The 115343-nt window shown below is 63.0% G+C and carries 104 protein-coding genes, 1 tRNA gene and 1 riboswitch (1 of these 106 running past the window's edge); of the genes, 60 read left to right on the forward strand and 45 right to left on the reverse strand.

Going from position 1 to position 115343, the window contains the following annotated elements; all coding sequences use genetic code 11:
* The first annotated feature begins 155 nt into the window (after positions 1–155).
* From AC04SF_RS31510 to AC04SF_RS31530, 5 genes are all read left to right on the forward strand, one after another.
* Positions 156–554 carry a DUF6074 family protein gene (locus tag AC04SF_RS31510; RefSeq protein ID WP_488480962.1) on the forward strand — a complete coding sequence of 133 codons (399 nt, stop codon included), beginning with the start codon at positions 156–158 and terminating at the stop codon, positions 552–554.
* Between the two features lie 210 nt (positions 555–764).
* Complete coding sequence (locus AC04SF_RS31515; protein WP_488480963.1) at positions 765–11858, forward strand: hypothetical protein; 11094 nt, start codon at positions 765–767, stop codon at positions 11856–11858.
* Positions 11859–12085: 227 nt separating this feature from the next.
* A complete protein-coding gene (locus tag AC04SF_RS31520; RefSeq protein WP_488480964.1) occupies positions 12086–13315 on the forward strand; it encodes a pilus assembly protein TadG-related protein in 1230 nt (409 codons plus the stop codon).
* Between the two features lie 21 nt (positions 13316–13336).
* Positions 13337–13762: a TadE/TadG family type IV pilus assembly protein gene (locus tag AC04SF_RS31525; protein WP_488480965.1), complete on the forward strand. Its 426-nt coding sequence runs from the start codon at positions 13337–13339 to the stop codon at positions 13760–13762.
* Positions 13763–13802: 40 nt separating this feature from the next.
* Positions 13803–14156: a TadE/TadG family type IV pilus assembly protein gene (locus tag AC04SF_RS31530; protein WP_488480966.1), complete on the forward strand. Its 354-nt coding sequence runs from the start codon at positions 13803–13805 to the stop codon at positions 14154–14156.
* 31 nt (positions 14157–14187) lie between these two features.
* Here the strand turns inward: AC04SF_RS31530 and AC04SF_RS31535 are convergent, their stop codons facing one another.
* Together AC04SF_RS31535 and AC04SF_RS31540 are read right to left on the reverse strand one after the other, a co-directional pair.
* On the reverse strand, positions 14188–14724 hold the full coding sequence (locus AC04SF_RS31535) for a DnaJ domain-containing protein (protein WP_488480967.1): 537 nt from the start codon (positions 14722–14724) through the stop codon (positions 14188–14190).
* A gap of 75 nt (positions 14725–14799) precedes the next feature.
* Positions 14800–14973, reverse strand: a complete 174-nt coding sequence (locus AC04SF_RS31540; protein ID WP_488480968.1) for a hypothetical protein — start codon at positions 14971–14973, stop codon at positions 14800–14802.
* Positions 14974–15340: 367 nt separating this feature from the next.
* Between AC04SF_RS31540 and AC04SF_RS31545 the strand changes: the two genes are divergently transcribed.
* Positions 15341–15583, forward strand: coding sequence for a hypothetical protein (locus tag AC04SF_RS31545; protein WP_488480969.1), 243 nt, complete (start codon positions 15341–15343; stop codon positions 15581–15583).
* A 595-nt stretch (positions 15584–16178) separates the two neighbouring features.
* On the opposite strand, the gene AC04SF_RS31550 is transcribed toward AC04SF_RS31545, so the two are convergent.
* Both AC04SF_RS31550 and AC04SF_RS31555 read right to left on the reverse strand, forming a co-directional pair.
* Positions 16179–16430 carry a hypothetical protein gene (locus AC04SF_RS31550; protein ID WP_488480970.1) on the reverse strand — a complete coding sequence of 84 codons (252 nt, stop codon included), beginning with the start codon at positions 16428–16430 and terminating at the stop codon, positions 16179–16181.
* Positions 16431–16807: 377 nt separating this feature from the next.
* Positions 16808–17182 carry a hypothetical protein gene (locus AC04SF_RS31555; RefSeq protein ID WP_488480971.1) on the reverse strand — a complete coding sequence of 125 codons (375 nt, stop codon included), beginning with the start codon at positions 17180–17182 and terminating at the stop codon, positions 16808–16810.
* A gap of 88 nt (positions 17183–17270) precedes the next feature.
* On the opposite strand from AC04SF_RS31555, the gene AC04SF_RS31560 reads away from it, so the two are divergent.
* On the forward strand, positions 17271–17441 hold the full coding sequence (locus tag AC04SF_RS31560; RefSeq protein WP_488480972.1) for a hypothetical protein: 171 nt from the start codon (positions 17271–17273) through the stop codon (positions 17439–17441).
* A gap of 124 nt (positions 17442–17565) precedes the next feature.
* Positions 17566–17730: a DUF3102 domain-containing protein gene (locus tag AC04SF_RS31565; protein ID WP_488480973.1), complete on the forward strand. Its 165-nt coding sequence runs from the start codon at positions 17566–17568 to the stop codon at positions 17728–17730.
* A 44-nt stretch (positions 17731–17774) separates the two neighbouring features.
* Here the strand turns inward: AC04SF_RS31565 and AC04SF_RS31570 are convergent, their stop codons facing one another.
* Positions 17775–17987: a hypothetical protein gene (locus tag AC04SF_RS31570; RefSeq protein ID WP_488480974.1), complete on the reverse strand. Its 213-nt coding sequence runs from the start codon at positions 17985–17987 to the stop codon at positions 17775–17777.
* Between the two features lie 297 nt (positions 17988–18284).
* Between AC04SF_RS31570 and AC04SF_RS31575 the strand changes: the two genes are divergently transcribed.
* Both AC04SF_RS31575 and AC04SF_RS31580 read left to right on the forward strand, forming a co-directional pair.
* Positions 18285–18590, forward strand: coding sequence for a hypothetical protein (locus AC04SF_RS31575; RefSeq protein ID WP_488480975.1), 306 nt, complete (start codon positions 18285–18287; stop codon positions 18588–18590).
* A gap of 242 nt (positions 18591–18832) precedes the next feature.
* The gene (locus AC04SF_RS31580; protein ID WP_488480976.1) at positions 18833–19042 is read left to right on the forward strand and encodes a hypothetical protein; all 210 of its coding nucleotides are present in this window, start codon (positions 18833–18835) and stop codon (positions 19040–19042) included.
* A 56-nt stretch (positions 19043–19098) separates the two neighbouring features.
* On the opposite strand, the gene AC04SF_RS31585 is transcribed toward AC04SF_RS31580, so the two are convergent.
* The 5 genes from AC04SF_RS31585 to phaC all read right to left on the reverse strand — a co-directional run bounded on the left by AC04SF_RS31585 (position 19099) and on the right by phaC (position 24366).
* A complete protein-coding gene (locus AC04SF_RS31585) occupies positions 19099–19395 on the reverse strand; it encodes an adenylate cyclase (protein WP_488480977.1) in 297 nt (98 codons plus the stop codon).
* 428 nt (positions 19396–19823) lie between these two features.
* Complete coding sequence (locus tag AC04SF_RS31590) at positions 19824–20585, reverse strand: hypothetical protein (protein ID WP_488480978.1); 762 nt, start codon at positions 20583–20585, stop codon at positions 19824–19826.
* Between the two features lie 78 nt (positions 20586–20663).
* A tRNA-Glu gene (locus tag AC04SF_RS31595) sits at positions 20664–20738 on the reverse strand.
* Between the two features lie 318 nt (positions 20739–21056).
* Positions 21057–22316 (reverse strand): YcbK family protein, encoded by a 1260-nt coding sequence (locus AC04SF_RS31600; protein ID WP_488480979.1) that lies wholly within the window; start codon positions 22314–22316, stop codon positions 21057–21059.
* A gap of 214 nt (positions 22317–22530) precedes the next feature.
* Positions 22531–24366, reverse strand: coding sequence for a class I poly(R)-hydroxyalkanoic acid synthase (phaC, locus tag AC04SF_RS31605; protein ID WP_488480980.1), 1836 nt, complete (start codon positions 24364–24366; stop codon positions 22531–22533).
* 98 nt (positions 24367–24464) lie between these two features.
* Here phaC and AC04SF_RS31610 point away from each other — a divergent pair, with 98 nt between their 5' ends.
* The 8 genes from AC04SF_RS31610 (at position 24465) to recJ (ending at position 31646) form a co-directional block, all read left to right on the forward strand.
* Positions 24465–24857: a hypothetical protein gene (locus tag AC04SF_RS31610; RefSeq protein WP_488480981.1), complete on the forward strand. Its 393-nt coding sequence runs from the start codon at positions 24465–24467 to the stop codon at positions 24855–24857.
* A 45-nt stretch (positions 24858–24902) separates the two neighbouring features.
* On the forward strand, positions 24903–26120 hold the full coding sequence (locus tag AC04SF_RS31615; RefSeq protein WP_095199962.1) for an LL-diaminopimelate aminotransferase: 1218 nt from the start codon (positions 24903–24905) through the stop codon (positions 26118–26120).
* 38 nt (positions 26121–26158) lie between these two features.
* Positions 26159–27472 (forward strand): homoserine dehydrogenase, encoded by a 1314-nt coding sequence (locus tag AC04SF_RS31620; RefSeq protein ID WP_096446632.1) that lies wholly within the window; start codon positions 26159–26161, stop codon positions 27470–27472.
* Positions 27473–27596: 124 nt separating this feature from the next.
* A complete protein-coding gene (locus AC04SF_RS31625; protein WP_488480982.1) occupies positions 27597–27956 on the forward strand; it encodes a hypothetical protein in 360 nt (119 codons plus the stop codon).
* 64 nt (positions 27957–28020) lie between these two features.
* Positions 28021–28188: a Thivi_2564 family membrane protein gene (locus AC04SF_RS31630; protein WP_488480983.1), complete on the forward strand. Its 168-nt coding sequence runs from the start codon at positions 28021–28023 to the stop codon at positions 28186–28188.
* 204 nt (positions 28189–28392) lie between these two features.
* Complete coding sequence (glpX, locus tag AC04SF_RS31635) at positions 28393–29376, forward strand: class II fructose-bisphosphatase (protein WP_096446628.1); 984 nt, start codon at positions 28393–28395, stop codon at positions 29374–29376.
* A gap of 73 nt (positions 29377–29449) precedes the next feature.
* Positions 29450–29683: a DUF6434 domain-containing protein gene (locus tag AC04SF_RS31640; protein ID WP_488480984.1), complete on the forward strand. Its 234-nt coding sequence runs from the start codon at positions 29450–29452 to the stop codon at positions 29681–29683.
* Positions 29684–29864: 181 nt separating this feature from the next.
* Positions 29865–31646: a single-stranded-DNA-specific exonuclease RecJ gene (recJ, locus tag AC04SF_RS31645; RefSeq protein WP_488480985.1), complete on the forward strand. Its 1782-nt coding sequence runs from the start codon at positions 29865–29867 to the stop codon at positions 31644–31646.
* Between the two features lie 7 nt (positions 31647–31653).
* Here the strand turns inward: recJ and AC04SF_RS31650 are convergent, their stop codons facing one another.
* The 3 genes from AC04SF_RS31650 to folE all read right to left on the reverse strand — a co-directional run bounded on the left by AC04SF_RS31650 (position 31654) and on the right by folE (position 33846).
* Positions 31654–32625 carry a patatin family protein gene (locus AC04SF_RS31650; RefSeq protein WP_488480986.1) on the reverse strand — a complete coding sequence of 324 codons (972 nt, stop codon included), beginning with the start codon at positions 32623–32625 and terminating at the stop codon, positions 31654–31656.
* A gap of 84 nt (positions 32626–32709) precedes the next feature.
* Positions 32710–33171, reverse strand: coding sequence for a phosphoribosyl-AMP cyclohydrolase (gene hisI, locus AC04SF_RS31655; RefSeq protein WP_488480987.1), 462 nt, complete (start codon positions 33169–33171; stop codon positions 32710–32712).
* A 42-nt stretch (positions 33172–33213) separates the two neighbouring features.
* Positions 33214–33846, reverse strand: a complete 633-nt coding sequence (gene folE / locus AC04SF_RS31660) for a GTP cyclohydrolase I FolE (protein ID WP_140701570.1) — start codon at positions 33844–33846, stop codon at positions 33214–33216.
* 239 nt (positions 33847–34085) lie between these two features.
* Here folE and AC04SF_RS31665 point away from each other — a divergent pair, with 239 nt between their 5' ends.
* Complete coding sequence (locus AC04SF_RS31665; protein WP_488480988.1) at positions 34086–34532, forward strand: iron-sulfur cluster assembly scaffold protein; 447 nt, start codon at positions 34086–34088, stop codon at positions 34530–34532.
* On the opposite strand, the gene AC04SF_RS31670 is transcribed toward AC04SF_RS31665, so the two are convergent.
* Positions 34529–35446 carry a LysR substrate-binding domain-containing protein gene (locus AC04SF_RS31670; RefSeq protein WP_488480989.1) on the reverse strand — a complete coding sequence of 306 codons (918 nt, stop codon included), beginning with the start codon at positions 35444–35446 and terminating at the stop codon, positions 34529–34531. The genes AC04SF_RS31665 and AC04SF_RS31670 overlap by 4 nt on opposite strands.
* Positions 35447–35782: 336 nt before the next feature.
* On the opposite strand from AC04SF_RS31670, the gene yidD reads away from it, so the two are divergent.
* Positions 35783–36157: a membrane protein insertion efficiency factor YidD gene (gene yidD, locus AC04SF_RS31675; RefSeq protein WP_488480990.1), complete on the forward strand. Its 375-nt coding sequence runs from the start codon at positions 35783–35785 to the stop codon at positions 36155–36157.
* A gap of 147 nt (positions 36158–36304) precedes the next feature.
* Entirely contained in the window at positions 36305–37132 is an 828-nt protein-coding gene (gene blaOXA, locus AC04SF_RS31680) for a class D beta-lactamase (protein ID WP_488480991.1), read from the forward strand.
* 55 nt (positions 37133–37187) lie between these two features.
* Here blaOXA and AC04SF_RS31685 read toward each other — a convergent pair whose 3' ends face one another.
* Entirely contained in the window at positions 37188–38024 is an 837-nt protein-coding gene (locus AC04SF_RS31685) for an SAM-dependent methyltransferase (RefSeq protein ID WP_488481045.1), read from the reverse strand.
* 200 nt (positions 38025–38224) lie between these two features.
* Between AC04SF_RS31685 and thrS the strand changes: the two genes are divergently transcribed.
* Both thrS and AC04SF_RS31695 read left to right on the forward strand, forming a co-directional pair.
* On the forward strand, positions 38225–40201 hold the full coding sequence (gene thrS, locus AC04SF_RS31690) for a threonine--tRNA ligase (RefSeq protein WP_488480992.1): 1977 nt from the start codon (positions 38225–38227) through the stop codon (positions 40199–40201).
* Positions 40202–40284: 83 nt separating this feature from the next.
* Positions 40285–41223 (forward strand): lysophospholipid acyltransferase family protein, encoded by a 939-nt coding sequence (locus AC04SF_RS31695; protein ID WP_488480993.1) that lies wholly within the window; start codon positions 40285–40287, stop codon positions 41221–41223.
* A gap of 3 nt (positions 41224–41226) precedes the next feature.
* Here the strand turns inward: AC04SF_RS31695 and AC04SF_RS31700 are convergent, their stop codons facing one another.
* Complete coding sequence (locus AC04SF_RS31700; protein WP_488480994.1) at positions 41227–42189, reverse strand: hypothetical protein; 963 nt, start codon at positions 42187–42189, stop codon at positions 41227–41229.
* A gap of 154 nt (positions 42190–42343) precedes the next feature.
* Between AC04SF_RS31700 and AC04SF_RS31705 the strand changes: the two genes are divergently transcribed.
* Positions 42344–42928, forward strand: coding sequence for a nitroreductase family protein (locus AC04SF_RS31705; protein ID WP_488480995.1), 585 nt, complete (start codon positions 42344–42346; stop codon positions 42926–42928).
* Complete coding sequence (locus AC04SF_RS31710; RefSeq protein ID WP_202350150.1) at positions 42929–43537, forward strand: flavin reductase family protein; 609 nt, start codon at positions 42929–42931, stop codon at positions 43535–43537.
* Between the two features lie 18 nt (positions 43538–43555).
* On the opposite strand, the gene AC04SF_RS31715 is transcribed toward AC04SF_RS31710, so the two are convergent.
* Complete coding sequence (locus AC04SF_RS31715; protein ID WP_488480996.1) at positions 43556–44266, reverse strand: TetR/AcrR family transcriptional regulator; 711 nt, start codon at positions 44264–44266, stop codon at positions 43556–43558.
* Positions 44267–44411: 145 nt separating this feature from the next.
* On the opposite strand from AC04SF_RS31715, the gene AC04SF_RS31720 reads away from it, so the two are divergent.
* Positions 44412–45086 carry a methyltransferase family protein gene (locus AC04SF_RS31720; protein WP_488480997.1) on the forward strand — a complete coding sequence of 225 codons (675 nt, stop codon included), beginning with the start codon at positions 44412–44414 and terminating at the stop codon, positions 45084–45086.
* Between the two features lie 170 nt (positions 45087–45256).
* A complete protein-coding gene (locus tag AC04SF_RS31725; RefSeq protein WP_096446592.1) occupies positions 45257–47158 on the forward strand; it encodes a CASTOR/POLLUX-related putative ion channel in 1902 nt (633 codons plus the stop codon).
* Between the two features lie 20 nt (positions 47159–47178).
* On the opposite strand, the gene AC04SF_RS31730 is transcribed toward AC04SF_RS31725, so the two are convergent.
* Positions 47179–48060 (reverse strand): HpcH/HpaI aldolase/citrate lyase family protein, encoded by an 882-nt coding sequence (locus tag AC04SF_RS31730; protein WP_488480998.1) that lies wholly within the window; start codon positions 48058–48060, stop codon positions 47179–47181.
* The gene (locus tag AC04SF_RS31735; protein ID WP_446720355.1) at positions 48060–48557 is read right to left on the reverse strand and encodes a MaoC family dehydratase; all 498 of its coding nucleotides are present in this window, start codon (positions 48555–48557) and stop codon (positions 48060–48062) included. The genes AC04SF_RS31730 and AC04SF_RS31735 overlap by 1 nt, the downstream gene beginning before the upstream one ends.
* Positions 48558–48667: 110 nt before the next feature.
* On the opposite strand from AC04SF_RS31735, the gene AC04SF_RS31740 reads away from it, so the two are divergent.
* Positions 48668–49792 carry a DUF2336 domain-containing protein gene (locus AC04SF_RS31740; protein ID WP_488480999.1) on the forward strand — a complete coding sequence of 375 codons (1125 nt, stop codon included), beginning with the start codon at positions 48668–48670 and terminating at the stop codon, positions 49790–49792.
* Here the strand turns inward: AC04SF_RS31740 and AC04SF_RS31745 are convergent.
* Positions 49789–51858: an FUSC family protein gene (locus AC04SF_RS31745; RefSeq protein WP_488481000.1), complete on the reverse strand. Its 2070-nt coding sequence runs from the start codon at positions 51856–51858 to the stop codon at positions 49789–49791. The two genes, AC04SF_RS31740 and AC04SF_RS31745, sit on opposite strands and share 4 nt — an antisense overlap.
* Before the next feature lie 44 nt (positions 51859–51902).
* Positions 51903–53960: a DNA topoisomerase IV subunit B gene (gene parE / locus AC04SF_RS31750; RefSeq protein WP_096457371.1), complete on the reverse strand. Its 2058-nt coding sequence runs from the start codon at positions 53958–53960 to the stop codon at positions 51903–51905.
* 238 nt (positions 53961–54198) lie between these two features.
* Here parE and cpaB point away from each other — a divergent pair, with 238 nt between their 5' ends.
* The 13 genes from cpaB (at position 54199) to AC04SF_RS31815 (ending at position 66343) form a co-directional block, all read left to right on the forward strand.
* Positions 54199–55125 (forward strand): Flp pilus assembly protein CpaB, encoded by a 927-nt coding sequence (gene cpaB, locus AC04SF_RS31755; RefSeq protein ID WP_488481001.1) that lies wholly within the window; start codon positions 54199–54201, stop codon positions 55123–55125.
* 30 nt (positions 55126–55155) lie between these two features.
* Positions 55156–56601 (forward strand): type II and III secretion system protein family protein, encoded by a 1446-nt coding sequence (locus tag AC04SF_RS31760; protein ID WP_488481002.1) that lies wholly within the window; start codon positions 55156–55158, stop codon positions 56599–56601.
* Positions 56602–56605: 4 nt separating this feature from the next.
* On the forward strand, positions 56606–56875 hold the full coding sequence (locus tag AC04SF_RS31765; protein WP_488481003.1) for a hypothetical protein: 270 nt from the start codon (positions 56606–56608) through the stop codon (positions 56873–56875).
* 35 nt (positions 56876–56910) lie between these two features.
* Complete coding sequence (locus AC04SF_RS31770) at positions 56911–58125, forward strand: CpaE/TadZ family protein (protein ID WP_488481004.1); 1215 nt, start codon at positions 56911–56913, stop codon at positions 58123–58125.
* The gene (locus AC04SF_RS31775; RefSeq protein ID WP_096446574.1) at positions 58122–59543 is read left to right on the forward strand and encodes a TadA family conjugal transfer-associated ATPase; all 1422 of its coding nucleotides are present in this window, start codon (positions 58122–58124) and stop codon (positions 59541–59543) included. The genes AC04SF_RS31770 and AC04SF_RS31775 overlap by 4 nt, the downstream gene beginning before the upstream one ends.
* 5 nt (positions 59544–59548) lie before the next feature.
* On the forward strand, positions 59549–60514 hold the full coding sequence (locus tag AC04SF_RS31780) for a type II secretion system F family protein (RefSeq protein WP_488481005.1): 966 nt from the start codon (positions 59549–59551) through the stop codon (positions 60512–60514).
* Position 60515: 1 nt separating this feature from the next.
* Positions 60516–61487, forward strand: coding sequence for a type II secretion system F family protein (locus AC04SF_RS31785; RefSeq protein WP_488481006.1), 972 nt, complete (start codon positions 60516–60518; stop codon positions 61485–61487).
* Positions 61488–61583: 96 nt separating this feature from the next.
* Positions 61584–62180, forward strand: coding sequence for a hypothetical protein (locus AC04SF_RS31790; protein ID WP_488481007.1), 597 nt, complete (start codon positions 61584–61586; stop codon positions 62178–62180).
* Between the two features lie 27 nt (positions 62181–62207).
* Entirely contained in the window at positions 62208–62345 is a 138-nt protein-coding gene (locus AC04SF_RS31795) for a hypothetical protein (RefSeq protein WP_488481008.1), read from the forward strand.
* Entirely contained in the window at positions 62345–63010 is a 666-nt protein-coding gene (locus AC04SF_RS31800; protein WP_488481046.1) for an RHS repeat-associated core domain-containing protein, read from the forward strand. Before AC04SF_RS31795 ends, AC04SF_RS31800 begins: the two co-directional genes overlap by 1 nt.
* Positions 63011–63531: 521 nt before the next feature.
* Complete coding sequence (locus tag AC04SF_RS31805; protein WP_488481009.1) at positions 63532–64359, forward strand: PA3715 family protein; 828 nt, start codon at positions 63532–63534, stop codon at positions 64357–64359.
* Positions 64360–64519: 160 nt separating this feature from the next.
* Positions 64520–64993 carry a hypothetical protein gene (locus AC04SF_RS31810; RefSeq protein ID WP_488481010.1) on the forward strand — a complete coding sequence of 158 codons (474 nt, stop codon included), beginning with the start codon at positions 64520–64522 and terminating at the stop codon, positions 64991–64993.
* Positions 64994–65167: 174 nt separating this feature from the next.
* On the forward strand, positions 65168–66343 hold the full coding sequence (locus tag AC04SF_RS31815; RefSeq protein WP_488481011.1) for a GGDEF domain-containing protein: 1176 nt from the start codon (positions 65168–65170) through the stop codon (positions 66341–66343).
* Here AC04SF_RS31815 and gcvP read toward each other — a convergent pair whose 3' ends face one another.
* From gcvP to gcvT, 3 genes are read right to left on the reverse strand one after another with little or no spacing between them, the layout of a single operon-like run.
* The gene (gene gcvP, locus AC04SF_RS31820; RefSeq protein ID WP_488481012.1) at positions 66344–69154 is read right to left on the reverse strand and encodes an aminomethyl-transferring glycine dehydrogenase; all 2811 of its coding nucleotides are present in this window, start codon (positions 69152–69154) and stop codon (positions 66344–66346) included.
* Between the two features lie 17 nt (positions 69155–69171).
* Positions 69172–69540 (reverse strand): glycine cleavage system protein GcvH, encoded by a 369-nt coding sequence (gene gcvH, locus AC04SF_RS31825; protein WP_096446562.1) that lies wholly within the window; start codon positions 69538–69540, stop codon positions 69172–69174.
* 5 nt (positions 69541–69545) lie between these two features.
* Positions 69546–70646: a glycine cleavage system aminomethyltransferase GcvT gene (gene gcvT, locus AC04SF_RS31830; RefSeq protein WP_488481013.1), complete on the reverse strand. Its 1101-nt coding sequence runs from the start codon at positions 70644–70646 to the stop codon at positions 69546–69548.
* A 149-nt stretch (positions 70647–70795) separates the two neighbouring features.
* A riboswitch (glycine riboswitch) is annotated at positions 70796–70882 on the reverse strand.
* Positions 70883–71231: 349 nt separating this feature from the next.
* On the opposite strand from gcvT, the gene AC04SF_RS31835 reads away from it, so the two are divergent.
* On the forward strand, positions 71232–72233 hold the full coding sequence (locus AC04SF_RS31835) for a hypothetical protein (protein ID WP_488481014.1): 1002 nt from the start codon (positions 71232–71234) through the stop codon (positions 72231–72233).
* On the opposite strand, the gene AC04SF_RS31840 is transcribed toward AC04SF_RS31835, so the two are convergent.
* The 8 genes from AC04SF_RS31840 to AC04SF_RS31875 all read right to left on the reverse strand — a co-directional run bounded on the left by AC04SF_RS31840 (position 72230) and on the right by AC04SF_RS31875 (position 77725).
* A complete protein-coding gene (locus AC04SF_RS31840; RefSeq protein ID WP_488481015.1) occupies positions 72230–72667 on the reverse strand; it encodes a GNAT family N-acetyltransferase in 438 nt (145 codons plus the stop codon). The genes AC04SF_RS31835 and AC04SF_RS31840 overlap by 4 nt on opposite strands.
* The gene (locus tag AC04SF_RS31845) at positions 72667–73476 is read right to left on the reverse strand and encodes a molybdopterin-binding protein (RefSeq protein WP_096446556.1); all 810 of its coding nucleotides are present in this window, start codon (positions 73474–73476) and stop codon (positions 72667–72669) included. Before AC04SF_RS31845 ends, AC04SF_RS31840 begins: the two co-directional genes overlap by 1 nt.
* Before the next feature lies 1 nt (position 73477).
* On the reverse strand, positions 73478–74359 hold the full coding sequence (locus tag AC04SF_RS31850; protein ID WP_488481016.1) for a cytochrome b/b6 domain-containing protein: 882 nt from the start codon (positions 74357–74359) through the stop codon (positions 73478–73480).
* Between the two features lie 97 nt (positions 74360–74456).
* The gene (locus AC04SF_RS31855) at positions 74457–75128 is read right to left on the reverse strand and encodes a DUF1345 domain-containing protein (RefSeq protein ID WP_488481017.1); all 672 of its coding nucleotides are present in this window, start codon (positions 75126–75128) and stop codon (positions 74457–74459) included.
* A gap of 31 nt (positions 75129–75159) precedes the next feature.
* Positions 75160–75630, reverse strand: a complete 471-nt coding sequence (locus AC04SF_RS31860) for a YaiI/YqxD family protein (RefSeq protein ID WP_488481018.1) — start codon at positions 75628–75630, stop codon at positions 75160–75162.
* Positions 75627–75899, reverse strand: coding sequence for a hypothetical protein (locus AC04SF_RS31865; RefSeq protein ID WP_488481019.1), 273 nt, complete (start codon positions 75897–75899; stop codon positions 75627–75629). Before AC04SF_RS31865 ends, AC04SF_RS31860 begins: the two co-directional genes overlap by 4 nt.
* Before the next feature lie 61 nt (positions 75900–75960).
* Positions 75961–76530 (reverse strand): S-(hydroxymethyl)glutathione synthase, encoded by a 570-nt coding sequence (gene gfa / locus AC04SF_RS31870; RefSeq protein WP_488481020.1) that lies wholly within the window; start codon positions 76528–76530, stop codon positions 75961–75963.
* Positions 76531–76597: 67 nt separating this feature from the next.
* On the reverse strand, positions 76598–77725 hold the full coding sequence (locus AC04SF_RS31875) for an S-(hydroxymethyl)glutathione dehydrogenase/class III alcohol dehydrogenase (protein ID WP_488481021.1): 1128 nt from the start codon (positions 77723–77725) through the stop codon (positions 76598–76600).
* A gap of 199 nt (positions 77726–77924) precedes the next feature.
* Between AC04SF_RS31875 and AC04SF_RS31880 the strand changes: the two genes are divergently transcribed.
* Together AC04SF_RS31880 and dnaE are read left to right on the forward strand one after the other, a co-directional pair.
* Positions 77925–79937: an acetyl-CoA carboxylase biotin carboxylase subunit gene (locus AC04SF_RS31880; protein ID WP_488481022.1), complete on the forward strand. Its 2013-nt coding sequence runs from the start codon at positions 77925–77927 to the stop codon at positions 79935–79937.
* 106 nt (positions 79938–80043) lie between these two features.
* On the forward strand, positions 80044–83571 hold the full coding sequence (dnaE, locus tag AC04SF_RS31885; RefSeq protein ID WP_488481023.1) for a DNA polymerase III subunit alpha: 3528 nt from the start codon (positions 80044–80046) through the stop codon (positions 83569–83571).
* Between the two features lie 115 nt (positions 83572–83686).
* On the opposite strand, the gene AC04SF_RS31890 is transcribed toward dnaE, so the two are convergent.
* Positions 83687–84568 carry a DMT family transporter gene (locus AC04SF_RS31890; RefSeq protein WP_202350169.1) on the reverse strand — a complete coding sequence of 294 codons (882 nt, stop codon included), beginning with the start codon at positions 84566–84568 and terminating at the stop codon, positions 83687–83689.
* Positions 84569–84759: 191 nt separating this feature from the next.
* Between AC04SF_RS31890 and AC04SF_RS31895 the strand changes: the two genes are divergently transcribed.
* Complete coding sequence (locus AC04SF_RS31895; protein WP_488481047.1) at positions 84760–85266, forward strand: hypothetical protein; 507 nt, start codon at positions 84760–84762, stop codon at positions 85264–85266.
* Positions 85267–85272: 6 nt separating this feature from the next.
* Here AC04SF_RS31895 and AC04SF_RS31900 read toward each other — a convergent pair whose 3' ends face one another.
* Positions 85273–86601: a DNA polymerase IV gene (locus tag AC04SF_RS31900; RefSeq protein WP_488481024.1), complete on the reverse strand. Its 1329-nt coding sequence runs from the start codon at positions 86599–86601 to the stop codon at positions 85273–85275.
* A 66-nt stretch (positions 86602–86667) separates the two neighbouring features.
* On the opposite strand from AC04SF_RS31900, the gene AC04SF_RS31905 reads away from it, so the two are divergent.
* From AC04SF_RS31905 to AC04SF_RS31915, 3 genes are all read left to right on the forward strand, one after another.
* The gene (locus tag AC04SF_RS31905; RefSeq protein WP_488481025.1) at positions 86668–87249 is read left to right on the forward strand and encodes a GNAT family N-acetyltransferase; all 582 of its coding nucleotides are present in this window, start codon (positions 86668–86670) and stop codon (positions 87247–87249) included.
* Positions 87250–87327: 78 nt separating this feature from the next.
* On the forward strand, positions 87328–88785 hold the full coding sequence (locus AC04SF_RS31910) for a hypothetical protein (RefSeq protein ID WP_488481026.1): 1458 nt from the start codon (positions 87328–87330) through the stop codon (positions 88783–88785).
* Between the two features lie 180 nt (positions 88786–88965).
* Positions 88966–90555, forward strand: coding sequence for a hypothetical protein (locus AC04SF_RS31915; RefSeq protein ID WP_488481027.1), 1590 nt, complete (start codon positions 88966–88968; stop codon positions 90553–90555).
* Between the two features lie 91 nt (positions 90556–90646).
* Here the strand turns inward: AC04SF_RS31915 and AC04SF_RS31920 are convergent, their stop codons facing one another.
* Together AC04SF_RS31920 and AC04SF_RS31925 are read right to left on the reverse strand one after the other, a co-directional pair.
* A complete protein-coding gene (locus tag AC04SF_RS31920; protein WP_488481028.1) occupies positions 90647–91300 on the reverse strand; it encodes a hypothetical protein in 654 nt (217 codons plus the stop codon).
* On the reverse strand, positions 91297–91596 hold the full coding sequence (locus tag AC04SF_RS31925) for a DUF3572 domain-containing protein (RefSeq protein ID WP_027052046.1): 300 nt from the start codon (positions 91594–91596) through the stop codon (positions 91297–91299). Before AC04SF_RS31925 ends, AC04SF_RS31920 begins: the two co-directional genes overlap by 4 nt.
* Before the next feature lie 246 nt (positions 91597–91842).
* Between AC04SF_RS31925 and AC04SF_RS31930 the strand changes: the two genes are divergently transcribed.
* The 3 genes from AC04SF_RS31930 to AC04SF_RS31940 all read left to right on the forward strand — a co-directional run bounded on the left by AC04SF_RS31930 (position 91843) and on the right by AC04SF_RS31940 (position 95604).
* On the forward strand, positions 91843–92214 hold the full coding sequence (locus AC04SF_RS31930) for a response regulator (RefSeq protein WP_006334976.1): 372 nt from the start codon (positions 91843–91845) through the stop codon (positions 92212–92214).
* A 33-nt stretch (positions 92215–92247) separates the two neighbouring features.
* On the forward strand, positions 92248–93621 hold the full coding sequence (locus AC04SF_RS31935; RefSeq protein WP_488481029.1) for a PleD family two-component system response regulator: 1374 nt from the start codon (positions 92248–92250) through the stop codon (positions 93619–93621).
* 513 nt (positions 93622–94134) lie between these two features.
* Complete coding sequence (locus AC04SF_RS31940; protein WP_488481048.1) at positions 94135–95604, forward strand: FAD-dependent monooxygenase; 1470 nt, start codon at positions 94135–94137, stop codon at positions 95602–95604.
* Positions 95605–95641: 37 nt separating this feature from the next.
* Here the strand turns inward: AC04SF_RS31940 and AC04SF_RS31945 are convergent, their stop codons facing one another.
* The gene (locus AC04SF_RS31945; RefSeq protein ID WP_488481030.1) at positions 95642–96589 is read right to left on the reverse strand and encodes a GlxA family transcriptional regulator; all 948 of its coding nucleotides are present in this window, start codon (positions 96587–96589) and stop codon (positions 95642–95644) included.
* Between the two features lie 88 nt (positions 96590–96677).
* Between AC04SF_RS31945 and AC04SF_RS31950 the strand changes: the two genes are divergently transcribed.
* The 7 genes from AC04SF_RS31950 to AC04SF_RS31980 all read left to right on the forward strand — a co-directional run bounded on the left by AC04SF_RS31950 (position 96678) and on the right by AC04SF_RS31980 (position 103744).
* Positions 96678–97367: a DJ-1/PfpI family protein gene (locus AC04SF_RS31950; RefSeq protein ID WP_488481031.1), complete on the forward strand. Its 690-nt coding sequence runs from the start codon at positions 96678–96680 to the stop codon at positions 97365–97367.
* A gap of 129 nt (positions 97368–97496) precedes the next feature.
* The gene (locus AC04SF_RS31955; protein WP_488481032.1) at positions 97497–98231 is read left to right on the forward strand and encodes a FadR/GntR family transcriptional regulator; all 735 of its coding nucleotides are present in this window, start codon (positions 97497–97499) and stop codon (positions 98229–98231) included.
* A complete protein-coding gene (locus tag AC04SF_RS31960; protein WP_488481033.1) occupies positions 98228–99415 on the forward strand; it encodes a PLP-dependent transferase in 1188 nt (395 codons plus the stop codon). The genes AC04SF_RS31955 and AC04SF_RS31960 overlap by 4 nt, the downstream gene beginning before the upstream one ends.
* A gap of 29 nt (positions 99416–99444) precedes the next feature.
* Positions 99445–100722 (forward strand): ABC transporter substrate-binding protein, encoded by a 1278-nt coding sequence (locus AC04SF_RS31965; protein WP_202350179.1) that lies wholly within the window; start codon positions 99445–99447, stop codon positions 100720–100722.
* A gap of 178 nt (positions 100723–100900) precedes the next feature.
* On the forward strand, positions 100901–101824 hold the full coding sequence (locus AC04SF_RS31970; RefSeq protein WP_488481034.1) for a carbohydrate ABC transporter permease: 924 nt from the start codon (positions 100901–100903) through the stop codon (positions 101822–101824).
* Positions 101824–102672: a carbohydrate ABC transporter permease gene (locus AC04SF_RS31975; RefSeq protein ID WP_488481035.1), complete on the forward strand. Its 849-nt coding sequence runs from the start codon at positions 101824–101826 to the stop codon at positions 102670–102672. The genes AC04SF_RS31970 and AC04SF_RS31975 overlap by 1 nt, the downstream gene beginning before the upstream one ends.
* Positions 102673–102676: 4 nt before the next feature.
* Positions 102677–103744, forward strand: a complete 1068-nt coding sequence (locus tag AC04SF_RS31980; RefSeq protein ID WP_488481036.1) for an ABC transporter ATP-binding protein — start codon at positions 102677–102679, stop codon at positions 103742–103744.
* 104 nt (positions 103745–103848) lie between these two features.
* Here AC04SF_RS31980 and rpmG read toward each other — a convergent pair whose 3' ends face one another.
* The 8 genes from rpmG to AC04SF_RS32020 all read right to left on the reverse strand — a co-directional run bounded on the left by rpmG (position 103849) and on the right by AC04SF_RS32020 (position 112929).
* The gene (rpmG, locus tag AC04SF_RS31985; protein WP_006201775.1) at positions 103849–104016 is read right to left on the reverse strand and encodes a 50S ribosomal protein L33; all 168 of its coding nucleotides are present in this window, start codon (positions 104014–104016) and stop codon (positions 103849–103851) included.
* A 154-nt stretch (positions 104017–104170) separates the two neighbouring features.
* Positions 104171–104629, reverse strand: coding sequence for a YqfO family protein (locus AC04SF_RS31990; protein WP_096446512.1), 459 nt, complete (start codon positions 104627–104629; stop codon positions 104171–104173).
* A 91-nt stretch (positions 104630–104720) separates the two neighbouring features.
* Positions 104721–105899 (reverse strand): MFS transporter, encoded by a 1179-nt coding sequence (locus AC04SF_RS31995; protein WP_488481037.1) that lies wholly within the window; start codon positions 105897–105899, stop codon positions 104721–104723.
* A gap of 78 nt (positions 105900–105977) precedes the next feature.
* Positions 105978–106718 (reverse strand): NUDIX hydrolase, encoded by a 741-nt coding sequence (locus AC04SF_RS32000; protein ID WP_488481038.1) that lies wholly within the window; start codon positions 106716–106718, stop codon positions 105978–105980.
* Between the two features lie 73 nt (positions 106719–106791).
* A complete protein-coding gene (locus AC04SF_RS32005; protein ID WP_488481039.1) occupies positions 106792–107244 on the reverse strand; it encodes a DUF983 domain-containing protein in 453 nt (150 codons plus the stop codon).
* A complete protein-coding gene (rnr, locus tag AC04SF_RS32010; RefSeq protein ID WP_488481040.1) occupies positions 107244–109550 on the reverse strand; it encodes a ribonuclease R in 2307 nt (768 codons plus the stop codon). Before rnr ends, AC04SF_RS32005 begins: the two co-directional genes overlap by 1 nt.
* Before the next feature lie 6 nt (positions 109551–109556).
* Complete coding sequence (gene topA / locus AC04SF_RS32015) at positions 109557–112178, reverse strand: type I DNA topoisomerase (RefSeq protein ID WP_488481041.1); 2622 nt, start codon at positions 112176–112178, stop codon at positions 109557–109559.
* Between the two features lie 373 nt (positions 112179–112551).
* On the reverse strand, positions 112552–112929 hold the full coding sequence (locus tag AC04SF_RS32020; RefSeq protein WP_096446502.1) for a COG4315 family predicted lipoprotein: 378 nt from the start codon (positions 112927–112929) through the stop codon (positions 112552–112554).
* Between the two features lie 270 nt (positions 112930–113199).
* Here AC04SF_RS32020 and AC04SF_RS32025 point away from each other — a divergent pair, with 270 nt between their 5' ends.
* Together AC04SF_RS32025 and glmU are read left to right on the forward strand one after the other, a co-directional pair.
* Complete coding sequence (locus AC04SF_RS32025) at positions 113200–113946, forward strand: cytochrome c biogenesis CcdA family protein (RefSeq protein WP_488481042.1); 747 nt, start codon at positions 113200–113202, stop codon at positions 113944–113946.
* 155 nt (positions 113947–114101) lie between these two features.
* Positions 114102–115343, forward strand: partial view of a bifunctional UDP-N-acetylglucosamine diphosphorylase/glucosamine-1-phosphate N-acetyltransferase GlmU gene (gene glmU / locus AC04SF_RS32030; protein ID WP_488481043.1) — the 5' portion only. 135 nt of this gene lie beyond the right edge of the window; only the first 1242 of its 1377 coding nucleotides appear in the window; the start codon lies at positions 114102–114104; the stop codon falls past the right edge of the window.

Below are 115343 nucleotides of genomic sequence, written 5' to 3' on the forward strand. Positions count from 1 at the left end.
CGCGAGATCGACGAAATGCTCTGACCTTGCTTCCATCGCTCCCAAAGCTCGGCCTTCTGCGCTGACGTAAACCAGATCCGTGACGTCACCATGCAACACCTCCTCATCCTCTCAGATTAAGAGTGTTGCAGTGACCGGTTGAACCCACCTCTCGTTTGCGGATCATCACGCGCATCTCGTCCTATGACGGTGCATCGACTGCGGCGTTAAGCTTCCGTTTCCACATCGGAGGCTACGCCATTGCTTGTTCAGCAATGGTTGATTCGTTGCGTCAGTTCATGGTTTGGAAGATGTCCCCAGAAAAAGTCCGTGCATTCCCGATCGACCGTCAGCTATTCCTAGTCAGAGAAGTTGCAGCCAAGCTCTACGATCTGAATGGCGAGCCTGCGGCCTCGTTTTGGAGGGCTAAAGCAGCCGAATTGCTTGACCTCGTTGTTGGGTCGGGCAGGGACAGAGCCACAGCCAGTGATGAAGTGCGCAGGTTTTTCCTGGCCGTACAAAGAGAGCTCTCGGCCAGACTGTCTGTTGAGCCGGCCCCAGTTCTTTTAGCCTGAAGCAAATATTTCTCTATTGTGTCACGCTGTCCACTACAATAGCGCGTAGACTCTGCCTTTTGCTGCAGGTTTGTGTGCTTGAACGGCAACACTACACCCAATTTACATCACCTCTATTTTTAGGGGCGCCTTATTGCCATTGCAATCTGTTAGGTTGCATTAGCAAGGGCAGATTCGCGCCGGGGGCGGTGCGGATCAGGGGGGATGATGATGACTCGTGTTCATTGGGACGTAGCCGAGTCTCGCCTTGTTTCAGGCTGGTTGAAGCAGAGATTTCTTGGCCTTTCAGGCTTTGCGGCGATAGCGGCCATTCTCATGGCGCTGACGCTGTTCGTCGGCTCGACGGGGCCTGCCGAGGCGACATGCACAGGACCGAGTGGCGGCGTCGAGACCTGCGCGGGAGCCGGGACACAGTCTGACATCAGCTACACCGCGCCTGGCGTTACGACGCTCAACGTCAACACGCTGACGATCGACCCCAGCCGCATATCGCTGACCGGTTCGGGCGCGAGCCCGTCGGCGGCAACGGAAGTCCAGCACTACACCTGCAGCACCGGCAACGCGGCCGACTGCGTCATTACCCCGGAGAAACCCGCCCAGAACGGCAATCCCGCCGTCGCCGAGAGCTGCGCGGTCGCCAGCGGCGCGCCTTCCGGAACAAGCTGCGTCGCACCGCCGGTCAAGGCTGCCGGGGGGCCTTCGGGCAATTCCGGCCCGACACTTGTGGTCAACTACTATCAACCCACGGCCAACACCAATACGCCCAATAGCGGGGCGGTGATCGCGACCGGCATCATCGGTGTTCTCGGCGCCTCGAATGGCAGCCGCGGCGGCAACGGCAGCAACGGCTACGTCTTCTCCGACGGCGGTGACGGCGCCAATGGCGCCGATGGCGGTGTGATTACGGTCAACGTCGACGGCGCCATCAGGACAAGCAACAATTGCGTGTTGCCGACGGCTTGCCCCAATGCTGGCATCGTCGCGAGCAGCGTCGGCGGCGATGGTGGCGACGGTGGCGATGCCAAGGGCATTTCGGGCGATGCCGGCGATGGCGGGCTGGGTGGCAGCGGTGGCAACGCCACCGTCAATTTCAACAGCGGAAGTGTCGAAACGCTGGGTAACTATTCTGCGGGCATCGCAGCCATCAGCCAGGGCGGCCATGGCGGCAATGGCGGCGGCGGCGGCGGCCTGGTCTTCAATCCGGGCGGCGGCAGTCCGGCCGGTGCTGGCGGCAACGCCAATGTCTTCACCGGCGTCGGCACGACAATCACCACCTATGGCATCTACTCGCACGGCATAGCCGCGCAGTCGATCGGCGGTGGCGGCGGCGGCAGCGCCGGTGGTTTCGGCCTGTTTTCGTCCTCCGGCGGCGGCGGCGGCAATGGCGGCAATGGCGGCATCGTCCAGGTCACCAACAATGCCAATATCACCACTCGGGGCAACAATTCGCAGGGCATCCTGGCCCAGACCATCGGCGGCGGCGGCGGCGACGGCGGTTCGAACTTCGGTCTGTTCGCTTCGGGCGGCAGCGGCAGTCTCGGCGGCAATGGCGGCCCGGCCAATGTCGTGACCGTTGGGGTCACCAATTCCGGCGCGATCGTCACCCATGGCCAGGATTCCAACGGCATCCTGGCGCAGTCGATTGGCGGCGGTGGCGGCAATGGCGGCAATTCCGGCGGTCTCGTGTCGCTTGGCGGCGATGGCGCCTCGACCACCAATGGCGGCATCGTCGAAGTGACGAACACCGCCGCCGGTTCGATCAGCACCGACGGCAAGCAGTCCGCCGGCATCTTCGCACAGTCGGTCGGTGGCGGCGGCGGCAATGGCGGCACCTCCGGCGGCCTGTTCTCGGCCGGCGGCAAGGGCGGCGCCGGCGGCAATGGCGCGCGGGTGACGGTGATCAATGCCGGCGATATCGAAACCGGAAAAAATGGTGCCGGCTCGGTCAATTCCGCCGGCATTTTCGCACAATCGGTCGGTGGCGGCGGCGGCAATGGCGGTGGTGCTTTCTCCGGCGGCATCGGCTTCAGCGTGGCGATTGGCGGCGCCGGCGGGAGTGGCGGCACGTCCGGCGCGGTGGAGGTGCTGCGCGACGCCAACGATACCGCCTATTCGATCATCACCCATGGCGACCAGTCGGATGCCGTTTTCGCGCAGTCGATCGGCGGTGGCGGCGGCAATGGCGGATTTTCGGTTTCGGGCGCGGTCGGCGTGCTTGCGCTCGCCATGGGCGGGGCTGCCGGCAATGCAAGCGACGGCAACATCGTGACGGTGGAGACCGCCGGCTCGCTGACCACCTATGGCCAGGGATCGCGTGGCATTTTCGCGCAGTCGATCGGCGGCACAGGCGGCAATGGCGGCGCGGCGATCGCGGTGGCGGTCAACGCTACCGGGACATTCGCCGCGGCGATCGGCATTGGCGGCGATGGCGGCGCCGGCGGTGCATCGAAACTCGTCACCGTGTCGAGCCTCAGCGACATCTCGACGGCCGGCAGCAATGCCGGCGGCATCGTTGCCCAATCGGTCGGCGGTGGCGGCGGCAATGGCGGCTATTCGATCGGCGGTGCCATCGGCGGCGCGGTCGGTATTGCCGTCAATATCGGCGGCAAGGGCGCCGGCGGTGGTTATGGTGCCGACGTCATTGTCGGCAGTTCCGGTTCGATCCACACAAAAGGCAACAATTCGACCGGCATCCTGGCGCAGTCGGTCGGCGGCGGCGGTGGCAATGGCGGCTTCACCATCTCGGCGGCCCTTGGCGGTGGCGCGGCGAGCGTCGGCCTTGGCGGCGCGGGCGCCGACGGCAGCAATGCCGGCAACGTCACCGTCAATGCCGACGGCGCCGGCCATGCGGTCGCCACCGGCTATACCGGCACCTGGAACCTTGTCACCGAAGGCAAGAACGCGGTCGGCATTCAGGCCGAAAGCATCGGCGGCGGCGGCGGCAATGGCGGCTTCTCCGGCAGCCTCGCGGCGGGTGGGCTTGTCGGCGTCGGTGTCAGCCTCGGCGGCACCGGCGGGGGCGGCGGCGATGCCGGAACGGCGACCGTCAACAATGGCAAGAAGGTCGGCAACACCGTCACCCAGAACAACATATTGACGATAGACGACAACTCGACCGGCATCCTGGCGCAGTCGATCGGCGGCGGCGGCGGCAATGGCGGCTTTGCCGTGACACTGAGCGTCTCTGGTTCCTATGAGGGCGCCGGTGGCGCGGCGGCGGTCTCGGTCGGCGGCAGCGGCGCCACCGGTGGCGTCGGCAAGGACGTTTTCGTCACCAGCTACGGCAACATCGCCACTTACGGCAAACAGTCCGACGGCATCCTGGCGCAGTCGATCGGCGGCGGTGGCGGCAATGGCGGCTTCAGCGTCGCCGGCACATTCACGACCGGAGCGCTGGGCGCTTCGGTGGCCGTTGGCGGCAGTGGCGGTAGCGGGCAAAGTGCCGGCGAGGTGACAGTGACCTCGACCGGCAACATCCAAACCCATGGCGACCAGTCGATCGGCATCCTGGCGCAATCGGTCGGCGGCGGCGGCGGCAATGGCGGCTTCGCCGGCGCCGGCGCGATCACGCTGCAGGGCGTCAGCGCCGCGGTCGGGCTTGGCGGCAGTGGCGCCGGTGGCGGCAGCGCGAAAACCGTCCGCGTCACCTCGACCGGCGACATCACGACCTATGGCGACCAGGCGATCGGCATTCTGGCGCAATCGGTCGGCGGCGGCGGCGGCAATGGCGGCTCGACCGTTTCGCTGGCGCTTGCCAAGGATGCCGGTATCGGCGTGGCGCTTGGCGGCAAGGGCGGCGCGGCCGGCAACGGCCTCGATGTCACCGTCATCTCGACGGGCAACATATCGACGGGCGCCGGCTTCATATCGGGCGGTGTTCGCGGCACGGGGGCGGCCGGCATACTGGCGCAATCGGTCGGCGGCGGCGGCGGCAATGGCGGCTTCGCCGGCACGCTCGGCGGCGGCAAGTCGATCGCCGTCGGCGTGGCGTTTGGCGGCAGCGGCGCCGGCGGCGGTAGCGCCGACATCGTCAAGGTCACCTCGACCGGCAACATCTCGACCAATTTCGACAATTCGTCCGGCATCATCGCCCAGTCGATCGGCGGCGGCGGCGGCAATGGCGGCTTCAGCGTCGCTGTCTCGGGCGCACTCGTCGACCCCGATGCGGCGACGGCGTCGGTCGCGATCGGCGGCAAGGGGGGCGTCGGCGGCGTCGGCAAGGACGTGACGGTGACGAGCACCGGCACCATCACGACGACGGGCAAATTCTCCAACGGCATCCTGGCGCAGTCGATTGGCGGCGGCGGCGGCAATGGCGGCTTCGCGGTTGCCGGCTCGGCCACCACAGGCAATGCCGGCATCGGCGTCGGCGTCGGCGGCACGGGCGCCACCGGCTCGACCGCCGGAAAGGTGATCGTCAACAGCTATAGCCTCGTCGACTCCAATGGCCAGCCGGTGCTGCAGGCGCCGGCCGCAAACACGGTCTCGATCTGGACCCAGGGCGACAATTCCTCCGGCATCTTCGCGCAGTCGGTCGGTGGTGGCGGCGGCTCAGGCGGTTTCGCCGGCAGCCTCGGCGTCGGGCTCGGCGGCGGCGGGCTGGGCGTCAGCATCGGCGGCGGCGCCGGATCCGGCTCGACCGCCGATACGGTCACCGTCACCAGCTACAACAACATCCTGACCGGAGGGAAAGATTCCTTCGGCATCATGGCGCAGTCGGTCGGCGGTGGTGGCGGCAATGGCGGCTTTGCCATTGCGTTGGCCGGCAGCAAGGATATGGCGGCTAGTGTCGCGGTTGGCGGCTCCGGTTCGAGCGGCGGCGACGCCGCGGTCGTCACCGTCACCAGCCACGGCAACATCGAGACCGACGGCGACGGCTCGCATGCGATCTTCGCGCAATCGGTCGGCGGCGGCGGCGGCAATGGCGGCGGCGCGATAGCCGGCACGCTGACCGGCGAGGGCACCGGCAGTCTGGCCGTGGGTGTCGGCGGTTCGGGAGACAATGGCGGCAACGCCAAATCGGTCACCGTCACCTCGACCGGCGATCTCAGGACCGAAGGTTTGAAGGCTGACGGCATACTGGCGCAGTCGATCGGCGGCGGCGGCGGCAATGGCGGCTTCACCGGCGCGCTTGCGATCACCACGGGGGCCGGCGCGATCGGCGTCGGTGTCGGCGGTTCCGGCAAAGGCGGCGGCAATGCCGACACGGTCACCGTGACCTCGACCGGCAATATTGTGACCCTCAAGAACGGTTCGAACGGCATATTGGCGCAATCGGTCGGCGGCGGCGGCGGCAATGGCGGAGCCGCGGTCACCATCGCTGGCGCCGGCCAGAAAGCGGCCGCTGCGGTTTCTGTCGGCGGCGCCGGCGCCAAGGGCGGCACCTCGCAGCTGGTCACGGTCAACAATATCGGCACGATCGACACGACCGGCGACAAGGCGAACGGTATCCTTGCCCAGTCGATCGGCGGCGGCGGCGGCACCGGCGGCTTCGCCATTTCCGGCGAAATGGTCGTCGACGGCGCCGGTGGCGCCAGCGTCAGCGTCGGCGGCAATGGTGGTGCCGGCCAGGATGGCGGCCGCGTCGTCGTCAACAGCAATGTCGGCACCACGCTCGCCAACAACAACGCGACCATTCACACCGTTGGCGGGGATTCGAATGGCATCTTCGCGCAGTCGGTTGGTGGCGGCGGCGGCGATGGCGGCTTCTCCGGTGCTGTTTCGGTCACCGGCCAGAATGCCAAGGCCGCGATCGCCGTCTCTGTCGGCGGCTCCGGTGCGGGTTCCGGCGATGGCAAGATCGTCAACGTCACCTCGGTGGATAACATCCTGACCGAAGGCAATGGCGCGAACGGCATCCTGGCGCAGTCCGTCGGCGGCGGTGGCGGCAATGGCGGGTTCTCCTTTGCCGCGACGATCAAAGGCTCGCTCGGCAAGAACCCGAGCAAGAACGGCGCGGTCTCGGTATCGCTTGGTGGCGGCGCCGGTTCGGGCGGTGATGCCGAGAAGGTCACGGTCGATTCCACCGGCATTATCCAGACCGGCGGCGACAAGGCCTTCGGCGTGCTGGCGCAATCGGTCGGCGGTGGCGGCGGCACCGGTGGGCTTAGCGTGGCGGCAGCGCTCAACCTCGGTGAGGGCGGCAACCAGATCACCGCCGCGGTTGGCGGCGAGGGCGGCGGCGGCGGCACCGGCGGCGAAGTTCTGCTGACGCGCCACGGCTCGACCATCACCACCGGCGATCAGTCTGTCGGCCTGTTCGCACAATCGGTCGGCGGCAGCGGCGGCAATGGCGGCATGGCGATCTCCGGCGTGATTGCCGGCACCGATGCCAAGACCCTGTCGGCCAGCGTCGGCGGCTTCGGCGGCGCCGGCACCAACAGCGACAAGGTGACGATCGACAATACTGGTGCGATTTCGACCTACGGCGTCGAATCGCACGCCATCCAGGCGCAGTCGATCGGCGGCGGTGGCGGCAATGGCGGCATGGCCGTCTCGGCCGTGATCGGCTCGCTCGGCACCGGAACCAATTTCAATGCCGGCGTGACCGTCGGCGGCTTCGGCGGCGACGCCGGCTTTGCCGGCGACGTCTTCGTGACCAATCACGGCCTGTTGCAGACCGGCTTGCTCGCGGCCGGCCAGACCATAACCAATGGCGATGGCGCCTATGGCATCTTCGCGCAGTCGGTCGGCGGCGGCGGCGGCTCCGGCGGCAACGCCATCACCGGCGTGCTTGGCCTCAACGGCAACAATGCGGGCACGCAGGTCAATGTCAGCGTCGCCGTCGGCGGCTCGGCCGGCAACGGCAATACGGGCGGCAACGTCACCATCAGGCAGTATGGCGGCATCGAAACCAACGGCATGGGCGCCTTCGGCATCCTGGCGCAATCGATCGGCGGCGGCGGCGGCACGGGCGGCCGCGCCAATTCGATCTCGTTGCAGCTTGGTGCGAAATGCACGCTGCCGAAAGTCTGTGAACCGGCCGGTGGCAAGCCGAACTGGAACCTGCAGGCGACGGTCGGTGGCGCTGGCGGAACCGGCAATGACGCCCAGACCGTCGATGTCGGCAACTATGATTTCATCACCACGCATGGCGACAAGTCGTCCGGCATCGTCGCCCAGTCGATCGGCGGCGGCGGCGGCATTGGCGGCGACGCCTATGTGGGCACCGGCGGCCTGCTTGCGATACCTTACGTGCCGGTCGATCCGACGCTGCTCCTGAAACCGCTCGGCACCAGCAGCCTGACGCGTTCCGGCACGGTCGCCATTGGCGGCAACGGCGCCGGCGGCGGCAATGGCGGTACCGTCATCGTCACCAATGAAGGCGTGATCACCACCAACGGCACCAAGTCGGACGGCATCCACGCCCAGTCGATCGGCGGCGGCGGCGGCGATGGCGGCGACGGCGAGGCGGGCGCGCTCGGCACCGTCGGCATCGGCGGCCAGGGCAAGGCCGCCGGCAATGGCGGCTCGGTCACCGTCACCAACGGCAAGACCGACCTCAGCCAGGTCGGCATGGCCATCATCCAGACATTCGGCACGTCGCCGACGCCGCCGGCAGAGGGCGCGCCGAGCGCCAACCCGGAGCAGGGCTATTCGGCTGGCATCTTTGCGCAGTCGGTCGGTGGCGGTGGTGGCACGGGCGGTGGCGCCGGCGGCCTGCTGTCACTCGGCGGCTCAGGCAAGGCGGGCGGCACCGGCGGTCATGTCACGGTCAACAATTATGGCGGCATCCTCACCCATGCCGATGATTCGGTTGGCATTTTCGCGCAATCGATCGGCGGCGGCGGTGGCGCCGGCGGCTCGCTCGGCATCAGCGCGATCGCGGTGGGCGGCTCGGGTGGCGCCAGCGGCTCCGGCGGCCAGGTGGATGTCATCAACGACGCGATGATCGAGACGCACGGCATCGATTCCTACGCGATCCAGGCGCAGTCGGTGGGTGGCGGCGGTGGTTCGGGCGGTGGCAAGAATGGCGGCATCACCGGCTCGATCCCGGCCCTGATCTCGATCGGTGGCGCCGGCGGCTCGTCCGGCATCGGCGGCATCGTCAATGTCACCAACAACAACAGCCTGCACACCTATGGCGCCGGCGCGGATGGCATCAACGCCCAGTCGATCGGCGGCGGCGGCGGTTCGGGCGGCCGCGCGATCGGCTTCATTGCCGTCGGCGGCAAGGGTGGCGATGTCGGCAACGGCACCACCGCCGGCAGCACGGGCTCTGGCGGCGCGGTCACCGTCAACAACAATGCCAATGGCACGATCACGGTCGAAGGCGTTGGCGCACACGGCATCTTCGCGCAGTCGGTCGGCGCCGGTGGCGGCTCGGGCGGCGGCGCCTTCGGCGTCAGCATCGTGCCGGTCGCGATCGGCGTCGGTGGTGGCGGCGGCAGTTCGGGCGATGGTGGCGTCGTCACCGTCAACAACCATGGCGACATCACGACAGTGTCGGCCTCGTCGGTGGCGATCTTCGCCGAATCGATCGGCGGCGGCGGCGGCACGGGCGCCATGAGCGTGGCGGCGAGCCCAGCGCCCGGCGCCTTCACCTTCGGCATCGGCGGCGACGGCGGCGCCAATGGCAAGGGCGGCGACGTCAATGTCACCAATTTCAGTGACGGCATCATCCACGCCAAGGGCTTCGGCTCGACCGGCATCATGGCGCAGTCGGTGGGCGGCGGCGGCGGTGCCGGCGGCGCGTCCTATTCCGTATCGGGCGGTCCGCCCGGCCTTGCCATCGCGCTCGGCGGCAAGGGTGCCGCTGGCGGCGACGGTGGCATTGTTACCGTCATCAACAATGGCGCCATGCAGCTCGACGGCGACAATTCCGTCGCGATCTTCGCGCAGTCGGTCGGTGGCGGCGGTGGCTCGGGCGGCACCGCGATTGCGGCGGCAATCGGCGTGCCGGTGTTCATCGGCGGCGATACTGGCGCGACCGGCAAGGGCGGCGATGTCACCGTCACCAATACGGGGCAGATCAGGCTTACCGGCAATGGCTCGGTCGGTATCTTCGCGCAGTCCGTCGGCGGCGGTGGCGGCGTGGTGACCGCAGGCACCGACGGCATCGTCCAGGCGGTCGCCGGCGGCAGCGGCAATGGCGGTGTGGTCACCATCAACAGCAACGTCGCTATGCTTATCACCGGCGACAATTCGGTCGGCGTGTTCGGCCAGAGCATCGGCGGCGGTGGTGGCGTCGGCGGCTTCTCCGGCAACTATCTCGGCCTCGACCAGGTGCAGGCCGCAAGCAGCATGATGATGGCCATGGCCGCCGCGCCGCAAGGGTTCATGGGCAGCGCTGGCGGCGGCGGCACCGGCGGCGCCATCACCTTCACGCAAACGGCGGACCTCGCGGTCACCGGCAAGAATTCCTTCGCGCTGATGGAGCAGAGCGCCGGCGGCACTGGCGACATTGCCGACAATGGCGACATCAACGTCACCATCGCCAGCGGCGTGACGATCACCGGCGGCTCAGGTGCGGGTGCCGGCATCGGCTACAAGGACGGCAGGGACAATCTCCTGACGAACAACGGCACCGTCCGTTCGGTATCGTTGATCGACGGCTACGCCATGCGCGGCGGCGTCGGCAATGAAACGTTCGACAACAAGTACCTGACGGTCGGATCGATGGACCTCGGCGCCGGTCTCAACATCTTCAACAACAAGACCAACGCGGTCTATCTGATGGGCGACACGGTCTACCTCGACCTGCCTGGCCAGTTCAACAATGACGGTTTCGCTGCTCCCGGCGGTCTCGACAGCGTGATGACGACCGAGGTCACCGGCAACTGGTCGCAGTCGCTTGGCGGCGTCTATCTGCTCGATCTCGATCTCGACCCTGAAGCGGACCGCATCAATGTGAGCGGGAAGGCCGACGTCAATGGCCTGGTCAGCATCAACATCATGAACCCCGGCGCGGCAAAGCCAGGCAATCAGGACTACGTCATCCTGGAGGCGCAGGGCGGTGTCACCGACAATGGACTGAAGCTCGATACGATCCCGAGCGTGGTGGCGCAATATTCGCTGAAATATCCGAATCCTGAGGATATCGTCCTCAATGTCGACATCAATTTTGCCCGCAGCGGCCTGACCGAGAACCAGACCGCGGTGGGTCAGGCGATCAACGCGATCCAGACCGATCTGACGTCGCCGAACTTCACCAAGATCGCCAACGCGATCTTCTACATTCCGACGCTCGACCAGCTTGGCGCCGTCTACGACACCATCTCTGGCGAGGGCATCAGCGGCTTCCAGCAGCCGGAGTTCGACGCCAACAACACCTTCCTGGCCCAGATGAGCCGGCAGTCCGATGCCTGGCGCATGGGCCTGTCGACGGATCCGATGAGCCAGTCGCTGAAAGTGCCGGAGGCGGCCTATGCCGAACCGCCGGGCAAGGCGCATCCGTTCGATGCCTTGACCAAGGCGCCCAACGCGCAGCGCTGGAATTACTGGGCAACAGCGGGTGGCAATTCGGGCGTGGCTTCCGGCGATCCCGTGGTCGGCAGCGCGACCCTTGGTTACAAGTCGGGCAACTTCGCCGTCGGCCTCGACTCGCAAGGCGATCCCGACGTGCTGATGGGCTTCGCGCTCGGCGGCGTCGCCGGATCCTTCGCCGTGCCGGATCGCGAAACCTCGGGCAACATCATTGGCGGCCATGCCGGCGCCTATGGCGCACGCAAATGGGGCCAGTTCTACATCAACGGTTCGCTGGCGATGGATCTCTACAGCAATACGACCGACCGCTTCACCTCCGTGCCTGGCGCGCCCAATCCGCTCAATCCGGTGCCGGCAATCACCAGGGAACACTGGACTGGCGATTTCATGAGCGCCGGCTTCGGCACCAGCCTCGAGGCCGGCTGGCGGCAGCCATTCGGCGCCGGCGCCATCACGCCGTTCGCCGGGCTGCAGTTCCAAGCACTGGCGATGCAGGCCTTCTCGGAAAAGTCGACCAGCGACGGAGCGCTCGGCCTCGACTTCGACAGCCGCACGGTCATCTCGCTGCCGGTCTCGCTCGGCCTGCAACTCGACACCACGGTTGCCATCGGCGAGACGAAGACGCTGCAGGCCTGGGGCCGCGCCGCCTGGCTGCATGAGTTCAATCCGGACCGCTCGGTGGAGCCCACTTTCCAGGCGGCACCCGGCTATGCCTTCGTCGTCCAGGGGGCAGCGGCGGCCGAGGACGCGATCACCGTCAACGCCGGCGTCAAGCTGAACTGGAGCGGCAACACATCGGTCTTCGCCACCTTCGACGGCAAGTTCGCCGACCGAGTGCAGACCTATGGTGGCAATGTCGGGTTCAGGGTGAACTGGTAGGCGAGGCACGATCGCTCGCCAGTCGGTACATGGCGCACCTATCGTGGGCTGGCAGCTCTGAGGCGTCGAGGCTTGCCTCCGCTGGCGCCCACGTGAGGTGCGTTTTGTTCGTCAGCGACGTCTGCGTGCACCGGTTAGCCAACGGTCGGCTGTTTTGAAGCAAATTCAAAAAATGAACGGAACTTTTTAGCCGTTCCTTCATATATGCCTGCTTTCTAATTTAAGCTATGGCTTTCAATTGCTTCACCCGAATTCGGCTCATGGCGCACCGCATATTCCGGGGCACGAGCGCGAATGTTGCCACCATCTTTGCTCTGACCTTGCCGATCGTTGTCGGCGCGGCCGGCTTCGGTGTGGAGACCTCCTATTGGTACTACAACAGCCTGAAACTGCAGGCGACGGCCGATGCCGCGGCCTATGCCGGCGCGCTGGAGAAAATCTCCGGTTCCGACACGCCGACGATCGTCGCGGCCGCGACGCAGTCGGCGGCGACGAATGGGCTGGGGTCGGGTACGATCGTCGTCAACACGCCGCCGGCGTCTGGACCGAACACGGCGAAGAAGGCGGTCGAGGTCATCGTTGGCCAGAAGCTCGACCGGATTTTCACCTCGATCTTCACGCAAGGCCAGGTTCCCGAGCAGGCGAGGGCGGTGGCGCTGATCACCGATGCTTCGAAGGCCTGCATGCTCGCGCTCGATCCGACCGCCTCGCAGGCGGCGCTATTCTCAGGCAGCACAAACGTCAAAGTCACCGGCTGCTCGGTCATGGCCAATTCGATCGCCTCGGATGCCATCAAGCTTCAAGGCTCGGCGGGCCTCCAGGCCGATTGCCTGATATCGGGGGGCGGCGTCTCTCTCAGTAATCCCGTCACGACCGTTTGCGCGGCGCCGATCACGCAGGCGCTGCCCGCCGCCGACCCATTTGCAGACGTTCCGGCACCGGCGGCCTCGAACCCCTGCCAGAACGCCAACAAACCGACGTTGGGGCCAGGTACCTACTGCAATGGGCTCAGCCTTAGCGGCAACGTCACCCTGCAGCCTGGTGTCTATGTCATCCAGAGCGGCGATTTCAAAGTCAATGCGAACGCCAACGTCTCCGGTAACGGCGTCACCATTTACCTCGCCGGTGCTTCGCGTGTCTCGATGAACGGCAACGCCACCGTCTCTCTGAGCGCACCGACGTCCGGCACCTATTCCGGCGTGTTGATGTATGGCGACAGAACCAGCACTGGTGGACAGAGCACCTTCAACGGGACGGCGGATTCGCTGCTGACAGGCGCGCTCTATTTCCCTAAGCAGCAGGTCAACTATCTCGGCAATTTCTCCGGTGTAAACGGGTGCACCCAGGTCGTCGCGGACTTGATCCAATGGTCAGGGAATTCAACCATCAATCAGGATTGCTCGAGCCTCGGAATGCGGAACATTCCGGCCGCGCAGTCGGTCGAACTGGTCGAGTAACCTTCCGTGGAACGCCGATCGATGCCGATCCTGAACGATGATGTGGGCGTTGCCGCGGTTGAGTTCGCGTTGGTCCTGCCATTCCTGTGTGTGGCGCTGCTCGGCATCGTCGACGGCTGGTCCTACGTGACGAGTTCGCTGTCGATGCGCGCCGGGGTGAAGACCGCCGCGAACTTGGTCATGGAAGGATCGACCAGCGATACGGCGACCCAGGCGGTTGCCATTTCGAGCTGGGAGAAGCGACCGGCGGACGGCCAGGTCACGCTAAGCCGGATCTACATGTGCGGGACGACCGTGGTCGATGCTTCCACGCTGTGCAGCGGGCCAAAAGTGCCATCGGTCTATGTTCAGATCCAGGCATCCGCCACCTGGACGCCGCCCTTCACCTTCGGCGTCTTTTCCGCTCCAAGCGTCATCGGCCACCTGGAGGTGATCCGTGTCCGCTAGGGCAAGCATCTTCAGGCGGGATCGATCGGGCGGGGCCGGGTTGGAGTTCGCGCTGATCGCGCCGTTCCTGATCGTACTGCTGTTCGGGATATTCGCCTTGGGCTGGTCGATGAACTCCGTCTCCAGCGTCCGCTATACGCTGGAGACATCGTCCCGTTCGCTGCAGCTTCAGAACACGCTGACCCAGGCCGACATCCAAGCGATTGCCACGCAGAAATTGCAGGCCTTGGGTTTGAAGGATGTGAACGTGACGATCGCCATCGACCCGGCTAGCGGCGGCTTCCGCATGGCGCATCTGACCGCCACCTACGCCTTCGTTATTGACTTCCCTTATTTCAGCGCTTTCCCGATAAACTATGCGACCACCGTCACCGTGCCACTGGTCGGCGGCTAGTCAATACGAGCCTGACTCGAGCTTCCGCCTTTCAGCCTGCATGGTCCAGCAGTCTTGTCGTCGTGTCACGACGATGTTCGGCATTGGCGCGGTCGACGCCTTCCACGGTGATCGCGAACGTCCCGTTTTCGATCCTTCCGATCCAGCCCTTGGCTTTCAGGTACCAGAGATGGAACTCAAGATGTTCTCGCGGGCAGCCTGACAACCGTTCGATTTCAGTGTCACCAATGCCGGGATTGTTCACGTCCTGTCGGCGTTTGACGTAAAGCAGCGAGAGCAATTTTTCCTGGATGGCAACGTCACGTTCGATAGTTGTGCTGTTACTGGCTTCTCCAACCAACTCTGTTCGCAGGTTCAAACGGTCTTTGTACTGAATGTCATACTGCGCACGTTTGACGGGATCTTTGAGCACATTGTGGGCCTCCAAGATTTCGCTGAAGCGTGATTCATCGCCGGTGTCCTGATTGTCAGGATGATAGCGCATGGCAAAATAACGAAATACCCGTTCTATGGTTTCCGAGTTGGCATTCGGGCTGATTTCCAAAAGCTCGTAGTAGTCAATGAACAAGATGGCGCTCCCAAAACATCGCTATTGCGCACACTGTCGAGAGCATGTCCGCTAAAGGCAAGAGACAACTGTCCCTTAACTTGCAGGCTGGATCGGCGCGGGCTGAAACTGGTCGAGGGAATCCGCGCGCGACATCGCAATCAACCGCGCAACGGCGAAGGCGGCCAGAATGATGAGAACAGCCGTGACGTTCAGGAAGGCGGGTGATGCAAAGATGCTCCCGCTCTGATCATAGCAACTCAGTTCCATGGCGCTCTACCCCTTCAGCGACCTGATGGTCTGGATAATGATCCTGCTTCATGAGGAATACAAGCATTTGCTAATATGTTGGATTGGAACGGTTAATCTGAGGGTTCGTATTACAAGAGCATCAGGCTAGGCCGGCCACAGGTAGCCACCAAGACATGAGGGATGATGCGGCGACGTAGGACAGAGGCCAGAAAGAACGCGCGCTGGCGAGGCCTTTCTAGGCCGTCGGGCTTGTCCGGCGTCGTCGCTGACCACGGACGTACTGGCAGGGAGCAGGCCAAGGGAACATAATATTCGCTTGCGCTAATATAAAAGTGACGTAACGTCACTCTCAGCATCTGGGGATGCGAAACCGTGGGGAAGTACGATGAAAGTGGTTATCTTTTGCGCCATACTCGTGGTCGCTGCGACTGGTGTCGCGGTTGCCAAGGAGAAGAAGGTCGCGGTCAGTGATGCTACGGCCCTATGTTCTACGAAACATTCGAGCAAGAAGCCGAGGCCAGAGCTGGACTGCAACTTGACCGGAACAGCCAAATTGCCGGACGGAACAACGCCGGAAAAGCCGCGCCTGGGATACGACACCGATCCGTGGATCAAAACTGGCCTTTAGAGCCGGGCTGACCTAGGCACCGGCTACAGTGCGGTGGAAAGGCCGCAGGGAAGGGCTTGAACACGGACCCTCCATGCGGTGCCGCTGAAGGCTGTGCGAGATGTCACCGGGGAGGAAGTGGAGTTTATCCGGTGGAACCCCACAGGGCCGGTATGGCCTCCCGCGGCTGGGTAACCGAGCAACCCGCGGCCCAGCAGCTTGTTGCGAGAGGGGACTGGCAGCGGTGGCCGCTGGGCCTGACCGGACAGGGCCTTGAGGACGGGCGGCGCCGGCTGGCTGGGATATATGCGCTCATGCTGATATCGGGGCAACATGCGAACGAAGGAACGCATGGCCGAGCGATGGCTGACAGGCCTGCAACAGCGCAACAACATATGTCGCGAGGGTGTTCGAGAAACTTCATTGGCGGACCGTGCTGACCACTAAAGACAAGGCGAAGGCCCTGGCGACAAGGTGTGGGTCGCGGAGATGACGCCGAGGCCGAAGAAGCGCTGAGGACTCTTGGTGAGCAGGCGTTGCCCGAGTCGCACGTCGCTTGATCGTCAACGAGGTCACGCCTGGCAGGGTTGCGCTCGTCGCCGGTGGCCGATGCGTCTTACTTGACCTTTTCAATCTCCAGGCCTGGCGTCTGGTCGGTCGCCGGGGCCGGCTTGCAATCCTGGCCCTTGCAGTCGAGGACGGGGTCTTCGGCAGGAGGCAGGCAATTTTGCCCCTCGCAATGAATTGGCGGCTGCAGTGGCGCCAGTTCGCCGTTTGGCGGAGCAGGCTTGTCTTCAGCGTGTACGGCCGATAGCCCTACCAGGCCGACGATGGCTGTGCACAAAAGCGATGTCTTCAGCCAGTTCATTCCCGCCTCCACGGCTGAGAGCGGGTGGAATTTACACCTTCGGGTTGATGCCTACATCCTGTTGCCCGCGAACGATGTTAACAGGGCGTTTCAACAAGCTCGACGCAGATGCGAAACTGCCGAGTGGAAGAAACCGGACGAGCGGTTGGCCGTTGCGCAATATGTTCTTTGCGCTCCCCGAGGGCAGAATGCTTACATTTTAAGGCTGAGTCCATGCATCAGAGGTCGCTAAAGCCTCGGTAACAAAATTAGCAACCGCTAAAATTACTCCTTTGCGTTTAAGCGCACCGTAATGTGCCTCGAACGATAAAGCCGGAACCGTCACGGCGGCTGGCAAGCCGACATTGGAGGAAACGATGAGAAAGCTCCCCTTGCTGTTAGCGGCTTCTGTCGGTGCGCTGGGCATTTTCACGGCAGCTAGTGCCTTCGCAAGCCAGGTCTCCGATCACGGTGGTGCAGCGACCGTCAATGCGCCAAACGATGATGGCCAGGGTGTCTCCGCCGGCGATCGGAACGATGATGATGCGGTCGAAACCGAAGCCAGCGATGGCCACCATGGTGACGATAGCGCCACCGCCGACCAGCAAAAGGGTGGTGACGACCAGGGTGATAAATCTGGTGATGACAGTGGCGAGAGCGGCGACCATCAGAGCGGCGAGCACCAGAGCGGTGAGCATAGCGGCGAGGGCGGTGGTAGCGGTGGCGGTGGCGGCGAAGGTGGCGGCAGTGGCGGCGGCGGTGACGACTGACACAGGCAGCCTTTTGTGAATCCCCCATCGGCCAGCTTGCCTATAAGTCGGCACTTATGCAATATCCGCTTCGTTCACAGCGAGGCGCGGCATGCTTGCGAGAACTCCCTTCAGTGAAATCGAGATTGATGGCGTCGGCTTCTATCGATTGCCAAACCAATGGCAGGGCCAGCGCCTCAGGCGCCTGCGCGGCGAGCAGCGTCATACCGATGTGCTGGCGATCGGTTGCGGAATGACGGTTCAACAAACTGCCTGCCGATAAGCAGTATGAGGCGCATCGCGGCTATCTCGCACTGATGTCGCCATCCAATGTCGTGCCGCTGGCAGACCCGGCGCCGGTCAACACTTGAGTTGTCCCGCGCGGCCACCTGTCCATCGACCAAAAGATGGCAATCGGCCGCTGGCTTCTGCACCACAAGGCGTCACTGCCGCACGGCCATTTCGGGCCATGGTTGGAGAAGCAGAAGGACCTGTCTCGGCACATGGCGTCGCAGTGCATGGCGCTGGCCATAGGCGGGCGCCAGGACGCGCGGCAGGCATCGGCGACCTGAGACAGCACTACGCCAAGGCCCGATTGCAAGGTTTCTACATTGGTTTACGTCGGTGGATTGCGCACACGATCTTCCAGATCGCGCTGCTTTTCTTCGTTCGAGGCCAGCCGGTTGAAGGCGTATTCGGCAAGCATGGAGCCGGCGAAGAGGATCAGGAGCGGCACGGTCCACATCCATAAGGAATGCAAGGCGAAAAAGGCCAGGCCGGCGACAGCGGCCGAAACCGCAAAGATCGCGAACCGGATCGTCTGGGCCATCTTATTTCCCTGTCCAATTAGAAGGATCGAGATCTTCGGCTAAGGAGTCTGGCGCGGCCCCCAGCCTCGTCAAGAGGTTGCTAATATATGCGGATGGCCGGCGGAACAAATTTCTGAAGCTGTCGCTTAATGCATCGGCCGGATCACCCAAGCCCATTCCGACCGGCCAGTCCTGTGTCAAAAGCCCGCCGCCTATCGGAACGCATGTCATCCTTTGGCGAGGCCAAAGGCAGAGGGCTTTTCATATCGGTTGGCCAAGTCTACACCATCGGTCGGGCGAAAACGCTGGTGGGCGCCATGAAACCGATCGCGATTGCAATTCCGTTACTCTTCCTCGTGGTGCAGGCTCAAGCGCAAGAGCGGAGGGATATCGCCGGCCTGAGTTGCGCCGAAGTTCAGGCACTACTGAAGCAGGACGGCACCACCGTCATTCGCTACCGCTCCATATTCACCCTCAGCCTGACGCGCTACGACCTCTATGTCAGCGGGCAGAAGCAATGCGGTCCTGGCGAGGTGGCTACTGGCGCAGGCGTGCCGACGACCGACACAGATTATTGCCCCGTCCATAAATGCATTGCGAGCAATCTCTTCGTGGCAAGGTAAGAGCACTGCGCCGAAAGGTGGCCGGGGCTTTCTTTGACAAATCCTTGGCGACCCGATCCGCAACCAACGCGCCGTGTTCTTTACCGTCGTTCCTGATTACGAAGGCATCAACGCGAGACGCAACCGCGACTGGAAGCCGACGTTTGGATAGCGTCGCCTCTCCTGCGGCCCGGCACTCGCGAGCGCGGGCGGCCAGCAAATACCGGGCCTAACCGGCGCTGTTGCCTGTTCGCGCCGGCTGCATGCTTTATGCGCTTCTGCTAATATACACGAAGCATGCGAACGAAGGACGCAAGGCCCTGGCGATGACCGACAAGCCTGCCACAACCTATATCGTCAGCGTTTTCGAGAAGCCGCACTGGCGCACTCCTGCGCGATATGCAGAGCGGATGCGCGTCACCATGGCGACCGTTCACCAAGCATTGTCGGACGAACATCGCGCGCCGCACTGATCAAGTCGCAAACTTTGCGATATGGCCCGCCGCCTCACGGTGGCGGGCCATCACTTTTAATGGTTGTGGGACTGCTGGAATCCGGCCACGTCGTATTGAGAAACGCTCTTTGGATTGTTTGAATTCTGCGGCTGGGTGCCTGCGTATTTTCCGTCAGCAACTCCACCCGGGTTGAAGGCTGAGCCTGGAGCAGAGCTGGCATGGCCAGGCGTGGCGTTTCCTGTGTCAGCGGATCCGATCGTTTGGCTGGGCTGACCCGGCGCGCCTGTTACGGTGTGGACATTGGCAGCCAAAGCCGTGCCAGCGGAGGCTAGGAGCACGCCCAGCATTATCGGAATGAGGCGATGTTTCATGGTTGTTCTCCCAAAAAGCGGTTTGATTTTTAGGGCGCTCGGAGTCTTGGGAGCACCCGGCGAACTAGAGACTAAACGCTTTTGGGACCGCCGTTCTTCCCGGGCATCGAGAATGTTGTCGCCGGCCGCGAGGTGGCGGGCCTTTTTGACAGGCGCTATTGGAACTAAGAGAGCGGCGAGCCGGTTTCAGTGATGGGAGGAAATCGACGTGCCAACCAAAATCAAAGAGCCGCCACCACCGAAGCCCGACCCGAAGAAGGCACCTGTCCGTCCCGACAAGGAGGCATCGCCAGAGCCTCAACATGTCGATCCGCCACCGCGAGACGTGCGAGAGGCGCCGTCACCAAATCCAAACGGGGATAAGAAATCCTGATCGGCCGGCATGCTCGATGGCCCGCTGCCTCATGGTGGCGGGCTTTTTGTGGCCCCTACACTTCCGAAATATGTTCGAGCACCATGCGCCCCTTTGGCGTTCCGTGTGCATAGCCTGGAAGGTTCTTGGACGGGTCTGTAGACCATTCGTAGACAGACGGCACCGACACGGCGCGTTCTTCAATAAGACCAAGGTTGATCATATCAGCTAGCAATATCTCATTTGTCTGGATGTCGCTCGCATCAAAGAAGCTGTCCGTTCCGTCGATCGGGAGGACGCTCGTTGGCGACGTCATTCCATCAGGCGAGGGCCGCGCATGGACGCCAATCATTCGTACCCGATCCCAAGGAACGTAGCTTTCTGCCAAGGTTTCTTGCCTCCCAATCTCCTTCAACATTGAAATGTGGCCTTCCGTCAGACGATCCAGCATTCCGAACACTAGCGCTGTCAGGTTGACATTTTTGGGCGAATGAAAAACGCCATTCACCGTTGCGTTGCGTAGGGCTTCGAGTTTTTCCTGGCCAAACGAGCGAGAAGCGATGTTCATCGCATGAGACAAAAGGGCAGGGGCAGGCTCTCGTTTCAAAGCCTGCTCGATCTGATCCTGTTCAAGAATCCTATCAATCTTTTCCGCGAGTCCGATAATGAACTGGTCGCGCGCTGCCTGACCTGGATCTGGGAACACGCCGCTTACACCCCAGGCGATCGCCGGACCGAGAGTGGGAATTGAGTTCATCAGCATCATCGCGACGTTGTAGATTGGCTGATGGACACTGGTCAGGCGTTTGGAATAGTCACTCTTTTCATCTTCCGCCATTTCGCTAGCGTTCGGGGGCGTATATTCGATGCATATTCAACGCATCGGGCAATGAATCAGCTAAGTGATTGAAGTTTCTGGTACGCCCAAGGGGAATCGAACCCCTGTTACCGCCGTGAAAGGGCGGTGTCCTAACCGCTAGACGATGGGCGCGCTCAGACGAAGCGGCTTATACTGACGTTGTGCGCAACCGGCAACCCGTCAGTTGCTGCCTTGGACAACTTTTTTGCGGGCCTGCCTGGCGATCTCGCCAGGGTTGGGCATAACGGCCGCGCGGGCTTGGCGATTAGCAGAAACGCCCATCACTTCGTCATTCTAGGGCCTGCCGCGTCGCTTCGTTCGTTGCTCCGCCCGTGGATGACGAAAGTGGGGGACGCTTCGGCCAATCGCGAATGTTCAGAATGGTCCACCGAAACGATATTGGTGGAACGATCTGGCTGCCAACAGGCTCTGGCCTGTCAAATCGTGCCTTTAGCCGTCATCGCCACCGCCGCTGCGCCGGCGGCAGCGCCAGTTCCAGTCGCGCTCGGGGCCGACGTCGACGTGGACCGATTCGGTGTGGCAATAGGTGCCGACGCCCCCGCGGCCAGGCATGGTCCTGATGTAGTTCGCCAGCTCCCATTTGGAGACGCCGGGCACCTGGATGTCGGCGGCGGCGCAATACATGTGCAGCGAATTCTTGGCGCCGTTGGCGCGGCGGTTCCGGGCCGGGTCGCGGTAGCCAGAGGTCACCACCATCTTGCGGCCGTAATGGCCTTCGATCGTCTTCAGCACGCGCACCAGCGACGGCTTCAGGCAGGCGACGTCGACGCTTTCGTTCTGCCTCAGCAGCCCGTTGGGCGCGAGGCGTGCCATGCCGGCGGCGGACGCGACCTGATAGGAGCCGCCAATTGGGCCCTCGTCCTCATTGAGGTCGACGTCGCTTTCGTCGTCGAGGCCGGATTTGCGCTTGATCTCGAATAGCGCCGTCTGGCGCACGCCGGGCAAGGCATCGCTACCCGTGATGTGACCGCTGTCGTCACCGGTCGAAGCCAACTGTATCGGTTTTGCCGTGGCGTCGGCCGAGGCCAGCGTGATGATCGGCTTTGCCGGTGCCGCCGGCGCGGGCTTGGCCTGCACCGCCGGCTGTTCGCCGGTGCGCGTGTTGATCAGCGGAGCGGGTGTGGCCGAAGCGGGCGTGGCGCCAAACATCGAGGCCAGGAAGCCTTTTTTCTTCGGCGCCTCGGCTTGCGGCGCCTCACCCGCCGTCACATAGACCGGATTGTTCATCACAGGTGCCGCGGCCGGCTTTGGCGTTGTCACCGCGGCGTCGGCAGCGGCGATCTTCTGGGCGACCGCGTCGGTCTGCTGCGCCGTCTGTGCCGGTTGCTGCAAGGCCTGCGGCGTTTGTCCCACGATCGTTTCAGCGCCGGCCGGCGTCGTCAGCGGAAAGGCGGCTTGTGGCTTGGCCACCGGCACATAGGCGACCTTTTCGGGCAGCGCCGTATCGCCTTCGCTCATCACGGTCGTCTGCGTTGTCGTCGTCTGCAATGTCGAATCGGCGGTGGCGATGGCCTTGCCGGTGGCGGCCGCGTTGATGTCCGAGGCGGAGGCGTTGTAGCCGGGCATGCCCACCGACATTGTCGGGTCGCCGGCCGATGTGCAGGAGGCCAGGAGCACGGAGCAGAGCGCTGCCACGATGGCGCGGCGTTCTCCCTTTGCGAGGCTCCATCCTGCTGATTTCAAAGTCAAATTCCCCCTCGATGTCCGGTCGGTATGTCCTTGACGCAGAACCAAGATGTGCGCCGAGGTGACCGTTGTCTCCGATCCGGAAACGAGACCTGTGTCAAATCCGCAAGCCTGGAAGTATTTTTGCAGTGATTGCCGAATTACGGCTGCTTGATGGTTGACGACACCATTTCGCCCGCTTTTGACAAGCCGTCAACTCACCAGACATTACAGTCCGTTACACACGCACCTTCACATAGCTACCGGGAGCATCGCCCAAGGTTTTCATATGCTTGCCGGGTTTGCGGGCAGGCACGCGGGTGTTGTCCTTGGCCTCGATCCAGCTTTGCCAGTGCGGCCACCAGGATCCCGGATGGTCCGTTGCCTTGGCCACCCAGTCGCCGAAATCGCCAATCGGCGCACCGCCGGTCCAGTACTGGTATTTGTTGGATGCGGGCGGATTGACGACGCCAGCGATATGGCCGGATCCCGCCATCACATAGTCGACCTTGCCGCCGAAATATTTCGAACCGAGGAAGACGGACAGCGCCGGCGCGATGTGATCTTCCTTGGAGGCGAGGTTGTAGACCGGGATGGTGATGTCGGCCAGCGAGATGGTGTGGCCGGCGAGTTCCATCGTGCCCTGCGAAAGCGTGTTATCGAGATAGCAGTTGCGCAGGTAGAAGGAGTGGTTGGCCGCCGCCATGCGGGTCGAATCGGCATTCCAGTAGAGCAGGTCGAAGGGCAGGGGATCCTTGCCGCGCATGTAATTGTTGACGACATAGGGCCAGATCAGGTCGCCGGAGCGCAGCATGTTGAAGGCGGTCGCCATTTTGGTGCCGTCGAGATAGCCCTTCTCGTTCATCGACTTTTCCACCGCCGCGACCTGGTCCTCATCGACGAAGACTTTCAGGTCGCCGGCATAGGTGAAGTCGACCTGCGTGGTGAAGAAGGTCGCCGACTTGATGCGGTCGTCGCCCTCCTGCGCCATCAGCGCCAGTGCTGCCGCCAAAAGCGTGCCGCCGACGCAATAACCGATCGCGTTGACGTCACGTTCACCGGTGGCCCTCTCGATCGTGTCGAGGCCGTATTGCAGGCCCTCGCGGATATAGGCCTCCCAACCCTTGGCGCCGTGGCGTTCATCCGGATTGATCCAGGAAATGACGAAGACGGTGTGGCCTTGTTCGATAGCCCAGCGGATGAAGGATTTCTGCGGGTTGAGATCGAGTATGTAGAACTTGTTGATCCAGGGCGGGCAGATCAGCAGCGGGCGTTTCAGCACCGTTTCGGTGGCCGGATCATACTGGATGATCTCGGCGACATCGCTGCGGCCGACAACCTTGCCGGGCGTGGTAGCGATGTTCCTGCCGATCTCGAAGGGCGAATAGTCGGCCTGGCGCAGCTTCAGGTCACCCTTGCCGGCGGCGATGTCCTCGGCCAGCATCTTCATGCCGCGCACCAGGTTCTCGCCGTTGGAGGCGACGGTTTCCCGAAACAGTTCCGGGTTGGTCAGGATGAAATTCGACGGCGAGATGGCGTTGGACACCTGCTTGACGTAGAAGCTCGCCTTGTGGCGGGTGTGCTCGTCCAGACCTTCGGCGTGATCGACCAGTTCGGACGCCCAGCGCGAGGTGACGAGATAGGCCTGCTTGAGGAAATCGAAGAAGGCGTTGCGGCCCCATTCCGGGTCCTGGAAGCGCTTGTCGCCGCGCTCCGGCTTTACCGCGTCGTCGGGGGCCTCGGTGTTGGGGCTGACGCGCTGGATGGCATTCGCCCACACGGTCATATAGCCGGCGAACAGCCGCGTCTGCGCTTCGAGCGCGCGCTGCGGGTCGGCCAGCCAGTATTCGCTGAGTTTCGAGAAGGTCTTGACCATGTCGACGACCGGCTCGGCGACGTGGTCGCGCACTTCGCCGCGTTCGCGCGGTTCGGCCCAGGCGGACGCCGCCTTGCCGGCCTGCTCGATCATACGCGCCATATTCAACGCAAAGCGCTCCGGATCCTTCACCAGATATTGCTCGACGGTCGAAGGCTCGTCATGTTCCGCTTTGCCCGAATCGGGTGTTTTGGACATGGTTCGCGGGGTTCCTCCCGAGGCGTTTTCTTGACATATTAACATGGGACATCCGACAGGGTCCAATCTCGCTCTACCTCGGATGCCAAGGAAACAATATGACGATTAATATTGGCGAGACTGTTTTTTTTGGCGCCGCACGCTTTTGTCGCGTCGGCGTGGCGATCGCCCTGTTGGGGATCGCCGGGTGTTCGAGCACGAATACCAGTGGACCGGTGCCCATGGCAGAGAATGCAGGCCCGAAGGATACCGGCACCTTCCCGAACCTCAACATCCCGCCACAAGTGGCGAACAAACAGTTCACCGCGGATGAGAGCAAAGCCAAGCTCGCCGAACTCAAGGCCGCCAAGAACGGGCAGGGCGCCAAAAGCGCCGGTGGCGCTGCCGGCAATCAGGCAGCACTGACGGATCTGGCCAAGAAGCATGGCCCGCAGACGCTGGAGCAGATCGAAGGCAAATGCGATCCCACCCTCGACCCTACCTGCAAATGAGTATATAGCCCGCGCCCAATACCCCTTTTGCTGTCTGGAACTGCCATGGAAGAGTTTCACAAGGTCCGCCGCCTTCCGCCTTACGTGTTCGAGCAGGTCAACCGGCTGAAGGCCAGTGCCCGTTCGCGCGGCGCCGACATCATCGACCTCGGCATGGGCAATCCGGACCTGCCGACGCCCAAGGCCATCGTCGACAAATTGTGCGAAGTGGTGCGCGATCCACGCACGCATCGCTATTCCTCCTCGCGCGGCATTCCGGGCCTGCGCCGCGCCCAGGCCGCCTATTACCAGCGCCGCTTCGGCGTGAAGCTCAACCCCGACACGCAAGTGGTGGCCACGCTCGGCTCGAAGGAAGGGTTCGCCAATATGGCGCAGGCGATCACCGCGCCGGGCGACGTCATCCTGTGCCCCAATCCGACCTATCCGATCCACGCCTTCGGTTTCATCATGTCGGGCGGCGTCATTCGTTCGCTGCAGGTCGAGCCTGATGACGGTTTCATCCCAGCGCTTGAGCGCGGCGTTCGTCACTCTATCCCGAAACCGCTGGCGCTGATCCTCAACTATCCGTCGAACCCGACGGCACTGGTCGCTTCGCTCGATTTCTACAAGGACGTTGTGGCGTTCGCGAAGAAGAACGACATTATCATCCTGTCTGACCTGGCCTATTCGGAGATCTATTTCGACGGCAATCCGCCGCCTTCGGTGCTGCAGGTGCCGGGTGCCATCGATGTCTGCGTCGAGTTCACCTCGATGTCGAAGACCTTCTCCATGCCCGGCTGGCGCATGGGCTTCGCCGTCGGCAATGAGCGGCTGATCTCGGCGCTCACCCGGGTGAAATCCTACCTCGACTACGGCGCCTTCACGCCGATCCAGGTGGCGGCGGCGCATGCGCTGAATGGCGACGGCGCCGATATCGCCGAGGTGCGTGACATCTATCACAAGCGCCGCGACGTGATGGTCGATTCCTTCGGACGCGCTGGATGGACCATCCCGGCACCCGCCGCCTCGATGTTCGCCTGGGCGCCGATCCCTGAACCGTTCAAGCATCTCGGCTCGCTCGAATTCTCCAAGCTGCTCATCGAGCACGCCGACGTGGCGGTGGCGCCCGGTGTCGGCTTCGGCGAACATGGCGACGATTTCGTGCGCGTGGCGCTGGTGGAGAACGAGCACCGGATCCGCCAGGCGGCGCGCAACATCAAGCGCTTCCTGTCGAGCAGCGCCAAGCAGCCCAACAATGTGGTGCCGCTGTCCGCCCACCGGTAAGCAAAAATTCGATCTGATTTTGAGGGACGTCGCCTTCCATGGCTGAAGCTCTGCGTGTTGGAATTGCCGGACTTGGCACGGTCGGTGCATCGGTGGCGCGCGTGCTGCGCGACAAGGCGGCGGAGCTGACCCGGCAATGCGGGCGCGACATTGTCGTGTCAGCGGTTTCGGCGCGCGACCCGAAGCGCGACCGTGGCGTCGATGTCAGTTCGGCGAAATGGTTCGACGATCCGGTCAAGATGGCGCAGAGCGCCGAGATCGACGTGTTCATCGAACTGATCGGCGGCGACGAGGGGCCGGCACGCCTGTCGGTGAAAGCGGCGCTCGAAGCAGGCCGCCATGTCGTCACCGCCAACAAGGCGCTGCTCGCCAAGCATGGCGTGGCGCTGGCCGAGATCGCCGAGAAGAAGGGCGTGCTGCTCAACTACGAGGCGGCGGTGGCGGGCGGCATTCCCGTCATCAAGACGATGCGCGAGGCGATGGCCGGCAATTCTGTCACCCGCGTCTTCGGCATCCTCAACGGCACCTGCAACTACATCCTGACCCGCATGGAGGCCGAGGGCATCTCCTTCGACGCCTGCCTGAAGGATGCGCAGCGGCTGGGCTACGCCGAGGCCGATCCGACCTTCGACATCGAAGGCCACGACACAGCGCACAAGCTGTCGATCCTGACCAGCCTTGCCTTCGGTACCAAGATCGCCGCCAACGACATCTACATGGAAGGCATTTCCAACATCACCCAGGCCGACATCCGTGCGGCGGGCGATCTCGGCTATCGGATCAAGCTGCTCGGCGTCGCCCAGCGCACCGAAAGTGGCATCGAGCAGCGCGTGCATCCGACCATGGTGCCGACCGCCTCCGTCATCGCGCAGGTGCATGGCGTCACCAATGCGGTGGCGATCGAGACAGACATCCTTGGCGAACTGCTGCTCTCCGGCCCCGGCGCCGGCGGCAACGCCACCGCCTCGGCCGTCATCGGCGACGTCGCCGACATCGCCAAGAGTCGGCCCGGCTTCCAGCATGGTCCGGTCTTCGGCCGGCCGGCGAAGGAGCTCAGGCCCTACAAGAAGGCGCAGATGCGCAGCCATGCCGGCGGCTACTTTATCCGGCTGACCGTGCATGATCGCATCGGCGTCTTCGCCGCGATCGCCAAGCGCATGGCCGACAATGATATTTCGCTGGAATCGATCGTCCAGCACGCGGTCAATGGCGAGGCCGAGGCGCAGAAGACGGTGATCCTGGTCACGCACGAGACCACTGAGGCCGCCGTGCGCAAGGCCGTGGACGGCATCACCAAGGACGGTCACCTGACCGACAAGCCGCAGGTCATCCGCATCGAGCGGGCAGGGTAGTTTTCGCCAAGGGGGAAGAATTTCTCCGCGCCTGCTGTCGGCTCGATGGCGGTCAGCCACGAATAGGCCGGAACGAATTTGTTGCGGCGCCGTTCTCTTGGTCAGCAACCAAGGGAGCCACTTCATGGCCGATACCAACAAATCCGACACGCCAGGCATCGACGACATCCAGAAAACCCTGGAAAAGCAGATCGCCGAGCTGCGCAAGGAGATCACCAAGATCAACAAAAGCATTTCGGCGCGGGGCGCGGAAATGCTCGATGACGCCAGCGAGCAGGCTTCGGAATTTTACGACACGGCGGCGGCGCGTGCATCGCGCACGGCACAGCAGCTGCGCAGCCAGGCCCAGGCGGTTTCGGACGTGGCACGCGATAACCCGGGCACGACGACCGCCGTGGTCGGGGTGATCGGCCTGCTCGGCTTTCTGGCCGGGATTGCCGTTGGCCAGTCGTTGAACAACGACACGTCGCGCCGCTGGTATTGAGCGCGCCGGTCTTGAGCCGGCGTTGCCGGCTCCCGTTTCAGGAAATCATTTGAAGGAGGGCTTCATGGCTTCATCCGTGTTGATCGGCATTCTGATCACATTCCTTGTCATCATTCTTGTTCTCTATCTGGTGCAGCGCCTGCCGCTCGACGCCAGGATGCGGCAGATCGTGCAGGTCATCGTCATCATCATCGGCATCGTTTCGCTGCTCAGATATCTCGCGGTTTTCTAGATCGCGACGGCAGTCCTCAGTGCTTGTTCAAGGCGGCCCGGTCGTTTCCGACCGGGCCGCAATCTTGTTGGGAATGTGGTTCAATCGATTGATATTGCTTACCTTTCGATAAAACGTGCGGCAGGTCTTGCCGTTGTCATGCTCGTTTGACAAAACAGGCGCGCCTCCGGCGGGAGGCGGTATGCGAACGAGGATTTCCCGAACATGAATGTGGCCCAGAACATCGTCGCCGGCCTTGACCGGATACTCACCATGGAACTGGTGCGCGTCACCGAACGGGCCGCGGTGGCGGCCGCCAGGCTGCGCGGGCGCGGTGACGAGAAGGCGGCCGACCAGGTGGCGGTCGATGCCATGCGCCAGGAGCTCAACCGCCTTGCCATCAAGGGCACGGTGGTGATCGGCGAGGGCGAGCGCGACGAGGCGCCGATGCTCTATATCGGCGAGGAGGTCGGCACCGGCAAAGGTCCGGCGGTCGACATCGCGCTCGATCCGCTCGAAGGCACGACGATCTGCGCCAAGAACCTGCCCAACGCGCTTGCCGTCATCGCGATCGCCGAGAAGGGCAGCCTGCTGTTCGCGCCCGACGTCTATATGGACAAGATCGCCATTGGTCCGGGCTATGCCGAGGGCGTCATCGACATCGACGCCTCCCCGGCCGAAAACATTGCGAGCCTGGCGCGGGCCAAGGGTGTCGCGGTGTCCGACATCACCACCTGCATCCTTGACCGGCCGCGCCACGCCAAGCTCATCGATGCCGTGCGCGCCACGGGAGCGGCGATCCGGCTGATCGGTGATGGCGACGTCGCCGGCGTCATCCACACAACGGACCCGGAGGAAACCGGCATCGATATCTATCTCGGCACCGGCGGCGCGCCGGAAGGCGTGCTGGCCGCGGCCGCATTGCGCTGCACCGGCGGCCAGATGCAGGGCCGGCTGATCCTTGATACGCCTGAAAAGGTCGCACGCGCGGCGAAGATGGGGATCTCCGACCCGAAGCGGATCTACCATGCGGAAGACATGGCGCGCGGCGACGTGCTGTTTGCCGCCACCGGCGTCACCGACGGCAACATGCTGGCCGGTGTCAAATTCGGCCGTACCTACATCACCACGCACACGATCGTGCTGCGCTCCTCGTCGCGGACCGTGCGCGAGATCAAGGCCCGGCACCAGGATTTGGATAAGTTCTAGACTTGCTTGCGAAGCCGCACCGCAGTTGCTAGCCCTTGGCTGCACCTGAACCCTGGCCGCGCAAGGATTGACGATGAATGCGTTCGACTGGCACGCCGATCCGATTTCGCGTGCCACGCCCATCACGAAATCCTACCGCAACACCCAGAATGTGCGCCGCTTTCCCATCCGCGAATGCGGCGATACGTTCAGGTTCGACCGGCCTTTCATGGCCTGGCTCAAGGACGGTCGGAAAAAGACGATGGGTGACGCCGCCGACGAATGGATCCGCGCCAGGCTGAGAAGCGGAAAGCGTAGTTTTTCTTGAATTTTCCTGCGACGCCACCCGCCGCGAACCGATTGCCTTTGCCCGCCTTTGGCCCTGAAGCGCGTCGCGTTCAGGCGACGCGCTTCAGGCTGTTGTTTGTACATGCCGTTATCTCAAAACCGTTGCACACTTTTTGGGCGATATGCACTATCCTGCGGCCAACCATGAATTGGCAAAGCGCATGATGGGGGACAGGCGCATCTTCCTCGATGTCAGGCAGTCGGCGACCGGGCTCTCCTGGGAGCACCGGCTGACCGAGCGGCAGGATATGGTCGCGCTTGCCATCGCGCAGGGCCATGGCGTGCCCGACATCGTCGCGCGCGTGCTTGCCGGACGCGGCGTAACCGCCGATGAGACCGAGCGCTTCCTCGACCCGACGATCCGCGACCTGTTGCCCAATCCGGCCTCGCTGACCGACATGGACAAGGCCGCCACCCGTATCGCCGCGGCAGTGATGGCGAGGGAAAAGGTGGCGATCTTCGGCGACTACGATGTCGACGGCGCAGCCTCGTCCGCCTTGCTGAAGCGGTTTTTGGCGCATTTCTCGATACCGTCGGAAATCTATATTCCGGACCGTATCTTCGAGGGTTACGGCCCCAATCCCGATGCCATGCGCGAACTTGTCTCGCGCGGCGCGACGCTTATCGTCACCGTCGATTGCGGCACCAACAGCGCGGTGTCCGTCGATGCGGCCAATGAAGCCGGCGCCGACGTCGTGGTGCTCGACCATCATCAGGTCGGCGGTGCGTTGCCGGCGGCAATTGCCGTCGTCAATCCAAATCGTGACGACGATCTTTCCGGGCAGGGCCGTCTCTGTGCCGCCGGTGTCGTCTTCCTCACCTTGGTGCAGACCGCTAAAATCCTGCGAGGCCTGAGCGATGTCGCGCCGCCCGACCTGCTGTCGCTGCTCGATCTCGTGGCGCTCGCCACCGTTTGCGATGTGGTACCGCTCACCGGCGTCAACCGTGCCTTCGTCGTCAAAGGGCTGCAAATGGCCCGCCAGCAGAAGAACGAGGGGCTGGCCGCCCTGGCGCGGGTGTCGCGCATTGGCGAGCCGATTAGCACGTTCCATCTCGCCTATCTGATCGGCCCGCGCATCAATGCCGGCGGCCGCATTGGCGATGCGGCACTAGGAAGCCGGCTGCTTGCGACGGACGACCCGGTCGAGGCGCGGACCATCGCCGAGACGCTCGACCGGCTGAACCAGGAGCGGCAGCTGATGGAGCAGGAGATGCTGGCCGCGGCGCGCGCCGAGGCCGATGCCGAGCTTGCCGGCGGCAGCGGCCCGGCGATCGTCGTCACCGCCAGCAACAATTGGCATCCCGGCATTGTCGGCCTGCTCGCTTCGAGGCTGAAGGATCACGCGCGGCGGCCGGCTTTCGCCATTGCCTTCAACGCTGTGGGCATCGGTACCGGTTCGGGCCGTTCGGTGTCGGGCTTCGACCTTGGGCGACTGGTGCGCGAAGCCGCCGATGCCGGGCTGATCGTCAAGGGCGGCGGCCATGGCATGGCGGCCGGCATCACCGTGGAGCGCGCCAGGCTCGGCGAACTCAGGGCGTTTTTCGAGGAACGGGCGGCCGCCGACGTGTTTCGGCTGCAGGACGAGGAAAGCCTGGCGATCGACGGCGCGCTTGCCGCCGAAGGCGCGACGCTCAGTCTGCTCGACGCGCTGGAAAGGGCGGGTCCCTTCGGCGCCGGCCATGTCGCGCCGGTCTTCGTGCTGCCGCGCCATCGGCTGGCCGACGCCAGGCCGGTCGGCACCAATCATATACGCTGCGAATTGCAGTCGGACAGCGGCGGCCGTATTCAGGCGATCGCCTTTCGTGCCGTCGATACCGTGCTTGGTGAATTCCTATTCAAGAACCGGGGCAAGAGCGTGCATGTCGCCGGCTCGCTGTCGGGCAATTACTGGAACGGCAACCGCACGGTGCAATTCCGCATTGTCGATGCGGCGCGGGCATGAGGTTTGATCAGGCGAGAACGCTCTGCAGCCGGGTCAGTTCGCCGATCTGCGCCATCGTCGCCTGGTAGCCGAGCTGGATCGCCTCGTCGGCGCGATGGAACTCGGTGAGGCCGATATGGCTGAGCTTCGGCTGCAGCGACATGTCGGGCGGATCGCCGGCCAGCCTGGCGCGCGAGATGCGGTCCTGGATGATGTTGAAGGCTTCGACCATGACGCCGGTTATGCCAAGGCGCGTCTGATGCGACTGGTGGTTTGGGTCGACGTGGCCAGCGCGCGGCGCGTCCTTTTCGACCACCAGTTCGCCGGCGCTGTGCTTGATCACGGCGGCGCGGCCGAACAGGTCGTAGTGAAGGTTCACCGCCACGACGAGCGGCTGCTCGTAGGCGCGGCAGACTGAAACCGGAACTGGATTGACCAGCGCGCCGTCGACCAGCACGCGGCCGTTGCAGTTCACCGGTTCGAACACACCGGGCAAAGCGTAGGATGCGCGCATGGCCGTGATCAGTGAGCCGCTCGACAGCCAGATCTCGTGGCCAGTGCGGATTTCGGAGGTGACTGCGACGAACGGCTTGGCCAAATCCTCAAAACGAATACCGGCCATGTGCTCGCGCAGTCGTGCGTCGAGCTTCATGCCACCGAACAAGCCGCTGCCACGCAGATTGAGGTCGAGCAGACCGAAGATGCGTCGCTTGGTCAGGCTGCGGGCGAATTCTTCCAGCTCATCCAGCTTGCCGGCGAGATAACAGCCGCCGACCAGCGCGCCGATCGAGGTGCCGGCGATCATCGAAACTTCGATGCCAGCTTCATCGAGCGCGCGCAGCACGCCGATATGGGCCCAGCCCCTGGCGCAACCACCGCCCAGAGCGAGCGAAATGCCTGTTTTTTTGGGAGATTTCGTTTCGGACGCGCCGCCATGAGAGGTCAGGCCGTTGGCCTCCCTGACATCTGGTCTGTTTCGCAATGACGCCCACTCGAGCATCATGATCTCCCTTGTCCCAAGGCTAATATACGGACGGGCCGTATCGAAATGATGAATCTGTGTGGTTGGTGTGCAGCAGAAGGTTCAAGCTGATGGCTTCCGATACGTGTTTTCCGCATCGAACAGCGGCTTGCTGCCGTCGTCAAGAAGCGTCCCCTTGCCGTCGACCAGCCCCACCGTCCGATAAAAGCATGAACGCCGGCCGGTGTGACAGGTTGCGTCGTGGCCCAACACTTTCACGCGCAGCCACAACGCATCCTGATCACAGTCGGTGCGCATCTCGACCACATGCTGGAAATTGCCCGAGGTTTCGCCCTTCTTCCAAAGCGCGTTGCGCGAGCGCGACCAGTAATGGGCGATGCCCGTCTCCAGGGTCAGCGCCAATGCCTGCGCATTCATATGCGCGACCATCAACAGCATGCCGTCTTCGGCATCGGTGACGACGACGGTGACGAGGCCGGAGGCGTCGAAGCGCGGTGACAACACCGCACCTTCTTCCAGGGCCTTCTTGTCTGATGGAGCTTTCGGAAATTCCAGTGCCGACATCGCCGGTCTATTTTCCTGTTGACCGTGATGCCGGTGAGGGGCTTACGCCCCGCCACGCACCATGGTGACAAAACGAACCTGCTCTTCGGGCGTATCCTTGAAGACGCCGGTGAAGGTGGAGGTGAGCGTGGTGGAACCCTGCTTGCGGATACCGCGCATGGCCATGCACATATGCTCGGCCTCGATCATGACGGCGACGCCGCGGGGGTTGAGCACGTCCTGGATGACACCGGCGATCTGCGCGGTCAGCGCCTCCTGCGTCTGCAGGCGATGGGCGAAGATATCGACGACGCGCGCGATCTTCGACAGGCCGACCACCTTGCCATCCGGCAGATAACCGACATGCGCCTTGCCGATGATCGGCACCATGTGGTGCTCGCAATGCGAATGAAACTGGATATCCTTGACGATGACCAGATCGTCGTAGCCGGCGACCTCCTCGAAGGTGCGGCCGAGTTCCTCGGCCGGGCACATGTCGTAGCCTCCGAACATCTCGCGATAGGCCTTGGCCACGCGCTTGGGCGTGTCGATCAGCCCCTCGCGGTCCGGATTGTCGCCGGTCCAGCGCAGCAAGGTGCGTACGGCCGCCTCGACCTCGGCTTCGCTCGGCCGGTCGGTGACCGGCTTTTCCATATAGGCGGACTGGGGCATAAGTTTCTTGATGACGGCATCCATAAAGGCGTCTCCCGTAGTTCCTCTCCAAGGAGGAACGAGTTGAACGGACCACGACCTTTCGGTGTCGGAAACTCGCCCCGTTTCCAGCCCCGTAAGCGGCGTGAACTTCCCGGCCAGAACAGCGGCGCTCATCGCCTTGTCGTTACCGGACTGCCAGCATTATATAAGGTCCTAGCGAGCGAAAGGAAGACGCAGCAGCGGCAATCGCTGTTCGCTTGGCGGCGACGGATTGGAAAATAATGATCAACGATGTCTATAACGCGAAAATTCTCGGTTTTGCCGGAAACATCGCCCGCATCGGCCGGCTCGATCATCCTGATGCGACAGCCAGGGCGCATTCCAAGCTGTGCGGTTCGACTGTTACCGTCGATCTCAAGATGGAGGACGGCGTGGTCACCGACTTCGCCCATGACGTGAAGGCATGCGCGCTCGGCCAGGCGTCGTCTTCGATCATGGCGCAGCATGTCGTCGGTGCGAGTGCCGAGGAATTGCGCGCGGTGCGCGACACCATGCTGAAGATGCTGAAGGAGAACGGCGCACCGCCGGAAGGCCGCTTCGCCGACCTCAAATATTTGGAGCCGGTGCGCGACTACAAGGCGCGTCATAACTCGACCATGCTGACCTTCGACGCGGTGGTCGACGCCATCGGCCAGATCGAGAAGAAGCGCGCCGAAGAGGCAGCTTAGGCGTGCTCCTCCAGCGCGTGTCTGCTTTCAGCAAACTCACCTCGTAACCAGTCGGCGAACGCGGCGGCCGGTTCCGAGAGATCACGCAAATCCCTCGCGACCAGCCAGTAGGCGCCGGATGCAACGTCGATGTCGAAGGGCTTGATCAGCGCGCCGGCTGCGACTTCTCCGCCGATCTGCAAGAGATCGCCCAGCGCCACGCCATGTCCAAGCAGGGCGGCCTGTTTCGACAGCGAGGCGTCCGCGAGCATCGGGCCGCGGGCGGGCACGGCATCCGCCGGCACGCCGGCCGCCTCAAACCAGCGAGCCCATCCCTGGCGATTTTCCTCGTGCAAAAGAGTGTAGCGGGCAAGGTCGATCGGCTTCTCAAGGGGAGGGCCCGAGGCGAGCAGTGCCGGCGACAGAACCGGTGAATCGACGGTCGAGGCAAGCCGCTCGGCCTGGCTGCGGGGCCAGGAGATGGCATGGGCGCTGAAGCGTAGGGCAAGCTCAGGCTGATCGCTGCGGAATTCGATCAGCCTGGGGTCGACTTCGAGCGAGACGTCGATGTCGGGCCGCAATTGGCGAAACCGGTTGAGCCGGGGCACCAGCCAGACGGAGGCAAGCGACGGCTCGACGCTGACACGAACCACGGATTGCGCCGGGGCAGCGACCAATTCCGAAAGCAGTCTGTCGATGTCATCGAAACTCCTGACCAATTGGGCGAGCAACCGGCGGCCCGCATCCGTAAGTTCGACGCGGCGGTGATGACGTTCGAACAGGGGCTGGCGCAGGAAGGTTTCGAGCTCGCGGATCTGCCGGCTGATCGCCGCCTGCGAGACGAAAAGCTCCTCGGCGGCCCGGCTGAAGCTCAGATGTCGGCCCGCCGCCTCGAAACTCCTCAATGCCGTCAGCGGCAGGCGCCCGCGCTTCATTCGCATAATCCAGGGTTATCCGAAGTCGAAATTATACTCGTTTGAAGGCCAAGGCCAGCGGCAGTCTAATCGCGTCAAAGGAGACGCGACCATGATCCAGTTCCTGAACATTTTCGGCGATGTCATGCGGATCGCAACCTTCCAATGGCGTGACGAAAGGCACCATGCAAAGCGCATCGAGGAGCCGGCCGGCCCCGTCCGCTGGGCGCCCCCTGTCGACAGGCAGCCGTTTCGCCGTTCCCGCCCATGGCAACACGGCGGATAAGGGCGGAGGGATTGCGTTCTCCCGACGAAGCTCACATCTATCGCGGGACAGAACGCGATACGGAGACTGCGGTGCACGACCCGCATGGGCATGCCCACACTGCCAGACCACCGGGGCGCGGCCGCAATTGGCCCGGCCCGTGGCGCAAGACGCCAGGCCGTCTGCTCGGCACGTTGTTCGTGCGTCTCTACCAGCTGACGCTGTCCGGTTTTGTCGGCAATTCCTGCCGGCATCTGCCAACCTGTTCCGAATACGCGCATGAGGCGATTGCCCGCCATGGCCTGTGGGCCGGCGGCTGGATGGGGTTTTTCCGCGTGCTGCGCTGTGGACCGTTCGGCACGCATGGCATCGATTTGGTGCCGGAAGTGTTGGCGGATCGTTATGTCTGGTTCATGCCGTGGCGGTACTGGCGGATCGGCCGCAAGCGCGCCGAAACGAAGACCTGATTGCGCTGGTCACGCCCCGGATGGCAGTGCGTGTTTACGGTCCGGTAGGGTTAACGCAAGCCTGCACAAAGACTGCGCATTTGAGACAAAATCGGGACAAGAGACCTCGCTAAGCCCGCTCGCGAACACCTTCTGGAGCGAGCACCAATGCGTAACATCGACCGTCTTCCCTTTATCCTGGCTGGAGTCCTTTTCCTGCTCGCCTGGTTGCTGGGGTTTCCGATGCGCGCGCAATCGGCGCCGCTTAGGGATGTGCAGTGCACGCTGATCGCCGATGCGGCGAGCGGCAAGACGCTCTACCAGGACGGCACCTGCGACCAGCGCTTCAGCCCGGCTTCGACGTTCAAGGTGCCGCTTTCGCTGATCGGCTATGACGCCGGGATCCTGAGCGACGAGCATACGCCGAGCTGGGATTACAAGCCCGAATTCAATGCGGTGAAGCGGGATCAGAAGACCGTCGATCCGGTGATCTGGGAGCGTGATTCGATTATCTGGTATTCCCGGGAGATTACGCGCCGGCTCGGCGCCGAGAACTTTGCCGGCTATGTTTCAAAATTTGACTACGGCAACAACGACGTTTCCGGCAATCCCGGCAAGAATGATGGGCTAACCCATTCCTGGGTGAGTTCCTCGCTCAAGATCACGCCGGTCGAGCAGGTCGATTTCCTGCGCAAGCTGCTGGCGCGCAAGCTGCCGGTCTCGGCCAAGGCCTACGACATGACGTCAGCCATCATCCCGACATTCCAGGCCGGTGGCTGGACGGTGCAAGGCAAGACCGGCAGCACAAAGCTGGCCAACGATGCCGACAAGGTCAGGGACAGGCGTTCGCTCGGCTGGTTCGTCGGTTGGGCGAAAAAGGACGGCCAGCAGATAGTCTTTGCCCGCCTGGTTGTCGATGCCACCCGCACCGATATGCCAAAAGGCCTCAAGACGCGGGCGGCGTTCCTCAAGGACCTGCCGCTTCTGGTGAAATAGTCTGATCTCTACGCAATTCCGAACGGAAAACCGCTGCACACTTTCCTGGAATTGCTCAAGCGCTTCGGCGCGCGCGGATGATATGGCCACCGGAATTGCTCGTCATTCCCTTCGGGGCGTCGGAAAAACGGGCGGCGATATCGCCGCTCTCAATATCTTCAATCTCGTCGAAGCCGAGCTCCCCCATGGATTTCGCCAGCTCGGTCGGGACGAAGAAGCTGATCCATGGCTCCCCGACAGAAGCGACGCGCGCCGCGTGGAAGGCCAGCGCGGCCTGTCCCGCCGCATCGCGGTTCTCGGCCGGTTCGCTGTAGTCGAACACGACTTCCGAGCCGGGGACGCCGGCAATCCAGGACAGTGTGCTGAAGATCGCCTTCTTCGTCAGATAGGGCACGACCCCCAGCCAGATGAAGAAGCTCGGCGCGGTCGACTGTAAGCCGGCCGCGGCCAGTTGCGCGGACAGGCTCTGCTGCTCGAAATCGACCGGCACGAATGTGGTGGCGGCCGGCTCGGCGAGACCGCTATCGGCAATGCATTTGCGTTTCCAGGCTTGCGTGGCCGGGTGATCGACTTCGAACACGCTGAGGTCCGGATACGGATTGCGCAGCGAAAACGTGTCGAGGCCAGCGCCAAGCACGACGAGTTGGCGGACACCGCGACGCACCGCCGCCGCCAGCCAGTCCTCGGCGAAGCGGGCGCGCGCTGCCACGAAAAGGCGCATGCGACGGCGGCGCTCGTCTTCCTGTTCAAGCTCCTGCGCCGCGGGAGCGGCCTCACCCAGAATCGCGATCGCGTAGGGATCGCGAAACATCCCTGCCTGCGGCGAAAATTGATGCAGAGCCCTCATACGGGCGACGCCGAGGGCGGTTCGGCTGGGTGTTGCGTTTTCCATATCGACAATCCCAGACGATTGCGGGGATGTTAGCAAGCCTGGGCGGCGGGCCTGCGACATCTCTGCCGACATTTCCTGACGGCCAAGCCGATCAGCACTCTTTACCTGACGCGTCACTGCCTCTAAAACCCGCCCGCTGCCGGACGCATCCGGCCCCACGACCACCCGCGCTCGTTTGCGGGACTGGATAGGAGAACCTTATGCTGAATTCCGTTTCCCTGACATTTCCCGATGGCTCCGTCCGCGACTACGACGCGGCGATGACCGGTGCCGGCCTTGCCGAATCGATCTCGAAGTCGCTGGCCAAGAAGGCCATAGCCTACGCCATTGACGGCACCGTGCGCGATCTGTCCGACCCGCTAGGCAAGTCCGGCAAGGTCGAGATCATCACCCGCGACGATGCGCGCGCGCTGGAACTTATCCGTCACGACACCGCGCATGTGCTGGCGGAAGCAGTGCAGGAATTGTGGCCGGGAACACAGGTGACCATCGGGCCGGTGATCGAGAACGGATTCTACTACGACTTCGCCCGCAACGAGCCGTTCACGCCGGACGACTTTCCGGTGATCGAAAAGAAGATGCGCGAGATCATCGCGCGCAACAAGCCGTTCACCAAGGAGGTCTGGTCCCGCGACAAGGCCAAGAAGGTCTTCGCCGACAAGGGCGAGCGCTACAAGCTCGAGCTGATCGACGCCATCCCCGAGGATCAGGATCTCAAGATCTACGCCCAGGGCGAATGGTTCGATCTCTGCCGTGGCCCGCACATGGCCTCGACCGGCCAGATCGGCAACGCCTTCAAGCTGATGAAGGTGGCCGGCGCCTATTGGCGCGGCGATTCGAACAACCCGATGCTGACGCGCATCTACGGCACCGCCTGGGCCGACCAGGCGCAGCTCGATGCCTACCAGACGATGCTGGAAGAGGCCGAGAAGCGTGACCACCGCAAGCTTGGCCGCGAGATGGATCTCTTCCATTTCCAGGAAGAGGGACCGGGCGTCGTCTTCTGGCACGCCAAGGGCTGGAAGATGTTCCAGAACCTGGTCAACTACATGCGCCGCCGCCTCGACGAGCAGGGCTACCAGGAGGTCAATGCGCCGCAGGTGCTCGACAAGAGCCTGTGGGAGACGTCAGGCCATTGGGGCTGGTATCGCGACGCCATGTTCAAGGTGACGGTCGCCGGCGACGACACCGACGACGACCGGGTCTTCGCGCTTAAGCCGATGAACTGCCCGGGCCATGTGCAGATTTTCAAGCATGGGTTGAAGTCCTATCGCGATCTGCCCGTAAAACTTGCGGAATTCGGCAACGTGCATCGCTACGAACCGTCGGGCGCGCTGCACGGTCTGATGCGCGTGCGCGGCTTCACGCAGGATGATGCGCACATCTTCTGCACCGAGGAGCAATTGGCGTCGGAATGCCTGCGCATCAATGATCTGATCCTGTCGACCTATGCCGATTTCGGCTTCGACGAAATCAGCGTCAAGCTGTCGACGCGGCCCGACAAGCGTGTCGGCACCGACGAGGCCTGGGATCATGCAGAGGCGATCATGGGCAACGTTCTGGAGACGATCCGGACGCGGTCGGGCAACCGGATCAAGACCTCGATCAATCCGGGCGAGGGCGCCTTTTATGGGCCGAAGTTCGAATATGTGCTCAAGGACGCCATCGGGCGCGAATGGCAGTGCGGCACGACGCAGGTCGACTTCAACCTGCCGGAACGCTTCGGTGCCTTCTACATCGGCTCGGATTCGGAGAAGAAGCAGCCTGTCATGGTGCATCGCGCCATCTGCGGTTCGATGGAGCGTTTCCTCGGCATCCTGATCGAGAACTATTCCGGCCATTTTCCGCTGTGGTTCGCGCCGCTGCAGGTGGTGGTGGCAACGATCACCTCGGAGGCGGACGGCTATGCGACCGAAGTGGTGGCAAAGCTGAAGGCCGCCGGGCTGTTGGCGGAAGCCGATCTGCGCAACGAGAAGATCAACTACAAGGTCCGCGAACACTCGCTGGCCAAGGTGCCGGTCATCCTCGTCTGCGGCAAACGCGAGGCGGAGGAGCAGACGGTCAATATCCGCCGGCTCGGCTCGCGCGACCAGGAATCGCTTGGCCTTGCCGAAGCGATTGCGCAACTGACCGAAGAGGCCGTGACGCCGGACCGCAGGCGCAAACGCGCTGCCTGATCCGCATAGTTCCCAGGAATGGCGGTGGAGCAATCCACCGCCATTTTCATATCCCTGTCACGCCGATCTTGTAACGAGCCCCTATGCTCAAGCTGAAATTGCGCGAAAAACCGTTTCCCGAGCTTTCCTATGCCAATCCGCGACAGCCGGCGCTGACGCGCTGGGTCATCCATTCAATTGAAGGCCTGTCGGGGCGCGACCGTTATGCCGCGCTCTATGATTTTTGGCGCCGCCAGGTGGTGCCATCAGGCGAGCGCGTGTTCAGCCGCATGCTCGATCTGATCGATGTGCGGATACGCACCGTCGACCAATGGCCGCCCGCGCCATTGCCGGACACACCGCTGGTGATCGTTGCCAACCATCCGTTCGGCATCGGCGACGGCATTGCCGTGCTCTCATTGGTGGAGCAGCTGGGGCGGCCCTTCCGGGTGATGATCCACAAGGATCTGCTCAAGATCCGCGAGATGGAGCCCTATTCGCTGCCGATCGACTTTTCCGAGACCAAGGAAGCGCTGAAGAACAACATGGCCGTGCGCCATGAGGCGGTGCGGCTGCTCAGGGAAGGCGTCACCATCGTGGTGTTTCCCGCCGGTGGCGTCGCCACCGCGCCGAAAGGCTTTGGCCGGGCGCGCGACCTGCCGTGGAAGATGTTTCCGGCACGCCTGGTCCAGGATGCCAAGGCGTCCGTCATTCCGATGCATTTTTCCGGACAAAACGGCAGGCTGTTCCATCTGGTCAGCGGGCCGATGAACATGGCCGAGCGCGACGGACGCGTGGCCAAATTCGTCGGCAAGGCGTCGCTGACACTGCGCCTTTCGATGCTCATCCACGAATTCGCGCGGCTGTCCGGCAAGGCGATCGACGTGCGCGTCGGCGATGTTCTGAGCTGGAGCGAACTCGAGCCGCTGCGGGACCGCAAAATATTGCTCGACCGGCTTTACCGAGGCGTATTCGACCTCGCGCCGCAGCTGCCGCGCCGCCGGATTCCCTTCCTGCCGGCACGAACCATGCTGGCCGCCTGAAGGCTAATCTGCGCCTTCTTCTGGATCCATCGCCGCGGCTTCGGTGGCGAGAACCTCGATCTCCTGGTTCTGTCCTGCCACCACCGTGAAATCCTTCTGGTAGATGCGGTCGCGGTTCTTGGCAATGATGGTGTAGTCGCCTTCGGCGAGCACCATCGAGGCGAAGGCGCCGACAGTCTCCTTGATCGGATCGCCGGATTCGTTGAGCAGCGACCACGACGTGTCGGCGATCGCCTCGCCGCCAGTCTCGCGCACCAGTTTCATGGTGATCTCGGCGGCGTGATGCTCGACGGTGGCTTCGGTCAGCTTGCCGGCCTCGACGCGAATGTCGGAGCGGATGACAGCGTTGACCGCGCCATAGGTCGAGACGACATGGTAGATGCCGGCATTGAGCCGCACGACGCTGTTTGGCTCGACATCGGGAATGATCAAAGCGCGGTCGCCATTGGCCTCGGCGGTGCCCTCATAGATCGAGAAGCGCAGTTTTTTCGGCGGAATGCGCACGCCGCCGGACAGAACCGCGTCGAGCTTCAGGCCGCCGGCATCGAGCACCAGGCTTTCCCGCTTGGCTTCCTTTCCAACGGTGATGCGCTTGGTGGCACCGGCGCGGCCATAGGAGGCATGAACCAGATAGCTGCCGGGTTCGAGCTGGAAGACGGCGCTGCCGCCATGGGCGGAGGCGACCATCGGCAATTTGCCGTTGACGGCTTCAGGCTTGAAGACACGCCAGACGAGACCACGGGTGATGTCCGTGCCCTTGTCGGTCAGCTGGGCCGACAAGGTGATGGAGCCAGCGCCACCAAGCGCCAGCGGGGTTTCGCTCTTCGGCGTCGCATAGCTCGAAATTCCAGGAAGTTTCAGGTCGCTGACGCCATCCTTTTGCTGTGCCACAGCCATGGAGACCGGCAGCAGGAACAGCGCGGCGCAGAGCCAGACCAGGAAAAGACGCAGTCGCCCCTCAAACATGCCTTGCGTTGAAGCCCATGGCGGTGGCAATTTCAAGGCTTAAGAGTCCAATCCCTGACTCTTCCGCCCGGCGCTAGCGCGCCTTTGCCCGAGCCGCCCGAATTCCCGATGGTGCGCTTCAGCTCAAAACAGAGTGTTTAGGAGACTTGCGCCCATGGCGTCGCCGATCATCGACTTCCTGCTAACCCGAAATTCAGCGCCGATTCCGGAGCTCAAGGAGCCGGCGCCGAGCGATGCCGATATCGCAACGATGATTGCCGCCGCCACACGCGTGCCCGATCACGGCCGGCTCGAACCCTGGCGCTTCATCGTCTATCGCGGCGATGCCCGCATCGAGATCGGCAGGAAGCTGGCGGCGCTTGCCGAACAGCGGGAAGGGCCGCTGCCCGAGGGTCGCCGCAACCAGGAACTGGCGCGCTTTTCGCGCGCGCCGCTGGTGATCGGTGTGGTGTCGGTGCCGAAGGAGAATCCCAAGATCCCGCAATGGGAAATGTTCCTGTCCGGCGGCATGGCCGCGATGAACCTGATGATCTCGGCCAATGCGTTGGGCTATGGCACCAACATGATCAGCAACTGGTATTCCGACGTGCCGGAGGGCAGGGCGATCCTCGGACTAGCGCCGCAGGAGCGCGTCGTCGGTTTCATCCATATCGGCACTTATTCCGGGCCGGCGCCGGAGCGGCCACGGCCCGACCCGGCAAAGCTCTATGCCGATTATTCAGGACCCTGGGCGGGCTGAATGTTCTACGAACCGTCCAAAGGGCACGGGCTGCCGCATGATCCGTCCAAGGCGATCGTAGCGCCGCGCCCGATCGGCTGGATATCGACGCTGAACGGAGCGGGCGAGATCAATCTGGCGCCATACTCCTTCTTCAATGCCGTTTCGACGCGGCCCTTCATCGTCTGGTTCTCCTCGGAGGGCGAGAAGGACAGCGCGTCCTTCGCCCAGGAGACCGGCGAGTTCGTTGCCAATCTGGTCAGCCGCGATCTGGCGGAGAAGATGAATTACACGTCCGTCAACGCGCCGCGTGGCGTCAACGAGTTCGTCTATGCCGATCTCGCCATGGCGCCGTCGCGTCTCGTCAAGCCGCCGCGCGTGGCGGCAGCCCCTGCCGCGCTGGAATGCCGGGTGACGGAGGTCTTTCGACCAAAGGCGCTAGACGGAACACCGACGAGCGCCGTTGTCGTTGCCGGCGAAGTGGTCGGCGTGCACATTGACGATGCTTTCCTGACGGACGGCCTGTTCGACATCACCAAGGCCGGCAATGTGGCTCGTCTCGGCTATATGGATTATGCCAGCGTCAGCGAGGTGTTTTCGATGCGGCGGCCACGCTGGGGCAAGGAATAGGCTCGCAGACTTGGCGCGTCACCCCTCCTTGTCGGCTTTGCGTCGCGCCGTCATGACGGCTCTGATATAGCCGGGTTCGCCGATCCGAATGCTGCCGTCGGGAAGGCCGAGTATGCGGTCGAGAGCGATCTCGTAGAGCCTGACGCGTTTTTCCAGGATTTCGATCGCCATCTCCATATCGGCGTCGCTGCCGCCGGCGATCGCCTTGGCGACGACGTCATGCGTGGCCAAGCCGAACTGCATGACGATGTCGGCGACGCCCTCGGGATCGAAGGTCCTGAAGCTGCCGTCTTCGACACCTTGCCGGATAATCCTGACCAGCAGGGGTAAAAACGACGCGCTGGCCGCCAGGTTGATGCGGTGGAACAGCACCAGATTCTCCTGCCGAAACATCGTTTCGAAAAGAGCCCAGGCTTCGGCCGCGGTCTCGATCTTGGCCTGCCGTGACTGGCTGAGCAGGCCGTTCAGGCGGCCGAGCGGGTCGAGGCCGGGATCGTCGACTATGCCCTGAACCCCAGCCAGCGCCTGTCGGGCGAAGCGGTCGGCCAATGCCTCCAGAAGAGCCTCCTTGGAGGCGAAGTAGTGATAGAAGGCGCCCTTCGAGATGCCGGCGGAGGCAATCACGTCGTTGAGGCTCGCTTTGTCGTAGCCCTGCGTCAGGAACAGCGCCTGGGCATGGTCCAGGATGTCTTCTCGTCTGATCTCTGGATGCTTGATGACACGGGGCATGACGAAACCTTCTGCACGCGATGGCTGTTCCCGTCCAGCACGGATATCGGATAGTTCGCTTGAACTGTAGACCACTGGTCGGTATGATAGACCATTGGTCTGTTTCGGCCAATATGGGCGAGGGGCATACCGTGGAAGGTCGATCATGATTGCGAGATTGGTGCTTCAGACATTCATCTGGTTCGGCGTCATGGGCGCCTTGCTCTTCCTGTCGGCCGGTACGCTTGCCTGGCCGGGTGCCTGGAGCTACCTGGTGGTGATGGTAGGGCTCAGTCTCACAATGGGCGTGGCACTGGCGCGGCGCGATCCCGGTTTGATGAAGGAGCGGCTGAGTCCTCCGATCCAGAAGAATCAGGCAGCGGCCGACAAGGTCCTGCTCTCCATACTTCTCATCGGAATCTTTGGTTGGCAGATCTTCATGGGATTCGACTTCCGTTTCGGCTGGTCGGCGATTCCCGTTTGGGTGCAGGTGGTCGGCGCGCTGGTCCTGCTGGTCGGCATCTGGATCTGCTACCTGACCATGCTGGAGAACAGTTTCGCGGCACCCGTGGTGAAGATCCAGGACGAACGCGGACAGCGCGTGATCAGCACGGGTCCCTACAGCTACGTCCGCCACCCGATGTATGCCGGCGCCATCCTGTTCTTCGCCGGCACGGCACTCCTGCTTGGCTCCTGGTGGGGCCTGGTATCGGTGCTTGCGTTCATCATTCTCCTGGCCATCCGCACGTTCATCGAGGAAAAGACCCTTCGCTCCGGCCTGCGCGGCTATGACGACTACGCAACCCGGGTCCGCTACCGCCTGATCCCGATGGTCTGGTAGCAGCCGTACCACCAGGCGCGTGCGGCAGGTTTGCCACCACGGAAGGAGTCCTTAGCCATGACCACGCGAAAAGCGATTCCCCTTCCTCCAAACACAGGCTAAGAGAGCGGCTTCGGCGATGCGTTGGGTTGGCGCATCGGCCTTGGGGATAGTGCGGGGGCACCGGCGGCATGAAGAAAAGAGACTCGCTGGGAACCCGGCTGCGCTACGGCTTCGACAAGAGCATGGCCGCCGGCCCGATCGCGCTGATCGGCTGGCTTGCCGTCGTTTCCCTGCTGATCATCATCGCCGCCGCTGCTTTCCTTGCGGTCACCCGCATCGCGCCCGAGGGTGGCGAGCCTCTGGGCTTCTTCGAAGCGCTCTGGGAATCGCTGATGCGCACGCTCGATTCCGGCACGATGGGCGGCGACACCGGGTGGGCATTCCGTCTCGTGATGCTGGTCGTCACGCTTGCCGGCATCTTCGTCGTGTCGGCCCTTATCGGCGTGCTCAGCGCCGGTGTCGACGGCAAGCTCGATGAATTGCGCAAGGGCCGTTCTCGGGTGCTGGAGAGCGACCACACCATCATCCTCAACTGGTCGCCGTCGATCTTCGACGTGATCTCCGAACTCGTCATTGCCAATGCCAGCCGCCGCCGTCCTCGCATCGTCGTCATGGCCAATATGGACAAGGTCGCGATGGAGGACGAGATCGCGGCCAAGGTCGGCAAACTGGGCAACACGCGCATCATCTGCCGCAGTGGCGATCCGACCGATCTCTATGATCTCGCCATCGTCAATCCGCAGAGCTCGCGGTCGGTCATCGTGTTGTCGCCGGACGGCGACGATCCCGATTCGCAGGTCATCAAGACGGTGCTGGCGCTGGTCAACGACCCGAACCGGCGCAGCGACCCTTACAACATCGCCGCCGAGATCCGCGATGGCAAGAACGCCGAGGTAGCCCGCGTCGTCGGCGGGGCCGAGGTGCAGCTCGTGCTGGCCGATCAGCTGATCTCGCGCATCGTCGTGCATTCGAGCCGGCAGTCGGGCCTCAGCGGCGTCTATTCGGAGCTGCTCGATTTCGACGGCTGCGAAATCTATACGATCGAGCAGCCTGATCTCACCGGCAAGACCTTTGGCGAGGCAGTGATGGCGTATGAACACTGCGCGCTGATCGGGCTTTGCGACCAAAAGGGGAGCGTCAATCTAAACCCGCCGTCGGAGCTGGTGATCGGTGGGGATATGCGCGCCATTGTCATCGCCGAGGACGACGCGGCGATCAAGCTCGGCAGCACCGGGATCAAGATCGACGGGGCGGCGATCCGCGGGCCTCGGTCTATCGAGCCGAAACCGGAGCGCACGCTGATCCTCGGCTGGAACCGGCGCGGGCCGATCATCACCTATGAACTGTCGCGCTACGTCGCGCCCGGTTCGATCCTGACCATCGCCGCCGACACACCTGGCCTCGAGCAGGAAGTTGCCGGAATGCCGGTCGCCGGCGACAATCTATCGGTTACCTGCCGCATCACCGACACGTCGAGCAGCACGGCGCTTTCAAGCCTGGACGTGCCGTCCTACGACCACGTGCTCGTCCTCGGCTACAGCGAAACAATGGCCGCGCAGCCTGCCGATACGCGCACGCTGGTGACGCTGCTGCATCTGCGCAAGATCTCGGATGATGCCGGCCTGCACATCTCCATCGTCAGCGAGATGATCGACGTGCGCAACCGGGAGCTTGCGGCAGTGACAAAGGCCGATGATTTCGTCGTCAGCAACCGGCTGGTCAGCCTGATGTTGGCACAGGCGTCCGAGAACCAGCACCTGGCCGCGATCTTCGATGATTTGCTCGACGAGCAGGGTTCTGAAATCTACATGCGTGCGGTCGCCGATTATGTCGCCATCGATCAGCCGGTAACCTTCTGGACGATCGCTGAATCGGCACGGTTGCGCGGCGAGATCGCCATTGGCTATCGGCGCATCCGCGCCGGAGACACCGACCAGCGGGCACTGGGCGGGGTCACCGTCAATCCCCTGAAGTCGGAAGCGCTGGCCTATCTGCCGGAGGACCGGATCATCGTCCTGGCGCGTGACTGAGTACCTAAAGGCCCGCCGGACTAAGCGGAAATGCCTGCGGCCTTGGCGCGTGCCAGCAGCCTTTCGGCCTGCCGCAGATGCGGGCGGTCGAACATCTTGCCGTCAATGCCGACGACGCCGGGATTTCCGGCCGCTTCGAACGCCGCGACGATTGCCGCCGACTGTTTCACCGCCTCGGCCGAGGGCGTGAAGGCGGCGTTGATGACGGGCACCTGATCGGGGTGGATCGCCATCTTTCCGGTGAAGCCGTCGCGCTCGGCCTCTGTGCATTCCACGGCGAAGGCTGCCATGTCGCGAAAATTCGGGAACACGGTGTCGATCGCCGCGACCTCCGCGGCACCTGCCGCAAGGATGGTCGTCAGGCGGGCTTGGCGGAACACGTCGGTGTAGCGGCCTTGCTCGTCGCGGGCCGCGCGTGCGCCGATCGCCGCCGACAGGTCTTCCGCGCCCCAGGTGAGACCGGCGAGCCGCGCGCTTGCGCCGGCATAGGTGGCCGCTGCGAGCACACCCGCCGGGGTTTCGGTGATGATCGGCAGGATTTTGATCGCGCCGTCGGCCAAGCCGTTTTCGGCCTCGCGCACCCTGAGCTTTACCGAGAGCTGCTGCACATCCTGGCCGCTGTTGGATTTGGGCAGCATAATGCCGCCGGGTTTTACGGGAACGAGTGCGGCGAGATCGTCGTCGGTCAATCCGGTCGAGAGGTCGTTGACCCTGATATAAATCGCCGAGCTGGTTTGCCCCCTGCGTTCGGCGATAAAGCGTGCCGCAATGTCGCGCGCATTTGCCTTGTTTTGCGGCGCCACGGAATCCTCGATGTCGACGATCACCACGTCGGCGCCGGCGCCAAAGCCTTTTTCCAGCTTTCGCTCGGAATCACCGGGAACGAACAGCAGCGAGCGCATCAGGCCGCCTTCTTCTTCAGCATCATCGCTTGCCTGGTGCATTTGGCGACGAGATCGCCATGCTGGTTGTAGGCGCGGTGCTCGAATTCGACGATGCCGCGATCCGGCTTCGACTTGGACTCGCGCACCGAGACGACTGTTGTCTCGACGCGGATGGTGTCGCCGTGGAAGACAGGATGTGGGAACACGGTCTCCTTCATGCCGAGATTGGCGACGGTCGTGCCAACCGTAATGTCGTTGACCGAAATGCCGATCATCAGCCCAAGCGTGAACAGCGAGTTGACCAGCGGCTTGCCCCATTCACTCCTGGCGGCGAAATCAAAGTCGATATGCAGCGGTTGCGGGTTCAGCGTCATCACCGAAAACAGCATGTTGTCGCTCTCGGTTACGGTCTTGCGCAGCGTGTGCTGGAAGACATGGCCGACGACAAATTCCTCGAGATATAACCCGGCCATGTCCTGCCTCCTGCGCTGATTGACGGTTGATAGGCGCTGCATTCAACGCTCGCAAGCCAGTTAATGAACATGGTGAACCGTTCGTAAACCATTTCTGCCTACCGTCTTCAGCGGGGCCGGAACCTTCCGGCAAGGGGCGTAAGCAGACGGGCATGGTTGTTGTTTCGCATTTCCTGAAGTGGATCTACACGGCAAGAGTGTCCGAGCGCGCCGCCGCGGCCAATGCGCTGGCGCGGGCCTATGTCAATTCCGAATTGCCGTTCGAGGATCGCTGCGCGGCGGAAGCGGCACTGACGCTGCTGCTCGATGATGCCTCCTCGAAAGTGCGGCTGGCGATGGCCGAAGCGCTCTCCATGAGCCACCACGCGCCGCTGCAGATCATCAGTGCGCTGGCGTCCGACCAACCGGAAGTCGCCGGTGTCGTGCTGGCGCGCTCGCCGCTGCTCACCGACGCTGATCTGATCAACCGTGTCGCGGCGAGCCAGAAGGCAACGCAGAAGCTTATCGCCGACCGCCCGCTCGTCTCGATGGCGCTGTCGGCGGCGATCGCCGAGATCGGCGAGGCGGAAGCCTGCGCCGTGCTGCTGGCCAACAGCGGCGCCGACATCGCTTCGCTGAGCTTCCGCCGCATGGCCGAGCGCCATGGGCATCTGCCGCTGGTGCGCGAGGCGCTGATATCGGATATTAGGCTGCCGGCCGACTGCAGGCATATGCTGCTCATCAAGCTCGGCGAGACATTGAAGACGTCGCCACTGGTGATGGCGTTGATGGGCGCCGCGCGTGCCGATCGCGTCATGCGGGACGCCTGCGTCAAGGCCTCGGTGACGCTGATCGAGGGTACGCGCCAGGAGGAACATGCGGCGCTGATCGAGCATCTCAGGCTGCGCGGCGACCTCACCGCGAGCTTCCTGATCCGCACCATCGCGCATGGCAAGGTCGATTTCTTTGGCTCCACGCTGGTCGCGCTCAGCCAGCAATCCGAGCCGCGGGTAAGGACGCTGCTGGCTGGCGGGCACGACGTGGCCTTGCAGGCGCTGTTCCGCAGCGCCGGGCTGGCTGCCGCCACGCATGCGGTCATCCTGCGTGCGCTGAAAATCTGGCGCGAGGTTGCCAATGGCAAACGCGTCGCCGGCGTGCAGGAAGTCAGCTGGCTGATGCTCAAGGAATTGGGCGGGCAATCCGCGGAGGGCGATCTCGCCACCCTGGTCAAGTCGATCCACCTCGACGCGCTGCGCGAGAATGCGCGTGGGCACGCACTGGCGATCGCGGCGGCCTAGCCTCGGTCCTTTGCGAAGAAATCGGGAAAATCCTCCATCGCGGCGGCAATGATGCGCAGTGATGCCGCGATCTGCAGCATGTCGCCGGTGGCGTTTCGCTGAGCGATGCCCGCCGCATATTGCCGGGCGACAGCGATGGTCGCTGTCTGCGGATCGCCGGGGGCGCGAAAGAGCAGTTCGCGCGCCAGCCCTCTCAGGAAGTTGGCGATCGAAAGCGTGGTTTCGGACGGGATGGCATGGTTTTGGCTGGCATCGCGCAGCCGCAGGATCTCCAGGCCGACCGTCACGGCGGCGACGCCGCCGCCCAGAACCGCCTCGCCCTTTCTGCCGGAATTCTGCACCAGCGGCATCAGCTGGTTGATCCGGTCATAGGCGAGGCTTTCGAAGGCCGAACGCCTCGGCACGCGCTCGTGCAGGCAAAGCCGCGCCAGATCCTCGCGCATGGCCCGCACGATGCGGTTGGCGGCAAGCCATGGATCGGCGGGCAGCACGACAATGAAGACGCCGATTGCCAGCAGGATGCCCACCAGCACCGATGCCGAGCCGGCGAAGAAGGGGCCGGGATCGTAGGTCATCGCCTGATGCGGGCTGAGGAAAGCGAGGAAGTTGATGGCGAAGGCTGTGGCTACCCCGACATAGCGCGGATTGGCCATGCCCAGTGCCGTCGGCACCAGGATCGGCACGACAAACAGGACGAACCAGCCGAAGCCGGGCAGGGCAGGCAATGCGATCTGGCCGACGAGGAAGGCGAAGGGCAAAGCCAGCAACGTTCCCTTGAAGAAGCCCCAGGACACCTGCACGGGGTCGGGGCGAGCCGCAAACAGGCTCGACACGACGGCAACGAGAATGACGGTGCCGGCGGCTTCCGACCATTTCGTCGTCAGCCAGAACGCCGCGACCAGCAGTGTGGCAAGGGCGGCGCGGATGGCATTGCGCGCCGCGCCGGGATAGTCGCGATGCACCACCAGGGCCGGCTGCCGGTTGCCGGGGCCTGGCCGGCGCGTAACCGGCGCGCGCAGTGCGTCGAGCCCGCGCAGCACCTGCTTCAGCGCTTCGGCGAAATCGGCGGCGATGGTGAGGCGGGTGATGGTGCCGACCCTGTCGTCGCCTTGATCGGTCGCGGCATCGGGCATTTGCCGGGCCTTGGCCGAGATGGCGTCGAGGCGTGCCACCCAGGGGGTGGTGTCATCCAAGGCGCCGGGCTTGGCGGCTAGCTCGCTGACAAGCGCCTGCAATTCCGAGCGCACTGGGATGAGTGCGGCGTTTTTCGGGGCGGCGTGCGAATGCAGCGCGCGAGCCGCCGACAGCGCCGAGAGCAGCTGTCCGATGGTGCGCCGGACCGGATGGGCGCGTGGCGCGAAACTCGGTGCCTCAAGTCTGGCATAGGCGCGCATCTCGCCAAGCGTCTGGGTGTCGGCGACCAGCTTTCGATGCAGGCTGGAGAGCGTTGCGGGATCGCCGCCGGAGAACGCACCGCCGGCATAGGTGGCGAGATCGAGAATGCAGCGTTTCAGCCGCGAGATGATCGCGTCGCTGGCCAGTTTTGGCAGGATCAGCCGGCTGGTCAGGCCGGCGCAGACGATGCCGAGCACGATCTCGGCGCAGCGCGCGACCGCGAGGTCGACGACCAGATGCGGCTGTCCGAAGGCGGGTAGGCCAATGATCATCGCGGTGTAACCGGCAAGTGCCGCCCCATAGGCTTCGGGATTGCGCAGCAGCGAGGAAACCAGAGTGCAGATGCCGATCCAGACGGCGAGCACCGTCACCAGCACCCATGGGTTGGTGCCGAAGACCGTGGTGATGCCGATCGCCGCGACGCCACCGGCAAGCGTGCCGAGCAGCCGGTAAAAACCCTTGGCCAGCACCATGCCGGCAACTGGCTGGGCGACGATGAACACCGTCATCATCGCCCATTGCGGGTGGTCGAGCTTGAGGGCGTAGGCGGCGAGCAGCGCGATCAGGCCGGCCGAAACGGTTCTAAGGGCGAAAATCCAGTCTGAGCGCGTCGGCTGCGTCAGCCCGGCCAGGCTCGTTTCGAAATAGGCCTTCAGCCGTGCCCAGGTCACATGCTCGTCTCCGCAAATTGAGCCTGTTATGGACCGGCAGGAGGCTAGATATCCAGCACTTCCGCTTCAGCGAATTCGGCACGTTCCTGGATGAAGCGGAAGCGGGCTTCCGGCTTGGTGCCCATCAGTGCGTCGACCGCGTCCTTGGTCGCCGCCTCGGCGTCGATCACATCGACGCGCAGCAGCGTGCGCTTCCTCGGATCCATGGTGGTCTCCTTGAGCTGAGAGGCCATCATTTCGCCCAGACCCTTGAAGCGGCCAAGCTCGACCTTGCCGCGTCCGGTGAATTCGGTACGCAGGAGCTCGTCCTTGTGCGCATCGTCGCGGGCGTAAGCAACCTTGCCGCCTTGCCTGATCGAGTAAAGCGGCGGCACCGCCAGATAGAGGTGGCCGCCACGCACCAGCGCCGGCATTTCCTGATAGAAGAAGGTGATCAAAAGCGAGGCGATGTGAGCGCCGTCGACGTCGGCGTCGGTCATGATGATCACGCGGTCGTAGCGCAGATCCTCGTCGCGATACTTTGAGCGCGTGCCGCAGCCAAGTGCCTGGATCAGATCCGATATCTGCTGGTTGGCGGCCAGCTTGTCGTTGCCGGCGCTGGCGACGTTAAGGATCTTTCCGCGCAGCGGCAATACCGCCTGGCTGGCACGATCGCGTGCCTGCTTGGCCGAGCCGCCGGCCGAGTCACCTTCGACGATGAAGAGTTCGGCGCCTGCCGCCGCGTTCTGCGTGCAATCGGCGAGCTTGCCGGGCAGGCGCAGCTTGCGCACCGCGCTCTTGCGCGACACTTCCTTTTCCTGGCGCCGGCGCACCCGCTCGTCGGCGCGCGCGATGACCCAATCGAGCAGCTTCGAAGCTTCCTGCGGATTGTCGGCCAGCCAATGGTCGAACGGGTCGCGGATCGCCGTCTCGACGATGCGGATGGCCTCGATCGTCGCCAGCCTGTCCTTGGTCTGGCCAACAAATTCCGGTTCGCGGATGAACACCGACAGCATGCCGGCGGCCGAGATCATGACGTCTTCTGAGGTGACGACCGAGGCGCGCTTGTTGCCGACAAGATCGGCATAGGCGCGCAAGCCCCGGGTCAGCACGTTGCGGAAGCCCGCCTCATGCGTGCCGCCTTCGCCGGTCGGGATGGTGTTGCAGTAGGAATTGATGAAGCCGTCGCCGCCGAACCAGGTCACCGCCCATTCAAGCGAGCCATGGCCGCCCTGCTTTTCGCTTTTTCCCGCGAAGATTTCGCGCGTCACCTGGAAATCGTCGCCGAGCGACGCCTTAAGATAATCCTTCAGGCCGCCTGGAAAATGGAACTCAGCCTTGGCCGGCGTCGGATCCTTTTCCTTGATCAGGGAGGGATCGCAGGTCCAGCGGATTTCAACGCCGCCGAACAGATAGGCTTTCGAGCGCGTCATGCGGTAGAGCCGGGCCGGCTCGAAGGCGCATCCCTTGCCGAAAATCTGCTCGTCGGGATGGAAGCGGGTCTTGGTGCCGCGGCGGTTGTGCACCTCGCCGAGATGCTCCAGACCGCTTACAGGAATGCCGCGCGAGAACCTTTGGCGGTAAAGCTGGCGGCCTCGCGCGACTTCGACCTCCAGATGGTCCGACAGCGCGTTGACGACGGAAACGCCGACGCCGTGCAGGCCGCCCGAGGTCTCATAGACCTTGGAGTCGAACTTGCCGCCCGAATGCAGCGTCGTCATGATGACTTCGAGCGCCGGCTTCTTGTATTTCGGATGCGGATCGACCGGGATGCCGCGGCCATTGTCGGTAACGGTCAGAAACCCGTCCGCTGAAAGCTCGACGTCGATGAAGGTGGCATGGCCGGCAACCGCCTCGTCCATGGAATTGTCGATGACCTCGGCGAACAGATGATGCATCGCCTTGTCGTCGGTGCCGCCAATATACATGCCCGGCCGGCGCCGCACCGGCTCCAGGCCTTCGAGCACCTCGATGTCGGCGGCGCTATAGCCTTCGCTGCCGTCCTTGGTCGCGGCCGGGCGCTTGGCTGCCGCCTGCACCAGCGGATCCGCCGGGCGCGCCGGTGTGCGGACCGGCTGAGGCTGCTTGTCCATATTACCGAAGAGGTCGTTGTTGTCGTCCATGCCTGCCATACGGTCCGGTGCTGCGAATCACCCGTCGATACTGCCACGCTTTTCGGCGCCAAGCGACGGAGGTTCCTGTTACGTTCGGGGATTTGACCCCCTCATATCCTAAAACCATTCGATAACCAAGCGGGCGGAAATAGATCGAATGCCGCCATTCTGCATTGCTGATTCTTTAACAAAACGGCCTAGCGTGAGCCCAACATAACAAGAAACTGCGGGCATCAGGGGTTTCGGCGTGAGGGGCAAGGCCATAACGATGATCGGCATCGCCGCCGTTTTCGGCGCGATCTCGATCTTTGCCGCGGATTTCTGGGTCAAGAGCCAGGCTAAGCCCAATGCCGAGGAGAAGACGGCGTCAATCGCCGCTCCGGCACCGCCCAGGATCGAGTTCAAGACCATCGTGGTGGCGAACGCGCCGTTGCGCTACGGCATGGAACTCGACCGCGCCAAGCTCAGCGAAATCCCGTGGCCGCAGGATTCCCTGCCGCAGGGCGCCTTCCCGACCATCGACGGATTGCTCGGCGAAGGCAGCCGCGTCGTGCTGTCGCCGATCGAGGTCAACGAGCCGGTGCTGCTGACCAAGCTGTCGGGGCCAAATGGCCGTGCAACGCTTTCCAACATGATGACGCCCGGCATGCGGGCGGTGACCATCCGCACCGATGAGATCGCCGGTGTCGGCGGCTTCGTCACGCCGGGCGACCGCGTTGATGTCGTGCTGACGCGCGATGCCGGCGAAATCCAGGAAGTGGCCAAGAACGCGCAAGGGGCGGCCGGGTCGACCGTCACGTCCGAGATCGTCGTTGCGGACGCCAAGGTGCTGAGCGTCGGCCAGGGTGCCGATGTGCGCCAGACGACGCCGCAGATCTCCAATTCGGTGACCATCGAGGTGACGACCGAAGGTGCGCAGAAAGTGGCGCTTGCCCGCACCGTCGGCACGCTGTCGCTGTCGCTTCGTTCCGCGGGTGAAGGCGGCGATGGCAAGAACGGCGTCACCACCATCTCTTCCTTCGGCGGATCGGCGGCGGCCAAGGCTCAGGCCGCGGCCGGCTCGCTGTTCGATGCGATGACCAAGGAGCCTGAGAAGCCGAAATTCAAGACAATCATCGTGACGCGCGGCACGAAGGCCGAGGAATATCAGGTTCCCGCGCGGGACCAGAAGTAAAGGCCGGTGGGGACCGGACGGGACAGGGCAATGTTGATGCGTACCCTATATCGAATGACGGGCCGGCTGCGCTTCGTGCGCAACCTGGCGATGGCGGTTGCTCTGGCTACGGGCGGGATGCTCACCTTGCCCGGCGCAGCCAAGGCGGGCAATGATGTGGTCTATGTCTCGTCGACCAAGAATGCGTCGATCAAGGTCGCCAAGGGCAAGCCCAAGACAATCATGACGAGCGCCGCCTTCTACCAGATCGTCATCGGCGATCCGGAGATCGCCAACGTCAATCCGCTGACCGACAAATCCTTCTATGTGCTGGGCAACAATCTCGGCACCACTGGCATCGCGCTGTTCGACGACAAAAAGCAGCTTGTCGGCACCATCGACATCGAGGTGACGCTCGACACCGACCAGCTGGCCAGCACCATCCGCGCCAGCGTGCCGGACGCCAAGATCAAGGTCGGCTCGGCCAATGGCCGTGTCGTGCTGTCGGGCGAGGCCGATGACGCGGTGGCGGCGGACAAGGCAAGCAAGATCGCCAGCCGCTTTTCCGGCAATGAGGAAGTGATCAACTCGGTCAACATCTCGTCCTCGCAGCAGGTTCAGCTCAACGTCCGCTTTGTCGAGATCAACCGCCAGGCCGGCCAGGATCTCGGTGCCAAATACAGCGCCAATTTCGCCTATGGCCTCGGCGGGCGCGACGTCACCATCGATCCGGGAACCGTGCCGGCGGCAGGCACCGGCGAGATCATCGGCCGGCTGTTGTCGAACGGTGTGTCGATCGACATCGCCATCAAGGCGCTGGAAGAGCGCGGCCTCGCCCGGCGACTGGCGGAACCAAACCTTATTGCGCGTTCCGGCGAGACGGCGAGCTTCCTGGCCGGCGGAGAATTCCCGATCCCGGTTTCGGAAGACAACGGCAAGATCTCCGTCAGCTACAAGAAGTACGGCGTTAGCCTGGACTTCACGCCGACCGTGCTCAAGGACGGGCTGGTGAGCCTCGACATTGCGCCGGAAGTCTCTTCGATCGATGCGTCGGCGTCTTACAACATCGGCAACATCTCGGTGCCGGGCTTCACCGTGCGCCGTGCCAAGACGTCGGTCGACCTGAAGAACGGCCAGAGCTTCATGATCGCGGGGCTGCTGCAGTCGCAAAACGACATCACCACATCGCGCATTCCCGGCCTCGGCAAGATGCCGGTGCTCGGGGCCTTGTTCTCGTCGAAATCCTACCAGCGGCGCGAGACCGATCTGGTCATCATCGTCACGCCTTACCTGGTAAAGCCGGTCGATCCGTCGAAGAAGATGGTCGAGCCGACCGACGGCACGCAGCCGGCCAGCAATGTCGACTATTTCCTCAACAACACCGAGGAAGTGAAGGCGTCGGATACCGGCCGCGCGCTGGCGCTGGCCGATGGCAGCGCCGCACGGACCGCTCCCGCCACCACGGTCGGGCATTTCCTCGACCTGCCGAAGGACTGAAGCCATGCGACTGGTCTTGAGATCGAGCATCGCCTTGCTTCTTGCCGGTTTGGCCGGCGGCTGCACCAGCGACGATTACACACGCAGCGAAGGGGTGACGCCGGGCGCCGGCAACGCCCAGGCCGCCAATACCGTCATGCAGATGGTCGACCCGTGGAAATACGGCGTCCAGAACACCAGGCTTCTCGTGCCTGCCAAGCGTGGCGATGCCGGACCCGTCACGCCCGATCAGGCGGCGGGCGCCAAGGCATCTCAGACGACCACGAGCAACTGACCCTAAAGGGCGATCGAGCTCACAGGCTGACAAAAATGGCAAACGGCATCAAGACCCGAAAGATCCTGCTCGTATCGACGGATAGGACCTTCGTGCAGGACACGCGGACCGCATTCGCCGCCTCCGAGATCATCCAGCTCTCGACGGTGGACAAGAATGTCACCGAATTGCGCGGCGAGATCCAGGAGACCGACTTCGGCGCCATCATCGTCGACATGGACGCGGCGAGGCTGGAGGAGGTCGAGTCGCTGCAGCGCATCATGCGCCGGCTGGAGGGCAAGGCGCCGGTGGTCGTGGTCACTCAGGAATTCAACGCCGCCGCCGTGCGCGTCCTGGTGCAGCTCAAGGTCGCGGACTTCCTGGTCAAGCCGATCACCACGGCCGATCTGGTGCGCTCGGTGGTGCGGGCCCTGCAAGGGCCGGGGCGTGAGGAAAACACCGAGTCGCAGATCTACACCTTCATGCCGGCCGCCGGCGGCGTCGGCACCACGACACTTGCGCTGCAGACCGCGTTCCAGCTGCATCATTCGGTGACGCGCGGCGCCTCGACCTGCGTGGTCGACCTCAATTTCCAGCAGGGCGCCTGCGCCGAATATCTCGACCTCGAGCCGCGTTTCGACATCACCGAGATCGAGAACCAGCCCGAACGCCTCGACCGGCAACTGCTCGACGTGATGCTGTCCAAGCATGCCAGCGGACTGTGCGTGCTGGCGGCACCGACGCATCCCGCGGAGATGCGCTCGTTCAAGACCGATGTCGTGGTGCGCATGCTGGACCTCGTCTCGGCCTATTTCGACAATGTCGTCATCGACATGCCGCGCACCTGGTTTCCGTGGACGGAGACCGTGCTGCTTGGCTCCAACAAGCTCTATATCGTCGCCGAGATGACGGTGCCGTGCCTGCGCCACACGCAAAGGCTGATCCAGGCGGTCTACGAGACCGCCGGCAAGGAAGTGAAGCCGAACGTCATCGTCAACCGGTTCGAGCAGAAGATGTTCGACAACGGCATCAAGCAGGCGGATGTCCAGGAAATCCTTGGCGAGCATTTCGTCGGCGGCATCTCCAACAACTACCGGCTGGTGCGCGAGGCGGTCGATCGCGGCGTGCCGCTGCACGAGATCGACCCCAACGCCAATGTCGTCAACGATTTGAAGAAGATCATCCTTCCGGAGGAGGCGGCCGCGACTGGCGCCAAGTCGAAGTCGCTGTTCGGTCTCGGCAAGGGCTTCTTGAGGAGGAAGGCCGGATGACCAGCCGTTTTTCCACCCTGCAGAACCGCGACGCGCGCCCGCTACGTCCGGCTGATACAACGCCGGTGGCACATCACGCGGTCGTCATCCCGACCAACCGGAAGGCCTCGCCGGCAAAGCCTGACGTTGCGCCGGCAAAGAGTGCCAACAAGGTGCTCGATGCACGCGTGCGCATTCACCGGATGCTGCTCGAAGAAATCAACCTCGTGGCGCTGGAGCGTTTGCCCAAGGAGGAGATGCGCCGGCAGGTGCATGATTTCGTTTCGGAAAAAACCCGCCAGGAGCGGATGGCGATCAACACCGTCGAACTCGAAGCGCTGGTCGACGATATCGTCGACGAGATGGTTGGCCTCGGTCCGCTCGAGCCACTGCTCAAGGACCCCGACATCAACGACATCCTGATCAACGGCCACCAGAACTGCTTCATCGAAAAGAAAGGCAAGCTGCAGCAGGTCCATATCCCGTTCAAGGACGAGGCGCATCTGCTTAGAATCATTAACAAGATCGTCGCAGCGGTCGGCCGCCGCGTCGACGAATCGCAGCCGATGGTCGACGCCCGCATGCTGGATGGCTCGCGCTTCAACGCCGCCATTCGCCCGGTTGGCGTCGACGGGCCGCTGGTATCGATCCGCAAATTCTCCAAGAACAAGCTCGGCCTGCACAAGCTGGTCGAATTCGGCGCCATCACCCAGAACATGGCCGAAGTGCTGGCGGCGGCGGTGCACGCCCGCAAGACGACGATCATTTCGGGCGGCACCGGCACCGGCAAGACGACGATGCTCAACGCGCTGTCGGCCTTCATTCCCGAAGACGAGCGGCTGATCACCATCGAGGACGCGGCCGAACTTCAGCTGCAGCAGCCGCATGTCGCGCGCATGGAGACGCGCCCCGCCAACATCGAGGGCCATGGCGAGTTGAAGCAACGCGATCTCGTCAAGAACGCGCTGCGCATGCGCCCCGACCGCGTCATCCTCGGCGAGTGCCGCGGCGAGGAGGCTTTCGACATGCTGCAGGCAATGAACACCGGCCATGAGGGGTCGATGGCGACCATCCACGCCAACACGCCACGCGATGCCATTTCACGCCTCGAACAGATGCTGGGCATGACCGGCATGCCGATGACGGTGCAGTCGATCCGCAGCCAGATCGCCAGCGCCATCGACATCATCGTCCAGCTGACCCGGCTTTCCGACGGCAAGCGCAAGGTGACAAGCGTCGCCGAGGTGACCGGCATGGAAGGCGACGTCATCCAGACGCAGGAGATCTTCCGCTTCGTGCGCACCGGCATGGATGCCGACGGTGGCATTCTCGGCCATTTCGAGGCGACCGGCATCCGGCCGCGCTTCCTTGAGGATATGCGCGCCATGGGCATCGAGTTTCCCGGGCGGTATTTCGAACCCGGCCGGCCGCAGGAGTAAGCCAGGTGTTCGACGGGCTGAGCGCGATCTATGTCGTCTATGCCGGAGCAGCGCTCACCGGCATCATGATCGCCGAGGCCTGTTATCTCCTCTATGCCGGCCGCAGCGACAAACGCACGGCCATCAACCGGCGCATGAAGCTGCAGGAAAACAAGATCAGCCAAGAGCAGGTGCTGATCCAGCTGCGCAAGGAGCGCGGCCTCGACGCCGGCACCTCGCTGTTCTCGCCGGACCGGTTCCGGGCGCTGCGCACGCAGTCGGGCATGATCATGCCGCTGTCGAAATTCCTGATGATCACCTCGGGCGTGGCGATGGCCATAAGCCTGGTCGCCATCTGGCATGGCTTGCCGCTGCTGATGGGGCTTCTGCTGTTCGTCGTGCTCTTGCCGCTATTGCCGGTGATGGTGATGCGCTTCAAGCGCAAGCGCCGGCTCAAGCGTTTCGGCATGCAACTGCCCGAGGCACTGGAGCTGATCACGCGCGGCCTCAAGGCCGGTCACCCTGTGCCGGTGGCCGTCGCCATGGTGTCGCGCGAAATGCCCGATCCGATCGGCACTGAGTTCGGCGTCATCGCTGATGAGGTGACCTATGGTTCCGATCTGGTCTCGGCATTGAATTCGCTGTTCGACAGGGTCGGCCATGAGGATCTGCCGCTGTTCATCACCGCCGTCTCGATCCAGTCCAGTTCGGGCGGCAATCTGCGCGAGATCCTCGACGGCCTGGCGTTGACGATCCGCGAGCGCGGCAAGCTGCGCCGCAAGGTGCGCGCCATCTCGACCGAGGGCCGCATGTCGGCCTACATCCTGACGGCGATACCGGCGCTGCTGTTTGCCGCCATCATGGCGCTGATGCCGGGCTTCTACCGCGATGTCTGGGGCGAGCCTAAAACCTGGTATCTGATCGGCGGGTCGGTCGCCTGGCTGATGCTGGGCAACCTGATGATGTTCAAAATGTCGAATTTCAGGTTCTGACATGCAGGGCTTCATCGAGTTCCTCGCCTCGCTTGCACCGACCTCCTTGATACCGGTGGCCATCCTGCTTCTGGCGCTCGGCAGTGTCGCGGTTGCCTGGCCGATGGTCATGGCGAAGGGCGACCGCAACGAGGTGAAGCGCCGGCTCAAGGTCGACCAAGGTCCGGTGGCCGCGAAGCCCGAGCCGCTGCAGAAGAAGAACACCGGCGTCGTGCGCGAGAAGGCGGTCAAGCGGGCGCAGGAATTCTACGCCAAGAGCGATCCGGAAAATGTCGCCCGGTTGCGCATGAAGCTGATCCAGGCCGGCTATATGGAGCCGCGCGCCGTCGGCACCTTCTTCATCATCCGCTTCTCGGCGCTGGTCGGCGCCGCGCTCGGCGCCTTTGTCCTCAACCAGTGGATGGCCAGCGCCGAGGCGACGATGGCCAGCCGCTGGGCGTTCGTCATCCTGTCGGGCGTGGCCGGCTATTTCCTGCCTGGTCTGGTGCTGACCCAGAAGGTGCGGGAGAAGATGCGCGAATACCGCAACGGCTTTCCCGACTTCATGGACCTGATGATCGTCTGCTCCGATGCCGGCATGAGCATGGAGGCCGGCATCGAGCGTGTTTCGAAGGAACTCGCCAAGACCTATCCGGCACTCAGCCAGAACCTGCAACTGGTGTCGCTGGAACTGCGGGCCGGGCGCAGCCTCGACGATGCGCTGAAGGCGCTCGCCGAGCGCCTCAGCCTGGACGAGGTCCGCTCCTTTGCCACGCTGTTGCAGCAGTCGAAGGAACTCGGCACCAGCCTGTCGGGCGCGCTGCGCGTCTTCTCCGACGAAATGCGCCACAAACGCATGTCGCTGGCCGAAGAAAAGGCGCACGCCCTGCCGGCCAAGATGTCGATACCGGTGACGGTGTGCATCCTGCCGGTGGTCCTGATGATCGCGGTCATTCCGATCATCGTCAAAATGACGAACGGCCAGTTTCACTGATATTCAGCTGCAGGGCATGAAGAGCGATTAAAGTGCACTGTCACTGTAATTCGTCGTTTCTTGGACAAAATGGCATAGGGACGGTATTCCACTAATATGAGCTATTCGATCATGCAGCCGCCCTTTACCCTGAAGTTTCGAGACATGTCGGCCGATGACTTGAGGGACTATCGAAGATGGTTTTTTGAATCCATGCCGCCCAGGCTGGTTGAGCTGCAAGGCGCGGTAAACTCAGACCCGAATTTTAGAACTTGGAAACCAGATCATAGCCGAGCCTCCATTGAGGCCTTGGGGCAATGGCTCTCCCATCAGGTGGAAACGAGAGCGCGTACGGCCGAAGAGATCGACCGGATCAAAGGAAGTGCAGCTTTCGACTTTGGCGTTCCCGCAGAAGAGCTTACAAATAGGACGTTTTCCCTTGCGATGGATGCAGGGATGTATTTTGGCGAGGCTCTTAGAAGCCAATACCCGCATCTCAAGTGGGATCAGCCGCTCAAGAACAAGAAATTCGCCGATTTTGGCCAAGTTGTTCTGGTTGGGTTCGGAAGGGCAAGCCTGAACCCTGTAAGAATTCTTGTGACCTACTGTTATGGCATTGCCTCCGGTAAGCAGATACCCAAGCGCTTGGATGAGGTTTACGGATACTGGTCCAGTTTGGCCCATGCGGTTGAAGGAGCGGCAAAGGCAACTTGAAGACATATGTGATAGGGTGCCTGCCGCATGTCGCTGGCCGAAGAAAAAGCGCACGCCCTGCCGGCCAAGATGTCGATACCGGTGACCGTGTGCATCCTGCCGGTGGTGCTGATGATCGCGGTCATTCCGATCATCGTCAAAATGACGAACGGCCAGTTTCATTGATGTTCAGAAGCGGCCATGCCGTGAGTCATGCGGGGCGAAGAGGATTAAAGTGCACTGTCACCGTAATTCCCGCGCCGCTCACAGACTTTGGCTACGCGGGTATGCTCAACGATGCGGAAGCGGGGCTATATCTGACGGAATATCGTGCATATGATCCTACTTCCGGGCGTTGGCTGTCACGTGACCCCCTTGGGGAAACCAAGTTCGACGTCATAAACTTGTACAACTATGCTAACGGTGATCCGTTGAACGGCATCGACACGAGAGGTCTGTGCACACTACAGGTTGGTTATGCCACCAGCGGCGCTTTTCTAGGTTTTACAGGCATGCTCGGTGCTGGAGTGGCGATAGACGGTCAAGGTAATGTTGGTTTGTACACCTATGGTGGCGGCGGAGGGACTATCGGTCTCGCTGCTGACGGCGGCTTGAGCGTCCAGTATTCCAACGCACCGACGGTCGAGGACCTCTCCGGCTTTTTCACGAACTATAGCCTTCATGGTGGCGTTGGCGTGGGTGGTTCTGCTGACTTCTTTCAGGGAAGGGCTGCCTCGAACGGACAACCAATTTTCGGAGGTGGCGCTACGGTCGGTGCAGCGCTCGGCGGGTCATTCACCGCCGGCCGAACTGAAACAGCAGTGCTTTCCCGGAACGGACTCAATTACTAAGGATCGGCTGTGTATCAGAAATTGGCCAGAGTTCTCATTGTGCCGACCTTTATGGTGTTCTTTTCAGCGTTTTATTACAATGGAATCGTTGAAAATGACTACATATCTCTTCCAAGAGAGCCGACTCCAGTGAGTGGAAATATTATACCTTATCGTATAAAGGGAATATACTTTTACTTAACTGAAAAACAAAAAGAACTTCTTTACATTATATGGGGAACCGAGGCCGTGTCTTTGGCTATCTGCGTCATATGTATTGTTACTTCTGGATATAATAAAAAAAATCTTGATAAGAGATCGTAATCATGCGTCTAATTATGGTGACAGTGCGCTATTTGTATTCCCCGATGGCTCCGTTTCCCTGGCTTACCAGGTGAGGGGAACAGCGAACACTGGATAAAGCGGTTCAGGTAGCGGAACATCGGCATTTGCAAAGTCAGCAAACGCGAGTCGACAAATGCTGGGCGGGGGCCGACGACCGTCCTCCTGCCTGAACGCGGCCCTGCGACATGAGAAACTCCATGCGAATACTGTTTCTTGCCCTCGCTCTCGCAGCCGCCAGCCTGTGGCCCGCCCAAGCCGTGGCCGACGATTGCGGCGATGCCGCCGCGCTGTTGCGGCAGGCTTATCCCAAGGTTCAGAAAAGCGCCGACGGCCGCTCGTTCACGCTCGAGCCCCATACCAGCATTGCGCTCGCGGACCCGCAGGACCTTACGCCCGGCCTGGTCTGCAAGATCTGGCCCGCCCATGACGATCTGTTGCTGGTCGCGGTGCCGCTGATCGACAGCGTCCAATCCGTCGACGGCCAGCATGTTGGCGATATCGAGCTTCTGGTCGTCGACAGGAAGACCCTGCAGCCACGCCAGCGCCTGCTCCAGCCCAGGCTGATGAACGACGATGCCGTCGCCATCCGCGGCATCGAATTCGATACCGCCCGCTATGGGCTGGCGCCCGGTGTCACCGCCTTCGGCCTGCGCATCGACATGGCCAATCATTCGCAGCCCAATCCCTTCAACGAAACCGACCTGCGGCTCTACGCCGTCGCCGGCAACGCGCTGCACATGGTGCTCGACGGCCTCGTCGTGGCCGGCTTTGGCGGTGAAGGCGACACCAATTGCGCGGGATCCTTTCATTCGAGCAAGGTCAGCCTGGCGATGAGCCCGACGGTCCATCGCGGCTACCATGACATCATCGCGGTCGAGCGGAAGGATACCGACGAGCCGGCTCCTGACAAGGATGGCGAGTGCCAGTCCCACCCCGGTAAGTCGGTGAGCCGGACCTACCGGCTGCGCTATGACGGCAGCCGCTATCCGGTTCCGGCCGCGCTCAAGGCAATGGACCCGCCGTGAGCGCCCCCCCCCGCGTCCGCTTGAGGCGTTGGGGCCTGATGGTTAATGGCCGGTATTCCTGAAACGAAATCTTCGCTGCATTTCGGCACCGAAGCTTAACCGCTCTGCTGTAGTGTCTTTGCTGAAGAACGACCCGACAAATCGGGCGACGGGGCAGGGCATGCGTCAGACAAAATTTGCGGCGGTGGCCACGATGGCGGCCGTCATGATGATTACCGGGTGCACGACGAACAACAACGTCGACACGACAAAGACCACGGCCATTCAGCCGGCGGCAAAGACCGTCGACACCTCTGATCTGGCGGAAGGCAAGGCGCAGTTTCGCGACGCCAATTATGGTCTCGCCGAACAGCATTTCCGCAAGGCCGTCGAGCTGAAGGCCGACAATGCGGAGGCCTGGATGGGGCTCGCCGCCTCCTATGACGAGCTCGGCCGCTTCGATTTTGCCGACCGCGCCTACGGCCAGCTCCTGAAGGTCGCCGGCCGCAAGCCGCAGATCGTCAACAATATGGGCTATTCGCAACTGTTGCGCGGCAACAAGAAGAAGGCCAGGGCGCTGCTGCTCGAGGCGAAGGCCGGCATGGCCGACCCGACGGTCGTCAACGCCAATCTCGCACTGCTGAACAAAGGCTGACGCGCGCTTGATCCTCGCGCCGGCTAAGGGCGCGATTTCCAGACAGGCGGTGTCGACGCTTTGTAAACCGTAACCGCAGCTTGGGTCGAAAGATCGGCTGAAAACCATGTCCGAGGGCAGCCGCTGACCTAGAATGCGGCGTAACCGCCGACGCTCGAGAGGCCCCCGCCCGATATGCTGGATTTCAGTTCGCTCCTGCTCGCGGCCGCGCTGTCGGGCACCTGCCTGGCCGTCACCATGTTTGCCATCTGGCTCACCGCGCCGCGGGCGCGTTTCGTGCTGACGGTGGCGTGCGGCATCCTCGTGCTTGTCGCGCATGTGATCCTGTTCTGGCGCTACACCAAAGGGCCTGATCCGCTGCTTTGCCAGATAGCGCTGGCGCTGCTCAGCCTGGGCTTCCTGATCATCTGCCTTTCGGCCATGCAGTATCTCGGCGTGCCGGACTACAGGCGTGCGGTCTTGCCGACACTTGTCGCCATGGCGATCTGCGCGGCCGTGACCTTCCTCGGGCTTGACGGTGTCGGCTTCATCGTCACCTACGCGACGGTCACCGTGCTCTTGTCGACGATCGGAGCTATGTTCTGGGTCAATGGCAGTCACGATCGCCGTATCCTGCTGGTGGTCTCGTTCCTGAGCGGCACCTGCGCGGTGTCGTTTGCGCTTTGCGGCGCGGTTCTGGTGGCCAAGGGGCAGTGGACGCTCGGGGCGGCGCCGGACAACTGGGCCGAACGTCTGAATTCCGTCGTTGCGGTGGCCTGCATGACCGGCCTCGGCGCCTTGACGCTCTCGCTTCACCATCTGCAGGCGCAGATCGAGCTGAAGGCCGAGACCATGACCGATCCATTGACCGGGCTGATGAACCGTCGCGGGTTGATGTCGCTCCACGGCGAGCGGCCGTTCGGCCCGTTCATGGCGGTCGTCATGTTCGACCTCGATCATTTCAAGAGAACCAACGACGTCTACGGTCACCCGGTCGGGGACCAGGTCCTGTGCCGCTTCGCCGCCGTCATCCGGAAATATGCCAGGACCGGTGTCGACGCCTTTCGCCTCGGCGGCGAGGAGTTCGCCATCGTCATGTCGCGGATGACGGAAGAGCGCGCCTATGATCTCGCCAGCAAGATCGGCGTTGCCTTTGGCACCGAAGTCGTTGCCACCCCGCACGGTCCGTTGCGCAGCACGGTCAGCGGCGGCATCGGCTTTGGCGGCGCCGACGGCTGCAGCCTCGACGAGGTGCTGGCCGAGGCGGACGCAGCACTCTACGCGGCCAAGCGCGCCGGCCGAAATTGCGTCATCAGCCGCAAAAGGATGGGCAAGGCCGAACCGATCGAGCCGGCCTTGCGCTCAGCGTAGTTATTCCGCCGCTCCCAGATAATCAGACAGCGGCGGGCAGGAGCAGACGAGGTTGCGGTCGCCGGCGACATTGTCGATGCGCGACACCGGTGGCCAGTATTTGGCTGCCGTGTCGGCATCGCCGGCGGGATAGGCTGCTTCCAGGCGCGAGTAGGGGTGGTTCCACTGACCGGCCAGCGTTTCCGCCGCGGTGTGCGGTGCGTTGACCAGCGGGTTATCGGCCAAAGGCCATTCACCCTTCGCCACTTTCGCCGCTTCGCCCGCAATGGCGATCATCGCCTCGCAGAAACGGTCGAGTTCGCGCTTCGGCTCGGATTCCGTCGGCTCGACCATCAGCGTGCCAGCGACCGGGAACGACATGGTGGGCGCATGAAAACCGTAGTCGATCAGGCGCTTGGCGATGTCGTCGACGCTGATGCCGGCGCTCTCCTTGAGCACGCGGGTGTCGAGGATGCATTCATGCGCGATGCGATCGTGCCGGCCCTTGTAGAGCAGCGGGAAGTGCGGCGCGAGCCGCGTCGCCACGTAGTTGGCCGAGATGATGGCGGTCTCCGTCGCCTGCTTCAGGCCGGCGGCGCCCATCATGCGGATATACATCCAGGTGATGGGCAGGATGGAGGCGCTGCCGAACGGTGCCGCCGACACGGCATGCGCCGAGCCCTCGGTAACATGGCCCGGCAGATAGGGTTTCAGGTGCGCCCTGACGCCGATCGGGCCGATGCCGGGGCCGCCGCCGCCATGCGGGATGCAGAAGGTCTTGTGCAGGTTCATATGGCAGACATCGGCGCCGATGTCGGCGGGCCGGGCGAGCGCGACCAGCGCGTTGAGGTTGGCGCCGTCGAAATAGACCTGGCCGCCATGCTCGTGAATGAGCGCACAGAGATGGCGGGCGCCTTCTTCATAGACGCCGTGCGTCGAGGGATAGGTGAACATCAGCGCGGCGAGATTCTTGGAATGCTCGTTGGCCTTTGCCCGCATATCGTCCATGTCGATGTTGCCGTCTTCCAGGCAGCGCACGACGACAACGCTCATACCAGCCATCGCCGCACTTGCCGGATTGGTGCCATGCGCGGAGGAGGGGATGAGGCAGACGGTGCGATGGCCTTCGCCGCGCGAGCGGTGATAGGCACGAATGGCGAGCAGGCCGGCATATTCGCCCTGGCTGCCGGCATTGGGCTGCAGGCTGACCGCGTCGAAGCCGGTGATCTCCGACAGCCAGCCCTCCAGTTCGCCGATCATGGCGCGATAGCCGGCCGAATGGCTGGCCGGCGCGAAGGGATGCAGATTGGCGATGCTTGGCCAGCTCACCGGCATCATTTCGGCCGCCGCGTTGAGCTTCATCGTGCAGGAGCCCAGCGGGATCATGGAGCGGTCGAGCGCCAGATCCTTGTCGGCCAGCCGGCGCAGCAGGCGCATCATGTCGGTTTCCGACTTGTTCTCGTTGAAGACCGGTTGCGTCAGAAACTCTTTTCCACGCGGCTTGCCGGGAACGGTGCGGTCGGCCGAGGGGGCGGCCTTGGCGCCGAACAGGGAAGCGATCGCGTCGAGATCGGCATCCGTCGAGGTCTCGTCGAAGGCGATGCCGACATGGTCGGCATCGAGGACGCGCAGCAGCCGGCCGGTCTTTTCGGCGGCTTCAGCGATTTCAGCGGCCTTGCCTTTTACCTCCACCGTCACCGTGTCGAAACGGCTGGCACCGAGCACCGACACGCCTGCCGCCTGGAGGCCGCCTGCCAGACGGTTGGCCAGCGCGTGGATGCGCCCGGCAATCGCCTGCAGGCCGGCGGGGCCGTGCCAGATGGCGTAGGCCGTCGCCATGTTGGCGAGCAGCGCCTGCGCGGTGCAGATGTTGGAGGTCGCCTTGTCGCGGCGGATGTGCTGCTCGCGCGTCTGCAAGGCCAGGCGGTAGCCGGGCCGGCCCTTGCTGTCTGTCGACTGGCCGACCAGGCGGCCGGGCATCAGTCGGGTCAGTCTGTCGGAGACGGCGCAATAGGCGGCGTGCGGGCCACCAAAGCCCATCGGAACGCCAAAGCGCTGCATCGGGCCCACCGCAATGTCGGCGCCGAGCTTCGCCGCCGCGTCTGTCAGCGTCAGGCCAAGCGGGTCGGCGATGAAGACGACCAGAGCGCCGGTGGCGCGTGCCTTGTCGATCGCTGCCTTGTGGTCGCCATAGACGCCAAACGTGTCGGGCCAGGAAACGAGCAACGCAGCCGTGTTGTCGTCGATCGCCTCGCCGTCGATCTCGATGCCGAGCGGTTCGGCGCGGGTGCGCACGACATCCAGGGTCTGCGGATGCGGCGTGCCGGCGAACGCCACCTTGGTGCGCTTGTCGCGGTGGTGGCGAAGCGCAATGCCGACCGCTTCGGCGACAGCGGTTGCCTCGTCGAGCAGCGAGGCAGATGCCACCGGCAGGCCGGTCAATTCGGTGACCAGCGTCTGGAAATTGAACAGCATTTCCAGACGGCCCTGGCTGATCTCGGCCTGATAGGGCGTATAGGCCGTGTACCAGGCCGGATTCTCGAACAGATTGCGCTGGATGACCGGCGGCACATGGACACCGTGATAGCCGGCGCCGATGAAGCTCTTCAGCACCGTGTTCTTCGCCATCGTAGCCGACAATTCGGCCAATGCCTCGGCCTCGCTGGCTGGCGCCGGCAAGGTCAGCGGCAGGTCGAGGCGAATCGACTGCGGCACGGCCTGGCTGATCAGCGTCTCGACGGAGGGAACGCCGATCACGGCAAGCATGGCTCGGACGTCGCTTACATCAGGACCGATATGGCGGGCCGAGAAAGGATGGGGTGCTGCGGTCATGTCAATACATCCTGATTTCAGGCGATATGGGCTTTGTAGGCGGCCTCATCCATGAGGCCGGCGAGCTGGCTTTCGTCGGCAAGCTTCATCTTCCACAGCCAGCCGGCGCCGGTTGCGGCCGAGTTGACCAGCGACGGGTCGGACGACAGCGTGCCGTTGGCCTCGGTGATCTCGCCGTCGACCGGCGCGTAGACGTCCGAGGCCGCCTTGACGGATTCGACCACGACGGCTGTATCGCCCTTGGCAAGCTTCTTTCCGGTCTCCGGCAGTTCCACGAAGACGAGGTCGCCGAGCTGCTCCTGCGCGTAATCGGTGATGCCGACGGTGGCGATGCCGCCTTCGACGCGGAGCCATTCGTGATCGGCGGTGAAATAGGTCGTTGCCATCGGGATTATCCTTTGCGGTAGCGATGAGGAGTGAAAGGCAAGGGGTTGATTTCGATCGGGATTTTTGTCCCGCGAACATCGGCGAACAGTTTTGTGCCGGGCTTGGCCAAAGCGGACGGGACGTAGCCCATGGCGACGGGATGACCGGCCGAAGGGCCGAAGCCGCCCGATGTCACATGACCTGCCGCATTGCCGTCGGCGTCGAACAGAGCTGCACCAGCACGCACCGGCTGGCGGCCCTCCGGCTTCAGGCCAACGCGTTTTTGCGCCAGGCCACGCTCTACGGCGGCGCGCAAGGCATCGGCGCCGATGAAAGCCCCGGAAGCCCGGATGTCCTTGGGGATCGCCCACATCAGCGCGGCCGCGGCCGGATCGGTCTCCGGCGTGATGTCCTGGCCATGCAGGCAGAGCCCGGCCTCCAGCCGCAAGCTGTCGCGCGCGGCAAGGCCGATCCATAACACGCGTTCATCTTCCAGCAGCTTCGTGACTAGGGCGCGCGCATCAGCCTCAGGCAGCCCGATCTCGAAACCGTCCTCGCCGGTATAGCCCGACCGGCTCATGAACCAGTCTTTCCGGGGCTCGACGCCGTGCATGAACAGCAGCGTGCCGGTCTCGACGCCGGCGCGGGACAGCACGGCCCAGGCCTCGGGTCCCTGGATCGCCAGGAAGACCCGATCGAGCGGCTCGACCTTCACATCGAAATCAGCGGTCAGCTCACGCAGATGCTTTTCGTCCGCTACCGCATTGCCGGCATTGGCGACCACCATGTACCTGGTGTCGCCGAGCCTGGTGACGATCAGGTCGTCGAGAATGCCGCCGGCCTCATTGAGGAAGAAGGAAAGTTTCGACTGCGAGATGTCGAGCGCGCCGGCATCCAGGGGACAAGCGCGGTTGAGCAGCGCAACCGCCTGCGGCCCGCTGACCTCGAACAGTTTCATGTGCGAGATGTCGAAGAGACCCGCGTGTTCGCGGGTGTGAAGATGTTCCTTCATGACACCGGCCGGATAGGTCAGCGGCATCGACCAGCCGGCAAAGGCACCGAAGCGCGCACCGGCGGCTGTGTGAATATCTTCGAGGGGAAGGTGTTTTGAGTCGTCGCCCGTCATGTCGTCTCCAGAGTCGCACGCAATCGGCCGCGAATGGCGACCAGTCCGTGCCCCTCTGTCTGAAGCCTGAGAGACTCGCGCAGCCGGAACTCTGTCAGCGGCGCTTACACCTTCGGCGCGGGGGCAAGCCCCGACTTTCCAGAGTGTCTTTCCCGTCTACGGTTCTTTTGCCTGAGAGATTTCGGGCGATTTCCCCTTCGGCGGCAGCTCTCGCTGCTCTCTCCCGCAAACAGGTAGGACTCAGAACTGAGCCCTCGACGCGCCATCCATAGCCTGTCGGCGACACCTTGTCACCTCCCAGCGACATCAAAGGTGCGTTGATATTCAGGTGATGCCGGCCTGCAAATGGCTGATACCTGCGCTTCCCCGTTCTATTGCGTCGCAATAGAACTGTGCTCACGTACGAAAAGTACGCTCCGCTCCGGTTCTCGGTATCAGCCATTTTCGACTCGGCCTGACCTGAATCTCAACACACCTAAAGCGCGCCGCGCCGGCAAGTCTTCGCTAACCACGCCGTTTGCCGGTTTTTCAAGACACTCCTGATATAGCAGGCCGATGTAACGCTCGGGGCGGACGGGGACGACAATGGGCGAATTGATCATGAGCGCGCCGATGGCGGGGCTGACCTCGAAGAATCGCATTGCCTCGGAAGATGTGGTGATGCTGCGCTGCGACGTGTTCGCCGATGGCGTGGTGACCCGAGGCGAGGCCGAGGCGCTGTTCGCGCTCGACCAGACGGCGCGGGACAAGTGCGCGGAGTGGGCGCCCTTCTTCGTCGAGGCGGTGACCGACTACATCGTCCATCAGGAAAAGCCGTTGGGCTACATTTCGCAGGACAATGCCGACTGGCTGGTCCGCACCATCTCGCGCGACGGCATGGTCGACAGCCGCACCGAACTCGAATTGCTGGTCCATGTGCTGGAAGAGGCGAGATCCTCGCCTGGCAAGCTTTGCGTCTATGCACTGGAACAGGTTGCCCACGCCGTTATCGACGGCAAGGGGCCGCTGATGCTGGGTGGCGCGCTGGTGCCCGGACTGATCGCCAAGGCTGAAGTCGAGCTGCTGCGCCGCATCCTCCACGCCCATGGCGGTGACGGCAACATCGCCATCACCCAGGGCGAGGCCGAGGTGCTGTTCAAGATCAACGAACAGACCGCGCAGGCCAAGAACGATCCGTCCTGGAACGACCTCTTCGTCAAGGCGATCGCCAATTTCGTGATGTGCTCGGCCGGCTATGAAGCGCCGACCCGCGACGTGGCGCTGCGCCAGGAAAACTTCCTCGAACACGCCGATCCGCAAATCGGCGATTTCTTCAGCCGCATGGTTTCCGGTGGTCTTGCTGGCATCATCGAGGCCTATCGGTCCCCGGATGACATCGAGGCCGAATGGGAGGCCAAGAACAGGGCGGCCGAGGCGCTGGCCCGCCACGCCGAGACGATCGATGCCGGCGAAGCCAAATGGCTTGTCGAGCATATCGGGGCGAACCGGCCTCTCTACGAAAACGAGCGCGCGCTACTGATGCTCATCAAGCATGCCTCGCCGGAGATCCATCCCGCGTTGAGGCCGCTGCTCGACAAGGTTGCCTAAAGCGCGCCGTCCGCTGCTATCGTTTTACAGAGGATGATGTTGGAATGGCCTTCGGGCCATTCCGCGAGTTCGGCAATGCGTTGGAAGCCAGCCTTCTCGTAGAGGCCCGGTGCCTGGAAGTCGTGGCTGGAGACCCAAATTCTCGTGACGCCGCGCTCGGCTGCCTCGGCGACAAAAGCGCTGAGCAACTGCCTTGCATAGCCGCGGCCTCGATAGGCCTCGTCAATCCACATCAATGTCAGCTCGGACGTGCTCGCCCAAGAGTACCCGGCAGCAACACCGACTGCGTTTCCTGCACCGTCGCGAGTAACGAAAGCCAAGCCACGGTCATCGGCGCAGTCTGTCGCACGTCGGTTGTCGCTGTGGAGACGTTCCTCGAGCGAACTCAACTCTATCGGCGACAAATCGTGCTCGGCCTTTATGCGAGCGGTCATCAAATCCCGCCATACCAGTCATAGCCATTGTCTTCCCAATAGCCGCCGCGGCCGCCGCCGACATTGGCGAAGCTGTCGACCAGTTCGATCTTGTAGAGATATTTCGGCATCTTGTAGCCGAGCTGGCGCTCGACACGGACACGCAACGGCGCGCCGTTCTCGACCGGCAACGGTTTGCCGTTCAGGCCGTAGGCCAGGATCGTCTGCGGGTGGCGGGCGTCGATCAGGTCGATCGTGCCGTAATATTTGATATCGCCGGACAGGCTGCGGTCGATCGTGTCGAGGCAATGGAACATGACATAGCGCGCCTGCGGCTTGACCACCGCCTGGTCGAGCACCAGCGACAGCGGGGTGCCGGTCCATTTGGCGATGCAGCTCCAGCCTTCGACGCAGTCGTGGCGGGTGATCTGGGTGCGGCTCGGCATGTTCTGAAGTTGCTCGCGGCTGAGCGATAGCGGCTTTTCCACGAGGCCCGAGACTTCCAGCCGCCAGTCGGCGAAATTGTTCGCGAGCAGACCCTTGTAGGTGTCATCGTCGGGGGCGGTGACGCCATTCGGCCGCTGCGGCTGGCGGATATCGGCTTCTGTGAATTCCGGCGCCAATGCATCGCGGCCGGCAAGCAGGCGTTGCGCGCGATAGGTCAGGCCATTGGCGTTTTCGAGGAAACCGCGCAGGCCGCTGCCGATGCTTAACTGGCTGTCGAAGGCGTCGCAGCCCGACAGCATGATGCCGGAGGCGCCGAGGCTGGCGGCGGTCAGGAATTTCCTTCGACTGATCTGAAAATTGGGGCTGATCTCAAACTTCGCCATGTCAGGCACTCCTCTCGGTCGTCTTGTCGTCATGCGCGGGAGGGTCGGTGCGATACCAGCCGGTGATGATCGAGCGCAGTTCGTTGATCGGGCCGGCGGCCAGGATCATCAGGATGTGGATGATGAAGAAGCCGACGAGCAGCAGCATGACGGTGAAATGGATGGTGCGTGCCGTCTGCCGGCCGCCGAGCAGCTCGTTGAGGAACGGCAGCACCGAATTCATGCTGGGCGACATGGCAAGGCCGGTGATGATCATCAGCGGCAACAGCACGAACAGCACGCCGCCATAAGCCATCTTCTGCAGCGTGTTGTATTCGCGCGTGTGGTGGAATTTCAGCTTGGCGTGGTCGACGATGTCGCGCGGCAGGCGCCTGAGGTCGTCAAGGCGCGGGGCGAGGTCGCGCCTGATATGGCCGTTGACCAGGCTGGCGACCAGCCAGACGAGCAAGGTCGTCGTCAGGATCCAGGCAAAGAAGAAATGGATGACGCGGGCGGTGCCGAGATCATAATAGGACGGGATGGTCGCCCAGGATGGGAAGCCGCGCGCCGTTTCGTTGCCTGGCGGACCTGACCAACCGAGCACGCCCGTCGTGTCGAAGCGGTGCCCGAAGATTTCGGTGTAGCCGCGCGGACCGGTATCGGTGTTCACCGCGCCAATTTCGAAGATGGTGTTGTTGTAGCCGAAGCCGGATTGCTTGCCGATGTAGAGCTGCGGCCGGGCGTTGAATATCTGCAGGCCGGAAAGCAGCATGAAGAACAGCGAGATCGCCCAGATCCAGTGCGTCAGCCGCGTCCAGCGCGACTGCCGGTAGATCAGTGTGCTGTCGCTCGACACGGGAGCGTCCGGTCCGGTGGCGGATTGGCTTCTGGCAACGGATTCCATCTTGTCTCGTCTCCCGGCCTCACGGCGTGGCCTGCGCGTTCATTGTCCTCCTGATACGTCGCGATCCAAACCGATGTTTCATCCGATCACGGATTTATTACGGACCACCCAGGCTGACGGCGAGATTGACGGCCGCCGCGACGATGACGGTGTTGAAGAAGAACGACAGAATCGAGTGGACGAGCACGACACAACGCATATGCGTCGTCGAGATATTGGTGTCGGCGGTCTGCGCCGTCATGCCGATGACCGTCGAGAAGTAGAGGAAATCCCAGCCTTCCGGCCGCTTGTCGCCTGGGAACAGCAATCCGCCGACCGGGATTTTCTTCTTGGTTTCAACGTCGACCGCATCGCCGTCCATCCAGTAGACATGCGCATAATGAAGTGCGGCCATCGCATGGATGGTGAACCAGCCGAGCGGGATCGACAGCAGCGCGAAGCCGAGCTCGACGGAGTTGCCTCTGTCCTTCTGATTGATCAGCAGGAACAACGAGATAACCGCGAACACGACGACAACAAGCGTCACCGCGAAGATGACCAGCACTGGCATGTCGGTGGCACGCGCATTCTTGCTCAGATACTTGCCGGTGAATGTTGGCATATGGCTGACGACAAGAATGACGTAAGCGGCGAAAAAGGCGTTGGCGCCGATCGAGTAGGCGAGCGGGGCGTGCAGCAGCAATGCCACAAGGAGCGCAAACGCACCGAAACACGCCGACATTGCGAACAGCATATGGCGCTGCATGGGTTTCTGGATCGCGGCGGCCATGGCGGTCTCCACCCTGGATGGCGCTCGGTTTCTAGCTGGGTGTGGCGGATTTCAGCGCGCGCCGCAAGATGCGGTCGAGTTCACCAAGGAACCGCGAACGGTCCTGCGGTGCGAAGCTCGCATTGTAGCCCTTGCTCTCACCGGTCTCGCGCAGATGCTGCTTGAGGTCGCGCATGGCCACCGCCATGCCGATGGTCTCCGGCGTGAACGGGCGCCCGGTTGGCCCAAGCACATGCGCGCCGAGCGCCACCGCACGGGCGGCAAGCGGAATGTCGGCGGTCACCACGACATCGTTGGATTTGGCATTCTCGACGATCCAGTCGTCGGCGGCGTCGGCGCCCTTGGAGACCACGACATTGCGGATCATCGGGTCGCGCGATGGCCGCAAACCGCCATTGGAGACGTAGGTGACGACGACGCCGAGGCGCTCGGCCACTTTCTCGACCTCGGCCTTGACCGGGCAGGCATCGGCGTCGACGTAGATGGCAGGGCGCTCGCTCATGCTTGCGTGATACCGTCCCCGACGACGATCTCGGCTTCCTTGTCGACCATATGTTCACGCATAACCATTTCGGCTTCCCTGACCGCTCTTCTCACATAAGAGCCTCTGGCGCTGAATGTGATTTCGTCGACACAGCTATCGATTTCGCCGATGTCGATGCTGACGTGTTTGTTGTGACGAAATGTTCGCCAGAGGTCTTCGCCGAAATTGCGAATACGGTGGATATCTGAGGTTTGCCAGTCGCGAAATTTGATGCGGATCGTGACCATGAGGCTACAGCTTTCGCGCTGCTAATGCGGGCCGAACCTGGAAGGATCGGCCCGCATTCGTTCAGGCCGGCAAGGCGCCTGACTTCTTCGCCGTCCAGGTGGCGATATAGTCCATCAGGCCGGGGTTGAGGCAGTCATAGGGTTCGAGCCCGATTGTCCTTAGCTGCGCGCGAATGCCGTCCATGCGCTTCGGGTCGATACCCGATTCGATGATCGACGAGACGAAGGCAGCGAAGCCCGGCGGTGACCAGCCATCCTCCTGGAAGCGCTCGGGGTGGATGAAGGACAAGCCCTTGAACGGATGGTCGCGCTCGACCGGGCCGTGCATGTGGACGCCACAGCCGGTGCAGGCATGGCGCTGGATCAGCGCGCTAGCGTCGACCACTTTCAGCTTGTCACCGTTCTCGGTGACGGTGACGTCGCCGGTGCCGGCAACGGCAACCACCGAGAATATGGCACCTTCCGGCTTCCAGCATTTGGTGCAGCCGCAGGCATGGTTGTGGGCGATCTGCCCCTTGACCTTCACCTTGACCGGCTTGCTGGTGCAAGCGCAGACCAGCGTGCCGCCGGCAAAGCTCGCGCTCTCCTTCGGCAGGCCATTATCGATTTTCGGATGCAGTTTTTCCGCCATTCTTTTCTCCTCCCAGTTTTGAACCACAGAGGTCGCTGGCCGGTCGGTCGGCGGCGTGTGGCTTGCTTCAGTAAACGACGACGCTTCGGATCGACTTGCCCTCATGCATGAGGTCGAACCCCTTGTTGATGTCTTCCAGCTTCAGCAAATGGGTGATCATCGGATCGATCTGGATCTTGCCGTCCATGTACCAGTCGACGATCCGCGGCACGTCGGTGCGGCCGCGCGCGCCGCCAAAGGCGGTGCCCATCCAGGTGCGGCCGGTGACCAGCTGGAACGGCCTGGTCGAGATTTCCTGGCCGGCGCCGGCAACGCCGATGATGACCGACTTGCCCCAGCCGCGATGCGAGGCTTCAAGCGCCTGGCGCATGACCTTGGTGTTGCCCGTGCAGTCGAATGTGTAGTCGGCGCCGCCGATCTGGTCGGCGCCACGCTTGGTCATGTTGACGAGGTGAGGGACGATGTCGCCGTCGATCTCCTTCGGGTTGACGAAATGCGTCATGCCGAACCGCTCGCCCCATTCCTTCTTGTCGTTGTTGAGATCGACACCGATGATCATGTCGGCGCCGGCAAGCTTCAGACCCTGGATAACATTGAGGCCGATGCCGCCGAGGCCGAAGACGACAGCGGTCGCGCCTTGCTCGACCTTGGCGGTGTTGATGACGGCGCCGATGCCGGTGGTGACGCCGCAACCGATGTAGCAGATCTTGTCGAAGGGGGCGTCGGAGTTGACCTTGGCCACCGCGATCTCGGGCAGAACGGTGAAGTTGGAGAAGGTCGAGCAGCCCATATAGTGGAAAATCTTGTCCTTGCCGATCGAGAAGCGCGACGAGCCGTCCGGCATCAAGCCTTGTCCCTGCGTGGCGCGGATGGCCGTGCACAGATTGGTCTTTCTCGACAGGCAGGACGGGCACTGCCGGCATTCCGGCGTATAGAGCGGGATGACATGATCACCCTTCTTGACCGAGGTGACGCCCTTGCCGACATCGACCACCACGCCGGCGCCTTCATGGCCGAGAATGGCTGGAAACAAGCCTTCGGGATCCGCACCCGACAAGGTGAACTCGTCGGTGTGGCAGATACCGGTCGCCTTGATCTCGACCAGCACTTCTCCGTCGCGCGGACCGTCGAGGTCGACCTCCATGATCTCCAGCGGCTTTCCGGCGGCGACAGCGACAGCGGCGCGGGTTTTCATCAGGCGTCCTCCAATGCGAATTTTTTTCCAAGGTTTCAGGTTTTATCGACACGATCAACTGGAAGCTGGTGCCGAGACTGGGCCACAGCGATGAATTGGAATCGCAAATCGATTGAAAGGCAGTGATTTGCATGGTCGGCTTGACCCCGCAAGCACAGGCCATAAAAGGAACGACTGACCGGAGGGGAATGACCTCAGCATGTTCACGAAAATCCTGATCGCCAATCGCGGCGAGATCGCCTGTCGTGTCATCAAGACGGCGCGCAAGATGGGGATTGCCACGGTCGCCGTCTATTCCGACGCCGATCGCGATGCCGTGCATGTCGAGATGGCCGACGAGGCGGTGCATATCGGGCCTTCGCCCGCCGCGCAGAGTTATCTTGTCCCTGAAAAGATCATTGCCGCTTGCAAGGAGACCGGGGCTCAGGCCGTGCATCCCGGCTATGGCTTCCTGTCGGAGCGGGCGGCCTTCTGCGAAGCGCTGGAGAGGGAAGGCATCGTCTTCATCGGCCCGAAGCCCAAGGCGATCAAGGCGATGGGCGACAAGATCGAATCGAAGAAATTCGCCAACGCCGCCAAGGTTTCTACCGTGCCCGGCTGGCTCGGTGTCATCGAGAATGCCGACCATGCCGAAAAGATCGCCGGCGAGATCGGCTATCCCGTGATGATCAAGGCCTCGGCCGGTGGCGGCGGCAAGGGCATGCGCATCGCCTGGAGCCAGTCGGAAGTGCGTGACGGCTTCGACCGCGCGCGCTCGGAAGCCAAGAGCTCTTTCGGCGACGATCGCGTGTTCATCGAAAAATTCGTCGTCGACCCGCGCCATATCGAGATCCAGGTGCTGGCCGACGCGCATGGCAACGCGCTCTATCTCGGCGAGCGCGAATGCTCGATCCAGCGCCGCAACCAGAAGGTGGCGGAAGAGGCGCCGTCGCCATTCCTCGACGCCAAGACACGCAAGGCGATGGGCGAGCAGTCGGTGGCGCTGGCCAGGGCCGTCGACTACCAGAGCGCCGGCACGGTCGAGTTCATCGTCGACAAGGACAAGAACTTCTATTTCCTTGAAATGAATACACGATTGCAGGTCGAGCATCCGGTGACCGAGCTTGTCACCGGCATCGACCTGGTCGAACAGATGATCCGCGTCGCCGCCGGCGAAAAGCTCTCGATAAAGCAAAGCGACATCAAGCTGAATGGCTGGGCGGTGGAAAGCCGGCTCTATGCCGAGGATCCGTATCGCAATTTCCTGCCGTCGATCGGCCGGCTGACGCGCTACCGGCCGCCTGAGGAGGGGAAATTTGGCGACGTCGTCATCCGCAACGACACCGGCGTAACCGAAGGCTCCGAGATTTCGATGTTCTACGACCCGATGCTGGCGAAGCTCTGCACCTGGGCGCCGACGCGCATCGATGCCATCGATGCCATGTCGGAAGCGCTCGATAGCTTTGTCGTCGATGGTATCGAGCACAACATTCCGTTCCTGGCGGCGCTGATGCAGCATCCGCGCTGGCGGGAAGGGGCGATATCGACCGGCTTCATCGCAGAGGAATATCCCGACGGCTTTGCGCCTGTCGTGCCGAACAGCGAAGAAAAGGCCGTGCTGGCGTCGATCGTGACCGCGGTGGAACTGTTGCGCCGCGACCGGCTCGATCGGCTGGGCGGGCGGCTGGCGCCGCATTCAGGAGTGCTCAAGCGCGACTGGGTGGTGAAGCTCGGCGACGATTATCTCCTGGCGTCCATCCTCGAGGGCATGATTTCCATCCCGATGGAGATCGACCTGTCGATCGAGGGCGGCAAGGCGCTGACTATTTCATCCGACTGGCGGCCGGGCGAGCTGATCTGGCGCGGCACGGTCGGCAAGCGCTCCGTTGTCGCCCAGATCCGGCCTGTCGCCAACGGTCTTCGCATCGCCTGGAAAGGCATGTCGGTGACCGCTCGTGCCATGCTGCCGCGCATCGCCGAACTTGAAAGATTGATGCCGGAAAAAGTGGCGCCGGACACGTCGAAGCTGCTGCTCTGTCCGATGCCCGGCCTTGTGGTGTCGATCGCCGTTGCCGAAGGCCAGGAGGTCAAGGCCGGCGAGACCTTGGCCGTGGTCGAGGCGATGAAGATGGAAAACGTGCTGCGCGCCGAACGCGATCTCGTCGTGTCGAAGCTCAACGCCAAGCCGGGCGACAGCCTGGCCGTCGACGCTGTGATCATGGAATTCGCCTGACCAGGCTGGAACTCTGTGGTCGGCGGTCGTTTGTGCTGGACTGGTATCGCCCCGTCCCGGACAATACATCTCCATCGACTCAAAGCCTTAGGCAGCGCGAGAAACCATGGCGGATGACAGACTTCCACGCGATCCCCTGAAGCGCGAAGCAGCGATTGCGGCGGCGCGGCCGGAGGTGCCGGCGCGGCCGTTCGTCCATCTGCGCGTGCATTCGGCCTATTCGCTGCTCGAGGGCGCGCTTCAGCTCGGCAAGGTCGTCGGCCACGCCGTGAAGGACGAGGCGCCGGCCATCGCCGTCACCGATACCAACAATCTGTTCGGCGCGCTGGAGTTCGCGCAGAAGGCGGTGAAGGACGGCATCCAGCCGATCATCGGCTGCCAGATCGCGCTCGCCTTTTCCGGCGAAAACAGCGATGGCCAGCGTGACCGCCGGCGGCAAGGTCCGGAGATGCGGCCGGTCATCTTGCTCGCCGCGACGGAAGCCGGCTATTCGAATCTGGTTCGGCTTGTCAGCTGCGTCTACCTGGAAACACCCCCCGGCGAGGCGGTGCACCTGACAACCGAGATGCTGGAGGGCAAGGCCGATGGGCTGATCTGCCTCAGCGGTGGGCCGCGCGGCCCGATCGGCAACGCCTTGAAGGAGGATCGCCGCGATCTGGCCGAAGTGCGGCTTTTGACGCTCAAGGCACTGTTCGGCGACCGGCTTTATGTCGAACTGGACCGGGTTGCCGGTTACGACCGGGTCGTCGAACATCAGACGATCGATCTCGCCTATGCGCACGAACTTCCGCTTGTCGCCACCAATGAGGCGTTTTTCTCCTCGCGCGACGATTATGAGGCGCATGACGCGCTGATCGCCATTGCCGAGGGCTCCGTTGTCGCCGTCGACACCCGCCGCCGGCTGTCACCGGACAATTTCCTGCGCAGCCAGGCCGACATGGCAAAGCTGTTCGCCGACCTGCCGGAAGCGATCGACAACACGGTCGAGATCGCACTGCGTTGCTCCTACTATCCAAAGACCCGCAGTCCGATCCTGCCGCGCTTCACCGGCGGCGATGCCTCCGACAAGGACGCGGCCGAAAAGGCCGAGGCCGCCGAACTCGCCCGCCAGGCGCGCGAGGGGCTCGACGCGCGGCTTGCGCTGCACGGACCGACGCCGGGTTACACGGTCGAGCAATATCGCGAGCGGCTGGAATTCGAGCTCGGCATCATCGAGAAGATGAAATTTCCGGGCTACTTCCTGATCGTTGCCGACTTCATCAAATGGGCCAAGGCGCAAGGCATTCCGGTCGGGCCGGGCCGTGGTTCGGGCGCCGGATCGCTGGTCGCCTATTCGACGACCATCACCGACATCGATCCGCTGCGCTTCTCACTGCTGTTCGAGCGCTTCCTCAACCCGGATCGCGTGTCGATGCCCGACTTCGACATCGACTTCTGCCAGGATCGCCGCGAAGAGGTGATCCGCTACGTCCAGCAGAAATACGGCCGCGACCAGGTCGGACAGATCATCACCTTCGGTACGCTGCAGGCCCGCGCCGTGCTGCGCGACGTCGGCCGCGTGCTGCAGATGCCCTATGGCCAGGTCGACAAGCTGTCGAAGATGGTGCCGCAGAACCCGGCCAATCCGGTCAAACTGGCGGACGCCATCGCCAACGAGCCGCGCTTTGCCGAAGAGGCCGAGAAGGAGCCGATCGTCCAGACACTCCTCGACATGGCGCAGAAGCTGGAAGGCCTCTATCGCCACGCCTCGACGCACGCCGCTGGCATCGTCATCGGCGACCGGCCTCTGTCGGAGCTGGTGCCGATGTACCGCGATCCGCGTTCGGACATGCCGGTCACCCAGTTCAACATGAAATATGTCGAGCAGGCCGGGTTGGTGAAGTTCGACTTCCTTGGCCTGAAGACGCTGACGGTGCTGGAGACGGCGGTGAAATTGATCCGCCGGCGCGGCATCGACATCGACCTGGCGACGATACCGCTCGACGACCCCGACACCTATGCCATGCTGTCGCGCGGCGAAGTGGTCGGCGTGTTCCAGGTGGAAAGTGCCGGCATGCGCAAGGCGCTGATCGGCATGCGGCCCGACTGCATCGAGGACATCATCGCGCTGGTCGCGCTTTACCGGCCGGGCCCGATGGAGAACATCCCGACCTACAACGCTAGAAAGCATGGCGAGGAGGAGATGGCGTCGATCCACCCCAAGATCGACCATCTGGTGAAGGAGACGCAAGGCGTCATCGTCTACCAGGAACAGGTCATGCAGATCGCGCAGGAGCTGTCCGGCTATTCGCTCGGCGAAGCCGACCTTCTGCGTCGCGCCATGGGCAAGAAGATCCGCGCCGAGATGGACAAGCAGCGCGAGCGCTTCGTCACCGGTGCTGTCGAGCGCGGCGTCGGCAAGCCGCAAGCCGACTTCATTTTCGACCTGCTGGCCAAATTCGCCGACTATGGTTTCAACAAATCGCACGCCGCCGCCTACGCCGTCGTCTCCTACCAGACTGCCTATCTCAAGGCGCATTATCCGGTCGAGTTCCTGGCGGCGTCGATGACGCTCGACATGGGCAACACCGATAAGCTCGCCGATTTCCGTCAGGATGCGCTGCGCCTCGGCATCGAGGTGCTGGCGCCGTCGGTGATGACGAGTTTCCGGCCGTTCGAGGTCGGCGAGAACCGCATCTATTATTCGATGGCGGCGCTCAAGGGCGTCGGCGATGCGGCGGTCGAACACATCGTTGCCGTGCGTGGCGAAAAGCCGTTCAAGAACCTCGCCGATTTCTGTGAGCGGGTCGATCCCAAGATCGTCGGCAAGCGGGTCTTCGAAAGCCTGATCATGGCCGGCGCGCTCGACTGTTTCGGCCACGACCGCGCCCAGATGCTGGCCGGTGTCGAACGGATGATGGGGCTGGCGTCGCTCGCCCAGCAGAATGCCGTTTCCGGCCAGGCCGATATTTTCGGCGCCTCGCTCGGCGCACAGTCGCAAGCGCTCAATCTGCCGCAGACGGATCCGTGGCTCGCAGCCGACCGGTTGCACCGCGAATTCCAGGTCGTCGGCTTCTATCTTTCGGCCCATCCGCTCGACGAGTACAAGGCGGCGCTGCAGAAGATGCGGGTGCAGAACTGGGCGGAGTTCTCGGCCGCCGTCAAGCGCGGCGCTTCTGCCGGCCGCCTGGCCGGCACGGTCACCAGCAAGCAGGAGCGCAAGACGCGCACCGGCAACAAGATGGGTGTGGTGGCCTTTTCCGACACCTCCGGCCAGTACGAGGCCGTGCTGTTTTCAGAAGCGTTGGCGCAGTACCGTGACCTCCTGGAAGCCGGCCGCTCCGTCGTCATCACCGTCGCGGCCGAGGACAGGCCCGAGGGCGTCAATTTGCGCATCAACTCCGTGCAATCGCTGGAGGACGAGGCAAGCCGCATCCAGAAGGCGCTGCGCATTTTCGTCAGGAATGATGGACCGGCCCCGATCATCCAGTCCCAGCTCACCCAGCGTGGCGAAAGCCAGGTGAGCATCATCGTCATCAAGGAAGAGGCGCAGGGCGAGGTCGAGATCGCCTTGCAGGGCGGCTACCGCGTCTCGCCACAGATCGCCTCGGCGATGCGCGCCGTGCCCGGCGTGGTCGAAGTGGAGCTTGTATAGAGCCGATTCGCTGGAAGCTTGAGGGCCGTGGACACGCGGACGGCGGCTTTGGCATCGCAAGGCCTGCGGGCATGTTCTCAACATACCGGATGCAGGCGACTGACCGGCGGCAGCGCTACGATGCCGCTACTTCGGCCGCTTGTGCAGGCTTGCGCTGCAGGTTGAGCAGATTGCCCATCAGGATCAGCAGCGCGCCGCCGGCGGTGAAGGCGTCGATCTGCTCGTGGTAAAGCAGCCAGCCGATCAGGGCCGACAGCGGTACGCGCAGGAAATCCATCGGCGAAATGACGGTGGCGTCGGCATAGCCGAGCGCGCGGGCCATGCAGAAATGCGACGACATGCCGGTGAAGGCAATCAGTACGATCCACGGCCACAGTTCCAGTGGCGGGTTGCGCCACGTATAGAGCGCCGGAACGAGGCCGACCACCGACTGGATGATCAGCATCCAGAAGATGATGCGCACGACGCTGTCGGTGCGCGTCAGCGACTTGACCATGACCACCGAGATGCCGAAGCAGACCGCGGCACCGAGCACGACGAGATGTCCCGGATCGACCGAGCCGACACCGGGGCGAACGATGACCACCACGCCGATCAGCCCGAGCACAACTGCCGCCAGTTTTGGCCGGCTCAGCCGTTCGCCGAGAAACGTCACCGCCAGGATTGCGGTCCAGATCGGCGTGGTGAATTCGATCGAGATCAGCACGGCCAGCGGGATCAGTGTCAGTGCATAGAGCCAGGCCGCCTGGCCGGTATAGTGGATGACATTGCGGGCGATATGGGCGACGGGGCGCCGTGTGCGCATTGCCGCAAAGCCGCCGCTCGTCATAACCAGCGGCAGCAGAATGAAGAACCCGATCACCGAGCGCAGTTCCAGCACCTGGAAGACGTTGAGCTCGGCCGTCGTGGCGCGGCCGGCGACCGACATCACCAGGAACGAGGTAATCGACAGCGCCATCCAGAACGCGGCCTTGGGGATCGAGGGGGTGGGTGCCATGGCAGCTATCTCGCAGGCCCAGGCCTCTCCCGCAATCGTTAGTTGCTCCATTCTTCTGGGCCAGTCGCAGCGATGGCGTTGCAAAAACAGTCGTGCCGCGGGCGGAACCCGATACGGCCATGGACGTTGAGTCCCGATATTTTGTCCCTGCATTGCAAACCCGCCTTTCCAATATCGACAAGGAGAGTTTCATGAGACCATTCGCGCAAGTCGCGCTCGCCGGCTCCCTCGTGATTGTCGCGGGTGCAGTTCGTGCCGACGAGACCAAATTTCTCCAGTCGTTCCAAGGTAATTTCGCCGGCAGGGGCACTGTCCAGGTGACCACGGATGTTCCGAATGTCAGTGTTTCCTGCAGCTTCAATTCGAATGCGACCTCAACCTCGCTCTCACTGGATGGCAATTGTCGCGGTCTCGTTGTGGTGTCTCGAGCCATCAGCGCCAATCTGAAGGTTACGGGCGCGAAATACAGCGGCATCTACGTCGGGTCCCGCACCGGACCGGCACAGCTGAACGGCAGCCGAGCGGGCAACGCGATCAATCTTGGCATCCGCTGGGCGAAGGAGGTCAACGGCGATCGCAAGGCCCAGATGACGGTCGAGAAGCGAGGCGAGAACGGCATCCGGCTGACGGTCACCGATACCGATCCGAAAACCGGCAAGAGCGTGGTGACGAGCCGTATAGACTTGACGCGAACCTGACCGCGCTCAGTCCTCCAGCGGTTCCGGCGGGTGGGCGTCGCGGCCTCGGCCGAACGTATAGCCGGTCTCCACCGCCTTGCGGCCGAACTTGTCGCGCAGCGCGTCGATGGCGCCTTCTGCCATGGCGCGTTTGCGTGACTGGACGTCGACCAGGTCCGGCGGGTCGGCCTTGTCATCGTCCGAGAGGTCGCTGACGCCAATGCCGAGCAACCGAAATTTCGTCCCGTCGGTTTCCTTGCGCAGAAGCTCCACCCCGGTCTGAAAGATACGGTCCGCGAGCCGGGTCGGATCGCCGAGCTGGCGGTTGCGGGTGCGCAGCTTGAAATCCTGGGTCTTCAGTTTCAGCACCACGGTACGCCCGGCGATGCCTGACTTCTTCAGCCGCGCCGAGACTTTTTCCGACAGACCTCTCAGTACCGAGACCAGATCTTCCAGCGACGCGATGTCGGTGTCGAAGGTGGTTTCGGCCGATACGCTCTTGGCGTCCTGGTCGGGGTCGACGCGGCGGACATCCTCACCGCGCGAAAGCCGGTAGAGCCGGTCGCCCATCGTGCCGTAGCGGCGCATCAGGTCGCCGCGCTCCATGGTCTGAAGCTGGCCGATGGTGCGGATGCCGTCGCGTTCCAGCGTGGCGTTGAACGCCTTGCCTACACCCCAGATCATGGTCACCGGCTGCGTCGCCAGGAAGCCGACGGCCTCGGCCTCACCGATGACCGAAAAGCCGCGCGGCTTGCGGAAATCGGACGCGATCTTGGCGAGGAATTTGCAATAGGAGAGGCCGGCCGAAACGGTGATGCCGATCTCCTTCTCGACGGCCAGCGCAAAGCGCGCCAGCACCACGGCCGGCGGCAGGCCGTGCAACCGCTCGGTGCCGGCGAGGTCGAGAAACGCCTCGTCGATCGACAACGGCTCGACCAGCGGCGTCAGCGCCTGCATCATGGCACGCACCTCGCGTCCGACACGCACATATTTTTCCATGTTGGGCGGGATAACGACCGCCTCGGGGCAGGCCTCGAGCGCCTTGAACATCGGCATGGCGGAGCGCACGCCCCGGATGCGCGCGATGTAGCACGCGGTGGAGACGACCCCGCGCTTGCCGCCGCCGATGATCAGCGGCTTGTCCTTGAGCGCCGGATTGTCGCGCTTTTCGATCGCCGCGTAGAAGGCGTCGCAATCGATATGGGCCAGATGCAGCCGGTAAAGTTCGGGATGGCGGGCAAGGCGAGGGCTGCCGCAACGCTCGCAGCGGCGCGTTTCACTGCGCTGAAACGTCAGGCAGTCTCGGCAAAAACCGTGATCGGGATTGTTGACAGGGGCCGCCATCACTGCGAACATAAAGAGAACAGAAGCAATGGTACGACAGTGCAAGGCCAGCGACAAGCTTGGCCTGGGGAGAACCGCATGAGCACGACCATAGTGCCGCTGGCACCTGAGCTCTGGCCTGATTTCGAGGACCTTTTCGGCAAGCAGGGCGCCTGTTACGGCTGCTGGTGCACGCATTTCCGGCTGGCGCCGGCGGCGCGGCGCGAGAGCAGCCGCGAACGCAACAAGGACCATATCAAGGCGCGCATCGAAGCCGGCCCGCCGCCCGGCCTGCTGGCCTTCGAGGACGGCAAGGCCGTCGGCTGGATGCAGATCGGGCCGCGCGCCGACGTGCCCGAATGGAACAACAAGGGCAGGGGCTCGGCGCCCATCGATCCCGCCGACGCTTCCGATCCGGCCGTCTGGGCGATCTCCTGCTTTTTCATCCGCGCCAAGGCGCGGGGTCGCGGCATCACGCATCGCCTCGTCGAAGGCGGCATCGATTTCGCCCGCAGCAGCGGAGCACGGCTTGTCGAGGCCTGCCCGATCGACCTGTCGCGCGATTCGCGCTCGATCGGTCTGTTCGTCGGCTCGTCGGGGGTCTTCGAGAAGGCCGGGTTCGAGAGACTGGTCGAGCGCAAGGTAGGCCGGCCGCTGATGCGGCTGGTGCTGCAAAAGTGAACGCATCTTGCGATTACATCAGTATTTTTCTAGCGGTGAAGCGATTTTCTGCATCCGGGCCAAAAGGGGGAAGTCGAAGTGAAGCGTGTTCTGCCCGTTGTTTTTGTTTTTGCTCTGAGCGCAACCGCCTGGGGGCAGGCCATCGACAATCGAGGTGCAAAGCAGCTCTCCAATGATCTGTCACGCTATGTCGGTAAACAGGTGTTCGACGAAGGCATTTTGAAGGTTTCGGCCGCGGGCGATGCCTATAAGATCACTTTCGATTTGAAGGCGATCGCGGTGGGCTTGCCAAAGCAGGATCTGCCGAAATTCGATTTTCCGCCTATCGCACTGCTCGTCATACCGCGCGGCGATGGTGGATGGGACGTCTCCTCGGACTTTTCGACGAGCGGTTCAATCAAGGTGGACGATCCGAATGGCCAGAGAAGCGCGCAGATCGCTATCAATGGTGGCAGGTTCACGGGTGTCTATGACCCCGAACTGGCAGCATTTACCGATGGTGTCAGTTCGATAGCAGGCATAGCTATGACATCACGGATGCCCAGGCAGCAAACGGAGCTGACCGCCGGTTCGAGCTTCTCCAAATTCAGCGCTAGCAAGTCGTCGAACGGTGGTGTCGATCTTGGCCTGACTCAAGCGATGGCCAACTTCGTCGAAGCGATCAAAATCGATGGTCGGACCGTTGGAGGGGTCAAGGCGTCGGATCTCGTCGTGGATGTAGGCGCCAAGGCCGTTCGAACAAAGCCGTTTCTGGATCTATTGGCATTTGCCGTGGCCCATGATGGGGTCCAGTTGAAAGCAGCTGACCAGGCCGAACTCAAAGCGCTTCTACTTGCCGTGCTGCCGCTGTGGGATCGGATAGACGGAACCTATGCATTCAAGAACGTTGCGTTCGATACATACGCAGGCAGTTGGGGCGCAGCGGAATTGAGCGTCGCGTTCGGAGCTGATGGCGTCGCCCAGAACGGTAAGCTCGATTATGCAATCAAAGCATCCAGCATGACCTTCCCCGAGGTCTTGCCCAGCTGGATCGCCGCATTGCTTCCGACCGACCTTGATTTGAGGTTCGGCGGGTTCAACATCGATCTCGACAGCATGGCTAGAAAGGCGATCGCGGCATTCGATCTTAACAAGAACCCGCAGCTGCCGGCGGGGTTTCGCGATCAGGTAAACGCCGATTTCATGGCCAACAAGCCAAAATTCATCGTCGGCCACAGCGTCTTCAAGAACGCAGGCACCGAAGTCGCGCTGGAGGGCGAGATGACATTTCCTGGCTACAAGCCCGATGCGAATCTTACTTTCGATGTCGCCGGCTACGACAAAATCATTGAGAGCTTTCAGGTGGCGGCAAGATCGGATTCGGAAGCCGCGCGATATTTCCCGTTTGTGCTGGCCGCCCAAGGATTTGCCAAGAAGCTGCCGGATGGCCGGCTGGAATGGATTATCAATGCCAAGGCAGACGGGTCGCTTGTCGTCAATGGCACCATGCTGAAGCCCGCCGATCGCGCCGGTGTAGGCGCGAAGCAGAGCCCTTGAGGGCGTAGCTCAGAGCGCCGATAAGAGATTGGCGGGCCACTCGTCGCGAAGTCCATCGGCTACCGATGCGGCCGATGCCGACGCCGGTTTCCTGACTGTCATCATCTTGCAGTTGTGATGGTATTTCCCTACCAGAAGTACGAAACGATTTTTGCCTTTTGGACCCAACGGAGAATTGCCGTGAACCGTATGTTGCCAGTCGCCTTTACCGCGCTTCTGCTCAGCGCGCCCGCCTTCGGCCAGCCCGTCGACGGTAAGGGCGCGAAGCAATTGTCCGATGACCTGTCCCGCTATGTCGGCAAACAGGCGCTCGACAAGGGCATTCTGAAGGTTTCGGTCGAAGGCGACGCCTACAAGATCGTGTTCGATCTCAAGGCGCTTGCTGCGACGGTTCCCGCAGAGGGAAAGGTGAAACTCGACTTCGCGCCCTACGCGGTGCTGGTGAAGCCGCGCAGCGATGGGACCTGGGATGTCTCGATGGATTTTTCGCAAAACGGATCCTTCGAGTTCAACGGGCCCGAAGGGCTGCAAAGCACGCAGTTCTCGGTCAAGGACGGCAAGGGTTCCGGCGTCTACGACCCCAATCTGGCGGCCTTCATCAGCGGCGCCAGTTCGTTGGCCGGCATGACGATGGCGTCGAAGGATGCCAAGCAGCAGATGGAGGCCAGCACTGGTGCCGGCACCGCGACCATTGCCGCCACCAAGGCTGCTAATGGCGGCGTCGACTTCACGATGTCGCAAAAAATTTCGAATTTCGTCGAGGCGGTCAAACTGGACGATCCCGAGAGCGGGTTGAATTTCCCGGTCACCATCAAGTCGCCTGAGTTGTCGGTGGAAGCCAGCGGCAAGGGCGTGCAGACCAGGCCGCTGCTCGACCTCCTGGCATTTGCCGTGGCCAATGAGGACGAGAAGACGCTGAAGGCAAACCAGGCGCAGCTGAAGTCGCTTCTGCTCGCCGCGCTTCCGGTGTGGGAGCGCATTGACGGCACCTATGGCTTCAAGGATTTCGCTGTCGACAGCCCGATCGGCACTTTCGGGGCGACGCAGCTCAGCACCGCGTTCGGCAGCGACGGCGTTTCCCAGAGCGGCAAGATCACCTACGGCATCAAGGCGTCGGGGCTGACAGTACCGCAGCAACTTTTGCCGAGCTGGAGCGTGGCGCTGCTGCCCACCGATATCGACCTGAACTTCGGCGGCGCCAATATCGATCTCGACAGCATGGCGAAGAAGGCGATCGAAGCCTTTGATCTCAATCAGGATCCGCCGCTGTCGGCCGAGTTCGGCGACCAGCTCAAGGCAGACTTCCTGGCCAAGGCGCCGAAGGTTGTCATCGGCCACAGCACCGTGAAGAACAAGGACATGGAGATCGCGCTGGAAGGCGAGATGACGAGCTTCGGCCAGAAGCCCGACGCGAATCTCACTGTCGATGTCGCCGGCTTCGACAAGATCATGGCGCATCTGCAGGAAGCGGCAAAGACGGAGCCGGAGCTGGGGCAGTATGTGCCTGCAGCCCTGATGGTGAAGGGCTTTGCCAAGACACTGCCGGACGGCCGGCTGGAATGGGCCGTCAGCACCAAGGCCGATGGCTCGGTCACCGTAAATGGTGTCATGCTGAAGCCCGCCGATCCGGCGGTGGACGACAGCGTCGATGATGGTGACGGCGCTGACGATAGCAGTGGCGGTGGCAATGCTGGTGGCGCCAACAGTGGCGGTGGCGATAATGGCGGCAGCGGCGATAATGGCGGGGCCGGTGCGAAGCTGAACCCTTGAGGGTTCGGCTCTAAGTCTTGACGCAATTCCCAAGGGAAAGCGCTACGCGCTTTTCCCGGGAAAACCGTTTCACACTTTTCCTGGAATTGCTCTACAGCCCGAGCGCGTCCGCGATCTTCGGTGCGGCTTCGTGCCAGTCCTGGACGACGATGACCTCGTCCGGGACCGGCGGCAGGAACGCCCGCAGCGAATTGTCGGCCATCAGGTGGAAAAGACTGGCATCAGTGACCTTCTCCCGCACCGACGCCAGATTGTGCGGCTGATCGTCGACGAAGACCACAGGCCTGCCGTTCTTGCCGCGCAGCCTGGCCACTGCCGGTCCCTTGGCCATCTCGGTAGTCAGCAGCGGATAGCTCAGCCCCAGCGCATCGAGATGGGCGCGGCGCACGGCGCGATGCCGGTGCGGCATGGCTGTCAGCAATATGATTTCCGCGCGGTCGCCAAGCCTCGCCAGGGCTTCCGCGGCGCCGTCGGTGATGCTCTGCCAATCGGCTTGCGCGTCGAAGAAGTCGCCCAGCAGCGCCGTGACCTCGGGCTGTTCGATCAGCCGGCCGCTGGCCGTTTCGGCAATGTTGCCGGTCAGCCGGAAGGAGGCCAGCGTCAGGCCATAGCCGCGCGATTTCAGGAAATGCGGGAAGGGGCGGATGAATTCGAGCACGACGTCATCGACGTCGAGCACCAGCAGCGGCCGGTCGTCGGCCGAAAGTTCCTCGATCTGCCGCGCGGTCTCCGGATCATCGCTCATATGGAATGCTCATGGTTGTCGTCGCCGAGCGGCAGGGCGCGCAACGCCTTGCCGACGGCGGCCGGCGGCGTGCCGGTTTCCTCGGCAAAGCGCATCAGGGTCGGCTCATGGGCGAGAATGAACTGCAGCACGCCGGCCAAAAAACCCGGCTCGCCGGCGGCCTTGCGGATCGAATGCGCCTCTATTCCGGTGATCGCCAGAAAGCGCGGCAACAGCTCCGGATCGGAGGCAACGAAGCCCAGCGCCTTCACGGCAATGGTTTCCGCCTCTTCGCGCATTGACGCCGCGTTTGCCATCACTACCTTCGGTATGTGGAATGAGTCTCTTCCGCAGTAATGGCAAGAATTGCTTGCGGCAAGCTTTTACAGCGTGGCGCGCCGTTTGGACGCGCAGGCAGGCGAGGTGGAATTCGCGCTGCTTTGCAGTCCGAGGGTTTCCGTTTCGTCAATCATATTGCCGTATAGTGAAGCAGGGTTTGGTGCGTTCAGGACGAGCGCATGACGGCCGCCTTCGAGCGGAGGGACGGCCGGGACGGGATGTCGATGCCTAAGAAGGTCATGATCGTCGAGGACAATGAGCTCAACATGAAGCTCTTTCGGGACCTCATCGAAGCGAGTGGTTACGAGACGGTGCGAACCCGCAATGGTCTGGAGGCGCTCGATCTGGCGCGCCAGCATCGGCCCGATCTCATCCTGATGGATATCCAACTGCCCGAAGTGTCGGGGCTGGAAGTGACCAAATGGCTGAAGGAGGACGATGATCTGCACGTCATCCCGGTCATCGCGGTGACCGCCTTCGCCATGAAGGGTGACGAGGAGCGCATCCGCCAGGGCGGTTGCGAGGCCTATATTTCGAAGCCGATCTCGGTGCCGCGTTTCATCGAAACCATCAAATCTTACCTGGGCGATGCCTGATGTGCCTTTCCAGCCGAGCCGGAGCCTTGTGAAATGACCGCGCGGATCCTCGTCGTCGACGACATCCCTGCCAATGTGAGGCTGCTGGAGGTCCGGCTGCTGGCCGAATATTTCGAGGTGCTGACCGCCACCAACGGGCCCGATGCGATCGAGACCTGCGAGAACGGCAAGGTCGATGTCGTGCTGCTCGACGTGATGATGCCCGACATGGACGGGTTCGAGGTTTGCCGCAGGCTGAAGAGCGATCCGGCGACGTCGCATATTCCGGTGGTGATGATCACCGCGCTTGACCAGGTGTCCGACCGCGTGCGCGGGCTGGAAGCCGGCGCGGACGATTTCCTGACCAAGCCGGTCAACGACCTGCAGCTGATGACGCGCGTCAAGAGCCTGGTCCGGCTGAAGTCCCTCACCGACGAGCTTAGGCTGCGCGCCTCGACGACGCGCAACATCGGCATCGAAGAGCTGCTCAGCCGCAATTTCGCGTCCGAGGACACGGTTCCGAAAGTGCTTTTGATCGATGAGCGCAAATCGTCGGTGGAGCGTGTCCAGAAGATGCTGCGCGACCGCGCCGACCTCGATGTTGTCGGCGATCCGCATACCGGCTTCTTCCAGGCGGCCGAGACGTCTTATGAATGCGTGATGATCTCGACGGCCTTCGCCGATTTCGATCCGCTGAGACTCTGCTCGCAATTGCGTTCGCTCGACCGCACCCGTTTCGTGCCGATCATCCTTTTGGCGGAAGAGGGCGAGGAGGAGCGCATCATCCGCGGCCTCGAACTTGGCATCAACGACTATCTGATGCGGCCGATCGACCAGCAGGAATTGACGGCGCGGCTGCGCACCCAGGTGCGCCGCAAGCGCTACAACGACCAATTGCGCGCCAGTGTGACCCAGACCATCGAGATGGCGGTCACCGACGGCCTGACCGGGCTGCACAACCGCCGTTATCTCGATAGCCATTTACAGACGCTATTCGACCGCGCCGTGGCGCGGCGCAGGCCGCTGTCGGTGATGATCACCGATCTCGACCGCTTCAAGTCGATCAATGACGCGCACGGCCATGATGGCGGCGACGAGGTGCTGCGGGAGTTCGCACGGCGGCTGCGCAAGAATGTCAGGGGCATCGACCTTGCCTGCCGGTTCGGCGGCGAGGAGTTCGTGGTGGTGATGCCGGACACCGATGGCGCCGTGGCCGAGAAAGTGGCCGAACGCATCCGCGCCGAAATAGCCCAGAAGCCTTTCGCCATCGGCGCCGACGGCAAGACGATCGAGGTCACCGTCAGCGTTGGCGTGTCGTCGGTGCTGAAAGGCGTGGATACGGTGGCTGCGCTGATGAAGCGCGCCGATCTCGCGCTTTACGAAGCCAAGAGCGGCGGCCGCAACCGCGTGGTTGCCAAGGCGGCGTGAGCGATCGCGACCGATTCTACGGTCAATCCAATAAGGTTAGCTATTTACCTTAATCCAAGCGATTCGCGAGCCTTGGTTAAGAAACTGTTGATTTTCATAAGCTCTTGCGCAAATGTGCAGGCCAAGACGAAGCCGGCAGGAGGATACATAGCCGGCTCGATCCCTAGAAATACCCCATGATGCTCAGGTCCGCCGCATCTCCTGGGTCCGTGGGGTCGGCCGGCCGGCGCTGGCACATAGTGGCCTCCTCGTACCGCTGCCAAACGCCGACCGGCCCCCTTCTTCCAAACACAACATCAGAACTTCGTGCCAAGGCACGAAGGACACTGATTTTTTGCCTGCAGGCAATCCGGGCTCCCGTCTTCGATCCACGGCTGTCGGCCGTCCCAAGCGATCCGCACAGGAGAGTACCCCTTCCATTTCGTACATATGGCGCACAAGGGGCTTGCGGCAAGACCCGGCTCCTCCCGTAAAAAGCGGCGCAGATCAGGCGCGAAACGGGAGTGACGATTGATGATTTCAGAGCATGCGGTGGTGATCGCCGGGGGAGGTCCGACAGGATTGATGCTGGCGGGGGAACTCGCGCTGGCAGACGTCGATGTCGCCATCGTCGAGCGCCGCCCGGACCATCAGCTGGTCGGCTTGCGCGCGGGTGGCCTGCACGCGCGCACCATCGAGGTTCTCGATCAGCGCGGAATTGCCGACCGGTTTGTCTCGCAGGGGCAAAGCTTCCCGACCGTCGGCTTCCACATGATCCGTTTGGATATCAGCGACTTTCCCGGCCGGCACAGCTGTCTCTTGGCGCTGCGGCAAAATCATATCGAACGGATATTGGCCGACTGGGTCAACGGGCTGGGGGTGCCGATCTATCGCGGACAGGAGGTCACGAGCTTCGCGCAGGATGATGACGGTGTTGATGTGGAACTGTCCGGTGGCCAACGGTTGAGAGCGCGATATATCGTCGGCTGCGATGGAGGACGCAGCACGATCCGCAAGGCGGCTGGCATCGAGTTCCCCGGATGGGATGCGACGATGAGCTGGATGATTGCCGAGGTGGAGACGTCGGAAGAACCGGCATTGGGCTTTCGCAGCGACGCTTACGGTATTCATGCGATAGGCAAAATCGAGGACAGCGACCGGGTGGGTGTCGTGCTGACCGAGAGGCAACTGACCATCGGCGGCGAACCGACGTTGGCCGACCTCAGCGAGGCGCTTGTCGCTGTCTATGGTACCGATTTCGGTGTCCACAGCCCGACCTGGCTCTCCCGCTTCACCGACATGACACGGCAGGCCGCCGCCTACCGCGACAGACGTGTCCTGCTGGCCGGCGACGCCGCGCACATCCATCCGCCGATGGGCGGGCAGGGGCTCAATATCGGCGTGCAGGACGCGGTCAATCTGGGGTGGAAGCTGGCCCAGGTGGTCAAGCGGACCTCACCGGAGAGCCTGCTTGACAGCTATCACGCCGAACGTCATCCGATCGCCGCTCGTGTGTTGCGCAACACGATGGCGCAGGTCGCCCTTCGCCGCATGGATGACCGCACCAAGGCCTTGGGCGACATCTTTACCGAGCTGCTTGGCATGGAAGAGCCACGCAAGCGGATCGCCGCGGAGATGTCCGGCCTGAGTATCCACTACGATCTCGGTGAGGGACATCCTCTGCTCGGGCGGCGAATGCCCGACCTCGACCTGGCCACGGCCAACGGTCCGGTGGGGGTCTTCAGCTTGCTGCACGATGCCCGGCCGTTGCTTCTCAATTTTGGTGAACCAGGCAGATTGGACATCGCACCTTGGGCGGATCGGGTCCGCCAGATCGAGGCTGGATATGAAGGCACCTGGGAGCTGCCGGCCCTGGGGCCCGTCGCCGCGCCCGACGCCGTGCTGATCCGGCCCGATGGTTATGTGGCCTGGGTCGGCAGCGGAACCCAACAGGGACTGGCCGACGCGCTGACCACCTGGTTCGGGCCGCCCCTCGCGCGTTAGCGACACGATCAAAGCGGGCTGGCGCGGGTGCCGCAGGTCAGAAGCGTTCGCGATAATCGCGCGGGTTGGTGCCGAGGACGCGTAGAAAGCCGCGCCGCATCGTCTCTTCCGATCCGAAGCCGCAGCGGCGGGCCGTCTGGTTGACGGCCTTGCCCTGTTCCAGCATCCGTCGCGCCGCCTCGATCCGGATCTCCTCGATCGCGCGCGCAGGTGTGCGGCCCGTTGCCTCCCGATAGTGCCTGGAGAAACTGCGCGGGCTCATGTTGGCGCGCGCGGCGAGGTTCGGCAGCGAAAGATCGCCGTCCAGATTATCCTGGATCCAGCCATGCAGCCGGTCGAAGCGTTCGTCGCCTTGCTGCAGCTTGAGCGTCTGGCTGAACTGCGCCTGGCCACCGGGTCGTTTCAGGAAGACCACCAGCTCGCGCGCCACCGCAAGCGCCACGCGCCGGCCAAGGTCGGCCTCGACAAAGGAAAGGGCGAGATCTATGCCCGCCGTCACACCCGCCGACGTCCAGACATTGCCGTCACGGATGAAGATCGGGTCGGGTTCGAGGCGGACCGCCGGAAAGCGCCGCGCGAACTCGGCGCAGCGTCCCCAGTGGGTAACTGCACGCCGGCCGTCAAGCAGTCCTGCCGTCGCCAGAAGCATGGCGCCGCTGCACACGGACGCTGTTCGCGTGGCGTTGCGCGAGCGGGCGACTACCCATTGGACGAGTTCGGGATCCTCGCAGGCCGCGTTGACGCCCCATCCGCCAGGCACGATCAGCGTGTCGATCCTTGACCCATGCGGTGGCAGCGCCGCGGTCTCGAGCACGAGGCCGGCGGATGTCCTGATCCGCGGGGAGGCGGCGACGACCGCGACCTCGTAGGGCGCTGGTTCGCCGGCCTGCATCCTGAAGTCGTTGGCGCTGGCGAAAACCTGAAGCGGCCCGCTGACATCGAGGAGCTGGATGTCGGGATAGGCAAGGATTTCGACATGGCGCATGGCGATTTGGCTTGAAATGAGGGGTGATTGGCGATCGTGCCAAAACATGATGCCTTAGATTGGCTGAAGTCAACCTATGGAGAGTTCCATGAGCCTTCGTTTCGGCATCCTCGTCTTCCCAAATGTCCAGCAACTCGACCTCACCGGCCCTTATGAAGTCCTGGCATCGGCAAAGGGCGCCGAGGTGGAATTGATCTGGAAGGATCGCAATCCGGTGATGTCGTCGACGCGGCTGTCGCTCACCCCAACGGCGACCTTCGACGATTGCCCGCCGCTCGATGTGCTGTGCATTCCGGGTGGAGGTGGCGTCAACCCGCTGCTGGAGGACCAGGCCGTCCTCGATTTCGTGCGGGAGCGCGCTGCGCAGGCACGCTATGTCACCTCGGTATGCAGCGGCGCCCTGGTGCTCGGCGCCGCAGGCCTGCTCAAGGGCAAGCGGGCGACGACGCATTGGTACGCGCATGATTTCCTGGCCGAATTCGGCGCCATTCCCGTCGACGAGCGAATTGTCGAGGACGGAAACCTGATAACCGCCGGCGGCGTCACCTCGGGGATCGATTTCGGTCTCGCTTTGGTCGCCAGGCTTCTCGGTCAGGCCGAGGCCGAAACGGTGCAGCTCTCGCTCGAATATGCCCCGGCTCCTCCGTTCCAATCGGGCACGCCCGCACAGGCTTCGCCTTCCGTGCTGACGGAAGCGAAGAAGCGGCTCGCGGGTTCGAGGCGGGTTCGTGAGGACATGTTCGCACGCTGGCGCGCCTCAGCCGCCACGCCAGCGTGAAGCCACGCTTGAACCGACGGGCCGAACAGCGCCATGGGGCGCCGTTCGGCCCGTCTTCGTTTTCAGCTGTTGACACGACTCTCCGTCCGTGCAGAAATTGGTTGGACCATTGGACCACTTGGAGAGAGCGTGGACCAGAACAGCCTGCCACCCATTCAGACGACGGCGCGTGACGACGCCGTTCTGAAGGCGTTGGTGGGCTTTGTTCGCGCCGAGGCGCTGCAGCCCGGCGATCGGCTGCCGACCGAACGCATCCTGGCCGAGCGGCTGAAGGTCAGCCGCAACACGGTGCGCGAGGCGCTGACGCGTTGGGAGGGGCTAGGTCTCGTCGAGCGCCGGCAAGGCAGCGGCACCTATCTCAAGGCGGCCGTGTCACCCGATATGCTGCACATGCCGCTGACGCTGGCCGGCGGTAACGACTTCACCAGCCTGATGCATACGCTTGAAATCCGCCGTGCGCTGGAAGCGGAGGCGGCGGCCCTCTGCGCCGAACGCGCCAGCCCGGCCGACATTGCCGAGATCGAGCGCAAGCTCGACATCATGGAGCAGGCGTTCCGCACCCGTGACGGCATGTCGTCGGAAGAGGACTGGGAGTTCCACCAGGCGATCTACCGGGTCTCCGGCAATCCGCTGTTTGAGCAGATCATTGCCGCCATGCACGAACTGTTCCATCGCTTCTGGGAACATCCGCTCGGCGTGCGTGATTTCGGCCACGCCAGCTTTCCCTATCACCGCACCATCTACCAATGCATCGCCGCGCGCGACCCGCAAGGTGCCCGCGCCGAGGCGCTCAAGCTGATCGCCACCGTCGAGGACGATCTGAAGCGCGGTGCTGCCAAACTCAAACTTTCGAGCCATACATGAACGAGCATCCCTCAGGTTTCGACCATGATTATCTTGCCGAGGCGGCGACGCTTTTGGCGCATGACGAACCGTTTCCGGGTGGCGCGGTGGTGCCGCCGATCTACCAAACCTCGCTGTTCACCTTTGCCAATTATGCCGAAATGGCTGACACCTTTGCCGGCAAACGAAAGCAGCCGATCTATTCGCGCGGCGACAATCCGACGGTGATGGAGTTCGAGGCGCGCGTCGCAGCACTAGAGGGCGCCGAGGCCGCGCGCGGCTTCTCCAGCGGCATGGCCGCGATCAGTGCCACGGTGCTTGCCTTTGTCGGGGCGGGCGAACGTATCGTGGCGGTGCGCAACTGCTATGGCGATGCCTACCGGCTGTTCGAGCGGCTCCTGCCGCGCCTCAACATCAAGGTGGACTATGTCGACGGCTCCGATCCGGATGCGGTGGCGGCGGCACTTCCCGGTGCCAAGCTGCTTTACCTGGAAAGCCCGACCTCGATGATGTTCGAGCTGCAGGACATCGAGCATCTGGCTCGGCTGGCGAAAGAGCAAGGCATCATAACCACGATCGACAATTCCTGGGCCTCGCCGGTGTTCCAGAAGCCGATCAGCCATGGCGTCGACCTGGTGCTGCATTCGGCCTCGAAATATCTCGGTGGCCACAGCGACACGGTCGCCGGCGTGGTGGCGGGCTCGGCCGCGCACATCAAGCACATCAACGAGCAGACCTATTCCTATCTCGGCGGCAAGCTGTCGCCGTTCGAGGCCTGGCTGCTGTTGCGCGGGCTGCGCACGCTGCCGCTGCGCCTGCCGCACCACATGAAGAGCGGGCTGACCATAGCCGAACGGCTGAAGGCGCATGCCAATGTCGAGCGCGTCAACCATCCCGTCTATTCGAACCATCCCGGCAAGGCGACGCTGGCCGGTTATGCCGGACTGTTCTCCTTCGAGGTGACGGACGATATCGACATCCCCGTCTTCGTCGACGCGCTGAAATATTTCCGCATCGGCGTCAGCTGGGGCGGGCATGAGAGCCTGGTCGTGCCGGCCAAGGCGTCGCTGGAGCAGACGCCGGGACTGAATTCGATGGCGCGCTTCGGCGTCAGCCCTCGAACCATCCGCTTCAATGTCGGATTGGAAAGTGTCGAAGACCTCTGGGCCGATGTCGCCCAGGCCTTCGAAAAAGCCAGAAAATAACAAGCGGGTTCAAAATGGGAGTCTTGAACATGAAAAAACTGACCGTCATGCTTGCCACCGTCGCGGGGCTGGCGATTTCCGCCGGAGGCGCGCTGGCCGATTCGACCCTGAAAATGGTCGAAGTCATCACCAGCCCGCCGCGCACCGAATTCCTGAAAAAGCAGATCGCCGAGTTCGAAGCCGCTAACCCCGGCGTCAAGGTCGAGCTGGTCTCGCTGCCCTGGGGCCAGGCCTTTGAAAAATTCCTCACCATGGTGCAGGCTGGCGACACGCCCGACGTGGTTGAGATGCCGGAGCGTTGGATGGGCCTCTATGCCAACAATGCCCAGCTCGAGGACCTCGGCCCCTATATGGCCAAATGGGATGACGCCAAGACGCTCGGCGACCGCGCCAAGCAGTTCGGCTCGACGGTCAACAACACCCAGTACATGATCCCGTACGGCTACTATGTGAACGCGCTGTTCTGGAACAAGAAGCTGTTCAAGCAGGCTGGTCTCGACGGCCCGCCGGCGACGCTCGACGAGTTCGTCGCCGACTCCAAGAAGATCTCGGCCATTCCGGGCAAGTACGGCTACTGCCTGCGCGGCGGCCCCGGCGCCTTCAACGGCATGCACATGTTCATGAACATCGCCCAGGGCAAGGGCGGCTACTTCAACGAGGATGGCACCTCGACCATCAACGACGAGGGCTCGGTCAAGGGCCTGCAGATGCTGGCCGACATGTACAAGGACGGCCTGGCGCCGAAGGATGCCGTGAGCTGGGGCTTCAACGAAACCGTCACCGGCTTCTATTCCGGCACCTGCGCCATGCTCAACCAGGATCCGGACGCGCTGCTCGGCATCGCCGACAAGATGAGCGCCGACGACTTCGCCGTGGCGCCGCTGCCGGTTGGACCGAGCGGAAAATCCTATCCGACGCTCGGCTATGCCGGTTGGGCGATGTTCGCCAACTCCCAGCACAAGGATGATGCCTGGAAGCTGATGGCGACGCTGCTCTCGCCCAAGGATAATCTCGAATGGGCCAAGGAAGTCGGCGTCGTGCCGATCCATAAAGGCGCCGACCAAGATCCCCATTTCAAGACCGAGCAGTTCAAGGGCTGGTTCACCGAGCTCAGCGACACCTCCAAATATGAAATGGTGACGCCGCCGACGCATCTGGAAAACCTCGGCAATTTCGTCGACCAGGTGGCGATCAAGAACTTCCAGGAAGTGCTGCTTGGCCAGAAGACGGCCAAGGAAGCAGCCGACGCATGGGCTGCTTTCCTGACCAAGGAACAGCAGGACTGGCTGGCGAAGAACAAGAAGTAATCGCCTTCTTCCTTCTCCCCGTTCACGGGGAGAAGGTGGCCCGAAAGGGCCGGATGAGGGGCGGCGCCAGCCCCCCAAGGCTCACGCTGCCCCTCATCTGCCGGCATCTTTTCCCCGTGAACGGGGAGAAGGACGCTCGTCACCAATCCTGACGCTTCTTGGAGCCGTTCCACAGCCAATGACCTATGCCGTGTCCGAAATCCGATCCGCAGGCCAGCCGCGAAAGAGGCGGCTTTCCTACGCAAATTTCGAGCCCTGGCTCTATCTCAGCCCGGCGATCGTCCTGCTGGTTGTGGTGCTTTTGGTGCCGCTGGTCATCGGCATCAGCTATTCCTTCCGCAAATTCTCGGCCTTCAAATCCGAATATGTCGGGCTCGGCCAGTATCAGGCCATGCTGTCGGACCAGGTGCTGGGGCAGGCGCTGGTCAACACGCTGTGGTGGACGGTCGCCAGCCTGTTCTTCCAGTTCTTCCTCGGCCTTGGCCTGGCGCTGCTTCTCGACAAGCCGTTCTGGGGCCGCAAGGTGGTGCAGGCGCTGGTGTTCCTGCCATGGGCGGTGCCGTCCTTCCTGTCGGGCCTGACCTGGGCCTGGCTGTTCAACCCGATCGTCGGGCCGCTGCCGCACTGGTTGTTCGCGCTAGGGCTGAAGGCAGAGCCGACCAATGTGCTCTCCGATCCTGCCACGGCCATGTGGGGGCCGATCATTGCCAATGTCTGGTTCGGCATTCCGTTCTTCGCCATTACGCTGCTGGCGGCGTTGAAATCGATTCCGTCTGAACTGCATGAGGCGGCGGCGATCGACGGCGCTTCGCCCTGGCAGCGCTTCACCAAGGTGACGCTGCCGTTCCTGGCGCCGACCATTGCCATCACCGTCATGCTGCGCACCATCTGGATCGCCACCTTCGCCGACCTGATCTTCGTCATGACCGAGGGCGGGCCGGCCGGCTCGACCAACACGGTGCCGGTCTACATCTATGTCAGCGCCTTCAAATCGCTGGACAAGGGCTATGCCTCGGCGGTGGCCGTGCTGCTGCTTGTGCTGCTCATCGCCTATGCAATCGCGCTGATCGCTATCCGCCGCTCGCTGGTGAGGCACGTCTGATGATCGCGGGACGCTCAACCTCACAACGGTTCTTCGGCGGCGTCGGCCTCTACGCGGCGATCGCGGCCTATGTGGTCTTCGCCCTGTTCCCGATCTATTGGACGCTGAAGATCTCAGTGACGCCGGAGCGGCTGCTCTATTCCGAAGGCATCACCTTCTGGCCATCGCACATGACGCTGCAAAATTTCGTCACCGTGCTCGAGGCCACCGATTTCCCACGCTATTTCCTGAACAGCGTCATCGTCTCGGTGTCGACCGCCGCATTGGTGACGGTCATCGCCACGCTTGCCGGCTACGCCATGTCGCGCTTTACGTTTCGGGGCAAGGCGGCTCTCGCGCTGATGCTGCTTCTGACCCAGACTTTTCCGCTGGTGATGGTGATTCCGCCGATCTACCGCGTCATGGGTCAGATCGGCCTGATCAACAGCCTGACCGGGCTGATCATCATCTACACCGCCTTCAACACCGCCTTCGCCACCTTCCTGATGCAGTCCTTCTTCGACGGCATCCCGAAGGATCTGGAGGAAGCCGCGATGATCGACGGCTGCACCCGCGCGCAGGCGATGCGCAAGGTGATCGTGCCGCTGACGCTGCCCGGCATGGGCGCAACCCTCGGCTTCGTCTTCACCGCAGCGTGGAGCGAGCTTCTGTTCGCCCTGATGCTGATTTCCAGCGACGACCAGAAGACCTTTGCTGTCGGCCTGCTTACCTTCATCGGCAAGTTCGCCGTCGACTGGGGGCAGATGATGGCGGCGTCGATCCTGGCGCTGATCCCGGTCTGCATCTTCTTCGCTTTCCTGCAACGCTATCTCGTCACCGGCCTGACCGCCGGCGCCGTCAAAGGATAGATCGATGGCTTCTGTTACGCTCGATAAGGTCCGCAAGGATTATGGCGCCGTCCGCGTCCTGCATGCGGTCGACCTTGAAATCGCCGACGGCGAATTCGTCGTCCTGGTCGGCCCGTCCGGCTGCGGCAAGTCCACGCTTTTGCGCATGATCGCGGGGCTGGAGGAAGCTTCCGGCGGCGAAATCCGCATCGGCGAGCGGCTGGTCAATGACGTCGCACCGAAGGACCGCGACATCGCCATGGTGTTCCAGTCCTACGCGCTCTATCCGCATATGGACGTGTCGAAGAACATGGGCTTCAGCCTGCTGTTGAAGAAGGCGCAGAAGTCCACGATCGACGCCAGGGTCGACGGTGCGGCCAAGCGGCTCGGCCTGGACACCTACCTGCAACGCCTGCCGCGGCAGCTGTCCGGTGGTCAGCGCCAGCGCGTCGCCATGGGGCGCGCCATCGTGCGCAACCCGCAGGTGTTCCTGTTCGACGAGCCGCTCTCGAACCTCGATGCCAAGCTGCGCGTGCAGATGCGCACGGAGATCAAGGAACTGCATCAGCAACTGAAGACCACCTCGGTCTACGTCACCCACGACCAGATCGAGGCGATGACCATGGCCGACCGGATCGTCGTCATGCATGACGGGCTGATCCAGCAGGTCGGCGCGCCGCTCGACCTCTACGACCGCCCGGCCAACATGTTCGTTGCCGGCTTCATCGGCTCGCCGGGCATGAACTTTTTGCCGGCGACGGTGGCTAAGGGCGGAAAGGTGGACGCCGTGCTTGCCGATGGCCAGAAGCTGCGCCTGCCGGATGGCCTGCCGCTCACGGACGGCGACGCGATCACGATCGGTCTGCGACCCGAGCATATAAGGCTGGCCGATGACGGTGCGCTGCAGGGCGAGGTTGGGGTTGTGGAGCCGCTCGGGCTTTCGACGCAGTTCTACGTCAAATTGGCCAACCAGCAGCTCTGTGTCTTTGCCATGGGGCGCGCCGGCGTGAAGCCTGGCGATACCGTGCGGCTGGCCGCCGATCCGGCGTCGCTGCATCTGTTCGACCCGAAAAGCGGCGACCGCATCGGTTGAGGGAAATTCAGCCGGGCTGAGGGAACTCAGCCCGCAGGCTCTGCCTTGCAAACTAAAACGCCGCCCGATGGGCGGCGTTTTAGTTTGCAAGGGGAAAACCCAGATTACTTGATCTTGGTTTCCTTGAATTCGACGTGCTTCTTGGCGACCGGGTCGTACTTGCGGAACGACAGCTTGTCGGTCTTGGTACGGCTGTTCTTGCTGGTGACGTAGAAGAAACCGGTGTCGGCGGTCGACAGAAGCTTGATCTTGATGTTTGCGGCTTTGGCCATGATATCAGTCCGTTATGTTCGTGGGGTTTTGGCCGCTGGAGCACGGGAAAACACCCGGACGCGGGAAACTTGGCGCGACACATAAAGAACGTGCCCGGAAAGTCAAGCCCGGCGGACCCGATGTAACTCGCCCGGTCTGTCCATTACGCATAAATCAGGCGGTTTCCGCTTCGGGCACCGCAACCTTCTTCCAGTCTCCGGTCGTGTTCCACCAGCGATTCGGATTGGCGCGGTCGTCGAGCCCCTTGGAGCGGCTGGCGAGGATCGGCTGGATACGGATCACCGGCTCCTGATAGGAATGGGCCTGGAAAATCGCCTCGACGACTCGGGCAGCCAGCGCCTGGTCGTCGGGCAGTTCGAAGGAGACCTCGACCGTGCCCGGGCGGCGGCGCAATTCGGTTTCGGTGCCGGCCGCGGCACCTTCGAGCGGCCTGTAGCGCTCGATACCGTGCGCCGACTGATAGGCGTTGCGGTCATACTTGCCCATGGCCAGCGGGGCGATCGCAACCACCGCGTCCATGATGCGGTCGACATCCGCGGCCGGGGCCTGGAAGGTCACAAGCAACAGGAGCGTCATGCGCAGGGATGTGGTTTCAAAGCCGCTGTCGATCATGGGAGTGTCCTCAACTTCCGATGTTTTGGGACACTCTTTTACCCTGAGGCTCCTGACACGGTTCTGTCAGCAGCGGTCGCTTGTCAAAGGGTCAAAGGAGAATCTTGCGGACGAGCCTGACGCCAACCAGCGCCATGTAGGCGGCGAAGAACAGGCCGAGCGACCAGCCGAAGCCTGAAGGCCCGAAACTGTCCATGCCGATGCCGATGGCCTGTGGGCCAAGCACCATGCCGACGCCGTAGCACAGCACGAAGGCTGCGTTGGCCGACGCCAGTTCGTGGCCGGAGAGCTGCGAACCGAGATGGGCGAGGCCGATCGTGTACATGGCCGCGACGACGCCGCCCCAGACGAACAGAAGCGCTGCCATCAAGTGCCAGTTCGCGGCAAAAAAGGGCATGAACAGCGTGCCGGCAAGGCCAACCGTGGCGCAGGCAAGCAGTAGATAGCGCCGGTCCGAAACGCGGTCGCTGATCATACCGATCGGAATCTGCAAGAGCACATTGCCAAGGCCGATCATGGTCAGCAGCAATGCGGCGTCGGCTTCGGAATAGCCGATGCGGTTGCCATAGACCGGGAACAGCGCGAAGCCCCCGGTCTCGACCGCGCCGAACACCAGCACAGCAAAAGTCGCGGTCGGCACCAGCCAGATGTAGCGCAGGAAATTGCTGGTTTCGCCATCGGCGACGATGCTGGGGCTTTCGTTGCGCGCGGCCAGCACCGGTATCGCGGCCAGCGTGACCAGCGCGATGATGACGCCGAACGGCCTGAAGCCGGAGCTGCCGAGATGGGCGAACAACCACGGACCGGCGGCAAAACCGAGCGACAGGACGGTGGCGTAGATGCCAAGGACAAGGCCGCGCCGGTGCGGCGGTGCCGACGTACTGATCCAGAATTCCGACAGGATGAACAGCACCGTCAACGCGATATGCAGCACGATGCGCAGCGGAAACCACATCCAGAAGTCGGGCGCGAAATGAAAGCCGACAAAGGCCAGCGCGCCGGTGGCGATCATCGCGATCATGGTCCAGGCGACGCCAAAGCGCATGGCGAGCGGTGTCGCCAGCGGCGCACCGGCAATCGAGGCCAGACCGGCGACGGCCGTGTTGAGGCCGATCATCGAAGCCGAGTGGCCACGCGTTTCCAGGATGACGCTGAGCAGCGGCATACCGAGGCCAATGGCGATGCCGACGACACTGATCGACGAAATCGCCGCCACCATCGGTAGCCAGTGTACGCGTTCGTCGCCCTGTGGTTGGGTATCGACCGTCATGGGATGCTGAATACTCTGTCTCTTTGATCTTACGCAATTCCGGGCGGAAAACCGCGTCACACTTTTCCTGGAATTGCTCTACAGAAGTTCGCGGGTGAAGCGGTTGCGGACAAGCCGGTAGAAGGGGACGGGGCCACCCGGACGCAGCAGCGGATCACGTGCGAGGCGCTTTTCCAGCTCGTCCAGGATCATTCGGGTGATGTCGGGTATATCGGCTTCCCTTGCCTTGGCAAGTGGTAGCCAGACCAGTTCCTCGAGTTCGTTGGTCGGGCCGCCGCCCGGCAGTTCGACGGCGACATCGCTGCGCCAGGCGCTGAAGAAACGCGTGTCGAAGCGGCGAACCCGGTTGGGCGGCGTGATGGCGCGCGCGATGAAGCGCAGCGTTTCAAGCGAAGGTCTTACGCCGTGTTCGACAAAACCTTGCCAGTCGCGCTTGTCGGTCGAAAAGGCGGCCTTCTTGCCGATCAGCAGACCGGCTTCCTCATAGGTCTCGCGGATTGCTGACAGGGCGACAGCGCGGGCTCGCGCGGCACTGGTGCGACCGGGACCGGCGAGCAGCTTTGCTTCCTCGTCGCGATGCAGTGCGGTGGCCGTCGCGATGCGGCTGTCGGCCGGATCGGTGCGGCCGCCGGGAAACACGAATTTTCCAGGCATGAAGGCGTGGCCGGCGTGACGGCGGCCCATCAGCACCAGCACCACATCGTCCTTGCGGTCGAGCAGGATCAGGGTCGCGGCATCACGCGGACGCAGGGGCCGGCCGCCATGTGCGGCAAGACCCTTGTCGAGCTTGTCGACATCCGCCTTGGTCATTGCTTCCATGCGCTGGACCTAGCGGAAACTTCTTGCAAACGAAAGTGGCCTTTCACGGTCGGTATGTTGCGCCAGTAGCGCTTCAGGCGCCGTGGTGAGACTCCGCCCCATCCTTTTCGCCACCGAATCCGTGCATATAGAATGCCCATTGCAGTCCGATGACGGCGCCTTTGACAGGCTGCAGCAGCGCAACCGCCAAAATAATGGTCAGCGGCACCCAGATGGCGATGTGCTGCCAGGTGGAGAGCGCCGATGTCGCTTCGACGCCCATGAAGGCACCGAGAACGATGTGGCCGACAATGACGATGACCAGATAGGCCGGCAGGTCGTCGGCGCGATGGTGGTGGATCTCCTCGCCGCAGACGCTGCAGGTCTCGACGGTCTTGGTGAAGCCGCGAAACAGCTTGCCTTCGCCACAGTTCGGGCAGCGGCCCAACAGGCCGCGCTTCATCGCCGTCCACAAGGGGCGGGCAACCCGGCCCGTGTGATGTTCACCGCCGAAAACCTGTTCTTGTATCCCTAATTCTTTTGGCATCATCGTCTCCTGCCGCGCGAACCCGGTCGCGATTGCGACGCACGGGCGCGGCCCTTAGCCTTGTGAAACGACCTGGTAGAGCCTGGCAGGGGCTTTGGGTCGGTCAGCATCTCGAAGCGCATCGCGCCGGCCATTGGCGCCACCTCGACGAGCCGGACCTCGACGTGGTCCGCGAGCTGGTAGCCTTTGCCCGAGCGTTCTCCGAACAGGGAGCGGGCGGTTTCGTCGTATATATAGTAATCGCCGCCCAGCGTTGACACGGGGATGAAGCCATCAGCGCCATATTGCGGCAATTGGACAAATAGTCCTGATTTGGTGACGCCGGAGATGCGGGCGTCGAAACGGTCGTCGATACGCTCGGCGAGATAGGCCGCGATCAGCCGGTCGACCGTGTCGCGCTCGGCGGCCATGGCGCGCCGTTCGGTGCCGGAGATCAGGACCGCGACGTCTTCGAGCCGGGTTGCTTCGTCCTGCGTCAGACCTCCCGGACCGAGGCCAAGTGCGGCGATAAGCCCGCGATGCACGATCAGGTCGGCATAGCGGCGGATCGGCGAGGTGAAATGCGCGTAGCGCCTGAGATTGAGGCCGAAATGGCCAATATTCCCGGGCGAATATTCAGCTTGGCTTTGCGAACGCAGCACCACCTCGTTGACCAGCCCCTCATTGTCGGCGCCGCGCACGCGCTCCAGAATGCCGTTGAACTGGCTGGGCCGCATCTGCGCGCCGCGCGCCAGCGACAGGCCAAGTGTCTGCAGGAATTCGCGCAGCGATTCCTGCTTGGCGAGCGACGGCGCATCGTGGACGCGGTAGACCAGCGCCTGCTTCTTCGCTTCCAGCGTCTCGGCGGCGGCGACATTGGCCTGGATCATGAATTCTTCGATAAGCTTATGAGCATCGAGCCGTTCCGGCACGATGACGCGGTCGACCGTGCCATCAGGCTTGAGCATGATCTTGCGCTCCGGCAGGTCGAGTTCGAGCGGCTGGCGGCCGGCGCGACCACGTTTCAGGATCGCATAGGCATCCCATAGTGGCTTCAGCACCGTGTCGAGGATCGGGCCGGTCTTGTCGTCCGGCGCACCGTCGATCGCCGCCTGCGCCTGCGGGTAGGCGAGCTTCGCCGCGGATTTCATCATGACGCGGTGGAAGGAATGCCTGATCTTGTGGCCATCGGCGGAGAAGGTCATACGCACCGCCAGCGCCGGACGGTCCTGGCCTTCGCGCAGCGAGCAGAGATCGTTGGAGATGCGCTCGGGCAGCATCGGCACGACGCGATCCGGGAAATAGACCGAATTGCCGCGCTTCAAGGCTTCGCGGTCGAGGGCCGTGCCGTAGCGGACGTAGGCGGCGACATCGGCGATGGCGACGGTGGCGATCACACCGCCCGGGTTCTTTTCGTCGAGATCGGGCGTGGCAAAGACCGCGTCGTCATGGTCCTTGGCGTCGGCCGGATCGATGGTGACCAGCGGCAGGTCGCGCCAGTCCTCGCGGTGATCAAGCGTTGCCGGCTTGACGGCTTCGGATTCGGCGATGACATCGGCCGGGAAGATGTGGGGGATGTCGTGGGCGTGGATGGCGATCATCGAGACCGCCTTTTCGCTGGTCAGCGAACCCAGTACGTTGAGCACCTTGGCACGCGGCAGCCCATAGCGGGAGGCGCGCGCGGGCTCGACCTCGACCAGGTCGCCATTCTTGGCGCCGTTCTGGAATTCCTTGTCGACGATCAGTTCGGGTTGGCGGCGTTCCACCGGTTCGATGCGAAACGTGCCGTCCTTCAGCACGCGGAAGACGCCGAGAACGGCATCGGTGCGCTTCTCGAAAATCTTCATCACCCGGCCGGTGTAGGCGGGGCCGGACGGATCGTCGGTCGGAAAGGTCTTGGCCAGCACGCGGTCGCCGATGCCCGGTGCAGGACCGTTGCCGCTACGCGACACGCGGATCGAGACGACGGGTGGCTCGCCCGTGCCCACGGACTCGGCCGGATGCGCCAGCAGGACACCGTCGCCGTCGCGGCCGAAAATGTCGAGCACGGCGACATGGGGCAGGGCGCCGACGCGGGCCAGCCGCTTGCGTTCCTTGGTGAGCACGCCTTCATCCTGCAAGTCGCGCAGGATGTCCTTCAGCCAGATGCGATCGTCACCGCGCAGCGCGAAGGCCTTGGCGATGTCGCGCTTTCCGGCACGATCGGGATTTTCGGCGATGTAGCGGAGGATTTCGTCGCGCGAGGGCCTGTAGTCATCCTTGACCTTGGCCCTCGTGTCGGCGGTGCGCGGATCGCCGTGGCTTCGTCCGGTGATCCTGCGCGCCACGCCGTCTTACCCTTTTTTCTTCGCGGCCGGCTTTTTGGCCGCCGTTTTCTTGGCTGCCGGCGCTTTGACCGCTGCCGCCTTGCGGAAAGGCTTCTTGCCGCCGCCGCCTTTGGCTTCCTTCTCGGCAATCAGAGCCAGCGCGTCTTCAATCGTCACCGATTGCGGATCCTTGCCCTTGGGCAGCGTGGCATTGACCTTGCCGAAATTGACGTAAGGCCCGTATTTGCCGTCGCGCACGACGATCTTGCCGCCGCCGTCGGGATGGTCGCCAAGTTCCTTGAGGGCGGCTGCAGTGCCGCCGCTACGGCCACCCTTGGCCTTCGACTGCTTCTCGGCAATCACGGTGACGGCGCGGTTGAGGCCTATGGAGAACACATCCTCGATGCTGTCGAGATTGGCGTAGGTGCCGTCGTGCAGCACGAACGGGCCGTAGCGGCCGAGCCCGGCCGAGATCATCTTGGCCGTTTCAGGATGTTTGCCGATATCGCGCGGCAGCGCCAGCAAAGCGAGCGCCTTCTCATGGTCGATGGATTCGGGCGTCCAGCCCTTGGGCAAGCTTGAGCGCTTGGCTTCCTTGCCGTCGCCGCGCTGGAGATAGGGGCCGAAGCGGCCCGAGCGCAGCGTGATTTCCTCGGCTGTATAAGGATCCTTGCCGAGCACCTTGGTGCCCTCCTCGCCGCCGCCATTCTCGCCATTGGGGTTGGCGGCGTCGCCGAGCTGGCGGGTGAAGGAGCATTCCGGATAGTTCGAGCAGCCGACGAAAGCGCCGAACTTGCCGAGCTTCAGCGACAGATTGCCGGTGCCGCATTTCGGGCAGATGCGCGGGTTGGAGCCGTCTTCCCGCGTCGGGAACACCAGCGGCGCCAGTTCCTCGTTCAGCGCATCGAGGACGTCGGTGACGCGCAGTTCCTTGATGTCGGCGACGGCGCCGGAAAAATCCTTCCAGAAGTCGCGCAGCACATCTTTCCAGGCGAGCTTACCGTCGGAAATCTCGTCGAGCTTTTCCTCCAGCGATGCGGTGAAATCGTATTCGACGTAACGTTCGAAGAAGCTTTCGAGGAAGGCCGACAGCAGGCGGCCCTTGGCCTGCGGCACCAGCCGGCGCTTGTCGATCGTGACATAGTCGCGGTCTTCCAGCGTCTTCAGGATCGCCGTGTAGGTCGACGGGCGACCGATGCCGAGTTCTTCCAGCTTCTTGATCAGTGTCGCTTCGGAATAGCGTGGCGGCGGCTCGGTGGTGTGCTGGGTGGCGTTGATCGCCTGGCGGGCAAGCTGCTCGCCGGCGCGGATTTCGGGCAGGCGACGGTTTTCCTCGTCTTCCGCGTCGTCGTCCTTCTGATCGGTGTAGGCGGCAATGAAGCCGTCGAAGCGAACGACCGAACCGACGGCGCGAAGCTCGGCGGTGCGGGCGCCGTTGACCGCCTCGATCTCGACGGTGGTGCGCTCGATCTCGGCCGGCTGCATCTGGCTGGAGATGGCGCGTTTCCAGATCAGCTCATAAAGCCGCAGCTGGTCGGAATCGAGATATTGCCGGACCGATGCCGGGGTGCGCATGAAATCCGTCGGGCGGATCGCCTCGTGCGCTTCCTGGGCGTTCTTGGCCTTGGTCGTGTAGAAACGCGGCTTTTCCGGCAGGTATTTTGGACCGAATTCCTTGGCGATGGCGTCGCGGGCGGCGTCGATCGCCTCCGGCGCCATTTGCACACCGTCGGTTCGCATATAGGTGATCAGGCCGGTGGTTTCGCCGCCGATCTCCATGCCTTCATAGAGCCGCTGCGCCACCTGCATGGTGCGGGTGGCGGAAAAACCGAGGCCCGAGGAGGCGGCCTGCTGCAGCGTCGAGGTGGTGAAGGGCGGGCCGGGATTGCGCTTGGTCGGTTTGGCTTCGACGGACAGCGCCTTGAAGGTCGCGCCTTCGAGCATTGCCTTGATGTCGTCGGCCTGCGCCTTGTTGGCGATGTCGAGCTTTTGCAGCTTCTTGCGCTCGAAGGCGGTCAGCCGCGCCTCGAAAGTCTCGTTGCGCGGCGTGCCGAGGATGGCAGCGATCTGCCAATATTCCTCGCGGATAAAGCGTTCGATTTCGGATTCGCGGTCGCAGACCAGGCGCAGCGCCACCGACTGGACACGGCCGGCCGAACGGGCGCCGGGCAATTTGCGCCACAGCACGGGCGACAGCGTGAAGCCGACGAGATAGTCCAGCGCCCGGCGGGCGAGATAGGCATCGACCAGCGGTCCATCGATCTGGCGCGGATTGGCCATGGCTTCCAGCACCGACGATTTGGTGATGGCATTGAAGACGACGCGGCTGACCGGCTTGTCCTTCAGCGCGCGCTTCTGCTTCAGCACTTCCAGCACGTGCCAGGAGATGGCCTCGCCCTCGCGATCAGGGTCGGTGGCGAGGATCAGGCCGTCGGCATCCTTGACCGCCTTGGCGATGTCGGCGAGACGCTTGCCCGAAGCGGTGTCGACCGCCCAGGACATGGCAAAGTCTTCATCCGGACGCACCGAGCCATCCTTGGCTGGCAAATCGCGGACATGGCCGAACGAGGCCAGAACCTTGTAGTTCCTGCCGAGATATTTGTTGATTGTCTTCGCCTTGGCCGGCGATTCGACGACGACGACGTCCATGAGGTCTCATATCAGCTGTGGTGCGGCAGAAGAATTCCGCTGCGCGCGACGAAATCTCGTTCTATTTGCCGCTCACATGGCCGCGCTTTTGCATCCGGTCAAGGGGAAGAGCCCAAATTGCGAGGCTGCCGGCAGCAATACACTCTTAGAGTGTATGGAGAAAATCACAGATTTTCGCTTGGAGAAGATGGCTGTCCCAAGTCGGCTGAAATGGCTCGGTTCATATTTGCATCGAGTCGAGGAAGAATCCGCTGCAATGCCGCACCGAGGCGTTGGCGCTATGGTTCAGAAACAAGCTGGCCGCCGGATCGAGGAAGGATGTCCGGCGACCAGCGCCATATCCCGCCAGCGAGTGGGATATGGCACTGAGGGTTCAGTCGGCTTTGGCAGTATGCCAGACGCCGGCGACGCCATCGCCGCTCACATCTCCGGCTTTCTTGTCCTTGATGAATGTGTAAAGCGGCTTTCCGTCATAGGCCCACATCTTGGTGCCGTCGGTACGGTCGACGATCGTCCATCCTTCGGAAGTCTTCGCGCCGGCCTCGGCCTTCAGCGGTGGCCAGTTGGCGGCGCATTTGTCGTAGCAGTTCGACTTGCCCTTCTCATCCTTGTCATAGGTATAGAGCGTCATACCTTTGGCATCGGTGTAGATCTTGGTGCCTCCGACATTGGCTTCCTTCCACGCCTCGGCGGCGAAGGATGCGGCGGTGCTGAGAAGCAGTGCGGCCAGCCCTGTGGCTATGGTTTTCATGGAAATCTCCCTGGCTGATAGCTGGAGGCGCGCGGGAAATCGCGGCCTCTTTGTATCAACGCCTACCGGCCGGGGTTTCTTCCCGATGTCGGTAGCTGGCCGGCGTAGTTGCCAGTAACAATTCACTCGGTTCGGTCGTACTTAGACGGGTGGCGCGGCTGAATTCAGGGCCAGTGCGATTGCCCGAACAGCGACCGGTTGCCACACATTGGTGATTGGCGCACAGATCACAGCGTCGCTATATCGTCGCCAAACAGTCGGAGCTTTGGGATGGCATTGGATATCGGCTATGTCAGCGCGGTCGGGGCGGGGGCGATCTCGTTCCTGTCGCCTTGCGTGCTGCCGCTGGTGCCGCCCTATCTCTGCTATATGGCCGGCGTCTCGGTCGACGATTTTCGCGGCAATGCGGGCGTGACAGCCCGCGAAGGTACGCGCGGCGCGCTGCTTTATTCCTCGATCGCCTTCGTGCTTGGCTTCTCGACGGTGTTCGTGGCGCTTGGCGCCGGCGCCTCGACCATCGGGCGGCTGCTGCGCGTCTGGCAGGAATCGCTGGCGATGGGCGCCGGCGTGCTGATTATCTTTATGGGCCTGAATTTCCTCGGCATCCTGCGCATCCCGCTGTTGTCGCGCGAGGCGCGGTTCCAGTCGCAGGGCAAGCCGGCAAGTGCCATCGCCGCCTATGTCATGGGGCTCGCCTTCGCCTTTGGCTGGACGCCTTGTATCGGCCCGGTGCTGGGGCCGATCCTGACGCTGGCCGGCGGGCGCGAAACCGTGGGCGAGGGCGCGCTGCTGCTCGCCGCCTATTCGCTTGGGCTGGGCATACCCTTCCTGATCGCGGCGCTGTTTTCCGGCGCCTTCATGCGCTTCCTCGGCAAATTCCGCGTCCATCTCGGCCGCGTCGAAAAGGCCATCGGCGCGCTGCTGGTGGTCGCTGGCGTGTTTTTCCTCACCGGCGGGGTGCAGACGGTGTCTTACTGGCTGCTGGAGAATTTCCCGGTGCTGGGCCGGCTGGGGTGAGTTCACCACTGCTTTTCTGCAAAGGATCTGGCAGTGGACTTCCTGATTGATAGTCACTTGCCCGACCATCTCACCGGAATTTAACCGCATTGGTGCAACATGGCGCCGCTGCTAGCATGATTTGATTCCCAACCCTTTTCAGATGGTTGCCTTCCATGAGCCAGAGATCCTGCCTGTCCGTCATCCTCGCCGCCGGCGAAGGCACGCGCATGAAGAGCGCGCTGCCGAAGGTGCTGCACCAGATCGCCGGCCTGCCGATGGTCGCTCATGTGGTGAAGGCGGCCGACGCCGCCGGTGCCAACAGCGATGCGATCGTCATCGGCCATGGCGCGGAAGAGATGCGCAAGGCGGTGGCGAAGTTCGCACCCAAGGCCGAGACCTTCGTGCAGGAAAAACGCCTGGGTACGGCGCATGCCGTTCTTGCCGCTCGTGAAGCGATATCAAGAGGTTATGACGACATCCTGGTGATGTTCGGCGACACGCCGCTGATCGATGCGGAAGCGCTGAACGTCGCGCGGTCGAAACTCGCCGAAGGTGCGGCCGTCGCGGTGATCGGCTTCCGTCCGCCTGTTCCAAACGGCTATGGCCGACTGGTCGAAAAAGGCGGCAAGCTGATCGCCATCCGCGAGGAAAAAGACTGTTCCGAGGCAGAGAAGAAGATCGGCTTCTGCAATGCCGGCATGATGGCAGTGGCCGGCGCGCACGCGCTGAAGCTGCTCGACGCGGTCGGCAACAAGAATGCCAAGGGCGAGTACTATCTGACCGACATCGTCGAGATCGCCGGTGCGCAGGGCCTCGATGTCGTCGCCACCGAGGCCAGTTTCGAGAATGCGCTCGGCATCAACAACCGCGCCGAACTGGCGCAGGCCGAAGGCATCTGGCAGGCACGCCGCCGCCAGGAGGCGATGCTGTCGGGCGTGACGCTGTTAGCGCCGGAGACCGTCTATTTCTCGCATGACACCGAGATTGGCGCCGACACGCTGGTCGAGCCAAACGTCTGGTTCGGCCCAGGCGTGAAGATCGCCGGCGGCGCCAAGATCCATGCCTTCAGCCATATCGAAGGCGCAACCATCGCCGCAAACTGCGACGTGGGGCCGTTCGCGCGGCTGCGGCCGGGCGCCGATCTCCGGGACAAAGCAAAGGTCGGCAATTTCTGTGAGGTCAAGCAGGCCGTTGTCGAGGAAGGCGCCAAGGTCAACCATCTGACCTATATCGGCGATGCCCGGGTCGGCGCGGGCGCCAATATCGGCGCCGGCACCATCACCTGCAACTATGACGGCTATTCGAAATTCTTCACCGACATCGGCGAGGGTGCCTTCGTTGGCTCGAATTCCTCGTTGGTGGCGCCGGTGTCGATCGGCAAGGGCGGCTATATCGCGTCGGGCAGTGTCATCACC

This window comes from Mesorhizobium sp. CNPSo 4671 (assembly GCF_057784245.1).

Coding starts and splice junctions, on each gene's coding strand:
- AC04SF_RS31515 (WP_488480963.1), top strand. CDS start 765: ATGACTCGTGTTCATTGGGACGTAGCCGAGTCTCGCCTTGTTTCAGGC.
- AC04SF_RS31520 (WP_488480964.1), top strand. CDS start 12,086: ATGGCTTTCAATTGCTTCACCCGAATTCGGCTCATGGCGCACCGCATA.
- AC04SF_RS31525 (WP_488480965.1), top strand. CDS start 13,337: ATGCCGATCCTGAACGATGATGTGGGCGTTGCCGCGGTTGAGTTCGCG.
- AC04SF_RS31540 (WP_488480968.1), bottom strand. CDS start 14,973: ATGGAACTGAGTTGCTATGATCAGAGCGGGAGCATCTTTGCATCACCC.
- AC04SF_RS31545 (WP_488480969.1), top strand. CDS start 15,341: ATGAAAGTGGTTATCTTTTGCGCCATACTCGTGGTCGCTGCGACTGGT.
- AC04SF_RS31550 (WP_488480970.1), bottom strand. CDS start 16,430: ATGAACTGGCTGAAGACATCGCTTTTGTGCACAGCCATCGTCGGCCTG.
- AC04SF_RS31560 (WP_488480972.1), top strand. CDS start 17,271: ATGCTTGCGAGAACTCCCTTCAGTGAAATCGAGATTGATGGCGTCGGC.
- AC04SF_RS31565 (WP_488480973.1), top strand. CDS start 17,566: ATGGCAATCGGCCGCTGGCTTCTGCACCACAAGGCGTCACTGCCGCAC.
- AC04SF_RS31570 (WP_488480974.1), bottom strand. CDS start 17,987: ATGGCCCAGACGATCCGGTTCGCGATCTTTGCGGTTTCGGCCGCTGTC.
- AC04SF_RS31575 (WP_488480975.1), top strand. CDS start 18,285: ATGAAACCGATCGCGATTGCAATTCCGTTACTCTTCCTCGTGGTGCAG.
- AC04SF_RS31580 (WP_488480976.1), top strand. CDS start 18,833: ATGCTTTATGCGCTTCTGCTAATATACACGAAGCATGCGAACGAAGGA.
- AC04SF_RS31585 (WP_488480977.1), bottom strand. CDS start 19,395: ATGAAACATCGCCTCATTCCGATAATGCTGGGCGTGCTCCTAGCCTCC.
- AC04SF_RS31590 (WP_488480978.1), bottom strand. CDS start 20,585: ATGGCGGAAGATGAAAAGAGTGACTATTCCAAACGCCTGACCAGTGTC.
- phaC (WP_488480980.1), bottom strand. CDS start 24,366: ATGTCCAAAACACCCGATTCGGGCAAAGCGGAACATGACGAGCCTTCG.
- AC04SF_RS31610 (WP_488480981.1), top strand. CDS start 24,465: ATGACGATTAATATTGGCGAGACTGTTTTTTTTGGCGCCGCACGCTTT.
- AC04SF_RS31615 (WP_095199962.1), top strand. CDS start 24,903: ATGGAAGAGTTTCACAAGGTCCGCCGCCTTCCGCCTTACGTGTTCGAG.
- AC04SF_RS31620 (WP_096446632.1), top strand. CDS start 26,159: ATGGCTGAAGCTCTGCGTGTTGGAATTGCCGGACTTGGCACGGTCGGT.
- AC04SF_RS31625 (WP_488480982.1), top strand. CDS start 27,597: ATGGCCGATACCAACAAATCCGACACGCCAGGCATCGACGACATCCAG.
- AC04SF_RS31630 (WP_488480983.1), top strand. CDS start 28,021: ATGGCTTCATCCGTGTTGATCGGCATTCTGATCACATTCCTTGTCATC.
- glpX (WP_096446628.1), top strand. CDS start 28,393: ATGAATGTGGCCCAGAACATCGTCGCCGGCCTTGACCGGATACTCACC.
- AC04SF_RS31640 (WP_488480984.1), top strand. CDS start 29,450: ATGAATGCGTTCGACTGGCACGCCGATCCGATTTCGCGTGCCACGCCC.
- recJ (WP_488480985.1), top strand. CDS start 29,865: ATGATGGGGGACAGGCGCATCTTCCTCGATGTCAGGCAGTCGGCGACC.
- AC04SF_RS31650 (WP_488480986.1), bottom strand. CDS start 32,625: ATGCTCGAGTGGGCGTCATTGCGAAACAGACCAGATGTCAGGGAGGCC.
- hisI (WP_488480987.1), bottom strand. CDS start 33,171: ATGTCGGCACTGGAATTTCCGAAAGCTCCATCAGACAAGAAGGCCCTG.
- folE (WP_140701570.1), bottom strand. CDS start 33,846: ATGGATGCCGTCATCAAGAAACTTATGCCCCAGTCCGCCTATATGGAA.
- AC04SF_RS31665 (WP_488480988.1), top strand. CDS start 34,086: ATGATCAACGATGTCTATAACGCGAAAATTCTCGGTTTTGCCGGAAAC.
- AC04SF_RS31670 (WP_488480989.1), bottom strand. CDS start 35,446: ATGAAGCGCGGGCGCCTGCCGCTGACGGCATTGAGGAGTTTCGAGGCG.
- blaOXA (WP_488480991.1), top strand. CDS start 36,305: ATGCGTAACATCGACCGTCTTCCCTTTATCCTGGCTGGAGTCCTTTTC.
- AC04SF_RS31685 (WP_488481045.1), bottom strand. CDS start 38,024: ATGGAAAACGCAACACCCAGCCGAACCGCCCTCGGCGTCGCCCGTATG.
- thrS (WP_488480992.1), top strand. CDS start 38,225: ATGCTGAATTCCGTTTCCCTGACATTTCCCGATGGCTCCGTCCGCGAC.
- AC04SF_RS31695 (WP_488480993.1), top strand. CDS start 40,285: ATGCTCAAGCTGAAATTGCGCGAAAAACCGTTTCCCGAGCTTTCCTAT.
- AC04SF_RS31700 (WP_488480994.1), bottom strand. CDS start 42,189: ATGTTTGAGGGGCGACTGCGTCTTTTCCTGGTCTGGCTCTGCGCCGCG.
- AC04SF_RS31705 (WP_488480995.1), top strand. CDS start 42,344: ATGGCGTCGCCGATCATCGACTTCCTGCTAACCCGAAATTCAGCGCCG.
- AC04SF_RS31710 (WP_202350150.1), top strand. CDS start 42,929: ATGTTCTACGAACCGTCCAAAGGGCACGGGCTGCCGCATGATCCGTCC.
- AC04SF_RS31715 (WP_488480996.1), bottom strand. CDS start 44,266: ATGCCCCGTGTCATCAAGCATCCAGAGATCAGACGAGAAGACATCCTG.
- AC04SF_RS31720 (WP_488480997.1), top strand. CDS start 44,412: ATGATTGCGAGATTGGTGCTTCAGACATTCATCTGGTTCGGCGTCATG.
- AC04SF_RS31725 (WP_096446592.1), top strand. CDS start 45,257: ATGAAGAAAAGAGACTCGCTGGGAACCCGGCTGCGCTACGGCTTCGAC.
- AC04SF_RS31730 (WP_488480998.1), bottom strand. CDS start 48,060: ATGCGCTCGCTGCTGTTCGTTCCCGGTGATTCCGAGCGAAAGCTGGAA.
- AC04SF_RS31735 (WP_446720355.1), bottom strand. CDS start 48,557: ATGCAGCGCCTATCAACCGTCAATCAGCGCAGGAGGCAGGACATGGCC.
- AC04SF_RS31740 (WP_488480999.1), top strand. CDS start 48,668: ATGGTTGTTGTTTCGCATTTCCTGAAGTGGATCTACACGGCAAGAGTG.
- parE (WP_096457371.1), bottom strand. CDS start 53,960: ATGGACGACAACAACGACCTCTTCGGTAATATGGACAAGCAGCCTCAG.
- AC04SF_RS31760 (WP_488481002.1), top strand. CDS start 55,156: ATGTTGATGCGTACCCTATATCGAATGACGGGCCGGCTGCGCTTCGTG.
- AC04SF_RS31765 (WP_488481003.1), top strand. CDS start 56,606: ATGCGACTGGTCTTGAGATCGAGCATCGCCTTGCTTCTTGCCGGTTTG.
- AC04SF_RS31770 (WP_488481004.1), top strand. CDS start 56,911: ATGGCAAACGGCATCAAGACCCGAAAGATCCTGCTCGTATCGACGGAT.
- AC04SF_RS31775 (WP_096446574.1), top strand. CDS start 58,122: ATGACCAGCCGTTTTTCCACCCTGCAGAACCGCGACGCGCGCCCGCTA.
- AC04SF_RS31785 (WP_488481006.1), top strand. CDS start 60,516: ATGCAGGGCTTCATCGAGTTCCTCGCCTCGCTTGCACCGACCTCCTTG.
- AC04SF_RS31790 (WP_488481007.1), top strand. CDS start 61,584: ATGAGCTATTCGATCATGCAGCCGCCCTTTACCCTGAAGTTTCGAGAC.
- AC04SF_RS31795 (WP_488481008.1), top strand. CDS start 62,208: ATGTCGCTGGCCGAAGAAAAAGCGCACGCCCTGCCGGCCAAGATGTCG.
- AC04SF_RS31800 (WP_488481046.1), top strand. CDS start 62,345: ATGTTCAGAAGCGGCCATGCCGTGAGTCATGCGGGGCGAAGAGGATTA.
- AC04SF_RS31805 (WP_488481009.1), top strand. CDS start 63,532: ATGCGAATACTGTTTCTTGCCCTCGCTCTCGCAGCCGCCAGCCTGTGG.
- AC04SF_RS31810 (WP_488481010.1), top strand. CDS start 64,520: ATGCGTCAGACAAAATTTGCGGCGGTGGCCACGATGGCGGCCGTCATG.
- AC04SF_RS31815 (WP_488481011.1), top strand. CDS start 65,168: ATGCTGGATTTCAGTTCGCTCCTGCTCGCGGCCGCGCTGTCGGGCACC.
- gcvP (WP_488481012.1), bottom strand. CDS start 69,154: ATGACCGCAGCACCCCATCCTTTCTCGGCCCGCCATATCGGTCCTGAT.
- gcvH (WP_096446562.1), bottom strand. CDS start 69,540: ATGGCAACGACCTATTTCACCGCCGATCACGAATGGCTCCGCGTCGAA.
- gcvT (WP_488481013.1), bottom strand. CDS start 70,646: ATGACGGGCGACGACTCAAAACACCTTCCCCTCGAAGATATTCACACA.
- AC04SF_RS31835 (WP_488481014.1), top strand. CDS start 71,232: ATGGGCGAATTGATCATGAGCGCGCCGATGGCGGGGCTGACCTCGAAG.
- AC04SF_RS31840 (WP_488481015.1), bottom strand. CDS start 72,667: ATGACCGCTCGCATAAAGGCCGAGCACGATTTGTCGCCGATAGAGTTG.
- AC04SF_RS31845 (WP_096446556.1), bottom strand. CDS start 73,476: ATGGCGAAGTTTGAGATCAGCCCCAATTTTCAGATCAGTCGAAGGAAA.
- AC04SF_RS31850 (WP_488481016.1), bottom strand. CDS start 74,359: ATGGAATCCGTTGCCAGAAGCCAATCCGCCACCGGACCGGACGCTCCC.
- AC04SF_RS31855 (WP_488481017.1), bottom strand. CDS start 75,128: ATGGCCGCCGCGATCCAGAAACCCATGCAGCGCCATATGCTGTTCGCA.
- AC04SF_RS31860 (WP_488481018.1), bottom strand. CDS start 75,630: ATGAGCGAGCGCCCTGCCATCTACGTCGACGCCGATGCCTGCCCGGTC.
- AC04SF_RS31865 (WP_488481019.1), bottom strand. CDS start 75,899: ATGGTCACGATCCGCATCAAATTTCGCGACTGGCAAACCTCAGATATC.
- gfa (WP_488481020.1), bottom strand. CDS start 76,530: ATGGCGGAAAAACTGCATCCGAAAATCGATAATGGCCTGCCGAAGGAG.
- AC04SF_RS31875 (WP_488481021.1), bottom strand. CDS start 77,725: ATGAAAACCCGCGCCGCTGTCGCTGTCGCCGCCGGAAAGCCGCTGGAG.
- AC04SF_RS31880 (WP_488481022.1), top strand. CDS start 77,925: ATGTTCACGAAAATCCTGATCGCCAATCGCGGCGAGATCGCCTGTCGT.
- dnaE (WP_488481023.1), top strand. CDS start 80,044: ATGGCGGATGACAGACTTCCACGCGATCCCCTGAAGCGCGAAGCAGCG.
- AC04SF_RS31890 (WP_202350169.1), bottom strand. CDS start 84,568: ATGGCACCCACCCCCTCGATCCCCAAGGCCGCGTTCTGGATGGCGCTG.
- AC04SF_RS31895 (WP_488481047.1), top strand. CDS start 84,760: ATGAGACCATTCGCGCAAGTCGCGCTCGCCGGCTCCCTCGTGATTGTC.
- AC04SF_RS31900 (WP_488481024.1), bottom strand. CDS start 86,601: ATGTTCGCAGTGATGGCGGCCCCTGTCAACAATCCCGATCACGGTTTT.
- AC04SF_RS31905 (WP_488481025.1), top strand. CDS start 86,668: ATGAGCACGACCATAGTGCCGCTGGCACCTGAGCTCTGGCCTGATTTC.
- AC04SF_RS31920 (WP_488481028.1), bottom strand. CDS start 91,300: ATGAGCGATGATCCGGAGACCGCGCGGCAGATCGAGGAACTTTCGGCC.
- AC04SF_RS31925 (WP_027052046.1), bottom strand. CDS start 91,596: ATGGCAAACGCGGCGTCAATGCGCGAAGAGGCGGAAACCATTGCCGTG.
- AC04SF_RS31930 (WP_006334976.1), top strand. CDS start 91,843: ATGCCTAAGAAGGTCATGATCGTCGAGGACAATGAGCTCAACATGAAG.
- AC04SF_RS31935 (WP_488481029.1), top strand. CDS start 92,248: ATGACCGCGCGGATCCTCGTCGTCGACGACATCCCTGCCAATGTGAGG.
- AC04SF_RS31940 (WP_488481048.1), top strand. CDS start 94,135: ATGATTTCAGAGCATGCGGTGGTGATCGCCGGGGGAGGTCCGACAGGA.
- AC04SF_RS31945 (WP_488481030.1), bottom strand. CDS start 96,589: ATGCGCCATGTCGAAATCCTTGCCTATCCCGACATCCAGCTCCTCGAT.
- AC04SF_RS31950 (WP_488481031.1), top strand. CDS start 96,678: ATGAGCCTTCGTTTCGGCATCCTCGTCTTCCCAAATGTCCAGCAACTC.
- AC04SF_RS31960 (WP_488481033.1), top strand. CDS start 98,228: ATGAACGAGCATCCCTCAGGTTTCGACCATGATTATCTTGCCGAGGCG.
- AC04SF_RS31965 (WP_202350179.1), top strand. CDS start 99,445: ATGAAAAAACTGACCGTCATGCTTGCCACCGTCGCGGGGCTGGCGATT.
- AC04SF_RS31970 (WP_488481034.1), top strand. CDS start 100,901: ATGACCTATGCCGTGTCCGAAATCCGATCCGCAGGCCAGCCGCGAAAG.
- AC04SF_RS31975 (WP_488481035.1), top strand. CDS start 101,824: ATGATCGCGGGACGCTCAACCTCACAACGGTTCTTCGGCGGCGTCGGC.
- AC04SF_RS31980 (WP_488481036.1), top strand. CDS start 102,677: ATGGCTTCTGTTACGCTCGATAAGGTCCGCAAGGATTATGGCGCCGTC.
- rpmG (WP_006201775.1), bottom strand. CDS start 104,016: ATGGCCAAAGCCGCAAACATCAAGATCAAGCTTCTGTCGACCGCCGAC.
- AC04SF_RS31990 (WP_096446512.1), bottom strand. CDS start 104,629: ATGATCGACAGCGGCTTTGAAACCACATCCCTGCGCATGACGCTCCTG.
- AC04SF_RS31995 (WP_488481037.1), bottom strand. CDS start 105,899: ATGACGGTCGATACCCAACCACAGGGCGACGAACGCGTACACTGGCTA.
- AC04SF_RS32000 (WP_488481038.1), bottom strand. CDS start 106,718: ATGGAAGCAATGACCAAGGCGGATGTCGACAAGCTCGACAAGGGTCTT.
- AC04SF_RS32005 (WP_488481039.1), bottom strand. CDS start 107,244: ATGCCAAAAGAATTAGGGATACAAGAACAGGTTTTCGGCGGTGAACAT.
- topA (WP_488481041.1), bottom strand. CDS start 112,178: ATGGACGTCGTCGTCGTCGAATCGCCGGCCAAGGCGAAGACAATCAAC.
- AC04SF_RS32020 (WP_096446502.1), bottom strand. CDS start 112,929: ATGAAAACCATAGCCACAGGGCTGGCCGCACTGCTTCTCAGCACCGCC.
- AC04SF_RS32025 (WP_488481042.1), top strand. CDS start 113,200: ATGGCATTGGATATCGGCTATGTCAGCGCGGTCGGGGCGGGGGCGATC.